At 62.7% G+C, this 111552-nt stretch carries 111 protein-coding genes, 2 tRNA genes and 2 pseudogenes (1 of these 115 only partly in view); 58 read left to right on the forward strand and 57 right to left on the reverse strand.

What is annotated here, in order from left to right:
• The 3 genes from ACEPP2_RS00005 to ACEPP2_RS00015 all read left to right on the forward strand — a co-directional run.
• On the forward strand, positions 1-1182 hold a 1182-nt coding region (locus tag ACEPP2_RS00005), incomplete at its 5' end, for a methyl-accepting chemotaxis protein (protein WP_395515398.1).
• A 337-nt stretch (positions 1183-1519) separates the two neighbouring features.
• Positions 1520-3451, forward strand: coding sequence for a methyl-accepting chemotaxis protein (locus ACEPP2_RS00010; protein WP_395515782.1), 1932 nt, complete (start codon positions 1520-1522; stop codon positions 3449-3451).
• A gap of 182 nt (positions 3452-3633) precedes the next feature.
• Positions 3634-4017, forward strand: coding sequence for a VOC family protein (locus ACEPP2_RS00015; RefSeq protein ID WP_395515399.1), 384 nt, complete (start codon positions 3634-3636; stop codon positions 4015-4017).
• A 31-nt stretch (positions 4018-4048) separates the two neighbouring features.
• On the opposite strand, the gene ACEPP2_RS00020 is transcribed toward ACEPP2_RS00015, so the two are convergent.
• From ACEPP2_RS00020 to ACEPP2_RS00030, 3 genes are read right to left on the reverse strand one after another with little or no spacing between them, the layout of a single operon-like run.
• On the reverse strand, positions 4049-5692 hold the full coding sequence (locus ACEPP2_RS00020) for a cisplatin damage response ATP-dependent DNA ligase (RefSeq protein WP_281978032.1): 1644 nt from the start codon (positions 5690-5692) through the stop codon (positions 4049-4051).
• Entirely contained in the window at positions 5692-6702 is a 1011-nt protein-coding gene (locus ACEPP2_RS00025; protein WP_281978078.1) for a ligase-associated DNA damage response exonuclease, read from the reverse strand. The genes ACEPP2_RS00020 and ACEPP2_RS00025 overlap by 1 nt, the downstream gene beginning before the upstream one ends.
• Before the next feature lie 56 nt (positions 6703-6758).
• Entirely contained in the window at positions 6759-8264 is a 1506-nt protein-coding gene (locus ACEPP2_RS00030) for a diguanylate cyclase domain-containing protein (protein WP_395515400.1), read from the reverse strand.
• A 180-nt stretch (positions 8265-8444) separates the two neighbouring features.
• Here ACEPP2_RS00030 and ACEPP2_RS00035 point away from each other — a divergent pair, with 180 nt between their 5' ends.
• Together ACEPP2_RS00035 and ACEPP2_RS00040 are read left to right on the forward strand one after the other, a co-directional pair.
• Complete coding sequence (locus ACEPP2_RS00035; RefSeq protein ID WP_077547648.1) at positions 8445-9818, forward strand: TIGR03808 family TAT-translocated repetitive protein; 1374 nt, start codon at positions 8445-8447, stop codon at positions 9816-9818.
• A 96-nt stretch (positions 9819-9914) separates the two neighbouring features.
• Positions 9915-10574 (forward strand): glutathione S-transferase family protein, encoded by a 660-nt coding sequence (locus ACEPP2_RS00040; RefSeq protein WP_077547647.1) that lies wholly within the window; start codon positions 9915-9917, stop codon positions 10572-10574.
• On the opposite strand, the gene ACEPP2_RS00045 is transcribed toward ACEPP2_RS00040, so the two are convergent.
• From ACEPP2_RS00045 to ACEPP2_RS00055, 3 genes are all read right to left on the reverse strand, one after another.
• Positions 10534-11466, reverse strand: coding sequence for a LysR substrate-binding domain-containing protein (locus ACEPP2_RS00045; protein ID WP_142588681.1), 933 nt, complete (start codon positions 11464-11466; stop codon positions 10534-10536). The two genes, ACEPP2_RS00040 and ACEPP2_RS00045, sit on opposite strands and share 41 nt — an antisense overlap.
• 304 nt (positions 11467-11770) lie before the next feature.
• A complete protein-coding gene (locus ACEPP2_RS00050) occupies positions 11771-12394 on the reverse strand; it encodes a glutathione S-transferase family protein (protein ID WP_077547644.1) in 624 nt (207 codons plus the stop codon).
• A gap of 88 nt (positions 12395-12482) precedes the next feature.
• A complete protein-coding gene (locus ACEPP2_RS00055; protein ID WP_395515401.1) occupies positions 12483-13490 on the reverse strand; it encodes an asparaginase in 1008 nt (335 codons plus the stop codon).
• A 70-nt stretch (positions 13491-13560) separates the two neighbouring features.
• Here ACEPP2_RS00055 and ACEPP2_RS00060 point away from each other — a divergent pair, with 70 nt between their 5' ends.
• On the forward strand, positions 13561-14298 hold the full coding sequence (locus tag ACEPP2_RS00060) for a DUF3750 domain-containing protein (RefSeq protein WP_077547642.1): 738 nt from the start codon (positions 13561-13563) through the stop codon (positions 14296-14298).
• 63 nt (positions 14299-14361) lie between these two features.
• Here the strand turns inward: ACEPP2_RS00060 and ACEPP2_RS00065 are convergent, their stop codons facing one another.
• Both ACEPP2_RS00065 and ACEPP2_RS00070 read right to left on the reverse strand, forming a co-directional pair.
• Positions 14362-14508, reverse strand: a complete 147-nt coding sequence (locus tag ACEPP2_RS00065; RefSeq protein WP_065814511.1) for a DUF1127 domain-containing protein — start codon at positions 14506-14508, stop codon at positions 14362-14364.
• A gap of 485 nt (positions 14509-14993) precedes the next feature.
• Complete coding sequence (locus ACEPP2_RS00070) at positions 14994-15995, reverse strand: NAD(P)H-quinone oxidoreductase (RefSeq protein WP_152340717.1); 1002 nt, start codon at positions 15993-15995, stop codon at positions 14994-14996.
• A 189-nt stretch (positions 15996-16184) separates the two neighbouring features.
• Here ACEPP2_RS00070 and betI point away from each other — a divergent pair, with 189 nt between their 5' ends.
• The 3 genes from betI to betA are packed head-to-tail and all read left to right on the forward strand — an operon-like array spanning position 16185 to position 19940.
• Complete coding sequence (gene betI, locus ACEPP2_RS00075) at positions 16185-16784, forward strand: transcriptional regulator BetI (protein WP_395515402.1); 600 nt, start codon at positions 16185-16187, stop codon at positions 16782-16784.
• 29 nt (positions 16785-16813) lie between these two features.
• A complete protein-coding gene (betB, locus tag ACEPP2_RS00080) occupies positions 16814-18277 on the forward strand; it encodes a betaine-aldehyde dehydrogenase (RefSeq protein ID WP_395515403.1) in 1464 nt (487 codons plus the stop codon).
• Between the two features lie 10 nt (positions 18278-18287).
• A complete protein-coding gene (gene betA / locus ACEPP2_RS00085; RefSeq protein ID WP_395515404.1) occupies positions 18288-19940 on the forward strand; it encodes a choline dehydrogenase in 1653 nt (550 codons plus the stop codon).
• A 4-nt stretch (positions 19941-19944) separates the two neighbouring features.
• Here the strand turns inward: betA and ACEPP2_RS00090 are convergent, their stop codons facing one another.
• Complete coding sequence (locus tag ACEPP2_RS00090; RefSeq protein WP_395515405.1) at positions 19945-20415, reverse strand: DUF6644 family protein; 471 nt, start codon at positions 20413-20415, stop codon at positions 19945-19947.
• A 10-nt stretch (positions 20416-20425) separates the two neighbouring features.
• Positions 20426-20809, reverse strand: coding sequence for a DUF6152 family protein (locus ACEPP2_RS00095; RefSeq protein WP_395515406.1), 384 nt, complete (start codon positions 20807-20809; stop codon positions 20426-20428).
• Between the two features lie 232 nt (positions 20810-21041).
• On the opposite strand from ACEPP2_RS00095, the gene ACEPP2_RS00100 reads away from it, so the two are divergent.
• Positions 21042-22079 carry a LacI family DNA-binding transcriptional regulator gene (locus ACEPP2_RS00100; RefSeq protein WP_395515407.1) on the forward strand — a complete coding sequence of 346 codons (1038 nt, stop codon included), beginning with the start codon at positions 21042-21044 and terminating at the stop codon, positions 22077-22079.
• A 5-nt stretch (positions 22080-22084) separates the two neighbouring features.
• Here ACEPP2_RS00100 and cysN read toward each other — a convergent pair whose 3' ends face one another.
• From cysN to ACEPP2_RS00115, 3 genes are read right to left on the reverse strand one after another with little or no spacing between them, the layout of a single operon-like run.
• A complete protein-coding gene (gene cysN, locus ACEPP2_RS00105; RefSeq protein WP_077547635.1) occupies positions 22085-23572 on the reverse strand; it encodes a sulfate adenylyltransferase subunit CysN in 1488 nt (495 codons plus the stop codon).
• 1 nt (position 23573) lies between these two features.
• Positions 23574-24527: a sulfate adenylyltransferase subunit CysD gene (gene cysD / locus ACEPP2_RS00110; protein ID WP_077547634.1), complete on the reverse strand. Its 954-nt coding sequence runs from the start codon at positions 24525-24527 to the stop codon at positions 23574-23576.
• Between the two features lie 32 nt (positions 24528-24559).
• Entirely contained in the window at positions 24560-25321 is a 762-nt protein-coding gene (locus ACEPP2_RS00115; RefSeq protein WP_395515408.1) for a phosphoadenylyl-sulfate reductase, read from the reverse strand.
• A gap of 240 nt (positions 25322-25561) precedes the next feature.
• Between ACEPP2_RS00115 and ACEPP2_RS00120 the strand changes: the two genes are divergently transcribed.
• The 6 genes from ACEPP2_RS00120 (at position 25562) to ACEPP2_RS00145 (ending at position 29452) form a co-directional block, all read left to right on the forward strand.
• Entirely contained in the window at positions 25562-26005 is a 444-nt protein-coding gene (locus ACEPP2_RS00120) for an RrF2 family transcriptional regulator (protein WP_395515783.1), read from the forward strand.
• A gap of 135 nt (positions 26006-26140) precedes the next feature.
• Entirely contained in the window at positions 26141-26848 is a 708-nt protein-coding gene (locus ACEPP2_RS00125) for an RNA polymerase sigma factor (protein WP_395515409.1), read from the forward strand.
• Positions 26849-26957: 109 nt separating this feature from the next.
• On the forward strand, positions 26958-27476 hold the full coding sequence (locus tag ACEPP2_RS00130) for a DUF4142 domain-containing protein (RefSeq protein WP_395515784.1): 519 nt from the start codon (positions 26958-26960) through the stop codon (positions 27474-27476).
• Positions 27473-27805: a cupredoxin domain-containing protein gene (locus ACEPP2_RS00135; RefSeq protein WP_395515410.1), complete on the forward strand. Its 333-nt coding sequence runs from the start codon at positions 27473-27475 to the stop codon at positions 27803-27805. The genes ACEPP2_RS00130 and ACEPP2_RS00135 overlap by 4 nt, the downstream gene beginning before the upstream one ends.
• A 293-nt stretch (positions 27806-28098) precedes the next feature.
• The gene (locus tag ACEPP2_RS00140; RefSeq protein WP_395515411.1) at positions 28099-29124 is read left to right on the forward strand and encodes a sulfate ABC transporter substrate-binding protein; all 1026 of its coding nucleotides are present in this window, start codon (positions 28099-28101) and stop codon (positions 29122-29124) included.
• Between the two features lie 121 nt (positions 29125-29245).
• A complete protein-coding gene (locus ACEPP2_RS00145; protein WP_052637403.1) occupies positions 29246-29452 on the forward strand; it encodes a hypothetical protein in 207 nt (68 codons plus the stop codon).
• A 61-nt stretch (positions 29453-29513) separates the two neighbouring features.
• Here the strand turns inward: ACEPP2_RS00145 and ftsH are convergent, their stop codons facing one another.
• Both ftsH and ACEPP2_RS00155 read right to left on the reverse strand, forming a co-directional pair.
• Positions 29514-31373, reverse strand: coding sequence for an ATP-dependent zinc metalloprotease FtsH (gene ftsH / locus ACEPP2_RS00150; RefSeq protein WP_281978048.1), 1860 nt, complete (start codon positions 31371-31373; stop codon positions 29514-29516).
• A 183-nt stretch (positions 31374-31556) separates the two neighbouring features.
• A tRNA-Pro gene (locus ACEPP2_RS00155) sits at positions 31557-31633 on the reverse strand.
• 227 nt (positions 31634-31860) lie between these two features.
• Between ACEPP2_RS00155 and ACEPP2_RS00160 the strand changes: the two genes are divergently transcribed.
• On the forward strand, positions 31861-32217 hold the full coding sequence (locus ACEPP2_RS00160; RefSeq protein ID WP_395515412.1) for a hypothetical protein: 357 nt from the start codon (positions 31861-31863) through the stop codon (positions 32215-32217).
• A 122-nt stretch (positions 32218-32339) separates the two neighbouring features.
• Positions 32340-33254, forward strand: a complete 915-nt coding sequence (locus ACEPP2_RS00165) for a lytic transglycosylase domain-containing protein (protein WP_395515413.1) — start codon at positions 32340-32342, stop codon at positions 33252-33254.
• Here the strand turns inward: ACEPP2_RS00165 and lhpI are convergent.
• Positions 33251-34945: a cis-3-hydroxy-L-proline dehydratase gene (gene lhpI / locus ACEPP2_RS00170; protein WP_395515414.1), complete on the reverse strand. Its 1695-nt coding sequence runs from the start codon at positions 34943-34945 to the stop codon at positions 33251-33253. The two genes, ACEPP2_RS00165 and lhpI, sit on opposite strands and share 4 nt — an antisense overlap.
• Positions 34942-35943, reverse strand: a complete 1002-nt coding sequence (locus ACEPP2_RS00175; protein ID WP_281978840.1) for a 4-hydroxyproline epimerase — start codon at positions 35941-35943, stop codon at positions 34942-34944. Before ACEPP2_RS00175 ends, lhpI begins: the two co-directional genes overlap by 4 nt.
• Positions 35944-36079: 136 nt before the next feature.
• Here ACEPP2_RS00175 and ACEPP2_RS00180 point away from each other — a divergent pair, with 136 nt between their 5' ends.
• Entirely contained in the window at positions 36080-37117 is a 1038-nt protein-coding gene (locus ACEPP2_RS00180; protein ID WP_395515415.1) for an Ldh family oxidoreductase, read from the forward strand.
• An 89-nt stretch (positions 37118-37206) separates the two neighbouring features.
• On the opposite strand, the gene ACEPP2_RS00185 is transcribed toward ACEPP2_RS00180, so the two are convergent.
• On the reverse strand, positions 37207-38169 hold the full coding sequence (locus tag ACEPP2_RS00185) for a dihydrodipicolinate synthase family protein (protein ID WP_395515416.1): 963 nt from the start codon (positions 38167-38169) through the stop codon (positions 37207-37209).
• Between the two features lie 110 nt (positions 38170-38279).
• Positions 38280-38984, reverse strand: a complete 705-nt coding sequence (locus tag ACEPP2_RS00190) for a GntR family transcriptional regulator (RefSeq protein WP_395515417.1) — start codon at positions 38982-38984, stop codon at positions 38280-38282.
• A 263-nt stretch (positions 38985-39247) separates the two neighbouring features.
• On the opposite strand from ACEPP2_RS00190, the gene ACEPP2_RS00195 reads away from it, so the two are divergent.
• The 4 genes from ACEPP2_RS00195 (at position 39248) to ACEPP2_RS00210 (ending at position 42995) form a co-directional block, all read left to right on the forward strand.
• Positions 39248-39388 (forward strand): hypothetical protein, encoded by a 141-nt coding sequence (locus tag ACEPP2_RS00195; protein ID WP_172973625.1) that lies wholly within the window; start codon positions 39248-39250, stop codon positions 39386-39388.
• A 528-nt stretch (positions 39389-39916) separates the two neighbouring features.
• Positions 39917-40636: a sugar transferase gene (locus tag ACEPP2_RS00200; protein ID WP_395515418.1), complete on the forward strand. Its 720-nt coding sequence runs from the start codon at positions 39917-39919 to the stop codon at positions 40634-40636.
• Positions 40637-40671: 35 nt separating this feature from the next.
• Positions 40672-41652, forward strand: a complete 981-nt coding sequence (locus tag ACEPP2_RS00205; RefSeq protein WP_395515419.1) for a UDP-glucuronic acid decarboxylase family protein — start codon at positions 40672-40674, stop codon at positions 41650-41652.
• The gene (locus tag ACEPP2_RS00210; RefSeq protein WP_395515420.1) at positions 41649-42995 is read left to right on the forward strand and encodes a UDP-glucose dehydrogenase family protein; all 1347 of its coding nucleotides are present in this window, start codon (positions 41649-41651) and stop codon (positions 42993-42995) included. Before ACEPP2_RS00205 ends, ACEPP2_RS00210 begins: the two co-directional genes overlap by 4 nt.
• Positions 42996-43085: 90 nt before the next feature.
• Here the strand turns inward: ACEPP2_RS00210 and ACEPP2_RS00215 are convergent, their stop codons facing one another.
• Positions 43086-43796 carry a sugar transferase gene (locus tag ACEPP2_RS00215; RefSeq protein WP_077547967.1) on the reverse strand — a complete coding sequence of 237 codons (711 nt, stop codon included), beginning with the start codon at positions 43794-43796 and terminating at the stop codon, positions 43086-43088.
• Positions 43797-44115: 319 nt separating this feature from the next.
• Here ACEPP2_RS00215 and pdxA point away from each other — a divergent pair, with 319 nt between their 5' ends.
• Positions 44116-45072, forward strand: a complete 957-nt coding sequence (gene pdxA, locus ACEPP2_RS00220; protein ID WP_395515421.1) for a 4-hydroxythreonine-4-phosphate dehydrogenase PdxA — start codon at positions 44116-44118, stop codon at positions 45070-45072.
• A gap of 32 nt (positions 45073-45104) precedes the next feature.
• On the opposite strand, the gene ACEPP2_RS00225 is transcribed toward pdxA, so the two are convergent.
• The 9 genes and pseudogenes from ACEPP2_RS00225 to ACEPP2_RS00265 all read right to left on the reverse strand — a co-directional run bounded on the left by ACEPP2_RS00225 (position 45105) and on the right by ACEPP2_RS00265 (position 52546).
• Complete coding sequence (locus ACEPP2_RS00225; protein WP_395515422.1) at positions 45105-46127, reverse strand: four-carbon acid sugar kinase family protein; 1023 nt, start codon at positions 46125-46127, stop codon at positions 45105-45107.
• 179 nt (positions 46128-46306) lie between these two features.
• Positions 46307-47140 (reverse strand): sulfite exporter TauE/SafE family protein, encoded by an 834-nt coding sequence (locus ACEPP2_RS00230; RefSeq protein WP_395515423.1) that lies wholly within the window; start codon positions 47138-47140, stop codon positions 46307-46309.
• Between the two features lie 102 nt (positions 47141-47242).
• Complete coding sequence (locus ACEPP2_RS00235; protein WP_395515785.1) at positions 47243-47902, reverse strand: fumarylacetoacetate hydrolase family protein; 660 nt, start codon at positions 47900-47902, stop codon at positions 47243-47245.
• Positions 47799-48239: an ABC transporter permease subunit gene (locus tag ACEPP2_RS00240; protein WP_395515424.1), complete on the reverse strand. Its 441-nt coding sequence runs from the start codon at positions 48237-48239 to the stop codon at positions 47799-47801. The genes ACEPP2_RS00235 and ACEPP2_RS00240 overlap by 104 nt, the downstream gene beginning before the upstream one ends.
• A 7-nt stretch (positions 48240-48246) precedes the next feature.
• Positions 48247-49124, reverse strand: a pseudogene (locus ACEPP2_RS00245) (branched-chain amino acid ABC transporter permease).
• 68 nt (positions 49125-49192) lie between these two features.
• On the reverse strand, positions 49193-50452 hold the full coding sequence (locus ACEPP2_RS00250; protein WP_395515425.1) for an ABC transporter substrate-binding protein: 1260 nt from the start codon (positions 50450-50452) through the stop codon (positions 49193-49195).
• Positions 50453-50526: 74 nt separating this feature from the next.
• Positions 50527-51132 carry a glutathione S-transferase family protein gene (locus ACEPP2_RS00255; protein ID WP_395515426.1) on the reverse strand — a complete coding sequence of 202 codons (606 nt, stop codon included), beginning with the start codon at positions 51130-51132 and terminating at the stop codon, positions 50527-50529.
• A 2-nt stretch (positions 51133-51134) separates the two neighbouring features.
• Positions 51135-51815: an SDR family NAD(P)-dependent oxidoreductase gene (locus ACEPP2_RS00260; RefSeq protein WP_395515427.1), complete on the reverse strand. Its 681-nt coding sequence runs from the start codon at positions 51813-51815 to the stop codon at positions 51135-51137.
• Between the two features lie 656 nt (positions 51816-52471).
• Positions 52472-52546, reverse strand: a tRNA-Gln gene (locus tag ACEPP2_RS00265).
• 184 nt (positions 52547-52730) lie between these two features.
• On the opposite strand from ACEPP2_RS00265, the gene ACEPP2_RS00270 reads away from it, so the two are divergent.
• Together ACEPP2_RS00270 and ACEPP2_RS00275 are read left to right on the forward strand one after the other, a co-directional pair.
• A complete protein-coding gene (locus ACEPP2_RS00270; protein ID WP_395515786.1) occupies positions 52731-53639 on the forward strand; it encodes an MBL fold metallo-hydrolase in 909 nt (302 codons plus the stop codon).
• Positions 53640-53738: 99 nt separating this feature from the next.
• On the forward strand, positions 53739-54155 hold the full coding sequence (locus ACEPP2_RS00275) for a PRC-barrel domain-containing protein (RefSeq protein WP_395515428.1): 417 nt from the start codon (positions 53739-53741) through the stop codon (positions 54153-54155).
• 30 nt (positions 54156-54185) lie between these two features.
• Here the strand turns inward: ACEPP2_RS00275 and ACEPP2_RS00280 are convergent, their stop codons facing one another.
• Positions 54186-55100 carry a DUF1499 domain-containing protein gene (locus ACEPP2_RS00280; protein ID WP_395515429.1) on the reverse strand — a complete coding sequence of 305 codons (915 nt, stop codon included), beginning with the start codon at positions 55098-55100 and terminating at the stop codon, positions 54186-54188.
• A gap of 102 nt (positions 55101-55202) precedes the next feature.
• On the opposite strand from ACEPP2_RS00280, the gene ACEPP2_RS00285 reads away from it, so the two are divergent.
• Together ACEPP2_RS00285 and ACEPP2_RS00290 are read left to right on the forward strand one after the other, a co-directional pair.
• Complete coding sequence (locus ACEPP2_RS00285; protein WP_077548063.1) at positions 55203-55472, forward strand: hypothetical protein; 270 nt, start codon at positions 55203-55205, stop codon at positions 55470-55472.
• A 93-nt stretch (positions 55473-55565) separates the two neighbouring features.
• Complete coding sequence (locus ACEPP2_RS00290) at positions 55566-56003, forward strand: DUF411 domain-containing protein (protein ID WP_077548065.1); 438 nt, start codon at positions 55566-55568, stop codon at positions 56001-56003.
• A 10-nt stretch (positions 56004-56013) separates the two neighbouring features.
• On the opposite strand, the gene ppdK is transcribed toward ACEPP2_RS00290, so the two are convergent.
• The 4 genes from ppdK to ACEPP2_RS00310 form a co-directional block, all read right to left on the reverse strand.
• A complete protein-coding gene (gene ppdK, locus ACEPP2_RS00295; protein WP_395515430.1) occupies positions 56014-58704 on the reverse strand; it encodes a pyruvate, phosphate dikinase in 2691 nt (896 codons plus the stop codon).
• Between the two features lie 106 nt (positions 58705-58810).
• The gene (locus tag ACEPP2_RS00300) at positions 58811-62272 is read right to left on the reverse strand and encodes a chromosome segregation SMC family protein (RefSeq protein ID WP_395515431.1); all 3462 of its coding nucleotides are present in this window, start codon (positions 62270-62272) and stop codon (positions 58811-58813) included.
• Positions 62273-62335: 63 nt separating this feature from the next.
• Complete coding sequence (locus ACEPP2_RS00305; protein WP_142590111.1) at positions 62336-63034, reverse strand: DsbA family protein; 699 nt, start codon at positions 63032-63034, stop codon at positions 62336-62338.
• 127 nt (positions 63035-63161) lie between these two features.
• Positions 63162-63632: a DUF721 domain-containing protein gene (locus ACEPP2_RS00310; RefSeq protein WP_395515787.1), complete on the reverse strand. Its 471-nt coding sequence runs from the start codon at positions 63630-63632 to the stop codon at positions 63162-63164.
• A 119-nt stretch (positions 63633-63751) separates the two neighbouring features.
• Between ACEPP2_RS00310 and mutY the strand changes: the two genes are divergently transcribed.
• Together mutY and ACEPP2_RS00320 are read left to right on the forward strand one after the other, a co-directional pair.
• Complete coding sequence (gene mutY / locus ACEPP2_RS00315) at positions 63752-64885, forward strand: A/G-specific adenine glycosylase (protein ID WP_395515432.1); 1134 nt, start codon at positions 63752-63754, stop codon at positions 64883-64885.
• A gap of 9 nt (positions 64886-64894) precedes the next feature.
• Positions 64895-65509 carry an HAD family hydrolase gene (locus ACEPP2_RS00320; RefSeq protein WP_395515433.1) on the forward strand — a complete coding sequence of 205 codons (615 nt, stop codon included), beginning with the start codon at positions 64895-64897 and terminating at the stop codon, positions 65507-65509.
• Positions 65510-65619: 110 nt separating this feature from the next.
• On the opposite strand, the gene ACEPP2_RS00325 is transcribed toward ACEPP2_RS00320, so the two are convergent.
• On the reverse strand, positions 65620-66750 hold the full coding sequence (locus ACEPP2_RS00325) for a site-specific DNA-methyltransferase (protein ID WP_395515434.1): 1131 nt from the start codon (positions 66748-66750) through the stop codon (positions 65620-65622).
• A gap of 144 nt (positions 66751-66894) precedes the next feature.
• Between ACEPP2_RS00325 and ACEPP2_RS00330 the strand changes: the two genes are divergently transcribed.
• Both ACEPP2_RS00330 and ACEPP2_RS00335 read left to right on the forward strand, forming a co-directional pair.
• Positions 66895-67191, forward strand: a complete 297-nt coding sequence (locus ACEPP2_RS00330; protein WP_395515435.1) for a nucleotidyltransferase family protein — start codon at positions 66895-66897, stop codon at positions 67189-67191.
• A 41-nt stretch (positions 67192-67232) separates the two neighbouring features.
• A complete protein-coding gene (locus ACEPP2_RS00335) occupies positions 67233-67535 on the forward strand; it encodes a HepT-like ribonuclease domain-containing protein (RefSeq protein WP_395515436.1) in 303 nt (100 codons plus the stop codon).
• Positions 67536-67544: 9 nt separating this feature from the next.
• Here the strand turns inward: ACEPP2_RS00335 and ACEPP2_RS00340 are convergent, their stop codons facing one another.
• Positions 67545-67892: an antibiotic biosynthesis monooxygenase family protein gene (locus ACEPP2_RS00340; RefSeq protein WP_395515437.1), complete on the reverse strand. Its 348-nt coding sequence runs from the start codon at positions 67890-67892 to the stop codon at positions 67545-67547.
• Positions 67889-68218, reverse strand: coding sequence for an NIPSNAP family protein (locus ACEPP2_RS00345; RefSeq protein WP_395515438.1), 330 nt, complete (start codon positions 68216-68218; stop codon positions 67889-67891). The genes ACEPP2_RS00340 and ACEPP2_RS00345 overlap by 4 nt, the downstream gene beginning before the upstream one ends.
• Positions 68219-68288: 70 nt before the next feature.
• Between ACEPP2_RS00345 and ACEPP2_RS00350 the strand changes: the two genes are divergently transcribed.
• Together ACEPP2_RS00350 and ACEPP2_RS00355 are read left to right on the forward strand one after the other, a co-directional pair.
• On the forward strand, positions 68289-68972 hold the full coding sequence (locus ACEPP2_RS00350) for an ArsR/SmtB family transcription factor (RefSeq protein ID WP_142590104.1): 684 nt from the start codon (positions 68289-68291) through the stop codon (positions 68970-68972).
• A 75-nt stretch (positions 68973-69047) separates the two neighbouring features.
• Positions 69048-69737: an HAD family hydrolase gene (locus ACEPP2_RS00355; protein WP_395515439.1), complete on the forward strand. Its 690-nt coding sequence runs from the start codon at positions 69048-69050 to the stop codon at positions 69735-69737.
• Positions 69738-69798: 61 nt separating this feature from the next.
• On the opposite strand, the gene ACEPP2_RS00360 is transcribed toward ACEPP2_RS00355, so the two are convergent.
• Positions 69799-70350, reverse strand: coding sequence for a PilZ domain-containing protein (locus tag ACEPP2_RS00360; protein ID WP_142590102.1), 552 nt, complete (start codon positions 70348-70350; stop codon positions 69799-69801).
• A 147-nt stretch (positions 70351-70497) separates the two neighbouring features.
• On the opposite strand from ACEPP2_RS00360, the gene thrC reads away from it, so the two are divergent.
• From thrC to ACEPP2_RS00380, 4 genes are all read left to right on the forward strand, one after another.
• Positions 70498-71895: a threonine synthase gene (thrC, locus tag ACEPP2_RS00365; protein ID WP_395515440.1), complete on the forward strand. Its 1398-nt coding sequence runs from the start codon at positions 70498-70500 to the stop codon at positions 71893-71895.
• A 27-nt stretch (positions 71896-71922) separates the two neighbouring features.
• Positions 71923-73221 (forward strand): M16 family metallopeptidase, encoded by a 1299-nt coding sequence (locus ACEPP2_RS00370; RefSeq protein WP_395515441.1) that lies wholly within the window; start codon positions 71923-71925, stop codon positions 73219-73221.
• Between the two features lie 116 nt (positions 73222-73337).
• Positions 73338-73949, forward strand: a complete 612-nt coding sequence (locus tag ACEPP2_RS00375; RefSeq protein ID WP_281978422.1) for a GNAT family N-acetyltransferase — start codon at positions 73338-73340, stop codon at positions 73947-73949.
• Between the two features lie 35 nt (positions 73950-73984).
• On the forward strand, positions 73985-76852 hold the full coding sequence (locus ACEPP2_RS00380) for an EAL domain-containing protein (RefSeq protein ID WP_395515788.1): 2868 nt from the start codon (positions 73985-73987) through the stop codon (positions 76850-76852).
• A 74-nt stretch (positions 76853-76926) separates the two neighbouring features.
• Here the strand turns inward: ACEPP2_RS00380 and ACEPP2_RS00385 are convergent, their stop codons facing one another.
• The gene (locus tag ACEPP2_RS00385) at positions 76927-77118 is read right to left on the reverse strand and encodes a CsbD family protein (protein ID WP_077548094.1); all 192 of its coding nucleotides are present in this window, start codon (positions 77116-77118) and stop codon (positions 76927-76929) included.
• 78 nt (positions 77119-77196) lie between these two features.
• Positions 77197-77802: a YqgE/AlgH family protein gene (locus tag ACEPP2_RS00390; protein WP_395515442.1), complete on the reverse strand. Its 606-nt coding sequence runs from the start codon at positions 77800-77802 to the stop codon at positions 77197-77199.
• Positions 77803-77956: 154 nt separating this feature from the next.
• Between ACEPP2_RS00390 and ACEPP2_RS00395 the strand changes: the two genes are divergently transcribed.
• A complete protein-coding gene (locus tag ACEPP2_RS00395; RefSeq protein ID WP_395515443.1) occupies positions 77957-78805 on the forward strand; it encodes a protein-disulfide reductase DsbD domain-containing protein in 849 nt (282 codons plus the stop codon).
• A gap of 56 nt (positions 78806-78861) precedes the next feature.
• Positions 78862-79347: a peroxiredoxin gene (locus ACEPP2_RS00400; protein ID WP_395515444.1), complete on the forward strand. Its 486-nt coding sequence runs from the start codon at positions 78862-78864 to the stop codon at positions 79345-79347.
• A 48-nt stretch (positions 79348-79395) separates the two neighbouring features.
• Here the strand turns inward: ACEPP2_RS00400 and ACEPP2_RS00405 are convergent, their stop codons facing one another.
• The 11 genes from ACEPP2_RS00405 to coxB all read right to left on the reverse strand — a co-directional run bounded on the left by ACEPP2_RS00405 (position 79396) and on the right by coxB (position 88573).
• On the reverse strand, positions 79396-79704 hold the full coding sequence (locus tag ACEPP2_RS00405) for a Dabb family protein (RefSeq protein ID WP_142590094.1): 309 nt from the start codon (positions 79702-79704) through the stop codon (positions 79396-79398).
• Positions 79705-79841: 137 nt separating this feature from the next.
• Positions 79842-80282, reverse strand: a complete 441-nt coding sequence (gene rnhA / locus ACEPP2_RS00410; RefSeq protein ID WP_052637217.1) for a ribonuclease HI — start codon at positions 80280-80282, stop codon at positions 79842-79844.
• Complete coding sequence (locus ACEPP2_RS00415; RefSeq protein ID WP_395515445.1) at positions 80282-81256, reverse strand: homoserine kinase; 975 nt, start codon at positions 81254-81256, stop codon at positions 80282-80284. Before ACEPP2_RS00415 ends, rnhA begins: the two co-directional genes overlap by 1 nt.
• 82 nt (positions 81257-81338) lie before the next feature.
• Positions 81339-82355, reverse strand: coding sequence for a 4-hydroxy-3-methylbut-2-enyl diphosphate reductase (gene ispH / locus ACEPP2_RS00420; protein WP_281978426.1), 1017 nt, complete (start codon positions 82353-82355; stop codon positions 81339-81341).
• Positions 82356-82441: 86 nt separating this feature from the next.
• On the reverse strand, positions 82442-83191 hold the full coding sequence (locus ACEPP2_RS00425) for an SURF1 family protein (RefSeq protein WP_395515446.1): 750 nt from the start codon (positions 83189-83191) through the stop codon (positions 82442-82444).
• 87 nt (positions 83192-83278) lie between these two features.
• Positions 83279-84154 (reverse strand): cytochrome c oxidase subunit 3, encoded by an 876-nt coding sequence (locus ACEPP2_RS00430; protein ID WP_077548102.1) that lies wholly within the window; start codon positions 84152-84154, stop codon positions 83279-83281.
• Positions 84155-84204: 50 nt separating this feature from the next.
• Complete coding sequence (locus ACEPP2_RS00435; RefSeq protein WP_077548103.1) at positions 84205-84807, reverse strand: cytochrome c oxidase assembly protein; 603 nt, start codon at positions 84805-84807, stop codon at positions 84205-84207.
• A 10-nt stretch (positions 84808-84817) separates the two neighbouring features.
• Positions 84818-84958: a hypothetical protein gene (locus tag ACEPP2_RS00440; RefSeq protein WP_162197768.1), complete on the reverse strand. Its 141-nt coding sequence runs from the start codon at positions 84956-84958 to the stop codon at positions 84818-84820.
• Entirely contained in the window at positions 84955-85908 is a 954-nt protein-coding gene (locus tag ACEPP2_RS00445) for a heme o synthase (protein ID WP_395515447.1), read from the reverse strand. Before ACEPP2_RS00445 ends, ACEPP2_RS00440 begins: the two co-directional genes overlap by 4 nt.
• Positions 85909-85975: 67 nt before the next feature.
• Positions 85976-87670 (reverse strand): cytochrome c oxidase subunit I, encoded by a 1695-nt coding sequence (ctaD, locus tag ACEPP2_RS00450; protein WP_142590091.1) that lies wholly within the window; start codon positions 87668-87670, stop codon positions 85976-85978.
• Between the two features lie 15 nt (positions 87671-87685).
• The gene (coxB, locus tag ACEPP2_RS00455; protein ID WP_395515448.1) at positions 87686-88573 is read right to left on the reverse strand and encodes a cytochrome c oxidase subunit II; all 888 of its coding nucleotides are present in this window, start codon (positions 88571-88573) and stop codon (positions 87686-87688) included.
• A 306-nt stretch (positions 88574-88879) separates the two neighbouring features.
• On the opposite strand from coxB, the gene ACEPP2_RS00460 reads away from it, so the two are divergent.
• The 4 genes and pseudogenes from ACEPP2_RS00460 (at position 88880) to ACEPP2_RS00475 (ending at position 92205) form a co-directional block, all read left to right on the forward strand.
• On the forward strand, positions 88880-89464 hold the full coding sequence (locus ACEPP2_RS00460; RefSeq protein ID WP_281978429.1) for an invasion associated locus B family protein: 585 nt from the start codon (positions 88880-88882) through the stop codon (positions 89462-89464).
• Between the two features lie 79 nt (positions 89465-89543).
• Positions 89544-90959, forward strand: coding sequence for a metalloprotease TldD (gene tldD / locus ACEPP2_RS00465; protein WP_395515449.1), 1416 nt, complete (start codon positions 89544-89546; stop codon positions 90957-90959).
• A gap of 4 nt (positions 90960-90963) precedes the next feature.
• Positions 90964-91089, forward strand: a pseudogene (locus tag ACEPP2_RS00470) (bleomycin resistance protein); the annotation flags it as partial.
• Positions 91090-91164: 75 nt separating this feature from the next.
• Positions 91165-92205, forward strand: coding sequence for a polysaccharide deacetylase family protein (locus ACEPP2_RS00475; protein ID WP_395515789.1), 1041 nt, complete (start codon positions 91165-91167; stop codon positions 92203-92205).
• A gap of 2 nt (positions 92206-92207) precedes the next feature.
• On the opposite strand, the gene pdxH is transcribed toward ACEPP2_RS00475, so the two are convergent.
• Positions 92208-92828, reverse strand: a complete 621-nt coding sequence (gene pdxH / locus ACEPP2_RS00480; protein WP_077548110.1) for a pyridoxamine 5'-phosphate oxidase — start codon at positions 92826-92828, stop codon at positions 92208-92210.
• Positions 92829-92889: 61 nt separating this feature from the next.
• Between pdxH and ACEPP2_RS00485 the strand changes: the two genes are divergently transcribed.
• The 4 genes from ACEPP2_RS00485 to ACEPP2_RS00500 all read left to right on the forward strand — a co-directional run bounded on the left by ACEPP2_RS00485 (position 92890) and on the right by ACEPP2_RS00500 (position 96243).
• Positions 92890-93342 carry an RT0821/Lpp0805 family surface protein gene (locus tag ACEPP2_RS00485; protein WP_052637204.1) on the forward strand — a complete coding sequence of 151 codons (453 nt, stop codon included), beginning with the start codon at positions 92890-92892 and terminating at the stop codon, positions 93340-93342.
• A 183-nt stretch (positions 93343-93525) separates the two neighbouring features.
• The gene (locus ACEPP2_RS00490) at positions 93526-94674 is read left to right on the forward strand and encodes a DnaJ C-terminal domain-containing protein (RefSeq protein WP_395515450.1); all 1149 of its coding nucleotides are present in this window, start codon (positions 93526-93528) and stop codon (positions 94672-94674) included.
• A 144-nt stretch (positions 94675-94818) separates the two neighbouring features.
• The gene (gene fabI / locus ACEPP2_RS00495; RefSeq protein ID WP_077548112.1) at positions 94819-95637 is read left to right on the forward strand and encodes an enoyl-ACP reductase FabI; all 819 of its coding nucleotides are present in this window, start codon (positions 94819-94821) and stop codon (positions 95635-95637) included.
• 18 nt (positions 95638-95655) lie between these two features.
• On the forward strand, positions 95656-96243 hold the full coding sequence (locus tag ACEPP2_RS00500) for a histidine phosphatase family protein (RefSeq protein ID WP_395515451.1): 588 nt from the start codon (positions 95656-95658) through the stop codon (positions 96241-96243).
• 1 nt (position 96244) lies between these two features.
• On the opposite strand, the gene ACEPP2_RS00505 is transcribed toward ACEPP2_RS00500, so the two are convergent.
• Positions 96245-96505 (reverse strand): DUF1344 domain-containing protein, encoded by a 261-nt coding sequence (locus ACEPP2_RS00505; protein ID WP_052641748.1) that lies wholly within the window; start codon positions 96503-96505, stop codon positions 96245-96247.
• Positions 96506-96946: 441 nt separating this feature from the next.
• Here ACEPP2_RS00505 and ACEPP2_RS00510 point away from each other — a divergent pair, with 441 nt between their 5' ends.
• The 3 genes from ACEPP2_RS00510 to ribB all read left to right on the forward strand — a co-directional run bounded on the left by ACEPP2_RS00510 (position 96947) and on the right by ribB (position 102182).
• Positions 96947-99886 carry a bifunctional diguanylate cyclase/phosphodiesterase gene (locus ACEPP2_RS00510; RefSeq protein WP_395515452.1) on the forward strand — a complete coding sequence of 980 codons (2940 nt, stop codon included), beginning with the start codon at positions 96947-96949 and terminating at the stop codon, positions 99884-99886.
• A gap of 86 nt (positions 99887-99972) precedes the next feature.
• Positions 99973-101070 (forward strand): chorismate synthase, encoded by a 1098-nt coding sequence (aroC, locus tag ACEPP2_RS00515; RefSeq protein ID WP_395515453.1) that lies wholly within the window; start codon positions 99973-99975, stop codon positions 101068-101070.
• Between the two features lie 11 nt (positions 101071-101081).
• A complete protein-coding gene (gene ribB / locus ACEPP2_RS00520; RefSeq protein ID WP_152340807.1) occupies positions 101082-102182 on the forward strand; it encodes a 3,4-dihydroxy-2-butanone-4-phosphate synthase in 1101 nt (366 codons plus the stop codon).
• Positions 102183-102197: 15 nt separating this feature from the next.
• On the opposite strand, the gene ACEPP2_RS00525 is transcribed toward ribB, so the two are convergent.
• Complete coding sequence (locus ACEPP2_RS00525; protein ID WP_395515454.1) at positions 102198-103388, reverse strand: winged helix-turn-helix domain-containing protein; 1191 nt, start codon at positions 103386-103388, stop codon at positions 102198-102200.
• 113 nt (positions 103389-103501) lie between these two features.
• Here ACEPP2_RS00525 and ACEPP2_RS00530 point away from each other — a divergent pair, with 113 nt between their 5' ends.
• From ACEPP2_RS00530 to ACEPP2_RS00540, 3 genes are read left to right on the forward strand one after another with little or no spacing between them, the layout of a single operon-like run.
• Positions 103502-104182, forward strand: coding sequence for an energy-coupling factor ABC transporter ATP-binding protein (locus ACEPP2_RS00530; protein WP_395515455.1), 681 nt, complete (start codon positions 103502-103504; stop codon positions 104180-104182).
• The gene (locus tag ACEPP2_RS00535; RefSeq protein WP_142590076.1) at positions 104179-104799 is read left to right on the forward strand and encodes an energy-coupling factor transporter transmembrane component T family protein; all 621 of its coding nucleotides are present in this window, start codon (positions 104179-104181) and stop codon (positions 104797-104799) included. The genes ACEPP2_RS00530 and ACEPP2_RS00535 overlap by 4 nt, the downstream gene beginning before the upstream one ends.
• 10 nt (positions 104800-104809) lie before the next feature.
• Complete coding sequence (locus ACEPP2_RS00540) at positions 104810-105373, forward strand: biotin transporter BioY (protein ID WP_142590075.1); 564 nt, start codon at positions 104810-104812, stop codon at positions 105371-105373.
• A 41-nt stretch (positions 105374-105414) separates the two neighbouring features.
• On the opposite strand, the gene ACEPP2_RS00545 is transcribed toward ACEPP2_RS00540, so the two are convergent.
• The 3 genes from ACEPP2_RS00545 to ACEPP2_RS00555 form a co-directional block, all read right to left on the reverse strand.
• Positions 105415-106005 carry a c-type cytochrome gene (locus ACEPP2_RS00545; protein WP_395515456.1) on the reverse strand — a complete coding sequence of 197 codons (591 nt, stop codon included), beginning with the start codon at positions 106003-106005 and terminating at the stop codon, positions 105415-105417.
• Complete coding sequence (locus ACEPP2_RS00550; protein WP_395515457.1) at positions 106005-107261, reverse strand: PQQ-dependent sugar dehydrogenase; 1257 nt, start codon at positions 107259-107261, stop codon at positions 106005-106007. The genes ACEPP2_RS00545 and ACEPP2_RS00550 overlap by 1 nt, the downstream gene beginning before the upstream one ends.
• A gap of 220 nt (positions 107262-107481) precedes the next feature.
• On the reverse strand, positions 107482-107886 hold the full coding sequence (locus ACEPP2_RS00555) for an acyl-CoA thioesterase (protein ID WP_235864257.1): 405 nt from the start codon (positions 107884-107886) through the stop codon (positions 107482-107484).
• Positions 107887-108014: 128 nt separating this feature from the next.
• On the opposite strand from ACEPP2_RS00555, the gene ACEPP2_RS00560 reads away from it, so the two are divergent.
• The 4 genes from ACEPP2_RS00560 to ACEPP2_RS00575 all read left to right on the forward strand — a co-directional run.
• Positions 108015-108947: a histone deacetylase family protein gene (locus tag ACEPP2_RS00560; protein ID WP_395515458.1), complete on the forward strand. Its 933-nt coding sequence runs from the start codon at positions 108015-108017 to the stop codon at positions 108945-108947.
• A 2-nt stretch (positions 108948-108949) separates the two neighbouring features.
• Positions 108950-109204, forward strand: a complete 255-nt coding sequence (locus ACEPP2_RS00565) for an exodeoxyribonuclease VII small subunit (RefSeq protein ID WP_395515459.1) — start codon at positions 108950-108952, stop codon at positions 109202-109204.
• A 99-nt stretch (positions 109205-109303) separates the two neighbouring features.
• Complete coding sequence (locus ACEPP2_RS00570) at positions 109304-110284, forward strand: TAXI family TRAP transporter solute-binding subunit (protein ID WP_139346226.1); 981 nt, start codon at positions 109304-109306, stop codon at positions 110282-110284.
• Positions 110285-110364: 80 nt separating this feature from the next.
• On the forward strand, positions 110365-111552 hold the 5' portion of the coding sequence (locus ACEPP2_RS00575) for a TRAP transporter permease (protein ID WP_142590073.1). The gene runs 924 nt beyond the window's last position; the window shows 1188 of its 2112 coding nt (coding positions 1-1188); the start codon lies at positions 110365-110367; the stop codon falls past the right edge of the window.

Below are 111552 nucleotides of genomic sequence, written 5' to 3' on the forward strand. Positions count from 1 at the left end.
GCGCTGGAGAACCGCCGGCTCGAGCAGGAGGCGAATGCCCAGCGCTCGCAGTCGGAAGAGCAGCGCCGCCGCACGGCCGAGCAGGAGCGCATCCGCGCCGAAGCCATGGCACAGGCAACCACGGGTCTGGCAGACGGCCTGAAGCAGCTTTCCGCCGGCAATCTCGGCGTCCAGCTGACGCAGTCCTTCGCCGAGGAGTTCGAAGGCCTGCGCGAGGACTTCAACCGCTCGGTCATGCAGCTTCGCGAAACCATGACGGCAGTGGCGGAATCCACCAGCTCCATCGACAGCGGATCGCGCGAGATCAGCCAGAGCGCTGCTGACCTGTCGAAGCGCACCGAACAGCAGGCCGCCTCGCTGGAAGAGACCGCCGCAGCCCTCGACCAGATCACCACCAATGTCGCCAACTCCTCCAAGCGTGCCGAAGAGGCCCGTACGGTGGCGATCCAGGCAAACGAAAGCGCCCGCCATTCCGGCGCCGTCGTCGCCAATGCCGTCGATGCCATGGGCAAGATCGAGCAGTCATCCAGCCAGATCTCCAACATCATCGGCGTCATCGATGACATCGCCTTCCAGACCAACCTGCTGGCGCTGAATGCAGGCGTCGAAGCGGCGCGTGCTGGTGAAGCCGGCAAGGGCTTTGCCGTCGTTGCCCAGGAAGTTCGTGAACTGGCACAGCGTTCGGCAACCGCTGCCAAGGAGATCAAGGACCTGATCCGCAACTCGTCTGCCGAGGTCGGCAACGGCGTGAAGCTCGTCAGCGACACCGGCGAAGCCCTTAAGACCATCGAGAGCTACATCGTCACGATCAACCAGCACATGGACGCGATCGCCACCTCGGCTCGCGAACAGTCGGTCGGCTTGTCGGAGGTCAACACCGCCGTCAACCAGATGGACCAGGTGACCCAGCAGAACGCCGCGATGGTGGAAGAGGCCAATGCGGCCGGTGCCACCCTCGCCAACGAGGCAAGCCGCCTGCGCGGCCTGATCGGCCAGTTCCAGCTCGGCGGCGCGGCCTCCTACCAGCCGGCATCGCAGCGGGCATCGGCACCGGTCGCCAAGGCCGGAGCGAAGTCCGCCCCGGTCGCCTCGCCCGCCCGCAGCATGATGGGCAAGATCGCCAATGCCTTCTCGGCCAAAGGCTCCGCCGCCGTCAGCAACGACAGCTGGGAGGAGTTCTGAGGCGATCTGACCTCAGCTGAATGAGACAGGGGCGGGTGGCGCAAGCTGCCCGCCCTCTTCTTTTGAGGTCAAGGCTGCGGCGTGCCCGCATCGATCATGCCGCCGTAGATTGGTTTTTCCTTCCCACCGGCAAGAAATCACCGACTAGAAGTTCCATTCCATTATTCATGTCTAATTAAGGCGAATGGGAAAGGTTCAGCTCGTCTTCAGAGGTGACGGGCCGAGAAGCTGGGCAACGTCAACTCGCCGATCCTAGCAAGCTCCTGTCGTCCCTCTGAAGCTCTGACTTCATGCACAGGAGCATACGGTGTTCGGCCTCATAGCAAATCTTCGAACGATGACGAAGCTCGTCATCGCTTTCAGCTCAATCCTGATCGCAGGATTGATCGTGAACCTTCTTAGTCTCACTTCGTCGAACACCCAGCAGGACGCGACGCGCTGGACGGAACATACTTACCAGGTCCTTCGCGCCGTCGACGACATGATCGCCGGGATGGTGAACCAGGAAACCGGCTTGCGCGGTTATCTTCTTGCTGGGGACGAGGCCTTCTTGGAGCCACAGAAGGCGGGAGAACTCCAGTTTAAGAAGGCCTTCGAACTCGGCAAGAGCCTCACCTCCGACAACGCCGTTCAACAGAAGCGGTTCTCGGACCTCGAAGCACTGGTCAAGGGTTGGGGCACGGAGGTACTTGGCAAGGAGATCGCTTTGATGCGCGATCCCACGACTGTCGAGCAGGCTCGTGCGATGGAAATTGCTGGCGCAGGCAAGAAGTACATGGATTCAATCCGCGCGATCGCCAAGCAGATATCCGATGAAGAAGCTTCATTGCTGGACGCTCGTGCAACCGCCTCGTCCGACGCCGCTAATCGCACCTTCTGGAGCATCATCATCGGCCTCGGCGCGACCGTAGTGATCATCGCAACTTCGCTCGTCCTGCTGTCCGCAACGATGATCCGCCCAATCCAGGCGATCACTGCTTCCATGAAGCGGCTTGCTGGTGGCGATGCCGACACGGCGATCCCCTATGCCGGCCGCACCGACGAGATCGGCGAAATGGCGGCAGCCGTTGAAGTCTTCCGCACGAACGCGCTGGAGAACCGCCGGCTCGAGCAGGAGGCGAATGCCCAGCGCTCGCAGTCGGAAGAGCAGCGCCGCCGCACGGCCGAGCAGGAGCGCATCCGCGCCGAAGCCATGGCACAGGCAACCACGGGTCTGGCAGACGGCCTGAAGCAGCTTTCCGCCGGCAATCTCGGCGTCCAGCTGACGCAGTCCTTCGCCGAGGAGTTCGAAGGCCTGCGCGAGGACTTCAACCGCTCGGTCATGCAGCTTCGCGAAACCATGACGGCAGTGGCGGAATCCACCAGCTCCATCGACAGCGGATCGCGCGAGATCAGCCAGAGCGCTGCTGACCTGTCGAAGCGCACCGAACAGCAGGCCGCCTCGCTGGAAGAGACCGCCGCAGCCCTCGACCAGATCACCACCAATGTCGCCAACTCCTCCAAGCGTGCCGAAGAGGCCCGTACGGTGGCGATCCAGGCAAACGAAAGCGCCCGCCATTCCGGCGCCGTCGTCGCCAATGCCGTCGATGCCATGGGCAAGATCGAGCAGTCATCCAGCCAGATCTCCAACATCATCGGCGTCATCGATGACATCGCCTTCCAGACCAACCTGCTGGCGCTGAATGCAGGCGTCGAAGCGGCGCGTGCTGGTGAAGCCGGCAAGGGCTTTGCCGTCGTTGCCCAGGAAGTTCGTGAACTGGCACAGCGTTCGGCAACCGCTGCCAAGGAGATCAAGGACCTGATCCGCAACTCGTCTGCCGAGGTCGGCAACGGCGTGAAGCTCGTCAGCGACACCGGCGAAGCCCTTAAGACCATCGAGAGCTACATCGTCACCATCAATCAGCACATGGACGCGATCGCCACCTCGGCCCGCGAACAGTCGGTGGGCCTGTCCGAGGTCAACACCGCCGTCAACCAGATGGACCAGGTGACCCAGCAGAACGCCGCGATGGTGGAAGAGGCCAATGCGGCCGGTGCTACCCTCGCCAACGAGGCAAGCCGCCTGCGCGGCCTGATCGGCCAGTTCCAGCTCGGCGGTTCGGCCTCCTACCAGCCAGCATCGCAGCGGGCACCGGTCGCCAAGGCCGGAGCGAAGTCCGCCCCGGTCGCCTCACCCGCCCGCAGCATGATGGGCAAGATCGCCAATGCCTTCTCGGCCAAGGGCTCCGCCGCCGTCGCCGTCAGCAACGACAGCTGGGAGGAGTTCTGATCGACGCGACATAATCGGAGTAAGAAGGGCGGGCCGCAGGTCCGCCCTTTTCTTTTCAAGGGAACAATGACCGCGATAGGCGTTCCGCTGCCAGTCGTTGCCCCGTCACCATCCAGTGCTATCAGCGCAGCCTCCACTCCGCGACCTGCGGAGAGAACGTTGATGGATCATGGGAGATTAGCGTGGCTGGTGTGATAGAAAGCGAAATCGGTGGCGTGTTCGTTCCCGTGAGCAACGTCGAGACGGCCAGAGACTGGTATTTCCGTCTGCTGGACCGACCGATCATTGGCGAGATTCTCTTCGGCCACCTCTGCGTCATTCCTATGAAGAGCGGACCGGCGCTCGTTCTCGACAGCAAGGGCTTCGTCGGCCCGCATTGCAGCAAGCCTGCCTTCCACTTCAACACAGATGACGTAGAAGCTGCACATCGCCACGCGCTGGCGGTCGGCGCCGCCCATCTATCGCCCGTTCAGGACAGGGTTTTCTTCACTCTGAAGGATCCGGACGGCAATCTGCTCATGGTCGCCGACGTTCCACCAACGCCACGCTTTGAAGGCGGCAATTGAGACAAGCGGGGCATCCGCTTGCCGCCTGCTCTCAACTTCCTTCCCGTACCTCCACCATCGCCGTCAGCGTCGAAAGACGGTCGGCATCGCGGGGCAGCTTGTCCATGCGCAGGCGCGAAATGCGAGGAAACCGCATCGCGACGCCGGACTTGTGGCGGGTGGAGCGGTTGATGCCCTCGAAGGCGACCTCCAGCACGAAGCCGAAATCCGGCTCCGCCCGCACCGCCCGGACAGGACCGAAGCGCTCCACCGTGTTGTCGCGCACGAACTTGTCCAGCACTTCGAGCTCGGCATCCGTGAAGCCGAAATAGGCCTTGCCCACGGGCACAAGCTGCTCGCCATCCGGGCTCTCGGCCCAGACGCCGAAGGTGAAGTCGGAGTAATAGCTCGACCGCTTGCCGTGACCGCGCTGGGCATAGAGCATCACCGCATCGATATTGTAGGGATCGCGCTTCCACTTGAACCACGGCCCCTTCAGCCGCCCGGCCTGGTAGGCGCTGTCCTTGCGCTTGATCATGACCCCCTCGATCACCGGATCGGGCGGATCGACGCGCAGGCGGTCGAGTTCCTGCCAGTCGGAGAAGTCGACGAGATCGGACAAGTCGAAGCGGTCGTGTGGGGCCTTTTCGATGACCTCTCCCAGCCGCTCGCGGCGCTCGAAGAAGGTGCGGGCGCGGATGTCCTGGTCGCCCTGAAACAGCAGGTCGTAGGCCCGCACGAAGGCGGGGTAGTCGTCCAGCATCCGGTTCGTGACGGTCTTGCGGTTGAGCCGCTGCTGCAGGTCCGAGAACGTGCGGGTCGGGCTGTTGGAGCGCATGGTACCGCCAACAAGAAGTTCGCCGTCCACGACGCCTTCGAAGTTGATCGAGTCCACGATGTCCGGGAAGGCACCAGTGATGTCGTCGCCGGAGCGGGAATAGAGCTTCTTCGTGCCGCCATAGCTCGACATCTGGATGCGGATGCCGTCCCACTTCCATTCGGCAGCGTAATCCTCCGGGTCCAGCTTCTCGAGATCACCCTCCTCCACCGGATTGGCCAGCATGACGGAGTGGAAGATCGCCGGCGTCGCCAGCACCGGCTTCTCCGCCCGGCCCTCCAGCCAGGCGAAAAGCGGCTCGTAGGGCGGACCCAGGCCGTGCCACAAGGTTTCGATTTCGGTGACGTCCTTCTGGCTCTCCCCTGGGCCGCTCATGTCCGACAACGCCTGCTTGGCGAGCCGGGCGGAGACGCCGATGCGAAGCGCCCCGGTCGCGAGCTTCAGGAAGGCGAAGCGGCTGGAAGGGTCGAGATGATCGAGGAGATCGCGGACGGCGGCGCGGACTTCGGTCCGGCCGAGCGAATTCATCATCGTGACGACTTCGCCGAGCCGCGGCTGCTCTTCGTCGGTCGTGTCGTCCTTCTCGCCGCCGTCCCAGACGAGCGCGATGGTTTCGGCAAGATCGCCGACGTAGTCGTAGGAATACTGGAAGAGGACCGGATCGAGCTTTTCCAGCACCAGTTCGCGCAGGAGCGCCGGCTTGATGTTCCTCAGGTCGAGCGTACCGGCGAGCGCCGCCAAACCATAGCCGCGATCGGGATCCGGCGTGTCGCGGAAATAGTCGGCAAGCAGCTTCAGCTTGCCGTTGCGCGACGGGGTCAGCACGAGGCGGTCGAGGAGGTTGGAGAAGGCCTTCATCAGTCTCCCTCGTCTTCATAGCCGACGAGGTGGAGCGGGCGGGCCGGGATGCCCTGCAGCTCGCACCAGCGCACCAGCGCCTCCTCCCGGCCGTGCGTCACCCACACCTCGGAAGGTCCGACCTCCCTGATGGTCTCCAGGAGCTCGGGCCAGTCGCAGTGGTCGGAGATCACCAGAGGCAGCTCCACCCCGCCCTGCTTGGCGCGCTGGCGCACCATCATCCAGCCGGAGGCAAAGGCGATCAGCGGCTCGTTGAAGCGCCGCGCCCAGCGATCCTGGAATGCCGAGGGCGGACCGACGACCACGGCGCCCTTGAAGGCATCGGGATCCTTCTTCTCCAGCGTCGCGGGCCGGATGTCGCCCAATTCGATGCCCTGTTCGCGGTAGTAGTCGCAGAGCCTCGCCAGCGCCCCGTGGATATAGATCGGCTCCTGGTAGCCGCAGTCGCGGATCAGACGGATGACGCGCTGCGCCTTGCCGAGCGCATAGGCGCCGATCATGTGGCTGCGCTCGGGAAACTGCTTCAGCGAAGTGAGCAGCTTGCCGATCTCGCCCTTCGGGTCCGGATGGTGGAAGACCGGCAGACCGAAGGTGGCCTCGGTGATGAAGACATCGCATGCGACAGGCTCGAAGGAGGCGCAGGTGGGATCCGTGCCACGCTTGTAGTCGCCGGAGACGTTGATCCTGAGGCCATCCTTCTGGATGAGGATCTGGGCCGAGCCCAGGACGTGCCCTGCGGGGTGGAAGCAGACGGTGACGCCGTCCACCTCGACGCGCTCGCCAAACTCCACCGCCTGTTCTGATCCGCAGAAGTCCTCGCCATAGCGGATCCGCATGATGTCGAGCGTCTGGCGCGTGGCCAGAACCTTCCCATGCCCGGCCCTCGCGTGATCGGAATGGCCATGGGTGATCAGCGCCCGCTCAACGGGCCGCACCGGATCGACGTGAAAGCGGCCGATGGGGCAGAACAGCCCGGCCGGGGTGGGATGAAGCAGCGCCTCTGGTTTCATTCCCTCAAAGATAGTGCGCAACAGGCGACTGCAAAGATCGCTTCCCGATGTCGCCGTCAGTCGCTGGCAGGAGCATAGGTCCAGACCTGCAGGCGATCACGACCGTCGTTCTTGGCGCCGTACATGGCGCGGTCCGCCCGTGCCAACAGCGCCTCGGGGGTGTCTCCATCCTCCGGATAGAATGCAGCCCCCATGCTGCAGGTGACGTGGACTTCTTCGGACTCGAACATGACGGGTGCCGAGATGACCGCGCGCAGCTCGTCCATCCGCCGAACAACGCCCTCTTCCCCCTGGCCGATTAGGGAGAAGACGATGGCAAATTCGTCACCACCAAGCCGGACAATCAGGTCGTTGGCGCGGATGCAGCGCGGCAGGCGTTCGGCGATCGTCTTCAGGACCTCGTCGCCGGCCGCATGGCCCAGCCGGTCGTTGATCTGCTTGAAGTTGTCGAGGTCGATGTAAGCGACCGCGACCTTGCGTTTTTCGCGGCGCGCCTCGGCAAGAATATGGTTGAACTGGATCCAGAAGAGCGCCCGGTTCGGAAGACCTGTCAGGGCGTCATGATGCGCCATGTAGCGAATGCGCTCCTCCGCGCGCATCCGTTCGATGGCGATGCCGGCAATGTCGGTCGCCATGGCGGTCAGTTCGAGCTCGAGCTCCGTCGGCTCGCGCACAGAACCGGAATAGAGCGCGAAGGTGCCGAGGACCCTTCTATCCGGGCCGATGATCGGCGTGGACCAGCAGGACCGAAAACCGAACTGCTGCGGCAGTTCGCGATAGTCCTCCCAGAGGGCGTCTTCCAAGGCATTGCTGACGATGACCGGCTCGCGCCGCCAGGCGGCCGTGCCGCAGGAGCCGGCATGCGGGCCAATCAGGAGACCGTCGATCATTCGGACATAGGCTTCCGGAAGGCTCGAGGACGCCCCATGCCGCAGCCGGTCGGTCCCCTCGTCGAGGAGCAGCACCGACGCAACCACGTCGTCCAGTTCCTCTTCAACCAGATCGACGAGAGAAAGCAGGACCTTGTCGAGCGGCTGGCCGCGCGCGATCATTTCGAGGAGGCGGGCATGGCCGCGCCGCAGATCCTCCTGCCGCTTGCGCTCAGTGATATCGCGGGAGATACCGATCAGCCCGACGATACGGCCCTCAGCGTCCCGCAGCGGGGTCTTTGTCGACTGGAGCCAGCAGGACATGCCGCCGAATGCCAGGCGATGCTCGACATTGGTCATCGCCTCACCGAGCGACATCATTCTCTGCTCGGCGAGAAAGAGCTCCTCCGCCACCTCCCGCTCGAACAGATCGAAATCGGTCTTGCCGAGCATTTCAACGGGATGAGCTATATTGTTGGCGCGGGCGGTGGCGTCGTTCGCCAGCACGAAGCGGCTGCGGCGATCCTTGACGTAGATGAGTTCAGGAAACTGGTCGACGAGGGAGCAGGCGTCCAGCCGGTCGAGGATCGCGAACGTATCCGCCAGTTCCGCATCCGTAACGACCGTCAGCAGCCGCTGGCGGAGGCTCTCGAGAGTGACCGAGGTATCCTGCGAATGCGCGCTTCTTGACATTGGACCGTGCATCCGATGTCTCTCCCAAACCGCTTGCTAAAATGAACGCCCCCAACGTCAGGAAGAGATTGCAGGACAGATCCTTAATCTTCTTTAATTTTATCGTAACAATTGTTCATCTCGCCAATCGAATTCAATAACGGGCGCATATAAGCAGGTCCTTACTCTCCGGAGGTGCGGATGATTTCCAGACGAAAGCTTTTGCTCGGCCTCTCGTCGGCGAGTTGTACCCTTCTGCTGAACACGAGGAGCGGACGAACAGCCCCAGCCATGTCGCTGACGGATCTGCGCGGCGCGATCGATGCGGGAGCTGCGGGATTGAGGTCGGGTGGCGGCGAAGAGCAGACCCGGAAGTTGCGGGAGCTGATCGCGCAAGCGAGCCAGGCTGACCAGTGGGTGTTCCTGCCGCCGGGGCGCTACGAGGTGAACGATCTGGCGCTGCCGGACCGGACCCGCCTGATGGGCATTGCCGGCGCCACCACCCTCGCACTTGGCGGCGGTGGGCCATTCATCCGCAGCGAACCGGGTACGCGGCGCATAGAACTGGACGGCATCACGTTCGACGGGGCCGGTCGACCTCTGCCTGATCAGGTGCCCGCCCTGCTTCACCTGCGCGACGTTGCCGACCTGACGATGGAAAAATGCACCGTGGAGGGCAGCAGCAAAACGGCCCTGCAACTGGAGCGTTGCGGCGGCGTCCTGAGGGCTAACCGTATCTCCGCAATCAGCGAATACGGGCTCTACGCGATCGACAGCACCGGCCTCGGGATTCGGGAAAACCTCCTGTCCGGCTGCGGCAATGGCGGCATTCTCGTTCACCGTAGGGAGAAGGGAGAGGATGGCACGATCGTTTCCGGCAACCGCATCACGCGGACCGGCGCAGGTTATGGCGGCACCGGGCAGTTCGGCAATGCCATCAACCTCTACCGCGCCGACGGCGTGATCGTATCGGGCAACCACATCTCCGACAGTGCTTTCACGGCCATTCGGGCGAACGCCGCTTCCAACGTCCAGATCTCCGACAATCACTGCCTGCGATCAGGCGAGACGGCTATCTATTCCGAATTTGGCTTCGAGGGAGCGCTGGTGACCGGCAACCTCGTGGACGGAGCGGCAAACGGCATCAACATAGCCAATTTCAACGAAGGTGGACGGCTGGCGATCGTTTCCAGCAACATCATCCGCAACATCTCGCTGGTCGGTCCCTATGAACACGACAGCGTCGGCTTCGGGATCGGCATCGGTGCGGAGGCCGACACGGTGGTTTCCGGCAATGTCCTCGAGAACGTTCCGCGTTTCGCCATGCTGGTCGGCTGGGGTCCCTACCTGCGCAACGTCTCCGTCACCGGCAACATCGTCCGCCGGGCGCGGATCGGCTGCGCCGTATCGGTCGTGGAAGATGCGGGCAGCGCGCTCGTCAGCGACAATATCTTCGATGGCGTGGAAGACGGCGCCATTCTCGGCTTCCGCTGGCATGACCGTGCTACGGGCGAACTGCTTGGTGGCGAGGAGCGTTTTCCCCACCTGACGATCGAGGGCAATCGCCGGGCCTGACCGATCGAAACAATTCATGGCGCCATAACGCCGACCGGTCTTCCGTTCAGCCACCTGCCCCCGTAGCGTGGCGCAGCTTTTCCCAGGAGGACGTAAATGCTGACGATCTACGGAGTCTATCGCTCCCGTGCCACCCGGCCGCTCTGGCTCATCGAGGAACTTGGTCTTGCCTTCCGGCACGTGCCGGTGATCCAGGCCTATCGGCTGGCCGATGCTTCCGCGGCCGGGGCACCGGTGAACACCCGCTCTCCCGAGTTCCTGGCCATCAACCCGATGGGTTCGATCCCGTCGATGGACGATGACGGCTTCGTGCTGCACGAATCACTTGCCATCACGCTCTACCTTGCGAAGAAGCATGGCGGCGCGCTCGGACCGAAGGACCTGCAGGAGGATGCGCTGATGGTGCAATGGGCGCTGTTCGGCGCCACCAGCATCGAGGAAGACGCACTCGACATCCAGATGGCCATCGGCAAGGGCGCGATGGAGACCGAGGAAGGCCGCGCGAAGATCGCCGCTTCCGCCGCCAACCTCGAGCGCCCCTTCGACGTCCTGGAGGATCATCTCAAGGCCAGCCCCTTCATGGTGGGTGGGCGCTTCACCGCCGCCGACATCCTCGTCGCGGAGGTCGTGCGCTACGCGCAGGGCCATGCACCCCTGTTCGACGCTCGGCCGTCACTGAAGGCCTGGCTGGAAACCTGTCAGGCGAGGCCCGCCTTCAAGGCAATGTGGGAGAAGCGCCTGCAGGAGCCGGCGTGACGACCTCCCGGTCGAGCGCCTGCATTTCCGCCCGCAGCCAGTCGGCAAAGGCACGCACCTTCGCGGGCTGACGGATACCTGCACGGGTCACGAGGTAGTGGCCCATGCCTGTCGCCGCCTCCAGGGCAAACGGCTTCACCAGACGCCCTTGCTCGAGGGCAAAGCTTGCCAGCGTCTGCCAGGCGAGCATTACCCCCTGCCCCGCCATGGTCGCGTCGAGGCAGAGCGAGGCGTCGTTGAAGACGTGCCGCGTCGTCATCCTGCGGCCTGCGAGACCCGCCTGCTGCAGCCAGACGTCCCAGGAAAAGGCCGAGGGGCCATCGATGATCGCCGGCAGTCGGAGAATGTCCGCCGGCTCCCTCAGCTCTGCGGCCAGGGCCGGCGCGCAGACGGGGAAAACCCGCTGCTCCATCAGCAGTTCAGCATCGACGCCCGGCCATACCCCACGCCCGACCCGGATGGCGAGGTCGACATCTCCGCCGTTCAGATCGGCAAGCGCCGTCGTTGCCTCGATGCGCAGGCGTATCAACGGGTGCCGACGGGAGAAGCTTTCCAGCCGGTGGACGAGGAAGCGCGCCGCGAAGACCGGTGCAACGGACACCGTTAGAAGGTTCTCGTCAGCCGGCCGCCCGAGTGCCACGCCCTGAGAAAGTGCGCGAAACCCTTCCGTCAAACGGGCGAGCATCGGCCGTGCGGCATCGAGCGGAACCATGCCCTTCGGCTGACGGAGGAATACCGAACGTCCCAACTGGGCCTCGGCCTTGATGACCTGCTGGCTGACGGCGCCGATGGTGACACCCATCTCCTCAGCAGCCGCCTGCAGCGATCCGAGACGGGCGACGGCCTCCACGGCCCTCAGGCCGTTCAGATGCAGCATGTTCAGGTTCTTCATATAGATTTTCTACAGCAGAGTGCTGAAGAACTCAATTGAATGCGCCTGCTCAGAGCTGCATGATCAGCCGGCAAGGACATATTGCCAGGAGGCACGCTATGCGCCCGCTACAGATTATCTCCAGCGCACTCGCTTGGCTGAGCTCCTCCGAGGAAGCTTCTGCCGAGGGACTCGACGTGCTCCGTCATCCTGACCTTGTCCGTATGTCGGAGCGTCAACTGGCCGACCTGCCCTTTCCGCGGCAGCCCAAAACTTGGTCCCAGGGTATCGGCGGTGCATTGGAACTCAGACGCTGCGCCTGAGATCAGTCGGGCCGTTCGACGGAAAGCGCCTTCTGGACGGCGGGGCGCTCCATCATCCGGCGATAGTGGTCCGCAACCTTGGGGAACTCTTCCCTGTCGATGCCGAGGCCTTCGAGCCAGTCGGCCATGGTGAACAGGTAAGGGTCGGCGACCGAATAGGCTTCGCCCAGAACCCAGGGGCCTGTCAGGAAGTCGTTCTCCACCATGCCGAAATACATGCGCATGTTCGGCACGACCTTCCGCTTCATGGCGTCGAGCGCCTCCTGCCCATCCGCCCAGCGATAGCCGCGCTTGTTGTGGGCGTAGGCCACGTGCAGCGATGAGGCGATGAAACTGTTGAAGCCCTGCATCCGCGCAAATTCGAAGGGATCGTCGAGGGGCGCGACCTTTGCGTCAGGTGCGGACTGGGCGATGAAGGCGAGGATCGCCGGGCTTTCGATGAGCGTGCCTTTCTCCGTCACCAGCGCCGGCACGCGGCCGTTCGGATTATGCTTCAGGTATTCCGGCGAACGCTGCTCGTTCTCGGCGAAATTCACCCGACGCACCTCGTAGGGAAGACCGGACTCCGCCAGCGCGATGTGGCTGGCGAGCGAGCAGGCATTGGGCGAGTAGAACAGCGTGTACATGGCAATTCCTCCATCGATGATGCCGGTGATCTGGCGCCGGCGGCGCCTCTATCAAGTCCTGATCGAGACGGCAGTTGGCACCGACAGGTCAGGCGAACAGCGCATCGGTGACCCGGATGTCGCCGACATGGATACCGTTCCAGTTCTTCATGGACTTGTTGGCCAGGGCCATGAGCGTCTGGTGCGTCTCACCGGCCTTGTCGAAGTAGCGGGCGATCAGCGCGAAGATCATCGCCTCGGCGGCGCGCGTCGTACCGTCCTCACATTTCACCGCCATCGCCACGCCCTGTTCGGGAAGTGCTGCGATGAATACGCCCTCGGCACCCGTCTTGGCAAAGATCTTGCCCGGAGCGACCTGCATCAGCTTGGTGCAGGCGCGCTTGGTGCCGGCAACATAGAAGGGCTCCGCCATGCAAGCTTCCATCAGCCGCCGCGAGGCCTTCGCCCGGATGGGCTCCAGCCCCTGCCCCGTCACCATCTTGGCGAAGCCGTGCGCGAGGCCACGAAGCGGAATGGCGTAGCTCGGGATCGAGCAGCCATCGATGCCGCAATTGTCATGGCCGAGGGCGGCTCCCGTCAGACTTTCCATCGTGGCGCGGATGTCGGCCTGCAGCGGATGGTCGTAGCCGACGTAGCCTTCAACCTCGTAGCCGACGTGCGCGCAGGTGCAGACGAAGCCGGAATGTTTTCCGGAGCAGTTGTTGTGCAGGGCATTCGGCTTTTCCAGCGTGCGCGCCTGGTGGATCAGCGTCGCCTGGTCGGAGGACCAGTGGGCGCCGCATTCCAGCGCGGAGGCATCGCGGCCGGCACGCTCCAGCATGGAGGCTGCTAGCGCCACGTGTTCTTCCTCACCGGAGTGAGAAGCACAGGCCAGCGCCAGTTGCCGATTGCCGAAGCCATAGGCGTCCGCGGCGCCGCTCTCGACAAGCGGCAGCGCCTGCATTGCCTTGCAGGCGCTGCGGGGGAAAACGCCGCTTTCGACATCCCCGAAAGCGAACACCGTCTTGCCGTCACCGTCCACCACGATGCCTATTCCGCGATGGCGGCTTTCGACGAGCTTGCCTCGAGTGACTTCGACGGTAACGGGGTTTTGCATTGGTCTGCCCTGAAATTGCTGGTTTCAATCGGTCATAGCCGACCGCGATACGACTTGCACGAGGTCTTGCATGAAATACCTGAAGCGGCTGCTTCTCATCATCTTCATCGTCTATTTGCTGCCGACCTTCGCTTCGGCAGGCTGGTGGGCAATCCAGGATCGCCCCGGACGGTGGAGCGAAGCACGCTGGTCGTCTGCCGGGATTCTGCCGGAAGCAGGGGCGAGCGAAGAGGCGGCGATTTACATCTTTTCGGCGACGACCGGGGGGTTGAAGGGCGCGGTCTCCAGCCATGCATGGATCGTCACGAAGGAGAAGGGTGCCGACAGCTATACGCGCTACGACAAGGTCGGCTGGGGCTCGCCGATCCGGCGCAATCACCGACCTGCGGATGCCTACTGGTATTCGAACATGCCGCAGCTGGTGAAGGCGGTGACGGGTGTCGAAGCGGAATTGCTGATCCCGAAGGTGGAGGGTGCCATCGCCGCCTACCCCTATGCGGAGCCCGGCGGCTACAAGATCTTTCCGGGGCCGAACTCAAACACTTTCGTCGCCTTCGTGCTGCGCAACGTGCCCGAACTGGGAGCCGTCCTGCCGCCGCATGCGGTCGGGCGGGACTACCTGCCAGACGGCGATTTCGTGCATCTGGATACGGACTGGCGGGACGTCCATCTGACGCTCGGCGGCCTTCTCGGCCTCTCGGCAGGGGTCCGCAGCGGATTCGAACTGCATTTCCTGGGATTGGTCGCCGGGCTGGACATCGCCAATCCGGGAATCAAGGTTCCGGCGCTTGGACGGATCGGTCTCTGACCCACCAGACATGCAAAACGCCCGCTTTGGGCGGGCGTTCACATCCGGCGAGCCTTCTCGCGATTAGAGGCCGGCGGCCTGGCGGGCGACGCGATGGATATCGCACTGGGAAATCCCGAGGTCGCTGAGGTCGCGCGGGGTCATCCGGCTCAGTTCAGCTACTGTACGGCGGTACTGGCGCCAGTTGTTGAAGCTGCGTGCTATGTTCATGATAAATCCCCCTTTCAATGGGCTTCGAAGCTCCGGCGTCGTCCTTGACGCTCCGTCCTGCTTCGATGTCCCGTAGATAGGTTCGCGGGCGGCGCATGAGTAGCGCCCAATAATCAGCCCACCCATGCGCGCGACGCATAGGGGCGACGCACGATATTCCCGTAGATAAAAACGAAAAAGGGCCGCGCGCGGCGACCCTTCTCGTGAATTTGGTCCGTTCAACGAACCCGGCCGCGCGAGGCGTCCGAAGGAAGATGCGTTCAGGCCGAGGGCTGCCCCGTCATGACCATCACCTTTCCAAAGTCCGAAACGCAGACCGAAATCTCACTCGACATTGGATCACCTTCCTTTCAATACGTTGACGATGATCAAAAGGTAGGCGCTGCGTCGCATGTATGCAAGGCACGTTATGTGACAATCTTCGGATGTAAGTGAGTTGAAGTCTCCCCGGCTTCGTCTAGCATTCGCCAGCCTGCTGATTCACCCTATCGCAGATCGAGGATGATCTTTCCGATATGGGTGCTCGTCTCCATCAGGCGGTGGGCCTCCGCAACCTGGTCGAACGGTAGGACCGTGTGGATCACCGGTGCGACCTTGCCAGCTTCCAGGAGCGGCCAGACCTGATCCCTCAACTCGTCGCGGATCGCACGTTTTTCCTCAGCGGTGCGCGGGCGCATGGTGGAGCCGGTCACCGTCAGGCGTTTCACCATGATCGGCGACAGATTGGCCTTTTCGGCGACGGCGCCGCCCAGGAAGGCGATGATCGACAGGCATCCGTCCCTGGCGAGCGCACTGAGGTTGCGGTTGAAGTAATCGGCCCCGATCATGTCGAGGATTGTGTCGACCCCCCTGCCCCCGGTCTCGGCCTTGATGACCTCGACGAAATCCTCCTCGCGATAGTTGATGGCATGCTTCGCGCCCAAGTTCTCGCAGGCTCGACATTTCTCCGCCGAACCCGCCGTGGCATAGACTTCAGCGCCGAAGGCGCTGGCTAGCTGGATCGCGGTTGTGCCGATGCCGCTGGAACCTCCATGGATCAGGACGCTCTCGCCCTCGGTGAGACCGGCCATCTGGAAGAGATTGGCCCAGACCGTGAAGAAGGTTTCAGGCAGGGCTGCGGCCTTCACCGCATCATAGCCCTTCGGAAAGGCGAGGACCTGCCCCGCCGGCAGGGCGCAATACTCGGCATAGCCGCCGCCGTTGGCGAGGCCGCAGACCCGATCGCCGATGGTGACATCGGTCACCCCCTCGCCGAGCGCCACCACCCGGCCCGCGACTTCCAGGCCCAGGATCGGGCTCGCATCCTTCGGCGGTGGATAATTGCCGCTGCGCTGGGCGACATCGGGACGGTTGACGCCCGCCGCCTCGACCTCGACCACCACTTCGCCGGCTCGAGGCTGCGCTACCGGACCGGTTGCCAGCCGCATCACCTCCGGGCCGCCGAAGCCCGTCAGTTCGACGTAGCGCATTTCCTTGGACAGCGACATGGCAGTCTCCTCATCATGGCAGGAGATGGAGACTTAGGACGCGCCAGCGACGCTGGAAAGCCAGTCGCCGTCGCGGTGTCAATTTGTCTCGCCGAAGGTGGATATGGCCCTCCTGCGCATTCACTCCGACAAAAACTTGATTGATCACTCAATCAAAACTAAACTGCCCCGAAATCGGAGATGCGTCACATGCCCCGTATCGGAATGGAGCCGCTGCGCCGTAAGGCGCTGGTAGACGCGACGCTGCGAGCCATTGGGCAGCATGGGTCGCTCGACGTGACGATGTCGGACATCGCACGGGAAGCCGGCGTTTCCCCCGCCCTTGCGCATCATTATTTCGGCAGCAAGCAGCAATTGCTGGAGGCGACAATCCGCAGCCTGCTGACGCGCCTGAGGGCTGATACCGTGACCGCGATGGAGCATCTCGACACGCCCCGCGAGCGGCTGTCGGCCATCATTCGCGTCTCCTTCCAGGCCGACCAGTTCGCCCCGGAAACGGTGGCCGCCTGGCTTGCCTTCTACGTGGAGGCGCAGCGGTCCGAGGAGGTGCGGCGGCTGCTGGTCATCTATTCGAGGCGCCTGCGCTCGAACCTCCTTCACAGCCTCGAACGCCTCTGCCCACCGGATGATGCAGCCCGGATCGCCGAGGGCCTCGCGGCGATGATCGACGGGCTCTATATCCGCCAGAGCCTGCGTTCCGCCCCGATCAGCAGCACGGCGTCGATCGCGCTCACCGAAGACTATCTCGACCTGCAGCTTCGCCCCTTCCTGCCCGCGAAGCTTTCCTGACGATCGACGCCGCCCCCTAGGAGAAGAAGATGCGCGCACAGCCGGCAGCCAGCCACTTCATTGACGGCGAATACGTGGAAGACGCAGCCGGGACCGTCATCGAGAGCGTCTATCCCGCGACGGGTGAAGTGATTGCCCGTTTGCATGCCGCGACGCCGGCAATCGTAGAGCGGGCTGTCGCCTCCGCCAGACGGGCGCAGGTGGAGTGGGCGGCGATGAGCCCGACCGCGCGCGGCCGCGTGCTGAGGCGGGCGGCGGACATCATGCGCGAGCGCAACCGGGAACTTTCCGAACTGGAGACGCTGGATACGGGCAAGCCGATCCAGGAGACTATCGTAGCCGATCCGACCTCAGGGGCCGACAGCCTGGAATTCTTCGGCGGCATTGCCGCGACGGCGCTGAATGGGTCGCACATTCCGCTCGGCGGCGACTGGGCCTATACGAAGCGGGTGCCGCTCGGTGTCTGTGTCGGCATCGGTGCCTGGAACTACCCGCAGCAGATCTGCTGCTGGAAGGCGGCGCCAGCGCTCGCGGCCGGCAATGCGATGGTATTCAAGCCATCGGAGACGACACCGCTCGGGGCGCTGAAGATCGCGGAGATTCTGGTCGAGGCCGGCCTGCCCAAGGGGGTATTCAACGTCGTGCAGGGCGACCGTGAGACGGGCCCGCTCCTCGTCAATCACCCGGACGTGGCAAAGATCTCGCTCACCGGCTCGGTGCCGACCGGCCGCAAGGTTGCAGCAGCTGCTGCCGGGCAGCTGAAGCACGTGACGATGGAGCTCGGCGGCAAGTCGCCGCTGATCGTCTTCGATGATGCCGACATCGACGGTGCCATCGGCGGCGCCATGCTCGGCAATTTCTATTCTACCGGCCAGGTCTGCTCCAACGGCACCCGCGTCTTCGTGCAGAAGCGGATCAAGGAGCAGTTCCTCGTCCGGCTGAAGGCGCGGACGGAGAAGATCGTCATCGGCGATCCGATGGACGAGGCGACGCAGATGGGGCCGCTCGTTTCCCGGGCACAGCGCGAGAAGGTGCTCGGCTACATCGAGAAGGGCAAGGCAGAGGGCGCGAGACTGGCCACAGGCGGCGGCATCCCGAACGACGTTTCGCGCGAAGGCTTCTACGTCCAGCCGACCGTCTTTGCCGATGTGACCGACGGGATGACCATCGCGCGCGAGGAAATCTTCGGTCCTGTCATGTGCGTGTTGGACTTTGACGACGAGGCCGAGGTGATCGAGCGCGCCAATGCCACCGAGTTCGGCCTTTCCGGCGGTGTCTTCACAAGAGATCTCAGCCGCGCGCACCGCGTCGTGGACCAGTTGCAGGCGGGGACGCTCTGGATCAACACCTACAACCTCTGCCCGGTCGAGATCCCGTTCGGCGGCTCGAAGCAGTCAGGCTTCGGGCGAGAGAACTCCGCCGCGGCGCTGGAGCACTACACGGAGCTGAAGACGGTCTACGTCTCCATGGGCCCGGTCGAGGCGCCCTACTGAGGAGATCGGGATGACCAGCGCAGACTTCGTCATCATCGGTTCCGGCTCGGCGGGCTCCGCCATGGCTTACCGGCTGTCGGAGGACGGCAAGCATTCGGTGATCGTCATCGAGGCGGGCGGGTCCGACATCGGGCCCTTCATCCAGATGCCGGCGGCGCTTGCCTGGCCGATGAGCATGAAGCGCTACAACTGGGGCTATCTTTCCGAGCCGGAACCGAACCTTAACAATCGACGTATCACCGCGCCGCGCGGCAAGGTGCTCGGCGGGTCGTCCTCCATCAACGGGCTCGTCTATGTGCGCGGCCACTCGGAGGATTTCAACCGCTGGGAAGAGCTCGGCGCCCGCGGCTGGGCCTATGTGGACGTGCTGCCCTATTTCAAGCGGATGGAGCATAGCCATGGCGGCGAGGGCGGCTGGCGCGGCAAGGACGGTCCGCTGCATGTGCGCCGAGGCCCCTTCGTCAACCCGCTCTTCCACGCCTTTATCGAGGCGGGCAAGCAGGCGGGGTTCGAACTCACCGACGACTATAACGGTTCGAAGCAGGAAGGCTTCGGGCTGATGGAGCAGACGATCCACATGGGACGGCGCTGGTCAGCGGCCAACGCCTACCTCCGGCCGGCGCTCAGGCGACAGAACGTGCACCTGGTGCACGCATACGCCCAGCGGATCGTCATCGAGAACGGCAAGGCGGCCGGGGTGGAGATCGAGCGGCGCGGCTCTACCGAAGTGATCCGCGCCAACCGCGAGGTGATCATTGCCGCCTCCTCCTTCAACTCGCCGAAGCTCCTGATGCTGTCGGGAATCGGACCTGCGCAGCACCTGCGGGACATGGGGGTAGAGGTCGTGGCCGACAGGCCCGGTGTCGGCGAAAACCTGCAGGACCACATGGAATTTTACTTCCAGCAGGTCTCGAAGAAGCCGGTCTCGCTCTATTCGTGGCTTCCGTGGTTCTGGCAGGGCGTCGCCGGCGCCCAATGGCTTCTGTCAAAGGGCGGCCTCGGCGCTTCCAACCAGTTCGAAGCCTGCGCCTTCGTCCGCTCCGCAGCCGGGCTGAAGCAGCCGGACATCCAGTACCACTTCCTGCCGGTAGCGATTTCCTATGACGGCAGGGCCGCCGCCCGTAGCCACGGCTTCCAGGTGCATGTGGGCTACAACCTGTCGAAATCGCGCGGCAGCGTGACCTTGCGGTCGCCTGACCCGACCGCCGATCCGGTCATCCGCTTCAACTATATGAGCCACCCCGAGGACTGGCAGAAGTTCCGACACTGCGTGCGGCTGACCCGCGAGATCTTCGGCCAGCAGGCCTTCGACCCCTATCGCGGCCCGGAAATCCAGCCAGGCGAGGCGGTCCAGACGGACGATGAGATCGACGCCTTCCTCAGGGAACACCTGGAAAGCGCCTATCACCCCTGCGGCACCTGCCGGATGGGCGACCGGGATGATCCGCTGGCGGTGGTCGATCCGAAATGCCGGGTGATCGGCATCGACGGCCTGCGCGTGGCGGACAGCTCGATCTTCCCGCACATCACCTACGGCAACCTCAACGGCCCCTCGATCATGACAGGCGAGAAAGCCGCCGACCATATCCTCGGGAAACAGCCGCTGCCGCGCTCCAACCAGAAGCCCTGGGTCAATCCGCGGGCGGAGTTCAGCGACCGCTGATCGCTTAGATGAAACCAATCCACCGTCCGGCGATGATCGCCCCACCCCAGATCAGAATCGAGATCGCTGCCCCCACGCGCAGCACCTTCGTCGGCTCCGCCCCTCGGACTGTGGCCCGCCATGCCCGCGTGAGGTGCACTGCAAGGATGTTGATCAGCCCAAGCGCGATCAGTGCGAGCTTGGCGAGGAAGGCGGGATTGGCTGCGTATTCTCCGGGCCGTACGGAAAAGAGCCCGAGGCCCGTGAGCACGGCCAGGCCAAGACCTGTCGCCGCCACCCGCGAGAGATAGACCGCCGTCGGCGCGAGCGGCAGCATCCTTGCCAGGCCGAGGATGCGAAGGTCGAGCGACAGGATTGCACCAAACAGGACGCCGATCGCCATGATATGCGCCGCATTCACCAGCAGATAAAGGGTTGGCGAGAGGATCAGAGCCCGCGCGGGATAGGTCTGCGACAGTGGCTCGAGCCAGTCCACGGGCCGAGCCTCAGTTGGTCTCGATCCGCTCCGGATAGATGTCATAGGTCTTGTTGCCGACCATGACCCGGACCGCCTTCATCCGCAGTTCCTCCCGGTCTTTCGACCGATTGCCAATCAGGGTGACGGCGTCGCCCACATCCGCCACGCCTTCAACGAAACCGGACCGCTGGGTCTTGCCGGGGTTGCTGAGTTCCACCTTCCAGACCCCGCCGTCCGCCTGGACTTCCATCGACGGATGCGGAGGCGCGAAGGAAATCGCCGTGATCGTGCCGCTGAGCTCGATCTGCTCCGCCTCTGCCCAGGACCACCCGTGGTGCGCCATGACCATAGTGCTGGCGAACGGGGTGAGAACGGCCGTCGCTATCGCTGCCCTCAAGAGAGTGCATCTCATCTTCAATCCTCCTTGGCTCGTTTCGCATGAAGATGTCCTCCGCCCTGCGGAACGCCATAGGTTTTCACCGGGAAGTGAACGCGGAGTAACTCGGGCCCGATGGGATCGTCGAGTCTTCCCGGGAGTGCGCGATACCAGCCAGCGCCACCCTCCCGGGCTTGCCGAGCGAGGCAAGAAGCTTAGTTGCTTCCCTTGGCTGAGGCGCGCCGTGTCAAGCCAGCGGGAGGAGACAATGCCGCAGCGACGGAGCCGTGCAGCAAAAGTGACACTTAAGGACGTGGCGACCAGCCTCGGCGTCAGTTCGATCACAGTCTCGAGGGCGTTGCGGGAGCCCGAGAAGGTATCGGAGACGCTTCGCGAACGGATCATCGCCCAGGTCGACGATATGGGCTATGTACCGGACTTCGCGGCCAGGGCGCTGGCCAGCCGCCACAATGGCGTCATCGGCGTCCTCGCGCCTGCCCTGACCAGCCACGCCCACCTTGGCATCATGCGCGGCATCGAAGACCGGGTCCGTACATCCAACCTGCGGATCCATTACGCGAATTCACGCTATGACCCGGAGGAGGAAGTCCGCCAGATCCGCATCTTCCTCTCGCAGAATCCGGCCGGCATCCTTCTCTCGGGACTTCAACAGCGGGAAGGAACGCTGGAACTCCTGAAGGCGGCAGCCTGCCCTGTGGTGCAGATCGTCGATCTGCACCTTACGCCGAGTGGAATGGCCGTAGGCATCAACCATTGCGAAGCCGCCGCATCAGCAGTTCGACACCTGCTTGCCTGCGGCTATCGCCGGATCGGCCTCATCGGAGGAACGATCGACGTGCGGTCGGAGCGGCGCCATGAAGGCTATTGCCTCGCCATGCAGGATGCGGGCATCGCGGATCCGGCGCTCATCGCATCAGAGGAAGCGCCGACCAGCGTCCAACTGGGCTGCCAGCTCCTGCAGCGCTTGAGGCGGCAGGCGCCGGATCTCGATTGTGTCTTCTGCCAGAACGACGACCTGGCGATGGGCGTCCTTTTCGAGGCGCAGCGGCTCGGTCTTCCAATCCCGGCATTCGGCATCTGCGGATATAACGACCTCGGATTTGCCGCCTTCAGCCACCCACCGCTGACAACCGTACGGGTGCCTCGCTTCGACATGGGTTATCGTGCGACCGACCTGCTGATCCGCGTCCTGAGCGGCGAACCTGCCCCGACCGACCCGATCGACCTGGGCTTCGAGGTGATGCCGCGAGGGACCACGCGCCCGCCTGACAAGCGAAGCGCGTGAGTGCTTCAGATGTCCTGTGCGGCGTTGGCAAAGATGTCCGCTGCCTGTGAGGCGCTCATGCGACGCACGTCCGTCTCGTCGCGCCGGCTGGCGAAGAGTTCGCTCGCCATAATCTGGTCCGCAAGGTCGGCCGGCAGAGACAGCACGACGCGTTCACCCTCGTAGCGGATCCCGATCCCGCCGCTGCGCTTGGAGGTGATCATACCGCCGGCGATGGTATTGTGCGTATCGGGATCGATCAGGATAAAGGCGCCGGTCGAGCGGTTCTGCTCGTAGGCGTCAAAGATCGCCTGCTCGTCGAAAGAGAGCCGCACCCTGCCGATGGCGTTCATCTGCAGAGGCTCGACGTGGGCGCGCCAGGAGCCGGTGGCGAGATCGAGCTGAGACGTCGGCCTGACCGAGACGCGCTGGCGGCGCGAACCGCTCTTCAGCCAGTAGCGCTTGCCGGGCTCGATACCGTCCGGCTGCAGGGCGACGATCTGCGCCTCGAATTCGAGCCCCGTCATCGGCTGGGCGTCCAGCGAAACGATCATGTCCCCGCGGGAAACGTCCACCTGCCGGTCAAGCACGAGCGTGATGGCATCGCCGGCCACGGCGGCATTGCGCACGAGATCAAAAGTGACGATCTGCTTGACATTGGCGACCATGCCCGATGGCAGGATGACAACGGAATCCCCCGGCTTCACCGAACCGCCGGCGACGGTGCCCTGGTAGCCGCGGAAGCTTTCGCCGGGACGCGAAACGCGCTGCACCGGCAGCCGAAAGCCGCCGGCCTGGGCGGAGCGGACCGTTGCCAGTTCCAGCGTCTCGACCAGTGTCGGCCCGTCATACCACGGCATGGCGGCGGGAGCCGGGTAGACAACATTCTCGCCCTTCAGCGCGGACATCGGGATCGCCGTGATCTGCCGCACGCCGAGCGAAAGCGCCAATTCCTTGAACTCATGCGATATCTTCTCGAAGATGGCCCGATCGTAGCCCACGAGATCGAACTTGTTGACGGCCAGCACGAACTGCCGGATGCCCATCAGCGATGCGATCGTTGCGTGTCGACGGGTCTGTTCCAGGAGGCCGGCGCGGGCGTCGACCAGGAGGACTGCCAGATCGGCGGTCGAGGCACCAGTTGCCATGTTGCGCGTGTACTGCTCGTGACCGGGCGTGTCGGCAACGATGAAGGAGCGACGGTCGGTCGCGAAATAGCGATAGGCGACGTCGATGGTGATGCCCTGCTCGCGCTCCGCCTGCAGGCCGTCGAGCAGAAGCGCGAAGTCCGGAAGGCCGAGGTCGTTCTGCTTTCCGGAATCCCGCTGCAGGGTGGCTGCCTGGTCTTCCTTGACCGCCTTGGTATCCCACAGCAGCCTGCCGATCAGCGTCGACTTGCCGTCATCCACCGAGCCGCAGGTGATGAGACGCAAGGGACGCACGTCGCGCGAGAGCGGCAGTGGTTCCGATGCGGGATGGACAGCGACCGAGGTGGCAGTGGCGGATGCGGTCATCTCAGAAATATCCTTCGCGTTTCTTCTTTTCCATCGAGCCCGACTGGTCGCGGTCGATGGCGCGTCCCTGACGTTCGGAGACGGTGGCAATCTCGAGTTCGGCAATGACCTCCTCGAGCGTGGTCGCCGTGGAGCGGATGCCGCCGGTCAGGGGCCAGCAGCCGAGGGTGCGGAAGCGCAGCATGCCTTCCTGGATCTGCTCGCCTGGCAAGGCTTCGAAGCGGGGATCCTCCGCCCACATCAGCATGCCGTCGCGTTCGACGTATTTGCGCTTCTTCGCGTAATAGAGCGGCGGCAGCGGAATATTCTCAGCCTGGATGTAGCGCCAGATGTCGACCTCGGTCCAGTTGGACAGCGGGAAGGCGCGCACGCTCTCACCCTTGCGGACCATGCCGTTGTAGACGTTCCAGAGTTCCGGCCGCTGGTTGCGCGGGTCCCATTTGTGCTCCGGAGTGCGGAAGGAGTAGATGCGTTCCTTGGCGCGCGAGGCCTCCTCATCGCGCCGCGCGCCGCCGAATGCAGCGTCATACTTGCCGGCATCGAGTGCCTGGCGCAGCGCTTCCGTCTTCATGACATCGGTGTGGTATGCCGAACCGTGGATGAAGGGCGAGATGCCTTCCGAGACGCCGCGTGGGTTGGTGTAGACGATCAGGTCGAGGTCGAAACGACGCGCCATCTCATCGCGAAACGCGATCATCTCCGGGAATTTCCAGCCGGTGTCGATGTGGAGCAGCGGAAACGGGATGCGTCCGGGGTGGAAAGCCTTGCGCGCCAGATGCAGCAGGACGGAGGAGTCCTTGCCGATCGAGTACAGCATCACCGGTCGCTCGAACTCGGCGGCCACTTCGCGGAAGATATGGATCGCCTCGTTCTCCAGCGCCTTCAGGTGCGGATCGAGCGGTTGCTTGTTGGACGTAGCAGGCTTGGGATCTGCTGCGTGAAGGGTATCGGACATCAGTTACTCCAGGGCACCTGGCCGGCTGCCGGTCAAAGGGAAGTCGAATTCGCAGAGGCGGCAGCGGCTTCGGGAACATGGAGGCCGCATTCGCGCTTCTCGTCGTTCTCCCACCACCACCGGCCGGCGCGCTCCGGCTCACCGGGCTTTATCGCCCGCGTGCAGGGCTCGCAGCCGATCGACGGGTATCCGCGCTTGTGGAGCGGGTTCGTCGGCACGGCCTGTTGCTCGACATAGTCGTTGATCTGCTCGAGCGACCAGTCGGCGAGCGGGTTGACCTTCAGGAGGCCCCGCTCCGCATCGTATTCGGCGAAAGGGGTGGAGGCGCGATTGCCAGACTGGCTGCGGCGAAGGCCCGTTACCCAGACCACCGCCCCATCCAACGCGCGGGCGAGCGGCTTCAACTTGCGCACGTGACAGCAGGCGTGTCGCGCTTCCACGCTTTCGTAGAACCCGTTGAGACCGTATTGCGCGGCATAGGCATCAACATCCGCCTTCTCGGGCATGAAGCGTCGGATCTCGACACCGAAGCGGTTTTCAGTTTCGTCGATCAAGGCCAGGGTCTCGGGAAAAAGCCGACCCGTCTCCAGCGTCGCCACCTCGATGTCGAGACGGTCGAGGCCGATGGCAGCGGTGATAACCTGATCCTCGATACCGAGACTGGTGGTGAAGACCGCGCGGCCGAGCGTTGACGCAAGCGCGAGCCGGCCGGCAAGATCCAGCTTTTCAAACTGCACATCGAGAGAGGCGGCGAGTTCGGCCAGGCGCGGGCCGGAGGCGTCGTGGATCGTCATGAGGTTCTTCCAAACTCTTTGGCGAATTATGGAAGCTCGCCCGTGGCAAGGACAGAAACAGCGGTTTCATGAGGCGGGGATGGAGAGCAAATCTCTCTCCAAAGCTGCTGTCCGGCAGAAAAGCTGCGGCGGTCGGCAGCGACAAGGCCCCGTCTGTTTGAATTCCACTGCCGTTTCCATTATGCCCGAAACAGGTCAGGACCATCCGGAAGCTCGGCCGCAGACACCAACGGTTGCATGATGATCTCTCAGAAGGCGAGATACGCGCTGCGCGCGCTGACGGCTTTGGCGCAGGCCGAAAGCGGCTCATCGATGATGATCTCCGAGATCGCGGCGCAGCAGTGCATCCCGAAGAAGTTCCTGGAGCAGATCCTGCTCGACCTGAAGCGGGCCGGCCTGGTTGCCAGCCGCCGCGGCAAGCAGGGCGGCTACCTGCTGCTGAAGCCGGCCAACGCCATCACTTATGGCGAGGTGCTGCGCCTGATCGACGGCCCGATCGCGCCCCTGCCCTGTCTTTCGGTGACAGCCTATCGCAAGTGCGAGGACTGCGACGGCGAGCAGGGCTGCGAGATCCGCCACGTCTTCGCTCGCGTGGCCGATGCGACCCGCGACGTGCTGTTCAGCACCACCATTGCCGATGCGCTCGGCGACAAGGCGAGGTCGCCGGAACTACCGAGCGCGTGAACCTCCGCTTTCCTCCCGAAGCGGGCGGCGGTTCAGGCGCTGCGCACCTCTGCTCTGTGCCCGGAACAAGGACTGGAAAAGCGGGAACCTCCCGGCACAGATGGCATCCAATCGTCTCCCAACAGGAGAAAGTAAATGCAATCTGCCCAGAACAACCTCCTTCGCCTTTCCACCGAAGATGAAACATCGCTGATCGGTCGCGCGATCGCGGGCGAGGCGGACGCCATCCGGCAGATCATCAAGGCCAACAACCAGCGCCTCTACCGCCTTGTGCGGGCGATCCTGCGCAGCAATGCGGAGACCGAGGACGTCCTGCAGGAGGTCTACCTGCGAGCGTTCGCCAGCCTGGCCAGCTTCCAGGGACAGTCTTCGCTGTCGACGTGGCTGTCCCGGATCGCGGTCAATGGTGCATTGATGCGGCTTAGAGCGCAGAAGCGGCTAAAGCGCGCCTCACCTTCGATCTCATCGATAGACGCCGAGATCATTCCCTTCCCCCTATCGTCATCCACCAATGATCCGGAACGCGAAATGGCGCAGCGACAGCTTCTTCAACTCGTCGAGCAGGCGACAGATGCCCTTCCGGAAACCTTCCGCATCGTCTTCGTCGCCCGGGTCATCGAGGGCCTCAGCGTGGAAGAAACGGCCGCATTGCTTGACCTCCCTCCGGCGACCGTCAAGACACGGCTGCATCGCGCGCGCAAACTTATCCGCAGCCGATTGGAGGAAGAGATCGGCCCGCTGCTGCTCGACGCTTTCCCCTTCGCCGGCGCCCGTTGTGACCGTCTGACTGAGGCCGTCATCCACCGCCTGGGCGTGAGCGAATTCAATCAGGGGGATGTCTGACGAATCCTTCCCGCGACAGCAGGCGACGGGGAACCTCGTCGGCGTAGCGGCATCCAATGCCGCGTCAACCGAAACAGGCGCCGGACAATTCCGCGCCGAGGAGAACCCGATGAAGAACCTGATTTCCGCGTTTGCAGCCGTCCTGGTACTATCCGCCACCTCGGTAGGCGCGGCCGACAAGCCGTCCGATCCCCAGATCGCTCACATCGCCTACAGCGCCGGCGTCATCGACATCGAGGCGGCGAAGCTTGCGCTGTCAAAGGCAACCGATCCCGAAGTCAAAGCCTTCGCAGAGTCGATGCAGAAGGACCACGAGGCCGTGAACGAGATGGCCCTCGCGCTGGTGAAGAAGCTGGACGTCACGCCCGAGGACAATCCCACCAGCCAGGCGCTGGTCAAGGCGGCCGAGGAAAAGCGCGCCGAACTCAGCAAGCTCGATGGCCCTGCCTTCGACAAGGCATACATGAAAAACGAGGTCAGCTTCCACAGCCAGGTCAACGGCGCTCTGGAGACACTGCTGATCCCGTCTGCGGAGAACGGCGAACTGAAAAGCCTGCTGGAGACTGGCCTCAAACTGTTCCAGGGCCACCAGCAACATGCTGAAAGCCTCGCCGACGGGCTGGAATGAGAGCCGTGCTTATCAACCGACGGCGACTGCTCGCAACCGGCCTGGGCCTGTTGACCTCCAGCCGGCTTGCCCGCGCCCACAATGGTACGGTCCACGTCCGCATCGAGAAGCTGGCCTTTCTGCCCGCCGAGATAGAGGCAAAGGCAGGAGATGTTATCGAGTGGTTCAACCATGACCCCTTCCCCCATACCGCCACGGTGAAGGGCGGTTGGGAGGTGATCATTCCTCCCGGCAAGGCGGCGACCCGCGTGGCGACAGCCGGCGACAGCGTCGACTACTATTGCCGCTACCATCCCAACATGAGGGGAAGGATCAGGATCGTGGCCTGACGAAGGTCTTGCGGGCGCTGCCTTGGAAGGCAGCGCCCGCAAGATCGGATTGAGGCATCTCCCTCTTCCAAAATGTCATCGCCACAGGCGCAAGATCCATCACCCCCGCCGGGAAGGCTGTTTCCCGCAATGCCTGCCTAACGATGCGCCTCTTTCGCGAGTTTCGGTCCTAGCGTAGGCCTTCGACCCTCACGAACCCCCAGAAAGAAAGAGTTTTGCGTTCTTTCCGCGCTCCGTTGTCAAAGACTACTTAACCAGTAGACTTACTGGAGTATAAACGGAGGGAAGCCGGAATGTTCAAGTTCATGCATGGAATGGGCGCATTGGCGCTTGGACTGTCTCTTACTGTCGGCGTGTTTACACCCACCCTGGCGCAGACCACTCTGCTCAACGTCTCCTACGACCCCACGCGCGAGTTCTACGAAGAGTACAACGCGCTCTTCATCGCGCACTGGCAGAAGCAGACCGGGGAAACGGTCCGCATTGAGCAATCGCACGGGGGGTCAGGCCGGCAGGCGCGAGGCGTGATCGAGGGACTAGAAGCGGACGTCGTGACCCTTGCGCTGGGCAGCGACATCGACGCAATCGCCGAGCACAGCGGCAAGATCTCCCGCGACTGGCGCGGCAGATTCGCCCACAACTCGGCACCCTACACGTCAACGATCGTCTTCCTGGTGAGGAAAGGCAATCCCAAAGGGCTGCGCGACTGGGGAGACCTCGTGAAGGATGGCGTGGAAATCGTCACGCCCAACCCCAAGACCTCCGGCGGCGCCCGCTGGAACTACCTCGCTGCCTGGGCGTGGGCGAACGAGACCTACGGAGGAGACGAGGAGCGGATCAAGGCCTACATGCAGGATCTATTCAGCCATGTCAGTGTGATGGATACCGGCGCGCGCGGCGCAACCACGACCTTCACGGAGCGAGGGATCGGCGACGTATTGCTCGCATGGGAAAACGAGGCCTTCCTGGCGCTGAAGGAAATCGGAGAAGATGCCTTCGACATCGTCGTGCCGCCGATCTCGATCCTGGCAGAACCGCCCGTGGCGGTCGTCGATGCGAATGTGGACCGGAAGGGCAGCCGCAAGGTGGCCGAGGCCTACCTGGAATACCTGTATTCCGACGAAGCGCAAAATCTGATCGCCAAGCACTTCTACAGACCCGTCAGGCCGGAGGTGGTCGATCCCACCCTCCTGCAACGGCTTCCGAAGGTCAAGCTGGTAACCATCGATGATCCAATCTTCGGTGGGTGGGCAAAGGCGCAGCCCGAGCACTTTGCCAATGGCGGGACCTTCGACGCGATCTATGGCAGCCGGAACTGAGCGGTGTGGGACGCGGCCCGTGGGGCCGCGTCCCTCCTTCGGTGACAGAATTGTGAAAGGGCACGGAACAAAACCGGCCGAGAAGGATTCGGAAGCTGTCCCCCTCGCAATGGAGAGCAACATGGCAATGTCGGCGCATATCCACGTCAAGCCCGAGGATCATATTCTGACCATCCAGGAAGCGATCGAGCCCGTCTACAATCGGCTCGCGCTCGAGTGCGAGGCAAGGATCATCGATGCAGCCGTGCGCGCCGGGTGGTCGGCGGAAGAGGCTGTGGCGGCAATCGAGGACCTGCGCAAGCGCGAGTTGCTGGAAAGCACCCACTGAGGGCCTGCCGTCCAATTCTCCAGCATCGCCAGCAAATGAAGATCCTGAGGGGCCTGCCTCCTCAGTTGAGCGCGATCCCGCCACGAGTCTTTCGCGCATCATCGGACGGCGGTTGAAGCTGCAGCGGCCGCAGATCGTCCTCGCCGAGCGTCTCCACCTCGAGGAGCCGCTTGGCGGTATCCTCCAGCGCGCCTCGCCGCTCGGTCAGGATCTTCTTCGCGCGGTCGAACGCATTGTCGATGATCTTCCTTACCTCCTCGTCGATAGCATCCGCCGTGTGTTCGCCATAGTCGTGCTGGCGCGGGCCACCCATCAGCGGATCGGGCGTGAGATAGGAACGCTGGTCGCTTTCCAGCGCGATATGGCCGATCTTCTCCGACATGCCGTAGCGGGTGACCATGGCACGGGCGATGTCGGTGACCTTGGCAAGATCGTCCGCGGCACCGGTCGAAAGGTGCTGGAACACGATGAATTCCGCCGCACGTCCCCCCAGCAGCACGGCCATCTTGTCGTCCAGTTCCTCGCGCGTCATCAGGAAGCGGTCCTCGGTCGGCCGCTGGATAGTGTAGCCGAGTGCCCCGACGCCGCGCGGGATGATCGACACCTTGTGCACGGGATCGACACCCGGCAGTGACAGTGCCACCAGCGCGTGTCCCATTTCATGGTAGGCGACGATCCGACGCTCCTTCGGGTTGAGCAGCCGGTTGCGCTTCTCGAGGCCTGCCACGATGCGTTCGATCGCACTGTTGAAGTCCTCCATGCTCACCGCCTCGGCCTTGCGGCGGGTCGCAAGGAGCGCGGCCTCGTTGACGAGGTTGGCAAGGTCGGCGCCGGTGAAGCCGGGCGTCAGCGCCGCCACCTGTTCCGGATCCACGTCCGCGGCAAGCTTCGCCTTCGACATATGCAGCTTGAGGATCTGGATGCGGCCGCCCTTGTCGGGCCGGTCGACCAGAACCTGACGATCGAAGCGGCCGGCGCGGAGCAGCGCCGGATCAAGGATTTCGGGCCGGTTGGTCGCCGCCAGCAGGACCACGCCGAGCGACGGGTCGAACCCGTCGAGCTCGACAAGAAGCTGGTTGAGCGTCTGCTCCTTCTCGTCATGTCCGCCGAACATCGGGCCGGCGCCGCGGGCGCGCCCAAGCGCGTCAAGCTCATCGATGAAGATGATCGCAGGCGCCTTGGCGCGGGCCTGCTCGAAGAGATCACGTACCCGTGCCGCACCGACGCCCACGAACATCTCCACGAACTCCGAGCCGGAGATGGAAAAGAACGGCACCCTCGCCTCGCCGGCCACCGCACGGGCGATCAACGTCTTGCCGGTCCCAGGCGGACCGACCAGCAGCACACCCTTCGGCATGCGCCCGCCGAGCCGGCCGTACTTCTCCGGGTCGCGCAGGAAGTCGACGATCTCCTTGAGCTCATCCTCCGCCTCATCCACCCCGGCAACGTCGTCGAAGGTTACCTTCACGTCGGTCTCGACATAGACCTTGGCGCGGCTCTTGCCGATCTGCATCAGCCCACCCGCGCCGCCACCGGCACCGATGCGCTTCATCATGAAATACCAGATGCCGAAGAAGAGCGTGATCGGCAGCACCCAGGAGAGGACATTGCCCAGGAGATTGCTCTCGATGCGGCCCGTATAGACGGCGCCGCTTTCCTGCAGGCGCTCCACCAGTGCCGGATCGACCCGCGTGGTCACGAACATGGTCTCGCCGCTGGGCAGGGCCTGCTTGAACTTCCCCTGCACATAATTGTCCGAGATCGCCACCTCCGCGATCCGCTTCTCGGTGAGATAGGTCTCGAACTGGCTGTAGGGAATTTCGGTGACCTGCTGCGAATAGGCGAAGAAATACTGGACGAGCAGAACGCCGAAGAGGGCGGCAATGCCGTACCAGATATTGAACTTCATGTTGTCGTTCATCGCAGGTCATCCTCGTCCGCTGCCCTCGGGCGGCACCGACTACACACAACTCCATCGGCCACGGCCTTGCAAGACCATGCGCAGCTACTGGCACCTCAGTTGCCTGAGCACAGGCCAAGATCGAATGATTTGCGTGGCGACTTGAAAGGGAGAGAATGAAGCCTTCGGGAGAGGCTTTTCAGCTGGTCGGAGTGGCAAGATTCGAACTTGCGACCCCCACGTCCCGAACGTGGTGCGCTACCAGACTGCGCTACACTCCGTGACCAGCGGCGCCTCTATAGACCAGCCACTCGGCTTCGACAAGCGGTCGCATCGAAAATTTGCGCCCTCTCCGGCCTCCGTTTCAGCAGCGGCGCGGGCGTGGCAAAAAGGTAGCGATGGCGGGAAATTTTTAGCGCGGCGCGGCCCGATGGTGCGACGGAAACAAGAAATCTGCTAGTGCGGCCCGCAGCCTCATCGGACGAGCAGAGAAAAAGGTCTACAGGACATGAACCGCCGCATCATCGCATCCATAGCCGTCATCGCCATCGCACTCTCCGCCTGCACGACGACAGGAGCGCCGGCCAATCCGATCGAGGCTCGCTGGGTCGGCCAGTCGGCCGGAAAGTTCTTCGCGAAGTACAGCCCTCCGATCAGCGATACGCCTACTGGTTCGACCACGCTTTACAACTGGCGTGGCGGCTACCAGCGGATCAAGCTGCAGAACGGCCGCACCGCCAATGTCAGCTGCGCCGCTCAGCTGACCGTCGACTCCGACTACAATATTCGCTCCATCCGCATCACCGCCGACCGCCAGGGCGCCCGGGGTCCGAGCTATTGCGAGGAACTGCTGACGCAGGAATAGAAACTGCGCTGGCGGGAGGTCGGATCCGGCGGACCGCCTTTGGGCGCATTCGTCGGGCGATGGCTCGCGAACGCAGTTCGTGCCAGAATGGGACGTCAAACAGACGGCCTTGCACATCCACCATGACCAGACTGGCAATCTTGCTCCTGCTCTTCCTGACCTTCGCCAGCGAAGGCGCTGCCGCAGGGCAGGCCGGAGAGCAGCAGGAAAACGAGTGCCTATCTTCCTGGGCCGATGAGGCGTCCGGAGACACGCTCTGCGTCCGTGGCGAGACGTTCAACAGCGACCTCTGCTCCGGCCTCGAGTATTTCGCGCGCCGGCACGACATTCCTGCTGATTTCTTCGCGCGGCTGATCTGGAAGGAAAGCCTGTTCCGGCCTGGTGCCGTCAGCCACAAGGGAGCGGAAGGCATCGCCCAGTTCATGCCGGGCACCGCGCGGCTGAGGGGACTTGCCAACAGCTTCGACATCCTTTCGGCCCTCGGCGCCTCTGCCGCTTACCTGAGGGAGCTCCGCGACCTGTTCGGCAGCTATGGCCATGCGGCGGCCGCCTACAATGCCGGTGAGGCAGGGCTGCAACGATATCTGGATAGGGGGTTGCTGCCACACGAGACGCGCGCCTATGTGCGCTCCATCACCGGACATTCGATCGAGCAGTGGACGAGCGAGCCTCCGGAGACCGCGGCCGCGCCGCTCGACCCCGACAAGCCGTTCCTCGAGAGCTGCGTTGCGCTGGCCGAGAGCAGGCGACTTTCACCCGGAGCCGTGATGGCGGAAGGACGATGGGCGCCCTGGGGCGTGCAGATCGCCGCACAGGTCAATCCCGAAGTCGCGCGAAAACTCTTCTCCGAGAGGGTGACCCGGCTGCCCTCCCCTCTCGACGAGGAGTTGCCAGTCATGGTGCACCAGACGCGCGGCAATTTCGGCCATCGCGGCCGTTATGCCGCGAGGATAGGCCGCGAAACCCGTGCGGAGGCGGACCGCCTATGCGCTGCGATCCGGGCCGCAGGCGAGGCCTGTACGGTCTTGCGGAACTAAGGGACCAGCCACTCGTGAAGCCGGCAAGGCGCTCTGCCTGTGGCGGCGGCTTCCGCGCAGTCGCGGATGCTTCCGAAGCGGACAGTTCGGCCGCTCAGGCCCGGCCCGTAATGCGCATATTTGCCGGAATTGGTCAGCACGGTTTTCGCCGCAGGCGGGAAGACCGGCTCGCTGATCGAACACCAGCACAGGTCCGGCAGGACGGTCACGCCCGCCTCCCTCAGGAGCGGCAGCGTTCCCTCTTCCTCGGCGATCCGGATGACGTCGTGCCCGGCCGTGACCATCACCGTCACGTCCGGGCTGCACCTGCGTCCGCCAAGGGCAGCAACAAGGGCGCGGCACTCGCCGAGCGAAGCATGCGGGCTTCCCACCGCCACGAGATCGACCTGCTCGGGCCCGGCCGACAGTTCGCGCCAGGCAGCGGCCATTTCCTCTCGGGTGATCCTTCGCTGCGGCAGGCCCGCGGCGGCGGATGATGCGGCTTCCGGGGTCACGCCGTCGATGTGGAGCATGGGCGACGCGGATGTCGTGCCGAAGGCGGCACAGAGAGCCTTCAGGTCGTCCATCGACGGCTTGCCTTCCGCCAGCCCACGCAAGAGGGGAATGCTATCTGGCGACATTTGCCCTGCCAGATAGCCCACCAGCGGCCAGAAGGCGTCGTCAGAACCGGGTTGAAGCTCGATATCGATGACCAGACCGGCCTTGCGGTTCTCATCGAGATAGACGCCTGCCAGTGGCGCGCGGCCCGTCAGCGCAATGCAGAGATCGAGGAAATCCGGGTGTTTTTCCGTGCGCGCTCCGAGGACGGAGTTCGCGAACACGACTGCGTTGGATTCCGCCCAGGCGACGCATTCCCCTGCCTTCGGCGCGCTCGCGAGCAGGTAGGGAGCGCAGGTATAGGTCGGTCGACAGCCCATCCGGACATAGGCATCCGCCAGGTCCTGCGCCGGCTTCCCAAAGGCTTCCGGAACCTGCTGCGATCGCCAGTTCGCGTAGTCGACCGAGATCGCGTTCATGGTCGTGGGAATGCGGACGCGCGCACCTGATGCCGCCATCTTCTCCGCGAAGAGCAGGTTCGCACTGCTGGCGTAGATGCAGCCGTCAATGTGGGCCTGGCTCACCTTTACCAGTTCCCGCGCGCCCTGCTGGGCGGCCATGGCGCAGATGATCTCCATGGCCTGGTGCACGGCGGGTCCAGCCTCGCCGGCGAGCATGGCGCGGTCTTCCGGCGTCAATTCAAGCGTGGCCGTCGGCGCCGGAGCCAAGGCGATGGTTCGCCCTCCGGCCTCCAAGACATTACGAGTCATCGCGGCACGGTCACAGCCAGAAAGAAACCGGAAGTCCTCCTCCGACAGGCGAATGACCGGGACCTGCTTGTCGAACATCATCGCGGCGACGAGCGCCCCGAGTGTGAGGACATCTTCGGGGCCGCTGAAGACCAGAGCTGCAGGAGCCCCGCCGGACAGGATGAGGTCGAGCAGCACGCCCGACCCGGAGCAGGAGCCGCGGCTCGACGGCATCAGCAAGATGGTGCCGGGGAGGCAGGCCCCATGCAGCGGATGATGGACGTCGATCACCCGCCCATCCTGAGGCGATACACCGCCCCAAAAGCTCAGCGGCTCGGTGGTGGAGAGCACCGGCCCCTCGGCCTCGCCGACCAGGATCGCGACGGATCGTGGCACGGCCGTCACCTGACGACGAACCCATGCGCAAAGGGGTCACGATCATCGATGAAGATTGTGTTGATGCCGGTCATGCGAGCCCAACCGGCAATCGACGGGATAATCGCATCGCGGCCTGCCACGGTCGTCGCCGCCTCGACGCGACCGCGGAAGAGCGAGCCGATGATCGACTCGTGGATGAATTCGTCGCCGACCTTGAGCTGGCCCTTTGCCGCCAGTTGCGCCATCCGCGCCGAAGTGCCCGTTCCACAGGGAGAGCGGTCAATCGCCTTTTCGCCATAGAAGACGGCGTTGCGTGCGTGAGCCTCCGGGTTCGCCGGCTTGCCGGTCCACTGGATGTGGCTGAGACCGCGGATCTCCGGATGCTCGGGATGGATGAACTCGTATTTGGCATTGAGGGCGGCGCGCAGCTTCGGGCTCCAACCCACCAGTTCGCCGGCCGTGTGATCGGCCATGTCCCTGAAATTCTTCTGCGGTTCGACGATGGCGTAGAAATTGCCACCATAGGCGACGTCGACGACGACCTCGCCCAACCCCTCGACCTGTGCCGTCAGCCCCTCCGAATGGAGGAAGCCGGGGACGTTGGTGAGGCGCACCTCCTCCACGAAGCGGCCTTCCTGCCGATAGGTGATGTCCACCTTCCCCGCCGGCGCATCGATCGATAGCTTTCCAGGCTCGCGCGGCTTTATCAGCCCGTTCTCGATCCCCATGGTGATGGTACCGATCGTGCCGTGGCCGCACATCGGCAGGCAGCCGGAGGTTTCGATGAACAGGACGGCCACGTCGCAGTCAGCTCGGGTGGGCGGGTACAGGATCGACCCGGACATCATGTCATGGCCGCGCGGCTCGTACATCAGCCCGGTGCGGATCCAGTCGAACTCGCGAAGGAAATGCGCCCGCTTCTCGAGCATGGTCGCCCCCTCAAGCCGCGGACCACCGCCGGACACGAGGCGGACCGGGTTTCCGCAGGTATGACCGTCGATGCAGGAGAAGGTATGGGAGGCCATCGTTTTTCAACTCCGTCGGAAGGCATGATATGTGAGTCGTGCGAACCGGAATTGCCCGCGCCCACTCTTGTATACTATGTGTATGCACTCGTTCAACGCCGCCTGGCCGGGCGGCCCAGCTCGAAAGAGGCAGACAATGACCCAGACATCCACCATCACGATTGCGGATCTCCACCAGCGGGTCGATGCCATCTTCCGGAAGGCCGGCCTCAATGCGCAGCAGGCGGGCGCGCTTGCACGCGTCATCGTCGCAGGCGAGCGTGACGCCTGCAAGTCGCACGGGATCTATCGTATCGAAGGGGCCCTGCGGACCGTGAAAGCGGGCAAGGTCAAGCCGGATGCAGTGCCGGAACTCGACCTGAACCAAGGTTCGGCCATTGTCAGAGTCGACGCCAAGGGGGGATTTGCCAACCCCGCCTTCGAACTCGGTCTTCCCGCACTTGCCGAACGCGCGCGTGCCCTCGGTCTCGCGGCGCTGGTCATCAACGATTGCAGCCACTTTTCCGCCTTGTGGCCGGAAGTGGAAGCGGTGACTGGCCAAGGCCTTGCCGCGCTCGTCATGTGCCCCAGCTATGCGACCGTTGCGCCCACCGGCGGCAGCAAGCCCCTGCTCGGGACGAACCCCTTCGCATTCGGCTGGCCGCGTCCGGATCATGCACCCTATGTCTTCGACTTTGCCACCTCTGTGGCCGCACGGGGTGAGCTCGAGCTGCATCGACGCGCCGGCAAGCCGCTGCCGGAAGGCTGGGCGATAGATGCCGACGGACATCCGACAACCGATCCGGAAGCGGCACTGGCCGGCGCCATGCTTCCCTTCGGTGGCCACAAGGGCTCGGCGATCGGCACGATGATCGAGCTTCTGGCCGGCATCATGATCGGCGACCTGACGAGCCCTGAAGTCCTGGACTATCTCGGGACCACGACGCTTGCGCCCATGCATGGGGAACTGATTATCGCCCTCTCGCCCGAGGCCTTTGCCGCCGGGCGTCCCGGAAACCCCTTTGCGCGTGCCGAGAACCTGTTCGAGAGCATTGTCGGCCAGGGCGCCCGCCTGCCGTCGCAACGCCGCTTTGCGGCCCGTGCCAAATCCGAGGCGGAAGGGATTGCGCTGACGGCTGCCGAAATGGAGCAGCTTGACCGGCTCCTGGAAAAGGGACTGGACGCGGTCGCCTGAAGGCGGCCGAAAATCCGCGCCCAGCTACCATTCCGCTGCATGAGACGGCTCCCTGCAGAAGGAGCCGTTTGCCACCACGCTGATGAAGCTCAGGCCTTGTATGTCTGGACGGCGCCCGGAAGCTTGCTCCACTCTGCATACCAAGTATCAAAGAGCTTCAGCTGAGCTTCGACATAACCACGCTGGCTTTGGGACAGTTCGTCCGTCTCATTGAAGTGCAGCGTGTATTCCTTGTCACCCTTGAGCACCATCATATGCTTGAAGAAGAGGACAAGATCGGGCCCCTCGTCAAAGGAAGAAAGCAAAGCGAGCGCCGATTCCAGTTCCAGCGCGCGCTGGCGGGCATCCGGATCGCCCTTCGCCGCGGCCTGGGCGAGGTTGCACAGGTGCAGCACCTCCTTCGGCAGGACGCAGCCGATTCCGGTGATGGCGCCGGTCGCGCCACAGTTGACGAAGCCGTGGAAGACGCAGGTATCGACCCCGATCATCAGCGAAACGTCATCGTTGCGGCTGGTGATGTTCTCGGCGGCATAGCGCATGTCGTCCGCTCCGCCGAACTCCTTGAATCCGACGAGGTTGGGATGCTCGGCGCGCAGCGAGAAGAAGAGATCGGCGCGGGTGGCGAAGCCGTAGTAGGGGCTGTTGTAGATGACCGCGGGCAGATCCGGAGCGGCGGCAAGGATGGCCTTGAAGTGGTTCCTCTGCGCCGCCACGACAGAGCCCCGGGAAAGGACCCGCGGGATCACCATCAGGCCCTGCGCACCCACCTTCTGGGCGTGAGCGGCGTGGGCGACCGCCGATGCCGTGTTGACGGCGCCGGTGCCGACGATGACCGGAACGCCCGCCTTCACCAACCGTTCGACGCCTTCCATGCGCTGCTCGTCGGTCAGGAGCGGCCAGTCCCCCATCGATCCGCAATAGACGACGGCAGACATGCCCTTTTCGACGAGCTCCTTGCCCTTGCGGACAAGCGCATCGAAATCCGGGGTGCGATCGTCATTGCAGGGGGTCATCAGCGCCGGAATGACTCCTGAGAATATCTTCGACGTCACGTCAATCTCCTTTCGCCGGCCTTCCGGCAGCAAAGCAATGATCGGATCGGCATGCAGTTCGCCACACCTGAAGTCTGCACTCTATTTGTCGACAAGAAGAATACAACGGATCACAGCGTGATGTCTACCCCGCTGCTGCGGCTGAACAATTTCTGCACCTGCGCAACGATCTGGTCGGCATGGGACCTGCCGAGGCGGTCCGCCGTCTCGACATCACGGGCTTCGATTGCGGCGATGATCAGAGCGTGATCCTCGACGAAACTCTGCGGAAACTGCTCGTCGTAGGACTTGTAGTAGAGACGCAGGATCCGCCGCCCCTCGTCCAGCAACCGCCGGAACAGGCTGGTGAAGTAAAGGTTGCGTCCCGCTTCGGCAATTGCCGCATGGAAGGCGGCGTTGGTGGCGATCATCGCCAAGGCATCGCGCTCGGCGACCGCCGCCGCATATTCCTCATGATGAAGACGGATGGCGGCAATATCTCCGGGTCGATGATTCTGTGCGGCAAGGCGCGTCGTCACCCGGTACATGAGAACGAGCGCATCGAAGAAGGGCCCGAGATTGAGGAAGTCGATATTCGACACCATGGTCGAACGATTGGGCAGCGTCTCGATCAGGCCCTCGCCGGCTAGCCGCACCAGGGCCTCGCGGATCGGGGTGCGCGACATTTGGAAGCGTTCCGCCAACTGAACCTCGTCGATCGGACTGCCGGGCGCGAGCTTCAGGTCGAGAATCTCGTCGCGCAACAGGTCATAGACCATTCTTGCGCCGGAGCCCCTCTTGCGGCCGGGCGGCGGAGGATCAACAGTTTCAGCCATCGGATATCCTTCTTGTCGACATGCAGAATACATCCTTCGACTATCGGAGCAAATCTCGATTGCGATGGGTGCGTCCTGCTTATGGGCCCGGAGCAAGTAAGGCTGAAGAATGATGGCACAGCCCGCATAGTTCGGGGGCACCAGGCCCGTCTCAAAAACGGGACAACCGTTTAGGTTTCCTCAATCATGGAGATGGTTAACCATGGAGATTTACCAGGAGACAACATCATTGCCGGATCATGGCCACACCGAAAGGATGGACGATGTCACGGCGCTTAAGAAACCTCCTCTTTGCTTTCACGCTCTCGCTGTCGATGTGGGCGATCATCCTCTATGCGTCGGTCGCACTTTACGGCGGCATCGTTCCCCAGTTGGACCCGGTAACGACGGCGAGCATCGACTAGCAGGACGCTCCAGTAGCAGCCTCTACTCTTCCAGATGGCGAGATCTGTAGTCTGCGAACACGGGCAGGCAACAATCCCGGCACCTATCGCTCCATCCGGGATGGAGCAGGTGCAATACAAGCGCATGCTTGATGACCGATCCGCACTTCCCATAGAATTCTATTTCATAGCCTCAGCACGCGAAAGCTGGAGATCTTCGAGCAATAATCCCTGCTGCTATGCCTGCTGCGCGAAACAAATCGGCCACAGCAAAAAGGCATCCTCTCCCTCTTTATTGCCTGCCGCGTCACCTCAAGCTGATGTGTCATTACCCGATGCCGAGCCAGGACGTTCCAGTCCCACGCAGCCACCAGAATGGCGAAGGAAGTATTGAGCGGAACTGGCTCGTGCTGAATGCGACCACCAGGGACGGCAGCAAGAGAATTACTTGAATTAACCAGATTAAAGAAACGTGTCGGAGTTCTGTTTGCAATGCAGCGAGGACTAAGTTGGATTAACATTCAGTTAACTCTCCATGAGTGCTGGGTCATGAAAGCCAATACCTCCCTGGGCGTGTCCGTGCCCGTGAGCTTCGAGCACTACGCTGCTGCGAACTCGAATACTGCCCCCCAGGCAATGCCGGCGCCGGTGATCCAGCAGCGTTCGCTGGAGCTTGGCGTGAAGCGTGCCATCGACATCACTCTGTCTCTCGTCGCGCTAGTGGTGCTTCTGCCGCTCCTGCTGGCCGTTGCTCTCCTGATCAAGCTTGAAAGCCCGGGCCCAGTGTTCTTCCGTCAGGCACGGTGGGGGCAAGGCTGCAGGATCATCCACGTCTTCAAGTTCCGCTCCATGCGCCTCGATCAATGCGACGCAACTGGCGTCAGGCAGACTGTTGAGGGCGATCCGAGGATCACCCGCATCGGGCGTTTCATTCGCAAGACCAATATCGACGAGCTGCCGCAACTCTTCAACGTATTGAAGGGCGACATGTCGCTAGTCGGTCCCCGCTGCCACCCACTCGGCATGCTGGCGGCAGGCGTCGCCTACGAGGACCTCGTACCGAATTATCACGACCGTCACGTGATGAAGCCCGGGATCACGGGGCTTGCGCAGGCGAGAGGCCTGCGCGGACCGACCACCCGGCGATCGAAGGCGAAGGCGCGCATAGCGGCCGATCTTCACTACGTCCAGAATTTCAGCCTCTGGCTGGACTTCAAAATCATCTACCGGACCCTACTTTCCGAGATCCGGGGCGGGACAGGCTCCTAGTTCCGGCATCGTCACTTCAGACCCAGGGACGTATCATGAAGAGAATACTGGTCACCGGTGGCGCCGGCTTTCTTGGCGCGCATATCTGCGAGCGGATGCTCGACAGCGGTCACAAGGTCATCTGCCTCGACAATCTCTACACCGGGTCGATGACTAATATCGCCCACCTTTCCGGCAATCCCCGGTTCGAGTTCATCGAGTGGGATGTGTGCGACCCGATTGATATCGCGGTGGACGAGATCTACAACTTTGCCTGCCCCGCTTCTCCGCCCCATTACCAGGCCGATCCGATCCGCACGATGAAGATAAGCTTCCATGGGGCGATCAACATGCTGGACCTGGCGCGAAGGCACGGCGCCAAGGTCATGCAGGCATCCACGTCCGAGATCTACGGCGACCCGCTGGTTCATCCGCAGACGGAAACCTACTGGGGAAATGTGAATTCGACGGGAATCCGTGCATGCTATGATGAGGGCAAACGCGCCGCGGAAACCCTCTTCTACGACTATCATCGACAGCACGGAACCAATATCCGCGTAGTTCGAATCTTCAACACCTATGGGCCCGGCATGAACGCGGGCGACGGCAGGGTGGTATCCAACTTCATCGTCCAGGCCTTGGCGGGCGACGATCTGACCGTCTATGGCGACGGGAGCCAGACAAGATCGTTCTGCTATCGGGATGACCTTGTGGAGGGCATCATCCGGCTGATGAACGCGCCGGACCACGTGACCTTCCCCGTAAACATCGGCAATCCCAACGAATTCACGGTGAAGCAACTCGCCGAGGTCGTCCTCGAGCTTACGCAATCCAAGTCGCGGCTGATCTCGCTTCCCCTGCCCCAGGACGACCCGACCCAGCGCTGCCCGGACATTTCGCGGGCAAAGGAATTTCTTGACTGGGAGCCTTCCGTGCAGTTGAGAGAAGGCGTTCTCAAGACAATCGCATATTTCAGCAATCAGCGTTCCGAGCCATCCCGTCTCGAGACAAGGGCCCGCGTGGAGGCAAATGTATGAAGATCGTTGTAGTCGGATCCGGCTATGTCGGCCTGGTGGCAGGCACGTGCTTCGCCGATATAGGCCACAGCGTGGTTTGCGTCGACAGCGACCAGAAGAAGCTTGAGAAGCTGCGACAGGGTGTGGTGCCGATCTACGAGCCGGGCCTTGATGAACTGGTGGCCAGAAACCATGCGAGCGGCCGTCTCTCCTTCACCGATGATCTTGGGTCTGCGCTCGCGGATGCCCAGGCTGCGTTCATCGCCGTGGGCACGCCGCCGCGCGCCACCGACGGTCACGCTGACATGAAGTATGTCCATGCCGTTGCCCATGCCATTGCGGAGAAGGCAAGCGGAGACCTGGTGGTCGTCAACAAGTCCACCGTGCCGGTCGGCACCGGCGACGAGGTCGAGCGGATCCTCCTGAGCGCGCGCAGACCCTTCAGGTTCTCGGTCGTCTCGAATCCGGAATTTCTTCGTGAGGGCGTGGCGATCGACGATTTCATGCGCCCCGACCGGATCGTCATCGGCAGCGAAAGCGAATGGGCGCGCAAAGTGGTGTCCGGCATCTACGAGGTCGACCGCCTCTCGGGGGCAGCCATCCTCCATACATCGCGCCGCTCCGCCGAGTTGATCAAATATGCGGCCAACGCCTTCCTGGCGATGAAGATCACCTTCATCAACGAGATCTCGGATCTCTGCGAGGCGGTTGGCGGGGACGTGCGTCACGTTGCCCACGGACTGGGACTGGATAGCCGCATCGGTTCGAAGTTCCTCAATGCCGGTCCCGGCTATGGCGGCTCGTGTTTCCCCAAGGACACCCTGGCGATTTCCAAGACCGCCCGCGACCACCGTGTGCAGTTGCACACGATCGAGACGGTCATTCAGGTCAACGACAACCGCAAGCGGGCCATGGCGCTGCGGATCCTCGACGCCTGCGGCGGATCGGTGCGTGGCAAGACCGTCGCCGTCCTCGGCCTCGCCTTCAAGGCCCATACGGACGACATGCGCGATTCCCCTGCCATTCCGATTATCCAGGCGCTGCAGGATTTCGGCGCAAGGGTTCGTGCCCATGATCCGGAAGCCATGGAGAATGCGGCCAAGCTCTTGACCAATGTGACCTTCTGCGAGGACGCACTGGACGCGGCAACGGACGCCGATGCCGTCGTGGTCCTCACCGAATGGCCGGAGTTCAGGGATCTTGATCTCGGGCAGTTGAAGGCGGTGATGGGGGAGCCACTGATGATCGACCTTCGCAACCTGATGTCCGAGGATGCAGTGCTCGAAGCGGGCTTCACCTATTGCTGCGTCGGCAGAAGTCCGGTCGGCCCCCACGGCGACAAACAGCTTCTCGCAGCGGAGTAGCCGACCGCCGCAGCACCTCGCCTTTCGTCGGCCCTGCGCACGGGCCGGCGGATTTTACAGTATCCCCCTCAGCCTCGGGCATTCGCCGGGTCAATGGTCGCCCTTGCCCGTGACGACAATCGCGACTGTCTTCAGGATGATCCGCGCATCCAGCCGCGCAGACATGGTGCGGATGTAGCGGACATCGAGTTGCACGCGCTCCTGATAGCTCAGTGAATTGCGCCCACTGACCTGCCAGAGGCCGGTAAGTCCCGGACGGGTTGTCAGGTAGAGGCGCAGGTTCCTGCCGTATCGCACCGCCTCTTCGTGCACGATCGGCCGAGGCCCGACGATGCTCATGTCGCCGCGCAGAATGTTGATGAGTTGCGGCAACTCGTCCAGGCTGCTTTTGCGCAGAAAGCGGCCCAGCCTGTTCACACGAGGGTCATTGGAAAGCTTTTGAGCGTCAAGCCATTCCTTCTGAGACTTAGGGCAGGTGGACAAGAGCTCCGCCAAGCGGACATCCGCATCGCGAACCATCGTCCGGAACTTCAGGCAGCTGAATGACCTGCCATGCCGGCCGATACGAACCTGGCGATAGAAGATCGGCCGGCCGTCCAGAAAAAGGATCGCAAGCATGATGAGGCAGAAGAGTGGCGCAACGAATATCAGGGCGCCCAGCGCAAACACGACATCGAAAAGACGCTTGACCAAGCCGAGCCTGCGTCGGCTCGGTCCGGACGCTGCCGCGGCTCGGAAATCCTCACGCCCTCCGTCGATCGTTCTTTCGTAGGTTGCGAGGTGACGATGTGCTTCAGACATCGTCTTCATCCAGGAATCCGACTCAAATGATCACGCCTGCACAATGCCAAAGCTGGTCCCCAGCGACATGCTGGTATTGTCAAACGGGCTCTAAAGCAGGAGGTTCCATCCCATGAGCGGTTTCAGCGGGACAATCCCGCGATCTGCGCAGGGCCCTTCACGCCGGTACCTAACCTTGAATCCGTACCGGACTTCGCGCGGAAGCGATTGACGGGTTGAACAAGAATATGCCCTATCCCGGCTGCGGCAGCTGCCCTAACGGCTCCCGCATATGCCCGCCTGCTCTCGACTGGGAAAGCGTCGAGGAACGGAGATACTCATGAGCAACATCATCGGCATCACAATCGGCGACCCCTGCGGCGTCGGTCCGGAAATCTCCGTGCGCGCGCTTGCCGACATGTCGCCTGCAGAACGGCAGAGGACCCGCATCTACGGCAATCTCGCGACACTGGAGGCGGCTCGCGCCGTGCTTGGCATCGACCTCGATCTTTCACCGAATGTCGTGGATCTTCCACTCGAAGGCGCGCCACTTCCCTGGGGGCAACTGAGCTCCGTCGCCGGCGACGCGTCCTTCCGCTTCATCGAAAGGGCCGTTCGCGACGCGCAAGCCGGCGTAATCGGCTGCATCGTCACCGCCCCCATCAACAAGGAGGCGCTGAACAGCGCCGGCCACCACTATGACGGCCATACCGGCATGTTACGCAGTCTCACCGGATCGAAAGCCGCGTACATGCTGCTCGCTTCCGAACGGTTGAAGGTCATTCACGTCTCCACCCATGTCTCGCTGCAGGAGGCGATCCGCCGTGCGACGACGGAGCGGGTGCTCGCGACCATTCGAGCGGGCGACGCCCATCTCAGGCGCGTTGGCTACGCCTCACCCAGGATCGCCGTCGCCGGCATCAACCCGCATTGCGGCGAAAACGGGCTCTTCGGCACGGAGGACGATGATCAGATCGCTCCAGCTGTCGCCGCTGCGCGCGCCGAAGGGATCGACGCTCACGGGCCGATATCGGCTGATACCGTGTTCCACCGCGCCTATTCCGATGCCTTCGACCTGGTCGTCGCCCAGTATCACGACCAGGGACATATCCCGATCAAGCTCGTCGCCTTCGATACCGCAGTGAATGTCTCTGTAGGCCTGCCGATCGATCGAACCTCCGTCGACCACGGCACCGCCTTCGACATTGCCGGCAAGGGCATCGCCAACCACGGCAACATGAACTCCGCCATCGCCTATGCGCGCAAACTGGTGGCCGGTCGCTCCGAGCAAGGCTGATCCTTCTCTCGGGCCGTCACCCCCTCGGCCCCTTACCGGTCACGAAGCTGGGCGGCGATCCTTACAAGGGTGTCGAGGGCCCCAAATCCCCCCGATTTCGTGATGATGCAAAGCCCTTGAGCATGCGCCAAGCCCAATCCTGGGAGACATTCACCGGCCAGGCGGAAGCGGTTTATTCCCATTTCTTCCATGACAGCCTCAGCGGTTGCTCCACCGGTCAGAAGCAGCGTCGACACGGTCTTGCTCACCATCGGCACCACCGCCTTGGCTAGCGCACGCGAAACCTGCAGCGGGTCTGCGGGAAACTCACCTTGAACAGTCTGCACTACGGTAATCATGTCCTTGATCGGTCTAGTCTGTAGAACCTCACCGTTGGGCGCAGCCAGGTAATCGACGTCGAATGCTCCTCGAAGTTCTTCGACCTGGGTAAGGGTGATCGGATCCTGGGAGCCGACCATGAAGAGCGCCGCTCCGCGTGGCAGCTCCGCAAGCCGAGCGGACGCCCGATCTGTCATCGTATCGGCCAACGCCTCCGCTAGCCCACGGGCGCCGACGAGGAGATCGAAGCCTGCAGCGTCTGACCTTACAACCCATTCACAGAGGTCGTCCTGCGCAAGCGTATCGGGCACTGTCGCCCGTTCCATATGCCGGCCAAGGCACTCGCGAATGGAGATTGGGCTTGTGATCCCGAACCCCTGCACCTCTCCGTTTTGAACAATGCGGCCGAAGCTCGGTATCGCCGGCGCGACCAGTGCGGACCTGAAGGGCGTGACGTCGAGTTCTGCTGCAATATGCCCCTTCAGCCGCGAGTCGATCTTCTTGAACAACCGGGTCACAGGCGGAAGCGCACCGAGAGCCGCAGTCGTTCTGGCGCGAGCGACAGCAACGTCCCGTTCGCGGGATCCCAGATTGACCGCAAGCACCGCCGGCCTGGCTTGAAGGGCGTCGGTGATCGCCTCGACCGTCAGAGCGACTTCTACGTGCAGTCCCCTGGCGGCAAAGGGCGCAGAGGCGTCCAATGCACCCGTCAAATCATCGGCAAGGATGGCGAGCAACGAGATCAACTCCAGCTGTTATTCCTGATTGGTGGCCTAGCTCAACCGGAAGTATCGGCTCATTGCAACCGCAAAAGCCGAGCGGCCTGCACCGACAGCACCCGCTCACTGCCACGACGACGATCGGGAACTGACGTCCTTGGCCCCATGTCCAGCCCGAAGTCGGGCCATCCGAACCTCTAGAAGAATATGCGGTAGCTATCGAACAGCATCTTGCTGGACGTGATCGTGAGGAAGACACCGAAGAGGATGCGCAAAGTGCGTGGCTCGATCGAATGTGCGGTGCGAGCACCTAGTGGAGCAAACCACATGCTGGTGACGACGATCGCGATCATCCCTGCGAGGTTCACGTATCCCAGCGAGAACGCGGGCAGGCCGGCCCTGCCCCAGCCATTGAAGATGTAGCCAACCGTCCCGGGCACCGCGATGATCAGTCCGATCACCGATGCGGTGCCGACGGCCCGTCTGACGGGGTAGCTGAAGATGCTCAGGGTGGGAACCGTCAAGGTGCCGCCGCCGATACCCATGAGCGTGGAGATGGTTCCTATGGCTGCCGCCATACCCGCTTGTCCCACACGCCCCGGTAGCCCCTTGACCGGGTGCCATCCTTCACGGGTAAACAGCATGTAGAGCGCCACCACCGCTGCAACGACCCCGAATACGCCAGTTAGCATGGAGCCTGACGCATAGGCGGCAACGACAACGCCAAGAAAAACGCCCAGGGCCACGAATGGGGCCCACAGCTTCAGAAGCTCCGTGTCGACCGCCCCCTTCGCCTTGTGGGCGCGGATGGACTGAACCGATGTGGGAATGATTGTTGCCAGCGATGTACCAACGGCTATGTGCGCGCGCAGGGCCACGTCGACATCGAATGCCGCAAGCACATGGTAGAGGACCGGCACGACGACAATCCCGCCGCCGACACCCAGGAGACCGGCCAGAAAGCCGGACACGCACCCCACCAGACCGAGGACGAGTGCAAACGACGTCAGCAGCATGATCGATGCGGGCATGGCGAGTCCGGAAAATGGGGTGATGGAGGTGCCCGAATGGGCTTTTTGATGGACAGGGCGTGCAAGTACACCCTGTCCCTTTTGATGTGCGCCCGGCCCCGGTCAGCCAACCCGAAAGCGGATTTCGCCTACGCCGGCCACGTAGCCTACCATTTCGTCGCCCTTGACGACCGCGCCAACGCCCGCTGGAGTTCCGGCAAAGATCAGGTCGCCTGCCTTCAGCTCGAACAGGCGTGACAGGTAGGAAATCATCTCGGGGACCTTCCAGATCATCTGGTTGAGGTCGCCGCTCTGGCGCGTCTCGCCATTCACCTTGAGCCAGACCTCCCCTTCCGTCGGATGCCCGACTTTGCTGACAGGATGCAAAGGCCCACAGGGTGCCGATGCCTCGAACGCCTTGCCGGTTTCCCACGGGCGTCCGAGCTTCTTGGCCTCTCCCTGCAGATCGCGGCGCGTCATGTCGAGGCCTACCGCATAGCCATAAACGTGGTCGAGGGCGCTCTCCACCGGGATGTTGATGCCGCCCTTCTGCAGTGCCACGACCAGCTCGATCTCGTGGTGGACGTCGCTGGTTTCCGTCGGATAGGGAAAGTCCTGGCCGAGCGGAACAATGGTGTCCGGGTTCTTCTGGAAGAAGAAAGGCGGCTCCTTGTTGGGATCATGGCCCATCTCGATGGCATGGTCGGCGAAGTTGCGGCCGACGCAGTAGATGCGGTGGATGGGGAAGAGCGCATCGCTTCCCGCGACCGCCAGCGTCGGCACCGGCGCCGGCTTGATGACGTAGTTCTTCAGTTGAGGCATTTCGTTCATTATCGCGCTCCTGCGTAGTATTCGATGCGTTTTTCAAAGTATTCGACTCCGGCGGACAGCAGCATGGCTGAAGAAGCGCCGCCGCATAGCCGCCCATCCCGAACCATGCGGCATGGCCGAAGCTGACGAGACCGGTGTAGCCCATCAGCAAGTTGAGGCCCAATACGGCGATACACAGGGAAACGACCATGGTCGCCGTCGTCAGCGTCAGACCGATCATCGGTAACACGACTGGCAGAAGAACCAACACGACTGCGCTGATGGCAAGGGTTTTTGTTTGTGAGCTCATCAGGTTATCAGCCTTCGAATTTTGCCATGCGTTCGCCCAGCAGCCCGCGCGGGCGCAGCAGCAGGACAAGGAACATCAGGATGTACATCGACGCCTCGGAGGCGGCGGGCAGATACTGGATGGTGATCGACCGCACGACACCGACCAGAACGGCTGCCAGCACCACGCCCCAGAAGGAGCCGAGCCCGCCGATGATCACGACGATGAAGCCGATCGTCAGGATTTCCGCACCCATGGCCGGATGAACCGTCGTGATCGGGGCAAAAGGGCACCGCCCACCGCCGCCAGACCGACGCCGATCATAACCACAGTCGTCATGTACGGCTGGAGGCGGATACCGAGCGCACCCACCATGTCCGGGTTCTGGATCCCGGCCCGGATGACGCGGCCGAAGGACGTGCGGTTCAGGAGCAGCCAGATCGAAGCGAGGATTGCGAGGACCGCGCCGAGCATTACCAGACGGTATTTCGAGAATAGCAGCGGACCGAGCTCCACGCCGCCCTTCAGGCTGGATGGGAGCGTCTGCGACAAGGGTGCCGCACCCCAGATCATCCGGATCGCCTGTTCCGCGACCATCGCCAGCCCGAATGTCACGAGCAGGCTGAGGATGGGATCCTCCCGGTAGAAACGGCGCAGGATGAAGCGTTCGAACAGGATGCCGAGACAGGCAACCAGCAGGGGTGAGGCGATTACGGCAGGAGCAAAACCGAGATGCGGCGTGAGGGTCACCGCGAGGTAGGCGCCGATCGCGTAGAAGCCGCCGTGCGCAAGATTAACGATCCCGCCGACCGAAAAGATCAGGGATAGGCCTAAGGCGATCAGCAGGTAATAGCCTGCGAGAACGAGCCCGTTCACTACCTGCTCGAAGAGGAAGAAGAGTTCCATTTGATTTTCCTGGCAATGGTCCCCCGCCGGAAATGTTTCCCGCGGGGGTGGGGCCGCCGCTTGCGAACTCAGAGTTTGCAGGCGCCGGTGTCTTCCGGATAGATGCTCGTCAGCTTCTCGCCTTCGGCCGGCACGACGGCGCCTAGTTCGAGCATGTCGTAGACGGTCGAATAGCTGCCTTCCGGCTTGACGGAGAACGAGTACGCTTCCTGAACCAGTTGATGGTCGAACTTGCGGAAGTAGGCCGGCCTGTTCTTGAGAATGTCGAACTCCGCTTCCGTCTCGAAGTAGTCGATGATCTTCTCGTTGTCGGTGCCCCCGGTGGCTTCGAAAGCCTTCGCGAGGATGTTTCCGGTGATGTACTCGATCCAGGCATGGTTTTCCGGGATCTGCCCGCCATATGCCGCCTTGTAGTCCTCGACGAACTTCTTGGTTCCGGCGGTGTCGATCGTGTCGAACCATACGGTAGGCCAGACGCCTCCGAAATTGCCCATGCCGGCCGCCCAGGCATCCGCCGTGTTGAGGTTGAAGCCGATGGTTGGAATGGACAGCCCAAATTCCGCGTACTGCTTGAGAAAATTGGTGACCTGGTTACCGCCAAGGTTGAGGCAGACCACGTCCGGCTGGGCCTGGCGGATCTTGAGGATGTTGGCGGAGAAGTCGGTGGCGTCGGTCGGCACCAGGTCATCGCCGACGAGTTCGGCATTGTTGGCGGCGAAGAAGGCCTTTGCTGCCTTCAGAAGATCGTGCCCGAAGACATAGTCGGAGGTCACGGTGAAGAACTTCTTGCCTTCCACCATCCCCTGCTGCTTCAGCGCCGTTCCCACCGCATTGACCATGACGGCATTCGGGATGTCCGTGCAGAACATGTAACGGTTGCATCGATCGGCACGAAGGACGTCGGACCGCGGTCCGGTGGCTATGAATAGCTTCTTGTTGCGGCTTGCCACTTCGGAAATGGCGAGTGCCGAGGCCGACGATATCTCGCCCACCAGTACGTCGACCTTGTCGCGTTCGATCATGCGCTGCGCCTTGGTCGCCGCAGTTTCCGGATTGATGGAGTCCTCGGCAATGATCTGCAGCTTGCGACCATTGACACCACCTGCTTCATTGATCTGATCGACCGAGAGCTTCAGGCCGTTGATAGCGTACTGCCCGAGCGTTCCCAGGAACCCCGTCAGCGGCACCAGGTGCCCCAGCACGATAGGCTGCTCCTGGGCCCGCAGGATCGACGGCGCTGCGAGCCCCGACGCCATGAGCACGCCGGTGCCGACACCGGTCTTCAGGATCTGTCGCCGGGACAGGATGAATTTGCTGGTCTCTTCCATTTTGCTTCCTCCCTATAGCTACATGGATGTCGAAGTATTGCCGCTGCGCGAGCAGCGGCGGGCATAAGCCCTCCTCAGGCCGCCGGGTAGACAGTGGCGCGCATGATCTCCTCCTGGGCGAAGGTGCTCACCCAATCCGCAAGTGCTGGAAATGCTGCCCGCCATTCCTGTTCGGGGTGACGGAAATCGAGATATTCCAGCGCCGCGCCAACGGCGATCGTCCCGATATGCGGAGCCGCCAACTGGGCTATCCGCCCCGAAAAATGATCGAGGCCGGCGCTGATACGCAGACGCTGCGCCGCGATCCATTCAGGCCACCTCAATTCGGCCGGCCGGTTCACCAGTTCGTAGCGAAGGTTGACGGCCGCCTCCATCACGCCATCGGCGATCGACTCAAGGACCTGGATCTCCCATATGTCTGCCGTCTCCGAGCCGTAGAGGCTTGGCCCCGCCCCCCGACGGTCGATGAAGCGACAGATCGCCCGACTGTCGTGGATCGGGCCATCCGGCGTCTTCAGCACCGGGATCTTTGCCAGCGGGTTGATATCCGCGAGGTGGTCGTTCCTGACCACCGGGTCGACGCGCACGATCTCCAAATGGAGTGGAACTTGCCGCTCCATCGCAGCCATCCGCACCTTTCGCGCGAATGGCGAGGCGGGGGAATGGAGAAGCGTCAGCATGATCAGATCAACCCGCCATTCGGCTGGATGATCTGGCCCGAGACCCAGCTCGCGCGGTCGGATGCGAGAAAGGCGACGACAGCGGCCACCTCCTCCGGGCTTCCGACGCGGTTGAACGGGGACATTGCGGCCGACCGGGCGACTGCTGCCTCATCCTTGCCGGCGCGAAAGAGATCGGTATCCACGGGACCCGGTGCCACGCCGTTGACGCGAATGCCCCTGCCGGCGACTTCCTTGGCAAGTGAACGCAGGAGCGCCTCGACGGCAGCCTTGGTGGCCGCATAGGGCCCGACACCGGGCACGGCATGGCGGACCAGCGATGTCGTCAGCGCAATGATGACACCATTGTCCTCGACCCTAGCGGCAGCGGCCTTGAGCACATTGAACGCACCGACGATGTTGGTTTCGACCAGATCGCGCATCCGGTCACTGTCAAAAGTCGCAAGCGGCCCCGGCGGGACATTGATGCCGGCATTGGCGACGACGCAATCCAGCTTGCCGAGCCGTGCCTTTGCCTCGGCGAAGGCGGCCTCGACGCTCGTCGGATCGCGAATGTCCACCACGATTGATCCGTCCTTGCCCGAAGTGGAGGTGGCCTCGACCTTCCACCCTTCGGCGCGCATAGCCTGGACAGTCGCCGCTCCAATTCCGCGTGAGCCACCAACGATCAAAGCCGTCTTCATGCTATCCCTCCCTCATCAGAGCCGGCACACGCAGGATGTCTTTTCGTACATCCGCTGCCTGATGCTCTTGTGGGCTGGAACCTGCGCTTTTTTTCCCGCAGCCGCCAATAGGGATTGCGACCAGGTCTATAAGAAGATCGTATAGGGATAAGTCTCTGTTATAGCTGGGTTCTATACTCGCTGGACCAAGAATGATGTGACCGAACGACCTGCAGTGAAGCCGGCTGGTGATGTCACGCACGCTGTCGCGTACTGCCGCAGTCCAGGGTTCCGCCGAGATAGCGGCGCGTTAGCATGAGGCCATGGAGTGGCGAAGGCAATTTGCAGCCTGAAGGTCGATCGTTGCGTAGAGAAGGACGTATCGAGGCTACGAGGTAGTACCATTCCCAATGGGGTGGGCTAGGAAGGGATCGCTGCTCTTTCCGACACGACGGTCCACGGAGAGCACTGTCTTCGGGTGGCGATCGACAATCATCGGACGCAGCGCGAGGAGCTGGACATCATCGTCCAGGAGAGTCTGCGGCTGGGAGTGCTGCTGGAGCGTCAACGTACTACGATCTAAAGGATTGGGTAACCGGAGTACGCTTGCGAATCTCGATTCCCAGCTAAGCAAGAAGTGCCGGAAAACCTGCATTGTTGGCTTGAAAAGGGAGGCTTGGCTGGGGCGCCTGGATTCGAACCAGGGGATGGCGGTACCAAAAACCGCTGCCTTACCGCTTGGCTACGCCCCACCATGGCAGGCCGCGACGCGTATTGGGTCGCTGGCCGGCGAGTGCGGTTGCTCTAGCAAAGCTTCGCTCCGGCGGCAATCATCCCGGCTGACGTTTTTGAAGATTTCCGCCAGGCGCCCGTGCTAGAGAGAGGCAAAGCAAAATGCCCCAGCGCCAGGGAGAATACATGGCCGAGAACGAGGATCTGCGGCAACCGGAATTCGACCTTGTCTTCCAGCCGGCCCATGGGGAGGCGGTGCCCATGGCCGACAACGTGCAACGCATCACCGTCAACAACCCCTCGCCCTTCACCTTCCACGGCACCAATACCTACATCGTCGGGGACTCCTCGGTCGCGGTGATCGATCCGGGCCCAGAGGACGAGGCGCATTTCCGGGCGCTAATGGCGGCTCTCAAGGGCCGGGAGGTCACGCATATCTTCGTCAGTCATACCCACCGCGATCACTCGCCGCTTTCCCGGCGGCTGAAGCAGGAGACCGGCGCATCGATCATCGCGGAGGGGCCGCACCGGTCTGCGCGGCCCCTCTTTGCGGGTGAGGCCAACCCCTTCGCCGAAAGCGCCGACACGACTTTCGTGCCCGACATCCGGGTCTCCGACGGTGACGCAATCGAAGGCGATGGATGGCGGATGACGGCCATCCACACGCCCGGCCATACCGCCAACCACACCGCCTTCGCGCTCGACGGTACCGGCCTCCTCTTCTCCGCCGACCATGTCATGGCCTGGGCGACCACGATCGTCGCGCCACCGGACGGGTCGATGGCGGGATTCATGGAGTCGCTGGAAAAACTGCTTGCCCGCGACGACCGCCTCTTCCTTCCCGGCCACGGGGGTCCGGTGCGGGAACCGGCATCCTTCCTCAGGGGCTTGCGCGCCCATCGGCGGATGCGCGAGCGGGCGGTTCTCGAGAGGATCAGATCGGGCGACCGGCTGATCCCGGACATGGTGAAGGCGATCTATGCGACAACCGACGCGCGTCTTCATGGCGCTGCCGCACTTTCCGTACTGGCGCATCTGGAAGACCTGGTCGAAAAGGGCCGGGTGACGACGGAAGGACCACCCTCCCTGAAGGGCGCCTACTTCCCCGCTTGAACTCTGCAGGGCCTCCGGGAACATCCGGCGCCAAGCGCCGTTGTCCGCCGTCCGGTGCAGCTGTCCGGCTGCGCCGCCAAGCGAACAGATGAGGCAAGCATGAAGACCACCCTAATCGCGACCGCGACGGCCATTACCCTTTTCTCCGGAGCAGCATTTGCCCAAGCTCCGATCCAGGCACCCATCGTCGTGCTGCCGGATGCTGTCCAGGGGGCGGCGCCCAGCTATCTCTTTGCCGGCCGCATCGACGACCTCGACATCTACGGCGCCGATGGAGAAGAGATCGGCGAGATCGAGGACGTGCTTCTCAACCTGGACGGCACGGTCGCGGCGGTCGCCGTCGAGGTCGGCGGCTTTCTTGGGATCGGCGACAAGGATGTCCTGGTCGACTGGAGCGCGCTGGAGATCACCCGCGAAGGTGACGATATTCGGGTGATGGCCCCCACCCTGACACGCGAGGTTCTCGAAGGCGCAGCCGCTGTCGATCTCGACAAGCTCGGCCTCGGCAGCGACTGAACCGTTGGACGCGGAGGCCGAGGCTTTCCCCTAGCCTCCCGCGATCCCCAGAAGTTCGGCGTCCAGCCGATCGAGGAAATCGTCGGCGATCTCGGCACTCATGCCGAGATCGTGGGCGCCGTAGCGTGAGGCGACCCGGACATCGACGAAGGTGGTTTCGACATCCTCGCGCAGCCGAATGACGATATCGAAGGGCAGCCCCAGGACGAGCGTCTCTGTTTCACCCTGCAGCAGGACATCCTGATCCGTCGGCGACGCGACCATGCCGGGAAGAGCTGGCTCCGGCCGAGGCAGGGGTATCGGCACTTCACCGACCTCCGCGACCGCGTCGTCCGGTTGCGGCTCCTGACCGGGGAGCGAGTCCTTCAGCTCCTGCAGCTCCGGCAACTCCAACCCCTTCCGCTCGGTAATGTCGATCCGAGCTGAAATCGCCGCGGCCTCTACCCCCTGGAGTACACGATCGAGCGCCCCCTCGTACCGGCGGCCGGCGAGACCGGGATAGGCCGCAAGCTGTGCCTGGCGCTCAGCGGCTCGTGTTGTCGTCACGGTCGCCAACCACTGCTGGTCGTATTGCGGGCGCGAGAGGAAGGCCGGAACATCCTCCAGATCGGTACTCACCTCGTTGAGCGGCGGCCGTGTCAGGTAGAGGGCAGCCCCGGCGGCGACGAAGCCAAGTGGCACGCCGGCATAGACAAGTGCCTTTGCCGAAGCCATGCCGCCCTCAGCACCCTGCTGCCAGAGGCGGATCAGACCGACCAGCGCCAGCGGCACGGCCGCGGCGGCGATGGCGGCGGACATCAGGACGAGTGCCAGGAAGTCAGGCGTGCGCAGGGGCCCGAAGCGATGGGCGAGCACGGCCAGCACGAACAGGACCAGGGCTGCAAGGCCGATGCGACGGGCGGCATAGGCGGAATGGGAAACGGGCCGGACATAGCGGATGGTCATGGAAACAGCGGTACCTGGATTTGCGACGGCATGCCTGTCTGTGTAGAACATGACGCGTGATAAGGAAACGCGTCCCGTTGAACGCCGCATCTGGAGCTTCGCATGCGTCGACCACTGAGTATCGTCCTTGCTCTCCTGTGCATGCCGCTGGCGGCCTGCCAGACCATGACGCCGGAAGAACGCCGGGCAGCCGACGAGCGAACCTGTGCCGGATACGGGTTCAGGCGGGGGACGGATGCGATGGCGCAATGCCTGCTCGACCTCGAGCTCGACCGCCGCGCGGAGATGCGCAGCTGGCGCGACAGGCAGGCCAGCACGATGTGGGGGCCCATGTATGTCGAGCGTCGCATCATCATCAAGGACGGGGACTGACAGCTTGAGCCAGCGCAAGGAGCGTTCGCTGTGTTGCAGCTACGAAAAGATCAGCCTCATCCGGAGGCAGACCCACCTCTCTGGAGCCGTGCCATGACGTTTAGAACCCTCTTCTTGAGCGCAACCTTCAGCCTGCTTTCTGCATCCGTCGCGCTTTCGGCAAGCGTCAGCGTGTTCAAGGATGCCGGCTGCGGCTGCTGCGGCGGATGGATGTCGCACATGAGAGAAAACGGCTTTGCGGTTTCGGCTACCAACGTTGCGCCTGAAACGATGGACGTCGTGAAGTCGAAAGCCGGCGTTACCGCCGACACGGCCTCCTGCCATACGGCCATCGTTGCGGGCTATGTCGTCGAGGGGCATGTTCCGGCATCCGATGTGCAGCGCCTGATGGACGAGCGCCCAGACGCGATCGGGCTCTCAGCACCTGGTATGCCGATCGGCTCCCCGGGGATGGAAGGTGCGGGCGCGGAACCCTACGACGTTCTCCTCATCCGCAGGGACGGCCGCACCGAAGTCTTTGCCAGCCACTAAGGCGGCTGCCTCACCCGGCTCGGCTTGCGCTGCCCCTTCGCTGCGCGATCGCGGCCTGCGCCGCGGCAAGGCGGGCGATCGGCACGCGGAAGGGGGAGCAGGACACGTAGTCGAGGCCGGTCTGCTCGCAGAAGGTGATCGAGGCCGGGTCGCCGCCATGCTCGCCGCAGATACCAAGCTTCAAGCTCGGCCGGGTTGCACGGCCCCGTTCCGCGGCGATCCGGATCAGTTCGCCGACCCCGTCGAAATCCAGTGAGACGAAGGGATCCTCTTCTAGGATGCCCTTCCGCTGGTAGGTCGGGATAAAGGTCGCGGCGTCATCACGTGACATGCCGAAAGTCGTCTGGGTCAGGTCGTTCGTACCGAAGGAGAAGAATTCGGCCGTCTCTGCAATCACGTGCGCCCGAAGGGCCGCACGCGGCAGCTCGATCATCGTGCCGGCAAGATAGTTGATCGACATGCCGGCCTCTCGGCTCACCTCATTTGCCACCCGATCGATGCAGTCTTTGACGTAGTCGAGTTCCGAGCGAAGCCCGACCAGCGGTACCATGATCTCCAGTTCGACAGCCTCGCCCGTCGACCGGGCGGCAGCCACGGCCGCCTCGAAGATCGCACGCGCCTGCATGGCGGCGATCTCCGGATAGGAGATGGCCAGCCGGCATCCGCGATGGCCAAGCATGGGATTGAACTCGTGAAGCGCATCGATCCGGCGGCGCAGGAAGGCCGGCTGCAGCTCCATCGCCCGTGCCACCTCGATGATCTCCTCGTCCGACTTCGGCAGAAATTCGTGGAGCGGCGGGTCGAGCAGGCGGATCGTCACGGGCAGGCCATGCATGATCGCGAAGAGCTCGGTGAAGTCCGATCTCTGCATCGGCAGGAGCCGATCGAGCGCCTCGCGACGGCCCGCTTCATCCTCGGCAAGGATCATCTCGCGCATTACCTGGATGCGGTCGCCCTCGAAGAACATATGCTCGGTCCGGCACAGACCGATTCCCTCCGCACCGAAGGAGCGTGCCGAGCGGGCGTCCTGCGGCGTGTCGGCGTTCGTGCGTACGGACATGCGGCGCGCCTTGTCGGCCCATTCCATGAGGCGACCGAAATCGCCGGAAAGCTCCGGCTGGATCATCGGCACGTTGCCGCGAAGCACCTGCCCCGACGAGCCGTCGAGGGTGATCGTGTCGCCGCGACCGAGGATCACGCCACCGGGACACAGCAATTGCTCGTTGCGCAGATCAACCCTCAGCGTGCCGGCGCCGACGACGCAGGGAATGCCCATGCCACGAGCCACGACGGCAGCGTGACTGGTCATCCCGCCTCGGGTCGTCAGGATGGCCTCGGCCGCATGCATGCCGTGGATGTCCTCCGGGCTCGTCTCGATACGCACCAGGATGACCTTGCGGCCTGCAGCCTCGGCCTCCACTGCCTCCTCTGCCGTAAAGACGATCTCCCCAGCCGCCGCACCGGGGGATGCGGGCAGGCCGGATCCCAGCACCACCCGTTCGACCCTGGGATCGATGGTCGGATGCAGGAGCTGGTCGAGCGAGGGGGGCTCGATGCGCGACACCGCCTCCTCCTGCGTAATCACGCCCTCGTCCACCAGATCGACGGCGATCTTCAGGGCGGCGCGCGTGGTGCGCTTGCCGGACCGGGTCTGCAGCATCCAGAGCTTGCCGCGCTCGACCGTGAACTCAAGATCCTGCATGTCCCGATAGTGGGCTTCCAGCCGGTCGCAGATCGCCTTGAATTCCCGGAACGTCTCGGGCATCAGCTTTTCCATCGATGGCTTGTCGGAGCCAGAGGAAATACGCCCATCCTCGGTAAGCGAATGAGGGGTTCTGATTCCCGCCACGACATCCTCGCCCTGCGCATTGACCAGGAACTCCCCGTAGAGCTCCTTCCTGCCAGTGGAGGGATTGCGCGTGAAGGCAACGCCGGTCGCCGAGGAGGAACCGAGATTGCCGAAGACCATGGCCTGCACGTTGACGGCAGTGCCCCAGTGCTCGGGGATGCGGTGGAGGCTGCGATAGGTCGTGGCGCGGGGATTGGTCCAGCTCGAGAAGACCCCGACAATCGCCTGCCAGAGCTGCACGTGCGGATCCTGCGGGAAGCTCTCGCCCAATTCCTCCTCGATCACCTGCTTGTACAGGCTGACGACGTGCTGCCATTCGACGGAGGAAAGATCGGTGTCGTATTCATGGCCATACCGAGCCTTCTCGTCCTCGAGGATTTCCTCGAAGACCTCATGGTCCAGTCCCATGACGACATCGGCATACATCTGGATGAAGCGTCGGTAGCTGTCCCAGGCAAAGCGGGCATCCCCGGCATCGTGGCCGAGCGCCTGAACCGTCTCGTCATTCAGTCCGAGGTTGAGGACCGTGTCCATCATGCCGGGCATGGACGCACGCGCGCCCGAGCGGATGGACAGGAGGAGCGGACGGGTCGAGCCGCCGAACGTCCTGCCGGTCTCCGCCTCCATGGCGGATATTCCCTCCAGGACCTGTTCCTTCAGCCCGTCGGGAAGGGTCTTGCCGTTCTCGAAATACCAGGCACACGCGTCGGTAACGATCGTCAGACCGGGAGGAACGGGCAGTCCCAGGCTTGCCATCTCTGCCAGGTTTGCACCCTTGCCGCCAAGCATCGCGACATCGGCCACGCCTCCCTCGGCCTTTCCTCCACCGAAGCGGTAAACCCACTTCTTCATCAAACGCTCTCCACCCGCCTCGCTTGTCTCAGGACGAATACAGCTTTTGCAGCCGTTTGAAAACGCGTGAGGGTCGGATTATGTTGCAACGCAACAATCGCGGGGATCAGACCGCCTCGCGCAGCAGTTCGGCCGTCTGCAGGTCGACGGAGACGAGCTGCGAAACCCCCTGCTCCGCCATGGTGACGCCGAAGAGCCGGTTCATTCGGGCCATGGTGATGGGGTTGTGGGTAATTATGACGAAGCGGGTCTCGGTGGAGGCAGCCATCTCGTCCATCAGGTTGCAGTAGCGCTCCACATTATGGTCATCGAGCGGCGCGTCCACTTCGTCGAGCACGCAGATTGGTGCCGGGTTGGTGAGGAAGACCGCAAAGATCAGGGCCATGGCAGTCAGCGCCTGTTCGCCGCCGGACAGGAGCGTCATAGTCTGCGGCTTCTTGCCCGGCGGCCGGGCCAGGATCTCAAGGCCCGCCTCCAGCGGATCGTCCGATTCGATCAGCTGCAGTTCGGCGGTACCGCCGCCGAAGAGATGGGTGAACAGTCGCTGAAACTCGGTATTGACCACATCGAAGGCGGCGATCAGCCGCTCGCGGCCCTCACGATTGAGGCTCTGGATCGCTCCGCGCAGCTTGCGGACGGCATCGATGACATCGTCCCGTTCGCGGATCAGCGCGTCTAGCTTGTCCGAAAGCTCCTTCTGCTCCTCGTCCGCGCGCAGGTTTACGGCGCCCAACCGCTCCCGCTCCATCTTCAGGCGATCCACCTCGCGCTCGATGTCGCGCATCTCGGGAAGCTCTGCGCCCGGCGCAAGGCCGGCAAGCCGCAGCACCTCCCGGGGTGCCACTCCGAGCGCCTGCTGGATCGAGACCTCGCTGTCGTGACGCCGTTCGGCAGCGGATACGAGCCGCTCTTCGGCACGACCCCGCTTCTCACGGGCTTCGGCAAGCTCCGAGAGCGCTGTGGCTGCCAGCCGGTCCGCCTCACGCTGCCGCGTCTCGGCTTCCGCAAGGCGATCGGCGGCGGCGCGACGCGCCTCTTCTGCCTTCTGAAGCTCGGTGAGAAGCATGCGGCGGCGCTCCTCGAATTCCTCGGGCGCCGCCTCCAGGTCCACGAGTTCCTCACGCGCCTCCTCCTCGCGTTCGCGCAGTGTCGCCACATGATCCTCGGCGCTCGCCGCGCGCGCCTGCCATGCGGAACGTTCCTGTGCGATCGCCGCCAAGCGGCGCCTACGCCCCTCGGTCTCGCGGCTCAGCCCCTCGAACCGGGCACGCGCCTCGGCCAGGATACCGCGGTCCGTCGCCACTGCCGCCTGCTGTGCCCGCAGACGCTCATCCAGCGCCGACAGATCGGGGGCGTCCTCCAGTTCAACCCGAGCATTCTCTTCCTGTAGCCGCACCTCGTCGATCTGGCCGCGAACCTGGCCCAGCGCCTCCGCGACGACATCTCGGCGACGCAAGAGATCGCCTGAAGCCCGCTCGGCGGCTGCCAGTGCCTCCCGCGCTTCCGCGAGCCGGCGAGACCCCATGCGGCTACGATCCCGTGCTTCGGCAAGACGGGCTTCACCAGCGGCAATCCCGGCTGCGGCGTCAGAGAGAGCTTCCTCCGCATCCGCGAGCACGATCCGCGCCTCCTCCAGTTCCCCTTCCAGTTCAGCGAGACGGTTCTTCTGCGAGAGCCTGAGTGCTGCCGCTCCGGGCGCTTCCGATCCGGCGATATGTCCGTCCCAACGGTAGACCGCCCCCTCCAGCGTCACCAGCCGCTGGCCGGGCTTCAGTTGCGGCATCAGCCGCAGAGCGTCCTCCTGCGCAACCACGCCGATCTGGGCCAGACGGCGCGTCAGCTCTGGGGGCGCAGTCGCGCGCTGAAGCAGCGGCTCGCATCCGGCAGGCAGCGCCGGATCCTCTGCGACGTCGCCGTTCCTCGTCCAATATGCCGGAGCGCCGGGATCCGTCGAGCTTTCCAGATCGTCGCCCAAGGCCGCACCTAGGGCGGCCTCATAGCCCCGGTCGACGCGAATGGCCTCCGCCACGGGAGAAAAATCGCCGGAGGCTTCGGAGGCTGCCAATATCTTGGAAATGGTGCGCGCTTCGGTCTCCACAGCGTTCAGACGCGAGCGTGCTGCCTCCACCGGCTTACGAGCCATGGCTTCGGACGCGCGGGCCGAGCCAAGTGCCACCTCGGCCTCTTCCACAGCCGCGCCAGCCTCTTCCAAGGCGAACTCCGCTGCTTCGACGGCCTCGCGACGCTCGGCGGGATCGTCTAGATCAGACAGTCTTCCGGCAATTGCCTGCAGTTCCGCCTCGGCATCCTGTCGCTGGCGGTCGAGCCGATGGTGACGCTCGCCGATGTCGCGAATGAGCCGTTCAAGCTGCGTGCGCGACGCTGCCGCCTCCGCCTTCTCGGCCGTGATCGCTGCGAACAGCTTTTCGCTCTCTGCAAGCGCAGCCGCGGCCGTCTGGAAGGCCTCTTGCAGATCCTCCGCCTCAGCTCCGGAATCGGCGAGGAGTTCGTTGATCTCTCCCTCCTCGTCGTCGAGCTTGGCCAGGAAGGAAGCATTGTCCTGAACCAGACGCTCCTCGCGTCGGATATCCTCCGCCAGCTGCAGCAGGCGCCGGGAAAGCTCGTCGCGTCGCTTCAAGAGACGACCGGCTTCGTCGTCGAGCTGGGTGCGGGCGATCTGGATTCGCTGCAGCGCGGCTCCGGCCTTGGCTTCTTCCTCCCGCAGTTCCGGCAGCTTCAGGCCGGCGATCGCCTGGGCCTTCGCCGCCTCCATCTGCGCCTGCGCCTTCTCGGCGACCACCATCGTAGCCTGGTTGAGAGCGGTGTTCGCTTCCGCCTCCGCTTCCGTCGCCTGAGCCCAGCGGATATGCAGCAGCATGGCTTCGCGGGCGCGGATATCGGCTGACAGCATCTTGAAGCGGTTTGCCTGACGCGCCTGGCGCTTCAGGCTTTCGATCTGGCTCTCCAGCTGCGCCGTCACGTCTTCGAGCCGCTCCAGATTGCCTTCGGCTGACCGCAATCGCAATTCGGCCTCGTGACGGCGAGAATGCAGACCGGATATCCCGGCCGCCTCTTCGAGCAGCTGGCGGCGTGCCTGCGGCTTGGCGTTGATCAGTTCGCCGATCCGGCCCTGCCCGACCATGGAGGGCGAGCGCGCGCCCGTCGATGCATCGGCAAAGAGAAGCTGGACATCCTTGGCGCGGGCTTCCTTGCCATTGATCCGGTAGACCGAACCATTCTCCCGCTCGATGCGGCGCGATACCTGGATCTCATCGGAATCATTGAAGGCGGCAGGTGCGGTCCGGTCGGAATTGTCGAGGAAGAGCATGACCTCCGCCGTATTGCGGGCAGGTCGGTTTCCGGAGCCGGAGAAGATGACGTCGTCCATGCCGGACGCGCGCATGTTCTTGTAGGAATTTTCCCCCATCACCCAGCGGAGCGCCTCGACAAGGTTGGACTTGCCGCAGCCATTGGGGCCGACCACGCCGGTCAGGCCGCGCTCAATGATGAATTCCGTGGGTTCGACGAAGGACTTGAAGCCGAGGACGCGCAGCTTATTGAACTTCATGCCGCGCACCGAAGGAAGGAAGCGGCCGCACCGGTGCGACCGCCGCTCATGTCATGAACGGGCTCAGAGAAGGCTGTCGATAAGAGCCGACATGCTTTCAACAGACATGGCCCCCGCATAGCGCTTACCGTTGATGAGAAATGTCGGCGTCGAATTGACGCCGAATTCGTCGGCACCGCGCTTCATCGTCGCGTTCACATCATCGAGAAGTTTCTGGTTCGTCAAGCAGGCCTGGAAAGTCTCCTGTGAGAAACCGGCGAGTTTCGACATCTGCAGCAGGGCTGCGCGGCCATCCTGTGCTCCGGCCCAGGCTTCCTGTTGCTTCATCAGCATGGAAACCATCGGGAAATACTGTGCCGGTGTGCTTGCTTCTTCAGGCTTGGTCGGATTGCAGCGTGCCAGCATGAAGGCCGCAGCAGCGCGCGGATCGAAGGGGAACTCGCGGATGATGAAGCGGGCCTTGCCGGTATCCACGTAGTTCTTCTTGATCTCGTCGAACGTATTGTTGTGGAAGGTCGCGCAGTGCGGGCAGGTCATCGACATGTACTCGACGATGGTGACGGGTGCGTTTTCTTCCCCGATCGCCATTTCCGGCAGCGGACCGGGCTTGACGACCTCCGCCATGTCCACGTCACCCTGGGACTCCGGCAATTCCTGGGCAAAAGCTTCAGTTGCAGCGAGCGGAAGGGCCAGAACCAGAGCCGTGGCTGCCACGCCTCCGAGAAGAGCGCGCCGGGTAAGGGTGACTTCGGTCTTTTTCATCGAACACCTGCCTTAACTTCAAATTTGCCGCCATCCGTATCCTGCCGCCCGGAAGCGAACAAGGGATGGCTTCGTGAAATTCTTCAAAGCTTTGTGACAGCCTGAAGCTGAACAGCGCCTGTACATTTCAGCGCTTCTTTTGAAGAACAGCTGTGCCGAGCCGGGTGACCGCCTTCTTCAGCGCATCGTTATCGATCCCCTCCATCATGTCCTCCAGCCGTCTCGCCGCCTCCCCCTTCAGCGGCGGTAAAGCGCGCCGGTGCCGGACGGCCTGGGAGACGGGCTTCTGGACAATGCGGATCTGGCGCACAGCCGGGAAGCCGAAGAAGGCGTTGATGCGGGCGATCAGTTCCCCCTGTGCATGGGTCAGGAAGAGAGCCCGCGCACCTTCGCAGGCGATCGTCAGGACGCCCGCCTGATAGCCGCCTGCCTCGTCTGAGGCGTCGCGCCTGGGCCAGGCGATCTTCTCCGGGCGGCTGCAATCGGCGAATTCCTCGCCGGCGATCTCGTCCCAGGAGCTCAGCAGGGCGGTGGAGATGCCGGCGCGCCGCGCAAGCACGGGATCGATGATGCCGTTCGCGACTTCCGCAATCTGCATCTCGCGCTTGCGAGCAAAGGTCTTCGCTTCGTTGGCCAATCGACAATCCTTCCGCAAGTCCGCGAACCGGAGGCGGTCTCACCACGGCACGCCGCTCAGCTCTCGTTGACGGCGTGATCATGGAGACGATAGGAGAGCATCTAGACCAGACGCACAGGCATTTCCAGCACGTGACCACTCCCCCGGCCATCATACGGCAATTGCTCGCATGGTACGACAGGCACCATCGCGACCTGCCATGGCGCATGACGCCCACCGCGGCGGCGCAGGGAAAACGTCCCGACCCGTACCATATCTGGCTGTCGGAAGTGATGCTGCAGCAGACCACGGTTCAGGCGGTGAAGCCCTATTTCGCCAAGTTCCTGGCCGCGTGGCCTACCGTAGCGGATCTGGCGGCGGCCCCGACCGAGGATGTGATGGCCGCCTGGGCCGGGCTCGGTTACTATGCCCGCGCCCGCAACCTGAAGAAATGCGCCGAGGCCGTGGCCGGGTTGTACGGCGGGGTATTCCCCGATACCGAAGACGGCTTGCGGGCGTTGCCCGGCATCGGCGATTACACCGCTGCCGCCGTTGCCGCGATCGCCTTCAACCGCCCTGCCGCCGTCATGGACGGCAATGTGGAGCGGGTTGTCTCCCGCCTTTACGCGATAGATGCCCCCCTTCCCGGATCGAAACCGCTGATGAAGGCGCGGGTGCGGGACCTGACGCCGGAGGACCGCCCTGGTGACTTTGCCCAGGCCATGATGGATCTCGGCGCGACCATCTGCACGCCGAAAAGGCCCGCCTGCGCCATCTGTCCCCTTCGCGACCACTGTCTGGCATTTTCCGAGCACGACCCGGAGCGGTTTCCGGTCAAAGCGGCGAAGAAGGAAAAGCCAGTGCGTTTCGGCGCTGCCTTCGTGGCCGTCAATCCGGAAGGAGACGTCCTGCTGCGACGGAGGGTCGACAGCGGGCTCCTTGGAGGTATGACGGAGGTTCCGACGACTGACTGGACCGCCAGACAGGACGGCGGCCAGACCGTCGACCACGCTCCCTTTCAGTCTGCCTGGCAATCCTGCGGGACGGTCACCCATGTGTTCACGCACTTCGAACTGCGGCTCTCCGTGTTCCGGGCCAAAGCCGACGAGACCATCCATCCCGGGGGATGGTGGGAGCCGGTCGCCAATCTCGGCGCGCAGGCCTTGCCGACCGTCATGAAAAAGGTAATCAGCCAGGCTATTCCCCTGGCTTTCGAGAAAGATCCCAACCGCTAAGGAAATATGATGGCAGGCCCGATCGACCATATCGTCTTCGACATCGGCAAGGTGCTGATCCACTATGACCCGAACCTTCCCTATCGCCGGCTCATTCCCGACGATGCTGAGCGGACATGGTTCTTCGAGAATGTCTGCACCCATGACTGGAACCTTGAACAGGATCGTGGACGGAGCTGGGAGGATGCCGAGGCCCTGCTGATCGAGCAGTTTCCCGAGAAGGAGGAGCAGATCCGCCACTTCCGGCGGTACTGGCACGAGATGGTGCCCTATGCCTACGAGGACAGCGTCGCGATCATGGAAGGATTGATCGATGCCGGTCGGGACGTCACCATGCTGACGAACTTCGCAGCCGACACGTTCCGCCACGCCCGCGAAATGTATCCATTCCTCAACAAGCCGCGCGGCGTGACTGTTTCCGGAGAGATCAAGCTCATCAAGCCCGATGTCGCGATCTATCAGAAGCACGCTCGGGATTTCAACCTTGCCCCGGAAGCGACACTCTTCATCGACGACTCACTGGCCAATGTCGAAGGCGCACGAACAGCTGGCTGGCACGCGGTGCATTTCACCGGCGCCGAGAAACTGAGGCGCGACCTTGCCTCCTTCGGCATCGATGCCTGAACAAGATTGACGCCCGGAGGTCAGCCTCCTCCGGGCGTCAATTATCCCCAGCCGGGACTAGAGGTACAAAACCGGCCGGGGAAGCCAAAGCCTCGCGTGACGGTGGATCGTCAGTCGAGGTTCGCCAAGCCGCTGCGGATGACCGATCGCAACTCATCGATCGGCTTCAGGGCAGATCCTTCCTCAAAGTGCCAGAAGGTCCAGCCGTTGCAGGCGTCCAGACCCTGCACCTTCGCCCCAAGCCGGTGGATGGAGCCTGCCTCGCCACCGGCGGCCAGCGTTCCGTCGGCACGGATGATGGCGCTCCAGCGACGCCTGGCATCGGTCAGAACCTGGCCCGGTTTCACGAGCCCGCTTTCCAGGAGCGTGTTGAAGGCGACCCGCGGCTCGGCCTTCTTGCCAGTCATCACCGTCAGTTCCGCCTTGCCGAGAGGCTCGACCGACGCGATCCGCGCCGATGCAGCTTCGATATAGTCCTGCTCGCGTTCGATGCCGACGAAGTTGCGGCCGAGGCGCTTGGCGACGGCGCCGGTCGTGCCGGTGCCGAAGAACGGATCCAGAATGACGTCGCCGGGCTTGGTCGAGGCCATGATGACGCGCGCGAGCAACGCTTCCGGCTTCTGCGTCGGATGCACCTTCTTGCCGTCTTCGCCTTTCAAACGCTCGCCGCCAGAGCAGATCGGGAAGAGCCAGTCGGAGCGCATCTGCACGTCGTCATTGGAGGCCTTGAGGGCATCGTAGTTGAACGTGTAGGATTTGGCCTTGGGGTCGCGGCTTGCCCAGATCATCGTCTCGTGGGCGTTCTGAAAACGGCGGCCCTTGAAGTTCGGCATCGGGTTCGTCTTGCGCCAGACGATGTCGTTGAGGAGCCAGAAGTTCAGGTCCTGCAGCATGGTGCCGACGCGGAAGATGTTGTGGTAGGAGCCGATCACCCAGATGGTGCCGTTCGGCTTCAGCACCCGGCGGCAGGCGAGCAGCCATGCCCGGGTAAAGGCGTCATAGGCCTGGAAGGAGGCGAACTGGTCCCAGTCGTCGTCGACCGCATCGACCAGCGACTGGTCCGGGCGGTGAAGCGTGCCCCCGAGTTGCAGGTTGTACGGAGGATCGGCGAAGATCGCGTCGACCGAATGATCGGGCAGCGCCTCGAGTGCGGCGACGCAGTCGCCCTTGATGATGGTATTGAGCCAGGTGCCCGGCCGACCCTGCTGACGCAGATCGGCAAGCGGAAGGACTGCTGCCATGGGATACTCGCTGTTACGCTTACTCGGTACTTTACTGTCCGTTATGGTTACCCATGTTGGTTACCAAAGCCTGAAGGGCTGCAGCAATTTCGCGAATTATCTGCCTCTATGGCAACGAAGCTTCGAGTACGGTAGAATTTCCGCATGAAGAGAAGCGAGGCGATCGAGAAGCTGAAAGCAAAGGCGGACGCCATAAAGGCGCGTGGCGCCACGTCGCTTTACCTGTTCGGTTCGGTGGCCCGCGACGAGGCAAGCGATACGAGTGACCTCGACCTGTTCATCGACTACGATCCATCACGAAAGTTCTCTCTTGTCGACCTGGCAGGTATCAAAATCTATCTTGAGGACGAGCTGTCGACAGAGGTCGACGTAACGACAAGGAGCAGTCTCCATCCTCGGCTGAAAGAGAAGATTGAGACCTCGGCCATCCGGATCTTCTGATGACGCGGAAGGTGGAACTAATCCTGGACGACATCCTCGAGATGATCGCCCTGATCGAAGCGACTGTGTCGGGGGAGACGCGCGAGGCGATCGAGCGGAATCACATTCTGAGACTTGGCATTCAGCGGGCGATCGAAATCATCTCAGAGGCCAGCAAACACATTCCAGGGGAACTGCTGGAGCAGGCACCAGAAATTCCTTGGCCGTCGATCCGCGGGATGGGAAATATTCTGCGGCATGAATATCACCGCATCGCAGACGACGTCATCTGGAGTGTCGTCAATCACGATCTGCCTTTGCTCAAACAGGCGATCCTCACGATGAAGACGAGTTCTGGCGAGTAGCTATCGATATCACCCATCATGCAGCGCCCGGCTGTCCTCCGGCACCTCGGCCCGCTCGAACATGCCGTAGTCGCGGATCACGTGACCGATCCTGAGGCGGTAGTCGGCGAAGATGCCGTTGCGGCCCGCCTGCTGCACCGCCCGGTGCGCGTCCAGGTTCCGCCATTGGCGGACTGCTTCCTCATCGCGCCAGAAGGAGAGCGACAGGATCTTGCCGCGCATGGTCAGGCTCTCGAACCGCTCGATCGAGATGAAGCCGTCGATCTTTTCCAGTTCCGCGCGCAGCTCGCCCGCAAGGTCCAGATAGCGATGGCGCTCGCCCATGTAGGGCACGACTTCGAAAATGACGGCGATCATGGCTTCACCAGCGGAGCGTGCGGCAGCGAGACATTCTTCAAAAAGATGCGATCCTCGCGCAGGATGAAGCGCTCACGGCTCGCAAACCTGTAGTTCTCCTGCCCCAGCGGATCCTGCGCAAGGCGCTGCCGATAGGCTTCGTAGGCGGCAAGGCTTTCGATATTGTAGACGCCGTAGGCCGTGGTGGCCGATCCCTCATGGGGCGCGAAATAGCCGATGAGGTCGGCCCCACAGCGGGGAATGGCCTCTCCCCACTTGCGCGCGTAGTCGGCAAAAGCTTCCCTCCCGAAGGGGTCGATCTCGTAGCGGATGAAGCAGGTGATCATGATTATCTCCATATGAACGCCTACAGGATAGCGCCTTGTCTGTCGCAGATGCTTCGGCTATGATCGAACTATGAAGGAAGGACCTGACATTGCCCGCATCGGCACCCTCATCGGCGACCCAGCCCGCGCCAACATGCTAACGGCACTGATGGGCGGGCAGGCGTTGACGGCAACCGAACTGGCGCAGGCCGCCGGCGTGACGCTGCAGACGGCAAGCTCCCACCTGTCAAAACTGGAAGAGGGCGGGCTGGTGCACCAGCGCAAGCAGGGGCGGCATCGCTATTTCGCGCTGGCCGATGCGGCGACGGGAGCGCTGCTGGAGACGATCATGGGCTTTGCTGCCAGCCGCGGGCATCTCCGCCACCGACCGGGCCCGAAAGACCCGGCGCTCCGCAAGGCGCGGGTGTGCTACGATCACCTCGCTGGCGACTATGGCGTTCGCATGCTCGACAGCCTCATTCGAAGTGGCGCCATCGCGGACACGGGAGGCGAGCTTATCGTCACCGAGACCGGCCGCGAAGGCCTGCACAGGATCGGCGTCGATCTCGATGCCCTGACCGCCTCGCGGCGTCCCCTGTGCAAGTCCTGCCTCGACTGGAGCGAACGCCGCTCGCACCTCGCCGGCACACTCGGAAAGGCGCTGCTTTCCCGCTTTCTTAGCGAGGGCTGGGCAAAGCGCAGCGACAACAGCCGGGCGGTCCACTTCACCCAGACAGGTGAGCGCCAATTTCTCGCCCTCTTTCCGTTGGAATAGACAGCCCCCACATTGTGGCCGGCGCCGCCGTGATGTAGAGCGCCCTCGTCCTCCCCAGCCAAAGAGTTTTCCATCATGAGCGGTTTCGACCTCATCATCTTCGACTGCGACGGCGTGCTCGTCGATTCCGAAATCATCGCAGCACAGGTCGAATCGAAGCTGCTGACAGAGGCCGGCTATCCCATCAGCGTCGAGGAGATGGGCGAGCGCTTTGCCGGTATGACCTGGCGCAACATCCTTCTGCAGGTCGAGAAGGAGGTCGACATCCCCCTCTCCGCTTCACTCATCGACAGGTCGGAAAAGCTTCTCGATGCCCGTCTCGCCCGCGACGTTAAGATAATCGAAGGGGTGACGTTCGCACTGTCGCGGCTGACGACGCAGAGATGCATCTGCTCGAACTCCAGCGCGCACCGGCTGGACATGATGCTGGAGAAGGTCGGCCTGAAGCCCTACTTCGCCCCGCACATCTTCTCCGCGAAGGACCTCGGGCCCGACCGTGTGAAGCCGAAGCCGGACATCTTCCTGCATGCCGCACAGCAATTCGACGTGTCGCCTTCAAACGTGCTGGTCATCGAGGATTCCGTCCACGGCATCCACGGCGCGCGGGCAGCGGGCATGCGAGTCGTGGGCTTCACAGGCGCGTCGCACACTTATCCGAGCCATGCCGACCGGCTCACCGATGCGGGTGCTGAAACGGTGATCTCGCGGATGATGGACCTGCCGGCCGTGACCGCGGCGCTGACCGAATGGGCCGGCGCCCTCTGAGGTTGTCTATTCCAAAGCAATCCCGGACGTGAAACCGGCTTCCACGTTTGCTGGAACAGCTTTATCGCTTCGAGCCGGTGTCGAAGCCGAGGCGGACGCGCGTGAAGCGTGAGGCGCCCCCTTGCGCATTCGGGATCTGCACATCGGGCTTGCTGAAGACGAACTGAGTGCCCGTGGTCGGCAGTTCCACCGGGAAGCTAACGGTCTGCGAATAGATCACGTTGTCGCCGTCAACCACTTCCACGAGCACGGGAAGGTTCACCTGTCCGGCGCTCACCGCCGGGCCTGCCACGATACGCCCCTGCGCAACGACGTTGATGGTTATCGTCGTCTCGTTTGCGGTGCAAGCGCGCGTCGCATCGGCGAGCGAGGCTTGATACATCAGCTTTTCGGGATTGTCCTGACCGCCGCGGGCATAGGCCCGATGGATCGCCGTTTCCTCGCGCATCACAACGGGCGGGCAGAATGCCTGGACGACGGGCGTGGGCTCGGCCTGCGCCGTAGCGGCTGGCGCAGCGCCCGTGAGGCCCGAAGTGGGTGAGGATGAGTTGCAGCCGGCAAGCACGGCCAGAAGCGATACCGACAGAAGACTACGCGCTGTTGTACCAATCACTGTACTCGATCCTCTCCATACAATTCCGGCTCGACCATTCGGGTCTGCACCAAACGCGCCGAAAGATGCTGTCTTCCGGCCTTTCGCCGCCGATTTTAGTGGTCTATATCAGCGGCGCGAACAAAAATCGATTGGGGATTGAAGGTAGTGGAGTACATTTCTACCCGCGGAGAAGCACCGGTTCTCGGCTTCCGTGATGCGCTTCTCGCAGGCCTCGCGCGCGATGGCGGCCTCTATGTGCCGCGTGAGTGGCCGGTCCTGACGAAGCGGGAGATCCGGGGCCTGCGCGGCAAGTCCTACCAGGAGGTGGCGTTCGAGATCCTGCGCCACTTCACGGGCGAGGAGATCCCTGCCGACAAGCTGCGGTCCATGATCGACGAAGCCTATGCCACCTTCCGGCATCCCGCCGTTGCACCACTGGTGCAGACGGGGCCGAATGATTTCGTTCTTGAGCTTTTCCATGGCACGACCTTGGCTTTCAAGGACGTCGCCATGCAGTTGCTTGCGCGGCTGATGGACCATGTCCTTGCCGAGCGCGGCGAGCGGGCCACGATCGTCGGTGCGACATCCGGCGACACGGGCGGCGCGGCAATCGATGCATTCGCGGGGCGTGACCGGACCGATATCTTCATTCTCTTCCCCAAGGGAAAGGTGTCGCCGGTCCAGCAACGCCAGATGACCACGTCGCCGGATGCCAACGTGCATGCGCTGGCGATCGAAGGCAATTTCGACGACTGCCAGACGCTGGTGAAGGAGATGTTCAACGATGCGGGCTTCCGCGACCGCGTCAGGCTTTCGGGCGTGAACTCAATCAACTGGGCCCGCATCATGGCCCAGGTCGTCTACTACTTCACGGCAGCGCTATCGCTCGGCGGCCCTGACCGGAAGATCTCCTTTACGGTTCCAACCGGAAACTTCGGTGACATCTTTGCCGGCTACGTCGCCAAGCGCATGGGCCTGCCCATCGAGCGGCTGGTGATCGCCACGAACGACAACGACATCCTGGCCCGCACCCTGAAGACCGGTCGTTACGAGATGCGGGCGGTCAAGGCGACCACCTCGCCTTCGATGGACATCCAGATCTCGTCGAACTTCGAGCGACTTCTGTTTGAGGCCCATGGGCGCGACCCAGTGGCCGTTCGTGCCGCGATGGCTGGCCTCAAGCAGTCCGGCGCCTTCGAAATCGAGATGAATGCGCTGAAGGCGATCCGACGTGAATTCCGCGCTGCACGGGCGACTGAAAAGCAGGTCGCTGCGACAATCCGCGAAACGCTGGCCGATACCGGGTACCTGCTCGACCCGCACACGGCGACCGCAGTCTTCGTGGCCAGGAAGCACGCAAAACCAAGCAGCCCCATGGTAACACTGGCCACGGCCCACCCCGCCAAGTTCCCGGCCGCGGTAAAATCCGCTTGCGGAATTGACCCGGCGCTCCCATCATGGCTCGGCGATCTCATGAACAGGGAGGAGCGCTTCGACATCCTGCCTTCGGAGATCAGGGCCGTCGAGAAGTTCATCGGCGACCACGCCCGTGCAGGTAAGTGAATGGCGGCAGCGCCAGAAAGACAAGCGATGAATGTACAGGTAACCCGGCTTTCTTCCGGGTTGACGGTTGTAACCGAGGCAATGCCCCATCTGGAGAGCGTCGCCCTCGGCGTGTGGATCAAGTCCGGCTCGCGCAACGAGACCGAAGACGAACACGGGATTGCCCATCTCCTCGAGCACATGGCGTTCAAGGGCACAGCAAGGCGCAGCGCCCGCGACATTGCCGAGGAAATCGAGAATGTCGGCGGGGAGCTGAATGCTGCCACCTCCACGGAGACGACCTCCTACTATGCGCGCGTGCTCAAGGACCATGTACCGCTGGCCGTCGATCTTCTGGCCGACATCCTGACAGAGTCCCTGTTCGACGAGGAGGAGTTGCGGCGGGAAAAGCACGTCATCCTGCAGGAGATCGGCGCTGCGAACGATACGCCCGACGATGTCGTGTTCGACAAGTTCTCCGAGATCGCCTATCGGGACCAGACGATAGGACGACCTATCCTGGGCACGCCCGAGACGGTGAAGAGCTTCACGCCGACGCAGATCCGCAACTACCTTTCACGCAACTACACCACCGACCGCATGTTCGTCGTGGCGGCAGGCGCGGTCGACCACGACCAGTTCTGCAAGCAGGTCGAGGAGCGGTTTGCAGGCCTGCCGCTGACGCCCAGCGCCCCGCCTGTTCTCGAGACTGCCCGTTATACCGGCGGGGAGATGCGGGAAGTGCGCGATCTGATGGATGCGCAGCTTCTCATCGGCTTCGAGGGCAAGGCCTACCACATGCGGGACTTCTACTGCTCGCAGATCCTCGCCAACATCCTCGGCGGCGGCATGTCATCGCGCCTCTTCCAGGAGGTGCGCGAGCATCGCGGCCTGTGCTACTCGGTCTACTCGTTCCACTGGGGCTTTTCCGATACCGGCATCTTCGGGATCCATGCCGCGACAGGGGGCGAGGACATTCCGCAATTGCTGCCGGTCATCATCGAGGAACTGCGCAAGGCCTCCGATACGATCCATGAGCAGGAGATCGACCGGGCCCGGGCGCAGATCCGCGCGCAGCTGCTGATGGGACAGGAAAGCCCCGCCGCGCGCGCCGGACAGATCGCCCGCCAGATGATCCTCTACGGCCGGCCGATCCCCAACCATGAGATGATGGAACGGCTCCAGGGGATCACCACGCAGCGGCTGACGGACCTCTCCGGGAGACTGTTCTTCGACACCAAGCCCACGCTTTCTGCCGTCGGTCCGATCGACAAGCTTGCTTCGATGGAGGAGATTTCCGTGAGTCTTGCCCCCTCCGCGAAGGCGGGGGAGCGAGCCGCCGGCTAAGCACCGCTGCTGAACGGACCGTAGCCCGTTCTCAGCTTCAAACCAACGCGGCCGAGGCCTCGGCAGCGTCCATCACAGACTGCGCGCTCGCCGCCCGACGACCATCTGGAGTGGACATGACGGGATCGATCTTTCGGTTTTTGTCACGACAGCCGCAGGGCCCGCTTCTGTATGGCGAAGACCATCTGCTTCGCCTTCCGCAAAATCGTGATTTCACCCAATGGTCGGAACTGCGAGCGGAAAGCCGCAGTTTTCTCCAGCCCTGGGAGCCGACCTGGCGGGAGGAGGAACTGTCGGAAACTTCGTTCCGCGCACGGGTGAAGCGCAGCGGTGAGGAGTATCGGGCAGGCTATGCTATCCCACTGCTGCTCTTCAGTCGTCCCGACCTGACGCTGCTCGGGGGACTCACCATCGGCTATATCCGGCGTGGGGCCGCCCAGAGCTGCATGATCGGCTACTGGATGGGTGAGCGCCATGCGGGCCGGGGGCACATGCTCGCCGCCCTTAAAATCGCCATCCCATACATCTACGGGCAACTGCAGTTGCACCGGATTGAAGCAGCCTGTATTCCGGAAAACTGGAAGAGTGTCCGGTTGCTGGACAAAGCCGGATTCGAGCGAGAAGGTCTTTTGCGAAAATATCTGAAGATCAACGGGGAATGGCGCGATCACGTGATGTTCTCCCGACTGCCGGAAGATGGTGAATTCGGGAAGATGACGCGGCCATGAATGTCCGCAGTCTGACCTGGCTTTCCTCGCGCGTGATGCTGTTCCTTCTCGCTGCATTCGTAGCGAGCTCTGCCCCCTTTGCATCCGATGTCCACGCCGCCGAACCGGTGAAGATTTCCCGGGACGATACCGCTCTCGATCTCACCGAGATGACGGACATCCATACCAATCAGGGAGAGGCCTTCCAGGTCTCCACGGCAGCTGGTGCCGACGGCATCCGCCGTCGCATCGAGGTCCGCTCCAGCTCGCCGACCCACCAGGGAGACTGGGCGGTTTTCGCCTTGGCCAACGTTTCCGAGGAACAGCTCGAGCGTGTGATCGTCGCGCCACATTTCCGTTTGGTCGGTTCTAAGATGTTCTGGCCCGACCTCGGCTCGCAACGCATCATGGCCATTACCCCGAGCGAGGGCTTCGCGCTTGACCGCGAACCTAGCCCCGATGCGGACGTCTTCCGGATCACGCTCAATCCCGGCTCCGTCATCACCTTCGTCGCCGAGCTTTCGACCCCTTCCCTGCCGCAGCTCTATCTTTGGGAACCGGCCGCCTACAAGGACACGGTCAACGCCTTCACGCTCTATCGCGGCATCGTGCTGGGCATCGCCGGACTGCTCGCTGTGTTCCTGACCATTCTCTTCGTCGTCAAGGGCACATCCATGCTGCCGGCGGCAGCGGCGCTCGCCTGGGCGGTGCTTGCCTATATTTGCGTCGACTTCGGCTTCCTGGACCAGTTGATCAGCATCACGGCCAGCGACCAGCGCGTATGGCGTGCCTGTGCCGAGGTCGCCCTCGCCTCCAGCTTGGTTATCTTTCTATTTACCTACCTCAATCTCAATCGCTGGCACGTCAATCTCGGCTACGCGACGCTTGCCTGGGTCTTCTGCCTCGCCCTCCTCTTCGGGGTCGCCATATACGACCCCTCCGTCGCGTCAGGAATTGCGCGCCTGTCCTTCGCACTGACGGCGACGGCCGGGATACTGCTGATCGTCTACCTCGGTCTCAACCGCTACGACCGGGCGATCCTGCTCGTCCCCACCTGGGCACTTACCCTTGTCTGGCTGTTCGGCGCCTGGCTGACCGTCACCGGCCAGCTCGACAACGACATCATTCAGCCGGCACTCGGTGGAGGGCTGGTCCTCATCGTGCTTCTCATCGGCTTTACCGTCATGCAGCACGCCTTTGCAGGCGGTGCCTATCAACAGGGGCTGTTCTCCGATCTGGAGCGCCAATCCCTGGCGCTGACCGGCTCCGGCGACACCGTATGGGATTGGGATGTCGCACGCGACCGGGTGGTGACGATCCCGGATGTCTCGCTCAAGCTCGGGCTGCCCGCCGGACTGATGCATGGACCGGTTCGCAACTGGCTGCCCCGGCTTCACCCCGACGACCGCGACCGTTTCAAGGCCACGCTCGACGTCCTGCTGGAGCACCGGCGCGGCAGACTGGCTCATGAGTTCCGGCTGCGGGCGGAGGACGGGCACTTTCACTGGATGCAGATCCGCGCGCGTCCCGTCCTCGGCTCCGACGGCGAGATCATCCGTTGCGTCGGCACCATCATCGATATCACTGAACAGAAGAACTCGGTCGAACGGCTGCTGCAGGATGCCATGCATGACAACCTGACGGGCCTTCCGAACCGTCAGGTCTTCCTGGACCGGCTGCAGGCAGTGCTGACGCTCGCCTCGAGCAGCGACAGCGTTCGGCCGACGGTGATGGCGATCGACATCGACCGCTACAAGCAGGTCAACGATGCCCTTGGGATCGCCGCGGGCGACAACATCCTGATCGCGCTGACGCGCCGCCTTCGCCGCCTGCTGCGCCCGCAGGATACGCTGGCCAGGCTCGCCGGCGATCAGTTCGGACTAATCCTGGTCTCAGAGCAGGACCCGGTGAAGGTTGCCGATTTCGCCGACGCGATATCCAAGGCGATCATGGTGCCGATCAATTTCGCCAATCGCGAGATTATCCTGACGGCCTCTATCGGGCTGGCGTCATGGGTGGACCAGCAGGAAAGCGGCAGTGAACTGCTCAGTAATGCCGAGCTCGCCATGTATCGGGCCAAGCGCGGCGGCGGCAACCGGGTCGAACCCTTCCGGCCGATCTTCCGCTCCTCGGGCACGGACCGGTTGCAGATCGAGACGGACCTGCGTCGCGCCATCGAACGGAAGGAACTGTCGCTTGCCTACCAGCCGGTCATCCGGCTCAGCGATGGCGAGGTTGCCGGTTTTGAGGCGCTGCTGCGATGGGACCACCCACGCAAGGGCAGCATTCCGCCATCCGAGTTCATTCCGATCGCCGAAAGCTCCGACCTTATCGGGCCGCTCGGCATGTTTGCCCTAGAACGGTCGTCGAGTGACCTGATCGGCTGGCAGCGCCAGACGGGCGACCTGCCGATCTTCGTCGCGGTTAATCTCTCCAGCGCCCAAGTGTTGAACAACGGCCTCTACAACGACGTGCGGGCCTTGCTGGCAAAGAGCGAATGCGACCCGCGCCAGCTCAAGCTGGAGCTGACCGAGTCCGTGATGATGGAGAATCCGGAACAGGCGCGGCTCGTCCTGACGAAGCTGAAGGAGCTCGGGATAGGGCTTGCACTCGATGATTTCGGGACCGGCTACTCGTCGCTCGCCTATCTGACTCAGTTCCCGTTCGACACGATCAAGGTGGACAAGGCGCTCGTTCGTGATGTCCGGGAGAAGCGGGCTGTACTGCTTCGGTCCGTCATCGCGATGGCGCGTGCTTTGGAAATGGCCGTCGTCGCAGAAGGCATCGAGACCGACGAGGATGCAGCCGAACTTGCGAAGATGGGCTGCCAGTTTGGCCAGAGCTTCCTTTTCGGGCCACCGACCAGCAGCGAGGCGACGCTGCGGCTTCTCAGGGAGCGATTCCCGCTGACGAAGCGCGCGTAGGATAGGGAATTTCAGGCACGAGAAAGCCCCGCGCCATCGTCGGTGCGGGGCTTTTGTTCTCAAGCTCTGGCGGGTTAGGCTCGGTCGACGACGTTCTTAACGCCTTCCTTCAGTTCGCCCTTGGCCTGCTGGCCGTGGCCCTTGGCTTCCTGTGCGGCGCCCTTGGCTTCCATCTCACGATCGTCCATTGCGTCGCCGGCAGCCTGCCGTGCCTTGCCGGCCAGTTCATTAGCCTTGCCTGCCATCTTGTCGCCGGTGCTACCCATGTCTTGTTCTCCTTGTCGACGGCACAATTGCCTTCGTCAGGATAACGCGACGGGCTGGGCTTCGTTCCCCGAAACGGATCATGCGTGGCCGACGTCTGTCGACAAGGCTTCGGGCGTGACCCCCAGCAAAGCCAGTGCCCGGTCGTATTTCGTGTCGAGCGCGGTATCGAAGATCAGTGCCTCGGTCGCCGTGCAGTTCAACCATCCATTGTTTGAAAGCTCGGCTTCGAGCTGACCCGGTCCCCAGCCCGCATACCCGAGCAGCATGGTCGCACGCTTCGGCCCGCGCCCTTCCGTGATGGCGCGCACGATATCGAGCGTCGCGGTCAGCGAGATATCCTCATTGACGGGAATGCTGGATTCGCTCTCATAGTCGTCGGAGTGGAGGACAAAGCCCCGCCCCGTCTCGACTGGCCCACCCATGAACACAGGGAAACGACGAATTGTCTCTGGCAGTCCGGCAATGTCGCGCCCCTCCATGAGATCGAGATGAAGCAGGAGGTCAACGAAGGACACAGGTTGTGCGCGGTTGATGATGAAGCCCATCGCGCCGGCGGGGGAGTGGGCACATATGTAGATCACCGACCTCACGAAGTTGCCGTCCTGCAGTCCGGGCATGGCTATCAGGAACTGGCCATCGAGAAAGCCTGGCTCGCCCGCATCCCGGAGACTTTTCTCGACCATATGAACCTCCTTTGCCGCGTTTGACACACCGTGCCGAAGCGAGCTTGATGATATCAAGATGGGGCAGCGCCCTGGCTCAATCAACCGAAAATGATCGGCGCCGCCAATCTGGTGACTGGCCTGATCTTAAAGGCTGAGGTAGAGCATTGCTTTCATGAGAACAGGCGCCGTCAGACACAGTTTCGCGAGCAGCCGGGCCACAAGCGTGGCTCTGGGCGTGGCAATCGCCATCGGCCTCGGAGCGCCTGCCTTTTCCGAGACGACACCCTGGGCCACCAATGAGGGCGGGCGAATGCGGCTTGTCGCCCTGCCTCCTGCAAGCGATGGCACGATCCGCGGCGCGCTGCAAATCGAACCGAATCCAGGCTGGATGACCTACTGGAGGGAGCCTGGCGACGCCGGCATCCCGCCGCAGCTGAGCTTCCCCGAAGAGGCGGCGGTCGAACTGAAGAAGATGGAGTATCCGGTGCCGAAGCGCATCGACAGCGGCGACCTGCGGGATATCGGCTACGATCACCCGGTAACGCTGCCGTTCGAACTCAAGGTGGAAGATATTAGCAAGCCGGTCAAGGTGGGCGTTTCGGCCTTCGTTGGGCTGTGCCGCAACATCTGCATTCCCTTCCAAGCGGACTTTGCCCTCGAGCTTGCGGATACCGGCCCATCGATGGAGGAAGCCATGCTGCTTGCTTCCGCCGAGACACGTCTGCCGGAACCCGCCTCTGAAGATTTCAAGGTGATCCATCACGCCCTTTCGGACGAGGAGCTATTGAAGCTTCAGTTGCGACTGCCCGCCGAGATAGCCGAGGCCCCTCAGGTGATCGTAACCGGTCCCGAAGGCCACGCCTTCTTCGACGGCGGCAAGGGGGAAGTGACAGGCCGCGACTACAGCCTGGACATCCCGATCGACAAGCTGCCGCAGGGTTACGACGTCAAAGGCAAGACTTGGGGAGTACTGGTGATTGCCGGTGACCGGGCAATGGAAAGCTCGCTTGTCTTCAACTGAAGCATACCTATAGTGCCGATGACGGCGCTGGGGCGCCCATCGATGAGGAGACTCCCATGACCATTGCCATCGGCGACAAGCTGCCTTCCGCAACCTTCAAGGAAAAGACGGCCGACGGCCCCGTGGAAATCACCACAGAGCAGTTGTTCAAGGGCAAGCGCGTCGTCCTCTTTGCCGTGCCCGGCGCCTTTACGCCTACCTGCTCGCTCAATCACCTGCCCGGCTATCTCGAAAATCGCGACACCATCCTGTCGCGCGGCGTCGATGATATCGCCGTCGTTGCGGTCAACGACTGGCATGTGATGGGTGCCTGGGCACAATCATCGGGCGGGATGGGCAAGATCCACTACCTGTCCGACTGGGACGGCGCCTTTACCAAAGCGCTGGGGCTCGATGTGGATCTATCTGCCGGCGGACTCGGGATTCGCTCGAAGCGTTACTCCATGCTGGTCGAGGACGGAGTCGTAAAATCCCTCAATGTCGAAGATTCCCCCGGCCAGGCCACCGTGTCGGGCGCCGCGGCGATGATCGAGCAGTTGTAACGCTCTCGACCATCCCATCGTAAAAGGGAGCCGAACGGCTCCCTTTTTTCATACGTCCATGTCGAAGACCATGAGGCCGGCAAGTCCTCCATCCGTCAGCGAGACGATACGATCACCTACGGCGACGTGGTCCGGATGCACGAGATAGGCATCCCTGGACTCGGCGTCCTCGAAGCGGACGATGAACCCGTCGCGGAAACCGCTGTTCAACCCTTCGGGCGAGACGTTCGGTCCGTGTTTCACATCGATCATCCCGGGTACTGCGCCAACCAGCGCGCTGATGGAGTCGTAGATCTCCTGCTTCTCCTGCGCCTGGACGGCCGACTTGAATCTCAGAAATACACAATGAAGGATCATTCCAACCTCCCGATGGTCCGGTGGAGCACAATAGGTATCGCCGAGCGTGGGGCAACCCCGAAACTCGGCTATGGATCGAGACTGTTTCGCTCCGGATGAAGCCTGCGGGGTGAGTGCAGGAGAGCGGTAGAACTTGGTCAGCGCTTCTTGAAAGGCGCCATGCCGAGCCGCGCCAGTTCGTCGGCGCGCTCGTTTTCCGGATGTCCGGCATGGCCCTTGATCCAGTGCAGCGTCACCTTGTGCTTGTTGCGCGCCTCCTCCAGCTGCTGCCAAAGCTCGGCATTCTTGACCGGCTTCTTGTCGGCGGTCTTCCAGCCGTTCTTCTTCCAGCCGAAGATCCACTTCGAGATGCCGTCCTTCACGTAGGCGCTGTCGGTATAAAGATCGACCTCGCAGGGGGTCTTGAGAGCATTGAGCGCCTGGATGGCGGCCATCAGTTCCATGCGGTTGTTGGTGGTCTGCGCCTCGCCGCCGGACATCTCCTTCTCCGTCTCACCATAGCGGAGGATCGCGCCCCATCCACCGGGGCCGGGATTGCCGGAGCAGGCACCGTCCGTGAATATCTCGACGTGCTTCATCAGGCCACTTCCGCCGGCAGGCCATACTCGACGCTCGAGGCAATCGATCGATGGAAGCGCAACTTCCTCAGGTATTCGAGCGGATCCTTCTTCACGACAAGCGCTCCTTCCGGCGTGGTCAGCCAGTCATAGAGCCTGGTCAGGAAGAAGCGCAGGGCGGATCCCCGGCAGAGGACGGGCAGCGCATCCCTCTCCTGCCTCGAAAGCCGGCGGACCGCGTCATAGCCTTCCAGGAGCGCCATGCCCTTTGTGAGATTGTAGGAGCCGTCCTTCTCGAAGCACCAGGCATTCAGGCAGATAGCGACGTCATAGGCGAGCATATCGTTGCAGGCGAAGTAGAAATCGATCAGGCCGGACAACTGGTCTCCGAGGAAGAAGACATTGTCCTGAAAGAGATCTGCATGGATGACACCGAACGGCAGGTCGCGGGGCCAGCATGAATCGAGATAGGCGAGTTCTGACCCGATCTCCTCCTCCAGTCCCGCCTCGACTTCGTCGGCACGGTCGGCGGATTTCTCCCAGAGGGTCTTCCAGCCCTCCAGCGACAGGGCGTTGGGGCGTGTGAGCTGGAACCCCTCCCCGGCAAGATGCATCTGCGCCAGGGCGCGGCCGACTTCGCGGCAATGCTTCGCCTCCGGCTTCCTCAGCCACATGCCCTCAAGGAAGGAGATCAACGCCGCCGGTCGTCCTGAAAGCTCTCCGAGCAATGCACCATCGCGGCGCGGCAGAGGCAGCGGACAGGAGAGACCGCGATCAGCCAGATGCTGCATCAGGCCGAGGAAGAAGGGCAGATCCGCCCTCTCCACCCGTTTCTCATAGAGGGTCAGGATGAGCGGCTCACGGGTGGTGTGCAGCAGGAAGTTCGAATTCTCGACGCCCTCGGCGATGCCCTTGTAGGAGGTAAGCTCACCGACGTCGTACTGGGTCAGGAAGTCTCTGAGGTCGTCTTCGGTGATATCTGTATAAACGGCCAAGGCTGTGTCTCGCAATGAACGGCGCGAGGCGCAGAGGCGCCTCGGGAATCGGCGCTACACTATCGCGCCGGCGGCCGAAAAGTCACCCGTTCACGAAGGCCATGTCCTCTCGCGTGAGGGGCACGCCGCGCAGCTCGCGATTGACGAGGAAGTTTTCTGTCTCCTCGGCGGTGATGGCCAGTTCGACGGTCGCGTCATACCGTTCACGGAAGGCCCCTATGATCTCATCCACGATGACTTCCGGAGCAGACGCGCCTGCCGATATGCCGAGAGTGGAGATCGGACCGATTTCGTCCCAATCCAGTTCCGAGGCGCGCTGCACCAGTAGCGAGCGTTGGGCGCCCGCCCTCAGTGCCACCTCGACAAGGCGCTTGGAGTTGGAGGAGTTCGGGGCGCCGACGACGATGAAGATGTCACAGCCGGGCGCTGCTTCCTTGACGGCGTCCTGGCGATTGGTAGTGGCATAGCAGATGGAATCGGCAGCCGGAGCCTGCAGATTGGGAAACCTCTCCTGCAGCTTGGCGATCACGCCGGCGGTATCGTCGACGGAAAGCGTCGTCTGCGTCACAAAGCCGAGATTGTCCGGATCTTCCGGCAGATAGACTTCGGCATCCTCCACGGTCTCGACCAGGGAAACGCTGCCTTCCGGAAGCTGCCCCATGGTGCCGATCACCTCCGGATGGCCCGCATGGCCGATCAGGATGACATGCCGCCCGAGGCGCTGGTGGCGCATGGCCTGCTTGTGGACCTTGGATACGAGGGGGCAGGTAGCATCGAGATAGAAGAGGTTTCGGGCCTGCGCATCGGCCGGTACAGACTTCGGCACCCCGTGCGCGGAAAAGACCACCGGCTGGTTGCGATGCTCCGGCGGTATCTCGTCAAGCTCCTCGACGAAGACAGCGCCCTTGGCTTCGAGCCCTTCAACCACATAGCGGTTGTGGACGATCTCGTGCCGGACATAGACCGGCGCGCCATAGGCCTTCAGCGCAAGGACGACGATCTGGATGGCACGATCGACGCCGGCGCAGAACCCGCGAGGGCCGCAGAGACGGATTGTCAGAGGCGGCTTGGCCAGGTGTTGTTCGGTATGGATGTTCATGCGACCCGCTGGCTGGGAATTGGATGTTGCCGTTCATATAGGCGACCCCTTCCCCGACCGCCAAGCAAAACTTCGTCAGTTGTCGTTCAAGCCCGGCGGCGCCGCCACCAGACACCCGCAACAACCGCGACCAGTGCCGCTGCCAGTCCGTACCAAGTCACCGCATATTGCAGGTGATTGTTGGGCAGCGAAAACTGCGTCACACCTCCCTGCGGCCATCCACCGGGATTTTTCACGGCCTCATCCGCATCCATGAAGAAGGGGAGGACCTCCCGTCGGTCGAGACCGGTTGACGAGGCCATCCCGTCGAGATCCTTCCAATAGAAGAGGTTCTTGGCAATGTCGTTATCGGGAACAATGGCCGAAGGCTTCTCCAGTAGCTCGGAGCGGGCGTAACCGCTCACCGTCACCACTCCTTCAACCTGGCCCTGCGGGCGCAGAGCTGGATCTTTCAGATCATACGGCACGAAGCCGCGGTTGACGAAGAGCCTTCCGCCATCCGCGACTGTCAGCGGTGTGTAGATGTAGAAGCCGGTACGTCCTTCATGGGTAGCGAAGAAGTGCCGTTCCCGGTCGTGATCGAAAACGCCCGTCACCGTCATGGCGCGGTATTCGATATCCTCGCCTCGGGCCAGCAGCGCCTCGATCTCCGTGACATTCAACGGCGGCGCTGCGTGGCGCTCCGCAATGTTTGCGAGCAACTGCTCCTTCCAGACCAGACGCTGCGCCTGCCACGTGCCGAGTGAGAGAAGGATGGCAAGAGCGAGCAGAACGAGGATCGACGTCACGACCGACCTGAGCCGGCTCGTCGGGTGGAGTTGCGTGTTGTGGTTCATCCGTTCATGCCGCTCGTCAGTCCTCGAAAGCAGAAGGGCGGCTTGCGCCGCCCCCTCGATACTATGTGGTCTTTTCGACCCGCCCGATCAATGGGCGAGCGGAGCGCCCCAACCACCCCAGATGTAGATGGAGAAGAAGAGGAACAGCCACACCACGTCGACGAAGTGCCAGTACCATGCCGCAGCCTCGAACCCGAAGTGCTGCTGCGGGGTGAACCCGCCACGCATCGCACGGATGAGGCAGACGATCAGGAAGATCGTGCCGATCAGGACGTGGAAGCCGTGGAAGCCCGTCGCCATGAAGAAGGTCGCGCCATAGATCGAGTTGGAGAACTCGAACGGAGCGGTTGCGTATTCGTAGGCCTGCACGAAGGAGAACAACAGGCCAAGCGCGACGGTGAGTGCGAGACCGTTCACGAGCCCCTTGCGGTCGTTGTGCAGCAGGGCGTGGTGGGCCCAGGTCACGCAAGTACCGGAGAGAAGCAAGATGACGGTGTTGTAGAGCGGCAGGTGCCAGGGATCGAGAACCTCGACGCCGGCCGGCGGCCATTGTCCACCTGTGAACTCCACGCGCGAAGCCTGGATCGCCTCGTTGGCGAAAAGGCTCGCATCAAAGAAGGCCCAGAACCACGCCACGAAGAACATCACTTCGGAGGCGATGAACATGATCATGCCGTAGCGGAGATGCAGGGAGACGACCCGCGTGTGGTTGCCCTCGCGACCTTCCTTGATGGTGTCGCTCCACCAGCCAACCATGGTGTAGAGAATGATCGCGAGACCAATGTAGAACAGCCACGGCGACGCCCAGTTGATGCCGAGCATGTTGAACTCGCCACCGTTCAGGTAACGCATGTAGCCGACACCGCCAAAGGTGATGATAAAGGCGCCGATGGACGCGATAAGCGGCCAGGGGCTTGGGTCGATGATGTGGTAGTCGTGATGTTTCTGATGCGCGTCGGCCATGTCAGAATCCCCGGATCATTGCATGCTCGCCGGAAAACCGGCGAATCCTCTCAAAGTTGCCCATTGACCGGCTTACCCTTTTCCTGAACCGCCGCAACAGGCTTGGACGGCTGCGAGGGGTAGAAGGTGTAAGACAGCGTGATCGTCTTGATGTTCTTTGTTTCCTCGGCCTTGGTGATCTCCGGATCAACGAAGAACACCACCGGCATTTCCAGGCTCTCGCCCGGCTGGAGCGTCGTCTCCGTGAAGCAGAAGCACTCGACCTTGTTGAAGTAGGCCCCCGCCTCCATGGGCGTGACGTTGAAGACCGCGGTACCGGTGGTGCGTTCGCTCGACCTGTTCGTCGCGGTAAATGTCACCTGCACGGTCTCGCCGATCTTCGGCTCGATGCGCTTCGCCGCCTTGAAATCCCAGTTCAGGCCGTTCGACGTGTTGGCGTCGAAGGTTACAGGGAGCGTTTGATCCAGAATGACGTCGGAATACTGCTCCGCCCGCTGGGTCGTGCCATTGTAACCGGTCACCTGGCAGAACAGCTGGTAGAGGGGCACCGCCGCATAGGCCATGCCGATCATGCCGCCGACGAAGACGAAGCACATCGCCATGATCGTGCCGTTACCGACCCGTCTGTCCTGTGATGCCTTAACCTGCGTCATGTTCCGCTCCTCAACCGCCGATGCCGCCGATCTTGACGATGGTGATGACGTAGAAGAGACCGACCAGCCCCGCGAGAACCAGCCCAAGTGCAATGTTGCGGTTGCGCCGCGACTTCTTCTGCTTGTCGGTCACCTTTATGGTGTCGATCATTGTATCTCTCCCGCCAGATTGGCCAGCCCGGCTGCGAAATAGTCTGCTAGCAGGGCGGAGAAGATCGCGAAGAGGTAGAAGACCGAATAGGCAAACATCTTCTTCGCCGCGATCATCTTCTGGTCGCCATCCGGCATGCGCCAGACGGCGATGGAACAGTAGATGAAGACAGCGCCAAGCACCGCTGCGAACAGGCCATAGCCGAGGCTCGCGAGCCCCGTGAAATAGGGCGCGACGGCGACGGCTGCGGTCAGGACGGCATAGACGACGATCTGGTTCTTCGTGGAGCGCTCACCGGCGACGTTTGGCATCATGGGGATGCCGACCGAGCCGTAGTCGCGCATCTTGAACAGCGCCAGAGCCCAGAAATGCGCAGGCGTCCACAGAAAGATGATGAGGAAAAGCAGGATGCTGTCGAGCGAGACGCTCCCGGTGACGCAGGCCCAGCCGATCATCGGCGGAAATGCGCCCGACGCGCCGCCGATGACGATGTTCTGGGGCGTCGAGCGCTTCAGCCACATCGTGTAGACGACGGCATAGAAGAAGATGGTAAAGGCCAGCAGCGAGGCAGCGGCCCAGTTCACGGCGAGCCCGAGGATCGCTACGGAAAAGACGGAGAGCGTGAGGCCGAAGGCCAGCGCCTCGCGCGGCTCGATCCGTCCGGATGGGATCGGGCGCTTCGCCGTACGCGACATGACGGCATCAATATCGGCGTCATACCACATGTTCAGGGCCCCGGATGCTCCAGCGCCGACGGCGATGCACAGGACGGAGATCGCGGCCAGGACGGGATTGATGTTACCCGGCGCCACGACCAGCCCGACGAGCGCGGTAAAGACCACAAGCGACATCACCCGCGGCTTCAGAAGCTCGAAGAAATCGCGCGCACTGGCTTCAGAAAGGCTGATGCCTCTCTCGTCGCCAACTGCATCGTGATCGATTACCGTCATTATCTTGTCCGTTTTTGTTATTGCTCAGGGCACCGCGGGAGGCGGTGCCCTGTCTTTCAGGCCTGGATCAGCGGACCTTCGGCAGTTGTTCCCACTGGTGGTACGGCGGCGGCGAAGAGAGCTGCCATTCGAGCGTGCTGGCGCCCTCGCCCCACGGGTTGTCACCGGCGACGCGCTTCTTCGCGAAGGCTTCCCATACCATGTAGAGGAAGATGATCACGCCGAGGAAGGAGATGTACGAGCCGATCGAGGACACCCAGTTCCAGCCTGCGTAGGCATCCGGGTAGTCGATGTAGCGGCGCGGCATGCCTGCCAGACCCAGGAAGTGCTGCGGGAAGAACACCAGGTTCACACCGATGAACATGACCCAGAAGTGCAGGTTGCCTAGCATTTCAGAGTACATGTAGCCCGACATCTTCGGGAACCAGTAGTACCAGGCCGCGAAGATGGCGAAGACGGCGCCGAGCGACAGGACGTAGTGGAAGTGTGCAACCACGTAGTACGTGTCGTGCATCGAGCGGTCGAGGCCGGCATTGGCGAGCTGAACGCCCGTCACGCCGCCGACGGTGAACAGGAAGATGAACCCGATCGCCCAGATCATCGGCGTGCGGAAGGTGAGCGAGCCGCCCCACATCGTCGCGATCCATGAGAAGATCTTGATCCCGGTCGGAATGGCGATGACCATCGTCGCGAAGACGAAGTAGCGCTGCGCGTCGAGCGACAGGCCGACCGTATACATGTGGTGGGCCCAGACGATGAAGCCGACGGCACCGATCGCGACCATGGCATAGGCCATGCCGAGATAACCGAAGACCGGCTTGCGCGAGAAGGTCGACACGATGTGGCTGATGATGCCGAACCCCGGCAGGATCAGGATGTAGACTTCCGGGTGACCGAAGAACCAGAAGAGGTGCTGGTAGAGGATCGGGTCACCGCCGCCTTCCGGTGCGAAGAAGGTGGTGCCGAAGTTACGATCGGTCAGCAGCATGGTGATGCCGCCGGCGAGAACCGGAAGCGAGAGCAGCAGCAGGAATGCGGTGACCAGCACCGACCATGCGAAGAGCGGCATCTTGTGGATGGTCATGCCTGGAGCGCGCATGTTCAGGATCGTGGTGATGAAGTTGATCGCACCCAGGATGGAGGACGCGCCCGAAACGTGTAGCGCGAAGATCGCCAGGTCGATGGCAGGGCCCGGATGGCCAGCCGTCGCCAGCGGCGGATAGAGCGTCCAGCCGCCACCTGCGCCATAGGCACCGGCAGGCCCCTCAACGAAGAGCGACAGCATCAGCAGCAGGAAAGCCGGCGGCAACAGCCAGAAGGAAATGTTGTTGAGGCGCGGGAAGGCCATGTCCGGAGCGCCGATCATGATCGGGATCATCCAGTTGGCGAAGCCGCCGATCAGCGCGGGCATGACCATGAAGAAGATCATGACAAGAGCATGCGCAGTGGTGAACACATTATACATGTGCTTGCCGCCGTCGATGGCAGCGTCACCCTCGAAGCCGTAGACCATGGCCGCGAGGCCGTGGAAGATCTGGATGCCGGGCTCCTGGAGCTCCATGCGCATCGCGACGGACATGAGGCCACCGATGATGCCCGCGATGATCGCGAAGATCAGGTAGAGCGTGCCGATGTCCTTGTGATTGGTCGAAAGGAACCAGCGGGCGAAGAAGCCCGGCTTATGGTCATGATGCCCGTGCGCATCGTCGTGCGAGGCAGTGCGGGCGTGAGCGTGATCGTCGTGAGCGGTTGGTCCAGCCATTGTCCTCACTCCTCGTTACTTGGATTCGGTTGCCGCAAGGCGAACGGCATCACCCGACTCGTCAACTGCAGCCATCAGGGCGCGATTGGCGCCGGCCAGGTCTGACTGAGCGGCCGCCAGCCAAGTGTTGTACTGCTCTTCGGAGACGACGCGGATCGCGATCGGCATAAAGGCATGGTCCTTGCCGCAGAGCTCGGAGCACTGGCCATAATACATGCCTTCCCGCTCCGCCTTGAACCATGTCTCGTTGAGACGGCCCGGCACGGCGTCGATCTTCAGGCCGAAGGCAGGCATGGCGAATGCGTGGATGACGTCGGTCGGCGCTGCCGTTACCAGCAGGCGCACGGTCTTGTTCACCGGCACCACCATTTCGTTGTCGACGGCGAGCAGGCGCGGATAGGCGGCGAGATCTTCCTTGCCGGCCGCGGCACGGTCTTCGTCCCTGAGAATATAGGAATCAAAGGCGAGCGGAGTTTCGCCACCCTCATATTCATAGCTCCACAGCCACTGGGTGCCGGTTGCCTTGACGGTCAGATCCGGGTTGGTGGGGATCGTCAACTGCGCATTGAGGAGATTGAAGGAAGGGATCGCGATGAGGAAGAGAACGAGAACCGGTCCGATCGTCCAGATGATCTCGATCATCGTGTTGTGGCTCGTGCGCGACGGCACCGGATTGGCGCTGGCGCGGAACTTCATAACGACGACGACCAGAAGGATCAGAACAAGGAAGGTAATGGGGACAATGAACCACAGGGTGTAGTTATTGAACCACTTGATTTCTTGCATGATCGGCGTGGCGGGGGTCTGCAGGTCAACCTGCCAGGGCGTGGGCTGATCGGCGAAACCGGCAGAAGCAAAGAGCAGACAGATGAGCGCCGTCATCACCGCAAAAGCTCTGTTCATCACTAATTCTCCTCAGGCGTTTGATCTGGATCAACCTCAAACGCAGAATCCAGGCTATGTGACCTGCTTCAATCACAGTTTGACGGTCGCCGCAATATCTGGCGGGAAAACGCCGTGCGGCATTTTTGCGCTTCGTCAAATGCCGAGAGTCTCACGGGTTTTGGCAGAAAATCCGGGTGCGCCACCTCCCTCTCCCGGGACACCAGTCCCATTTTCGCCTCACTCGATTGGGAAGAGGTCGGGGCTTTTCATTTCGCGCCTGCAACGCCAAGAATAGCCGCACCGATTCGCTGTCCAGAGGGTTTTATGGGTCGCTCCTCGATCATTGTCGCCTGTCTCGTTGCTGTCCTTGCCGGCTCGACGCTTTCCGCGCAGGCACAGCAACCTGCTGCACCGGCGCCCGGCACGGAGGCTGCGCCTTCCCCCGAGGATCGCGTACCGACGCCATCGAGGCAGCAGCCCGGCGCGGTGCGCTCCAACCACGGCGCATGGTCGATCATTTGCGACAGGCCTGCGGGTGCCTCGTCGGAACAGTGCGCGCTGATGCAGAACGTCATCGCCGATGACCGACCGGAAGTCGGCCTTTCGGTGGTTGTGCTGAAGACTGCCGACGGCAAGGCGAAGATCCTTCGCATCCTCGCGCCGCTCGGCGTCCTGCTCAAGGACGGCATGGAACTCTTCGTCGACAACAACAATATTGGTCGCGCCTACTTCACCCGCTGCTTCTCCGAGGGATGCTATGTGGAGGTGGAGATCGACGACGAGCTGATGCGCATTCTGCGGGCCGGCAAGAACGCCGTTTTCGCGTTGCGGGAATCGGTCGACCAGGACCGCGTCGGCATTCCGATCGAGTTGACCGGCTTCGCCGCCGGCTACGACGCCCTGCCCTGATCCTTGCTTCGGCCGGTAGCCGGACCTACATCGGTTTCACACGCTTCCCGTCATCGGGGAGCAAGGGAGCTTTTTACTGATGAACACCGACCTCTTGAGCCTTTTCGACTGCGACGAGGCAAGGCTGCGCCGCATTCTCTCTGAAACCCTTTCGGCTGCCGATGACGGCGAGCTGTTCGTGGAACATGCCCAGGCGGAATCGCTCACATTCGACAACGGCCGGCTGAAAGGCGGGAGCTTCAACACCGACCAGGGCTTCGGACTTCGTGCCGTTGCGGGGGAATCGGTGGGCTATGCGCATGCGGGCGAACTGTCAGCGGCGGCCCTATCACGCGCAGCCGATGCGGTGCGGGCGGTGACGGCCGGCTATTCCGGCTCCTATGCCGCGGCACCGCAGCGGACCAACAAGAAATACTATGGTGATGAGAACCCCATCGGCCAGCCGAGCTTCGAGGAGAAGGTGAAGCTCCTGACGGAGATCGACGCCTATCTGAGGGGCAAGGATCCGAAGGTGCGGCAGGTGACCGCCACCGCCTCGGCCAGCTGGCAGGTGATCGACATTCTGCGGGCCGACGGCCACAGGGTGCAGGACATCCGGCCGATGACGCGGGTCAACATTTCCGTCGTGGTGGGTGATGGCGACCGGCAGGAATCGGGCTCCTTCGGCACCGGCGGCCGCATGGGCTTCGGCGATTTCGTCGCCAGCGGCAACTGGAAGACGGGTGCCGACGAGGCGCTCCGGCAGGCGCTGGTCAATCTTGAAGCCATCGAGGCGCCCGCAGGCACCATGGATGTCGTGCTTGGCAACGGGTGGCCGGGCGTGATGCTGCACGAGGCCGTCGGCCATGGGCTGGAAGGCGACTTCAACCGCAAGAAGACCTCCGCCTTCGCCGGACTGCTCGGCGAAATGGTCGCCGCACCCGGCGTGACCGTCGTAGATGACGGCACGATCGACAACCGCCGTGGCTCCATCACCATCGACGACGAAGGGACCCCCTCCGGCTACAACGTCCTGATCGAGAACGGCAAGCTCGTCGGCTACATGCAGGACCGGCAGAATGCCCGGTTGATGGGCATGACGCCGACCGGCAACGGGCGCCGCCAGGGCTATGCACATGTACCCATGCCGCGCATGACAAACACCTACATGCTTGGCGGCGACAGGACGCCGGAAGAAATCATCGCGTCGGTGAAGAAGGGCATCTACGCCGTATCCTTCGGCGGCGGGCAAGTCGACATCACCTCCGGCAAGTTCGTCTTCGGCTGCACCGAGGCCTACATGATCGAGAACGGCAAGATCGGCCCGGCCATCAAGGGCGCCATGCTGATCGGCAACGGGCCTGAGGCCATGAAGCGCGTTTCTATGGTCGGCAACGACAGCAAGCTCGACACCGGTATCGGCAATTGCGGCAAGGCCGGGCAATGGGTACCGGTGGGCGTCGGCCAGCCGCATCTCCGCATGGACCAGGTCACGGTCGGCGGCACGCGGACTTAGAGCGTTGGCGGCAAATGCCCTCGTTCCGGAACTCGCCGTCTCGGATTGGCGAGTGAGCCGTGCCTTCTACTCAGACGTGATCGGCTTTTCCGTCCTATACGAGCGGCCGATGCCCGATAACGGGTTCAGTAACGATTAAGACAATCCCGTCTAACTTCTCCGGCAGGTGGGGCAACGGGGCGGGTCCATATCTATGAATATGCGGTTGAAGGCGCTGCTGAAGCGACGAGGCAAGCGATTGGCGATCGCCGGCGCACTCGAAGCGGCAGCGCTGCTCACACGGGCCGGAGCGATCAAGAAAGCCAGGGGCCGTGGCGCGATCTTCACACTGCACCACGTCCGCCCGCCAGACGCCTCGTCCTTTGCCGCCAACAGGCATCTGCAAGTCACCCCCGAATTCCTCGATCAGGCGATCGCGCAGCTCCGAGAGGATGGGTACGAGTTCATTCGCCTGGATGAGGTTGCTGCGCGGCTGCGGTCGCCTGGCACACAGCCGTTCGCAGTCTTTACGCTGGACGACGGCTATCGCAACAATGTCGAGCACGCATTGCCGGTCTTCGAGCGGCATGGTGTTCCCTTCACCATCTTCTTCACCCGCGGGTTTTGCGAGCGCACTCATGCGCTCTGGTGGGAGACGCTCGGACGTCTTCTCGCTTGCAACGACACACTTCGGTTTGATTTCGGCCAAGGCGAAGAGAGCCTCGACCTTTCCACGGAGCCGCAGAAACTGCAGGCGTTCGATCGCTTCGCACGCTTCGTCGAGACCGAGCCCGAGGACGTCGCGGTTGCCCGGATCGATGGGCTTGCGCGCGAGCACGGGATCGATCCGCTGAAGATCACTGATCATCTCGTCATGAGTTGCGACGAGTTGCGGCGGATTGCGTCGCATCCCCTCGCCTCCGCGGGCGCCCACACACTCAGCCATCGCAACGTCGCCCGGCTTCCGACGGCCGAGGCGCGCCGCGAGCTGGAGCAATCGGCGGACTGGCTTGAGACGCTCACGGGCAAGCGCCCCCGTGCCTTCGCCTATCCTTATGGATTTCCAGCTGCCGTGACTGAGCGGGACATGGAGATAGCACGGGAGGTCGGCTTCGAGGTGGCGGTCACCACGCAACCCGGGACAATCGACGAAACCTCAGTAGGTCGGCTGACCGCCCTACCCCGGATTTCCCTGAACGGGCACTTCCAGCGTCCCCGCTACGTGTCGGCGCTGGCTTCCGGCATCCCCTTCAAGCTGATGCGTTAGGATCAGGGATACATCCTGACCTTTTCCCAGGCGCCTTCGGGAGAGGGACGCCGGAACTCGATCCGGTCATGCAGGCGGAAGGGGCGGTCGTGCCAGAATTCGATGGAAACGGGCTTGATCCGGAAGCCGGACCAGTGCGCCGGGCGCGGGATCTCCCCGATTGCATATCGGGCCGTGAACTCAGCCACGGCCTTTTCCAGCGCAAACCGACCTTCGAGAGGCCGGGACTGTTTCGACGCCCAGGCCCCGATCCGGCTGCCGCGGGGACGGGTCGCGTAGTAGGCGTCGGCCTCGGCGTCGGTCACCACCTCGACCTCGCCCCTCAGCCTCACCTGCCGACGCAGGGACTTCCAGTGGAAGCACATTGCCGCCTTTTTCTGGCCAAGGATTTCCCGGCCTTTCTGGCTTTCGAAGTTGGTGTAGAAGACAAAGCCCTGCTCGTCATATCCCTTCAGCAGGACCATACGCACGTTGGGCATGCCATGATCGTCCACCGTGGCGAGCGCCACGGCCGTCGGATCATTTAGCTCGGATGTCTCCGCTTCCTTCAGCCACTTTCCGAACAGGGCAAAAGGCTCGTGTTCTTCGGTGAAGTCACTCGTTGTTAACCCACTCTCAGACATATTGACTAAAACACTCCCGACTGGTGAATTTGCCCGTGACTCAGCCCGGACAGGACGCAAGGTGGTACTGATAGCAAAGTCGAACAAGCGCTCAAAGTGGCTGGTCCGAACAAGTACGCATGCGTTCGCCCTGATATCGATCGCGCTTTCCTCGACCTCATGTACCAGCAGTCTTGACCTGCTCGGCAGCGCATCGAAGGTCGATCGCTCCATCTCGACGGGAACCGTGCCACGCAGCGGATCAGAAGACGTCCTGTCGGACGAGGCGACCGTCCGCAACGCCGTGACATCGGCCGATCTTGCCAAGGTCGGCGATACGCCCCTGCCCTGGGCAAACACGGCCACCGGCAGCGCAGGCGTGGTATCGACCATAAAGGAAGCGCGGAATGCAGGCCGGGTCTGCCGCGACTTCAAGACCACCCGTCACTCCTACGAGGGAATAGCGATGTTCTCCGGCCAGGCATGCATGACGGGTCGGGGCGACTGGTTGCTGACTGCTTTCGATCGTCAGTAGAATTTTAACCGTCCGGCACCCTGCACGGCACGCGTAACCACTGATTCACAATTGTCCTGATAACCTTCAGTGCCGCGGAGACACCGGGAAAGGAACCGGTCGACTCCGTGAACGTTGTTGTCGTGATAACAGGCGGGGCCACACATCGTGGGGTACGCCATTCTTTGAACCGGTGGTCATTTCATGCGTGATCCGTACTCTGTTCTTGGTGTGCAACGAAATGCCGATGCAGACGAGATCAAGGCTGCCTGGCGTTCGAAGGCCAAATCCGTCCATCCTGACCACAATCAAAGCGACCCGGGTGCTTCGAGCCGTTTCGCGGAAGTCGGCCGGGCCTATGAGGTTCTGAAGGACCCTGAGCGCCGCAAGCGCTACGACCGCGCCGTCGACGCCCACCAAACCATCCTGCAGCAGCGCCAGGCTGCACGCGAAGCTGCCGAGCGCGCCAAGGCGGCCAAGGCGAATGCCGAGAAGGTCATGGAGGAGCTCGCACGGGCCAATGCCCAGCGCGCGCAGGCCCAGGCGAATGCCAAGGCGGCAGCGCCCGAGACGGAAGCTGCCGAAGACATGGTCGAACGGATATTTGGCGCCGCGAAGGATGCAGGTGCGAGCGCCGACGAAGGCCGGACGACGCAAGACAGCGAGGCAAGCAGAAAGGCTCAGCCCCAACCTTCATCTTTCTCCTCGGGTTCGGCTGCCGGAACGGACAAAAATCCGTCGGAAGGCGGCAATATCGCGCCGGAGCCGCGGCCGCTGCCCGTGCAGGCGGTTGATCTCATCGCGTCACTCGTCCGTCGCATTCGCGGGGTGAATGCTCCGCCGGAAAAGGCGCCGGATCATGCCGTCGAAGCGCATGTTTCCCTTGAAGAGCTTCTCAAGCAGAGCTGGGTGGCGATCAAGCTGCCGGAGGATCGCGAGGTTCACTTCCGGCTCGAGCCCGGCATGACTGCAGGCCATGTTGCGCGCCTGAAGGGCCAAGGTCTTAAGGTGCCAGGCATGCTGCGCGGCGACCTGCTCGTGACCATCAAGCTGGTCACCGACGCAAAGTTCCGGATCGAGGGATACGATATCCACACCATCATGCCGATCTCGCTCGAGGACGCCGTGCTCGGAACCGAAACCCATGTCGAAACGCCAGAGGGACCTAGGCAGATCACGGTCCCGCCGTGGTCGGGGTCGGATCGGGCCATTGAACTGGAAGAGCTCGGGCTTGCCGATGGCGAAGGCAATCGCGGCAAGCTGGTGGTCGAACTGCGGGTGATGCTGTGGGAAAAGCCCGACGCGAAAGTGACGGACCTGATGCGGCACATGCGCGAGGGCCTCTACGTCTGAGTATGGCTGGCCGCCACCCTGTCATGCACTCTTTGTTACGAGTGGCTACATGAGATGATCCAGGTCAACTTGAACGGTTGAACCGCCTATGCCATAGGCAGGCCTGACTTTTCAGGTTTCGACTTTGGTCTCAGGGGACACAGCATGGTTCAGGCTTCAGGCCTCATGGCAGGCAAGCGCGGCGTCATTATGGGCGTCGCCAACAACCGCTCGATCGCTTGGGGCATTGCCAAGGCCATCCACGCACAGGGAGGCGAGGTCGCCTTCACCTACCAGGGCGATGCCCTTCGCAAGCGGGTCGAACCGCTTGCCGCAGAGATCGGTGCCGTGGTTGCGGGCGACTGTGATGTCGGAGATGAGGCAAGCATCGATGCCGCATTTGCGGAGATCGAAAAGCTTTGGGGAAAGATCGATTTCCTCGTCCACGCCATCGGCTTCTCCGACAAGGATGAACTGACCGGTCGCTACGTCGACACCACGGCCGACAATTTCGACAAGACGATGCGGATCTCCGTCTATTCGCTCACATCTGTGGCGCGACGCGCCGAAAAGCTGATGTCAGACGGTGGCTCCATGCTGACCCTGACCTATTACGGCGCCGAGAAGGTCATGCCGAACTACAACGTCATGGGCGTGGCGAAGGCGGCGCTGGAGGCGAGTGTGAAGTATCTGGCGGTCGATCTCGGCCCCAAGAATATCCGCGTCAATGCCATTTCCGCCGGCCCGATCAAGACGCTGGCTGCCTCCGGGATCGGCGACTTCCGCTACATCTTGAAGTGGAACGAGTATAATGCGCCGCTGCGTCGTACGGTCACCATCGAGGAAGTGGGTGATGTCGGCCTTTACCTGCTGTCCGACCTGTCGCGGTCGGTTACGGGCGAAGTCCATCATGCCGACAGCGGCTATCATGTCGTCGGCATGAAAGCCGTCGATGCTCCGGACATCTCCGTCATCAAGGATTGACGCCAGGGAACGAAGGCCGTGCTCATCTACATGGTCCGCCACGGCCAGACGGACTGGAATGCCGAAGGGCGCCTCCAGGGACAAAAGGACATTGCGCTCAACGAGCGCGGTCGCTCTCAGGCGACCCGCAACGGGCGGGTTCTCCTGGAGATGATCGGAGATCCTTCCTCCTACGACTTCGTTGCCAGCCCCCTTTCCCGTACGCGGGAGACCATGGAGCGGCTACGTACCGCAATGGGGCTCGACCCATCCGCCTACCGTACGGACGAGCGACTGCTCGAGCTTTCCTTCGGGGATTGGGAAGGTCATACGCTGGCAGAGGTGCACGATTTCGCACCGGAACGACTGCTGGCGAGAGATGCGCAAAAGTGGAACTTCATTCCGCCGGGCACGGATGCCGAGAGCTATGAAATTCTCTCCTGGCGGGTCGGTGCCTGGCTGAAATCACTGGACCGGCCGACGATCTGCGTCACGCACGGCGGCGTCATAAGATCCATCTTCCGATTGGTGGCAGATACCACCGAAGAGGAAGCGGCCAAGATGAACGTCCCACAGGACAAAATCCTGAAAGTCGACCTGGATACAGGCAGCCTCGGCTGGCACTGACCTACTGGACGATCTCCAGATCATCCACCACGCGGCTGCCATCGACTTCGGTGTAGAAGACCAGCACCTTCACGCCGGACTCCAAGCCCTCGAAATTGAACTCCTCCGGAACCTTGTAGGTCTTCCCGTCATCCAGTGTCAGCGTCAGGTCGTTGAGATCCACCGACTGGATGGTGGCTTCCACGTCCGAACTCTGCGCGAAGCCGCTCAGCGGCGAGAGGAGACTGGCAGTTCCGAGCAGGGCAGCAATCAGGAAGCGCATAGTGAGGACTTTCAGGCAAATCAGACAGGCTTGATCGAGGCGCAAGATAGTCTCCGGATTGTGGCGAAATTCGCCCGCGGTCATGACTTTTTCCGTGCAAGTAGTGACCTGATTGTTAATTCCGATCAAGCCTCTAAGCGCAGACCTCCGTTAACGCGGGGATGTTGTCTCTCCCGGCGCATGAGGCTCCTGGACGACGCAATCAGCCATTAACCCGGACCATGTAAAACCGTCGCTTGTCAGGTGAGATGAAAAGGGGCGAGTTTGACTGCCTGGGGAATGCTGCGCGCGCATCTGCGGCCAATCGTTGGAAGGACTCCGGTTCTTGCAGTAGCAACCGTGGCGGTTGCCGGCCTGGTTCTACTCCTTGCCTTATCGCTCGATGAACGACACCGGCGACAATATCAGGAAGAATTGCGCGAACGCGCGGAGCGAGCGATCATGTTCGTTTCCCTGCGCATCAAATCGGAAATCGATGACGAAGTAGCGGCGACCGGGCGGCTGGCTCTCGCGCATCAATCGCGAGAGTTCGGATCGGAGGAGTTCTTCCAGGCGCTTGCGGAATACGAACTGCAGCGGAATCCCAGTGTAGCGGCGATCGCGGTCGCATCGGAAAACGGCCTTGACACCTTCCTTAGCCGGTCACCTCTCGACGGCGACAGGCTTGCTGCCGCCGTGCGGGAGCAGGTGGCCCGGCGAGCGTCGGCGATCATGTCGAAACCTGACAGCCCGTTCCTCATCATCGTCTCTCCCATCGAAGCCCCGGCAAGCACGGAGCGGCCCATTAGCGTAGCATTGCTGATCGACAAGATCGCATTGATGACAGCATCCGGCATCGAGTTCGTCCCGGATCTCGATGCAGTACGACTGACGAATGCTCCTGGACTGGAGATAGCCATTCGCGACAGCCGCGTGCAAATCCCCTTCGTCGGACAAGCGAGCGTCAGCGATCTTCAGCCGCTCGAATGGCAGATACCGTTGGCGACAACCGTCTGGCAGGTCGTCGTTGCGCCATCGACCGGGTGGGACGTGACCGCACCAAACCAAGCCGAATACCGCTTCTCCCTGCTCTTCGGCGGACTTGGTGTCGTGCTTCCGATCCTGCTGGCAAGTATCCTCATCGGCGAACGCAACCGCAACATCACCGCGTTGAAGGCCCGCGAGGCGAACCTTCTGGAACTGTCACAGCGTTTCAACCTCGCCATGGAAGCGTCCAATATCGGGATCTGGGAGGTGACCGACAACGGGCACCACCTGTTCTGGGACGACCGCTCGGCTGCTCTGCATGGCTGCGAACAAGATGGGGTGCGCAACAGGCTGGACGACTGGCACGGCGCGATCTATCCCGAGGACCTGGAAGCGGCGGAAGCACATTTCTTCAACTGCATCTGCGCCAAGACCGCATGCACAGAAACCTATCGCGTCGCGACGGAGGACGGGGCGGTCCGCTACCTCAGATCCGCTGGCGCAAGTTATCGCAATCCGGATGGAACCCTCCGCAGCACGGGCATCGTCTGGGACGTGACGGCCGACATGCTGATGGCGCAGATGCTGCGCGATGCTAAGGCGGTCAGCGACATCAAGAACGCCGAACTGGAGCTCGCGCTCGACGAGCTCTCCAAGCGCGAGCAGGAGCTCGATGAACTTTCGAGCAAGCTCGATCTCGCTCTCGCCTCGTACAACTGCGGCATCTGGGAGGTCGATCTGGAAACACGGACGGAGCGATGGGACGAGCGCATGTGCCAGCTCTACGGCATCCCCTACACGGACGGGATAGTCTCGCACCACGAATGGTCCAAGCTCGTGCACCCCGACGACCGGGAGATGGCGGAGACAGTCTCCTACGGGTTCCAGACTTCCGGCATCAAGGAGACGCTCGTCGTGCGCGTTCCGCAGGGCGAGGGCAATGTGCGCTACATCCGTTCCGTCGGGCAGCTTCAGGTCGACCGAAACGGGCGCCGCAAGGTCGTCGGCATCGCCTTCGACGTGACAGAAGACGCCGTTCTGACGGCCCAATTGAAGGCTGCCAAGGCCGAATCTGATGCCAAGAACCTAGAACTCGAATTCGCCAAGAGCCGCATCGAACACAACGCGCTGCACGACCCACTGACGGGTCTCGGTAACCGACGCAAGCTGGACGCGGAACTGGATCTCCTGTCGCGCCAGAGCCGCACCGAACGACAGAAGCTCACGATCCTCCACCTGGATCTCGACCGCTTCAAGCAGATCAACGATACGCTTGGACACGCGGCCGGGGACGCGATGCTGGTGCATGCCTCCGAGGTGCTGTCACGCAATGTTCGCGAGAACGACATCGTCGCTCGCATCGGTGGTGATGAATTCGTCATCCTCATTCGCGATGAGAACGGCCATGATCGCGTCGCGCAGCTGGCGACCCGCATCATCGGCGAGCTTCGCCAGCCGATCGACTTCGAGGGTTTTGCGTGCCGCGGCGGCGTCTCGATCGGCATCGCGCAGGCAAGTGGCGTCAACATCGATGCGCGCCGCGTCCTCGTGAATGCCGACATTGCCCTCTACCGGGCCAAGGCCATGGGCAGGAACCGCTACGAGTTCTTTACCCAGAACCTGCAGGCCGAAATCGTCGGCCACAAGCGCACGGCCGACGAACTGCTGGCGGGCCTCGAGAATCATGAGTTCACGACGCGCTACCAACCCCAGTTCGATGCGCGCACCAGTCAGCTTGCGGGGGTCGAGGCCCTCGTGCGCTGGAACCATCCCCATCTCGGCATCCTCACTCCGGACCGCTTCCTGCGGATTGCCGAAGAGTTGAATGTCGCCGCAACCATCGACCAGATCGTCCTGGAAACAGTGATGAAGGACCTCAAACGCTGGGCGGAACTTGGCGTGAGCGTGCCGCGCGTCTCGGTCAATGTATCGTCCCGTCGCCTTCACGACGAGAAGCTGATCGAAGGCCTGAAGCTGCTGGATATCAGGCCCGGGCAGATCGCGTTCGAGCTCGTCGAGTCTATCTTCCTGGACGAACACGAGGATGTCGTCGCGCGCAATCTCGAGCAGATAAGCGGCCTCGGCATCGATATAGAGATCGACGATTTCGGCACTGGCCATACCTCTATCGTCGGCGTGCTTAAGCTCAAGCCGCAGCGCCTGAAGATCGACCGGCAGCTGGTCATGCCGATCCTGCACTCGCCGCAGGAACGGGCGCTCGTGCGCTCGATCATCGACATCGCCCGCTCGCTCGGCGTCGAGACTGTGGCGGAGGGGGTCGAAAGCATGCAGCACGCCGCCATGCTGCGGGAACTGGGGTGCGACCTGCTGCAGGGCTACGCCTTCGCCAGACCCTTGTCGTTCGCCGAGTTCACCGAGGCGGCGATCGTCCGCTGGGCGCGTGCCGCAGCCTGACAAGAAGGGCTTGTCGCCCGGCGCCGTTTTCCATAAGACAGCCCCGTCGGAACCTGCAAAGGCCGGTTCTTCACGGGCGATCCAGAATGTCTCACAACACATTTGGCCATCTTTTCCGAGTTACCACCTGGGGCGAGAGCCACGGGCCCGCGCTCGGCTGTGTCGTCGATGGCTGCCCTCCCGGCATCCGGCTGACGCTTGCCGAAATCCAGGGCGGGATGGACAGGCGCAAGCCGGGGCAATCTAGGTTCGTGACGCAGCGACGTGAGGACGATATCGTCAAGGTGCTGTCCGGCGTGATGCTCGCCGAGGACGGCGAGACCATGGTCACCACCGGCACGCCAATCTCCATGCTGATCGAGAACACCGACCAGCGCTCGAAGGACTATGGCGAGATCGCGCGACGCTACCGCCCGGGACATGCCGACTATACCTATGACGTGAAATACGGCATCCGCGACTATCGCGGCGGCGGACGCTCCTCCGCCCGCGAGACGGCAGCGCGCGTGGCCGCTGGGGCCGTGGCACGCAAGGTAGTGCCAGACCTCGTGGTTCGCGGCGCGCTGGTGCAGATCGGCAAGCACAAAATCAACCGCACCAACTGGGACTGGGCGCAGGTCGACCAGAACCCGTTCTTCTGCCCGGACCCCGAGACGGTGCCGGTCTGGGAAGAGTATCTCGACTCCATTCGCAAGGCGGGCTCGTCGATCGGCGCGGTCGTAGAGGTCGTGGCCGAGAACGTCCCGGCCGGACTGGGCGCGCCGATCTACGGCAAGCTCGACCAGGACATCGCCTCGCTGCTCATGTCAATCAACGCCGTGAAGGGTGTCGAGATCGGCGACGGCTTTGCGACCGCCGAACTTTCCGGCGAGGAGAATGCCGACGAAATGCGCATGGGCAATGACGGCAAGCCGCTGTTTCTCTCCAACCATGCAGGCGGCATTCTGGGCGGGATCTCCAGCGGCCAGCCGGTGGTGGCGCGCTTCGCCATCAAGCCGACCTCTTCCATACTCACGGAACGGCAGTCGATCGATGCCGACGGAAACAATATCGATGTCCGCACCAAGGGCCGGCATGACCCGTGCGTCGGCATCCGCGCCGTACCGATCGGCGAGGCCATGGTAGCCTGCGCCATCGCCGACCATTACCTCCGCGACCGGGCGCAGACCGGGCGGCAGCGATAAGGACCTTCTCCATGGCCTATGACCAGAAGCGCGTCGTTGACGCTATCCGTGCCTTCGAAGCCGGCGAAATCGTCGTCGTGACGGATGACGACGACCGCGAGAACGAAGGCGACCTGATCGTCGCCGCTGTCCACTGCACGGCCGAGAAAATGGCCTTCATCGTTCGTCACACGTCGGGCATCGTCTGCGCGCCCATGCCGCGCGAGGAGGCCAAGCGCCTCAACCTCAATGCCATGGTGGCGGAAAACGACAGCGCGCATACTACCGCCTTCACCGTGACCGTCGATTTCAAGCACGGCACCACGACCGGGATCTCGGCCGAAGACCGGACGCTGACGGTCCGCAACCTCGCCAATCCCAACGTTGGCCCTTCGGACTTCGTCCGTCCGGGTCATATATTCCCGCTGGTCGCGCGCGAAGGCGGCGTGCTGATGCGGTCCGGTCATACGGAAGCTGCCGTCGATCTCTGCAAGCTCGCGGGCCTGCCGCCGATTGGCGTCATCTGCGAACTCGTCAATGACGATGGCACCGTGACGCGTGGCGCCCAGGTGGCGGCCTTTGCCGAGAAGCACAGCCTGAAGCAGGTCTCCGTCGCGGACCTGATCGCGTACCGGCAGCGCAAGGAAACGCTGATCGAGTTGCAGTCGAGCTTCGATGTGGAGACCCGCTTCGGGAAGGCCAAGGGCCATGCCTATTCCCTGCCCTGGGACCCGATGCAGCACGTCGCGATCGTCTTCGGGGATATACGCGACGGGGTAGACATCCCGGTCCGGCTGCATCTCGAGAACGTGGCAGCCGATGTTTTCGGCGCACAGCGTGCGGTTGATACCTACATGGAAAGGATAGCCACGGAGGGCCGTGGGGTGATCATCTATCTGCGCGAAGGCTCTGTCGGCGTCGGCCAGAAGGATCATGGGCGCAAGTATCGCCACGATCAGGAAGCGCATGAGCAGGCCCAAGCGCGCGAGAGCGAATGGCTGGAAATCGGCCTCGGCGCGCAAATCCTCAAGGACCTCGGCATTACATCCATCAAACTGTTGACCCGCAGCGAGCGGCACTATGTTGGCCTGGAAGGGTTTGGTATCCGGATCGCTGAGACGGTGATCTGCTAAGGCTGGCCTCCGTCCTCAGCCACGCCAGCCATCGAGGTAGTTGACGCGCTCGACACCGGCGAACTTCGCGACGCGCGTCAGCTCTGCATCCAGCTTTTCCAGCCTGCCGTTCGAGGCGCGAACGCCCGGCTCGAGCCAGAGACGCCTGACATCCAGAGACCCGGCCTTGCGATCCGCCTTCATGTCGATGCGGCCGATCATCCGTTCCCCCTCGATCAGCGGAAAGACGTAGTAGCCATATTGGCGCTTCGGCTCGGGCACGAATATCTCGATCCGGTAGCTGAAGTTGAACAGCCGTTCAGCCCTGTTGCGGTCGCGCAGCAGGGGGTCGAACGGACTGAGGACGCGGATGCGCCCCGGAGGCTTGGAAATACTATCCAGCGAAGTGGGGAAATCCTGGAAGGCATGGGCTGCCCGCGGCCTGCTGCCATTGGCGCTCTCGATCACCACCTCCGTCAACTCGTCGCGATGGGCGTCGACCCAATCCTTTGCCTCCTGCGGCGTGACGAGGGCCCAGAACGCGGCGATCTCGCCGGACGTCGCAAATCCCAGCCGCGTCAGCGCGCTGCGGCAGGCCCAGTCGACGAATTCCTCGTGGCTGACCTCCGGTTCGTGATGATGCGCCGGTAGCACCCTTTCCGTGAGGTCATAAACCTTCTGGAAATTCACCCGTCCCGCGATCGCTAGCTTCCCCGTGTGCCAGTAGTATTCGAGCGCCGTCTTGTTGGGATGCCAGTTCCACCATCCGCCGGACTTGTGCTCCTCCGCCTTCATCTCCCGGGCCATGATAGGGCCACCCTCGACGATCCGCCGGTAGGTCTCTTCGAAAGCGCTGTCGTAACCCTCTCCCTGCCATTTCCTCCAGCGTTCTCCGATCACGGCTTCGCGGCGTACAAAGCGATGCTTCCAGTAGCGGAAGAAAGCAGACGGGATGACCGAGGCATCGTGCGTCCAGTGCTCGAAAAGCTCACCGTCCTTCTCCAGGAGATGCTGCAGGTGCTCGCGCCGGTAGGTCTGGTTGCGCGAGAACAGGATCATGTGATGGGCGCGTTCGACTGTCGCGATACTATCGATCTGCACGAAGCCGAGCTTGTCGATCAGGCTCAACAGTCCGGCCTTGTCGAGTCTGCGGGAGGGGGGCAGGGAGAGGCCCTGCCGCTCAAGAAAGATTCGCCGCGCCTGCTCGTTCGGGATGAGAATCGCCATGTCGGCAACATTAGGACGATCATCGGCGCAGTTCAATGTTCACCTTATGTTTTGCATTCCCCTGCCCCGGCATCCGGTCTATAGGGAGCCCTCCACAGTCGAGAGGACGCAAGTTGGACGTCAGATTTCTCCAGGCAGGAGCAAGCTTCGACGGCCGCATGGCAGTGCGGCCGATCTCGGTTTCCCTGACGGAAAGGCGAATCGGGATCATCGGCCTCAATGGCTCGGGAAAGACCACCTTCGCCAGGATGATCAATGGGCTCGTCCAGCCGAGCCATGGGCGCGTGTCCGTCAACGGTTTGGACACAGCGCAAGATGGCGACGGCGTGCGCAGCCAGGTCGGCTTCATCTTCCAGAACCCCCAGAACCAGATCATCCTGCCAATCCTGCGAGAGGACGTCGAACTTGGACTTCGCGCCCAAAAGCTGACGCGAACCGAGGTGAAAGCAAAGGTCGACGGCGTGCTCGCCCGCTTCGGCATCGAGCCTCTGGCAGACCGGCGGGTGCACGAACTTTCCGGCGGCGAGCTTCAGCTTGCGGCGCTCGCATCGGTCCTGGTGACCGAGCCGGCGCTAGTGATCCTCGACGAACCGACCAACCAGCTCGACCTGCGCAATCGTCTCCTCGTCCAGAAAACAATCGACCGGCTGGAGGAGGATGTGCTCGTCATCAGCCATGATCTGGAACTCGTCGAAACATTCGATCGCGTCCTGCTCTTCCACGAAGGCCAGATCCTGATGGACGGGCTGCCGGCGGACGCGATCCGGCGCTACCGCGAGATCGCCGGGGCATGAATTCCCTCTACATCCAGGGCAGAAGCCTGCTCCATCAGCTTTCCGCGGGACCAAAACTCATCCTCGTGCTCGTGGTGAGCCTGGCGGTGTTCCTGACGCGCTCGCCGCTTATCCTCGGAGCTTCAGCGCTCGCTGGGTTTGTCCTTTATGCCTCCACCGGCATCGGCGTCAGAGCCGGCTGGATCCGCCTGCGACCAATCCTGCTGACGATCGTCGTCGTGGCGCTGGCGACCGTCCTTCTGGGTTCGGTGGAAGAGGGCATGGTGGCGCTGCTGCGGCTCACCACGCTGATGCTGGTTGCCGCCGCTGTCACCGCGACAACGCCGGTGGGTGCCTTCATCGACGTGGTTAGCCGGGCGGCGCGACCGCTGGAGCGGCTTGGCTTCGTGCGGGCCGACGACATCGGGCTTGCGGTCGGCCTCGTCATCCGCTTCGTACCGGAGGTCCTGTCTCGCTATGACCTCCTGAAGCAGGCGCATCGAGCTCGCGGGCTGAAGCTGCGCCCAACCACAGTCCTTGCGCCGCTGACGATCCAGACCCTGAAGGCCGCGGATGAGATCGCTGCCGCCATTGACGCTCGCGGCATCCGCGGGCACAAGCACTCCACCGATTCCTAGGAGCTTCCATATGAGCAGTCGCGATCTCGTTCTCGCAGCCCTCTTCGCCGCCATCATCGTGGCGCTTGGCCTCTTGCCGCCAATCATGCTCGGTTTCATCCCAGTGCCGATCACCGCACAATCGATGGGCGTGATGCTTTCCGGCGTAATCCTGGGGGCGCGCCGCGGGACCATCGCCGTGCTGCTGGTCCTGCTGCTTGCCGCCATCGGCCTGCCGGTACTCTCGGGTGGACGCGGTGGTCTTGCCGTCTTCGCTGCGCCGACAACCGGCTTCCTGATCGGCTGGGTGTTCGCTGCCTTCGTAACCGGCTATCTGTCGGAACGGTTCGTCCGCAGTTCGCAGAGCGCCATGCTGCAGACAGCCGGCTTCTTCGCAGCCGCCGTGGCGGGCGGCGTCGTCGTGCTCTACGTCTTCGGCATAAGCTATCTGGCACTTGTTTCCGGCCTGGGCTTTACCAAGGCCTTCCTCGGATCCATGGCCTTCATCCCGGGCGATGTCGTGAAGGCAGTCGTGGCCGCGCTTGCCGGCCGCGCGGTCATGGCCGGATATCCGCTGCTGCCGGCCAGAGCCTGATCGAATGAGGTGGGCGATAATCCGATCCGCCTGCGCCCACCTCACTTTACCGGAACGACCTCGAGCTTCGTTCCGGCATACCAGTCGGCGACGTCCCTGATTTCTGCGTCGCTCAGGCCCGCAGCGATCTCCGACATGATCTCGTGCTTGCGCTTGCCGCTGCGGAAAGCCTTCAACTGCGTGTCGATGTAGATCGCATTCTCCCCGGCAAGATTCGGAGCATCGTCGATGGTCGCCAGTCCATCCGCTCCATGACAGGAGACACAGGCCGCGGGCGCCATGTCTTCATTCTTGTCCGAAGGCAGCGACGCGCTCGCTTGCTGGGCCGAATACCAGGCCGCAAGATCCGCGATCGCCTGATCATCAAGCCCCTTCGCCACGACGGACATCATCTCGTGGGTGCGGGTACCGTCGCGGAAGGCCGCAAGCTGCCGCGACAGGTATGCGGCACTCTCGCCGCCGATATGGGGGGCGATCGGAATGCTGCCCACCCCGTCAATCCCGTGGCAGGTGCGGCACATCCCGGCTTTCTTCCGACCCGCTTCGACATCGCCCGCGAGTTCCTGCGCCCCGGCTACCGTGCCCTGGGTGAGGAGAACCCCACCCAGGAATGCCAGCATCACGCTTCGCATCAATTGCCCTCGTAGGAGATGCGGTAGAGGGCGCCGGCGAGGTCATCGGAGACCAGCAGAGAGCCATCGCGCAACTGCGCGACGTCAACCGGACGACCGAGATACTCGCCGTTCTCGTCGATCCAGCCTTCCGCGAAGACCTCGCTCGTGGCCTTTCCTTCCTCATCGATGAAGGTGACCATCACGCGGGCGCCGATCGGGGTCGTACGGTTCCAGGATCCGTGCTGTGCGGAGAAGATCGCGTTCTTGTACCGCGCCGGGAACATGTTGCCGGTGTAGAATGTCATCCCCAGGTCTGCGGCATGCGCTTCCATCTCGACGGCGGGCATCACAACCTCGACCGGGACCTCCTGCCCTTCATATTCCGTAGTGCGGATGGAGCCGCCACCATACCACGGATGGCCGAAGTTCTGGCCGGCTTCCGTCTGCCGGTTGATCTCGCCCGGGGGGATGTCATCGCCCATGCCGTCCACCTGGTTGTCGGTGAACCAGAGTTCACCCGTCACCGGATGGAAGTCATGCCCCACGGAATTGCGGATGCCGTAGGTATAGACCTCCCGTCCGGTCCCGTCGGTGTTCATGCGGATGATGCCGCCGATACCGTGCTCCTTGAAGGTATCGAGGCTCTCCGCAGGCGCAACGTTGAACGGCTGGCCCAGCGAGATGTAGATCTTGCCGTCGGGACCAATCTTGCAGACACGCGCCGTGTGGTTGAAGCTCTCATGCTCCGGCGGGATCAACTCGCCCTTCTTCACGAGGTTGAACGCAGCGACATCCGGGCTCTCGTAGAAGAACTCCGCAGCCGGGAACAGCAGGACACGGTTCTGCTCCGCGATGTAGAGGAACCCGTCCTTCGAGAAGCAGGGGCCGTTGGGGATCGAGAACTGCAGCGATGGCGCGAAGTCCTTCACCTCGTCGGCAACACGATCCTTGTTGCGATCGGTGACGGCCCAGACCTTGTCCTTCCTCGTCCCTACGAACGTAACAATCCCCTGCGGTCCAACCGCCATGTGACGTGCATCGGGCACGATGGCGTAGAGCTCGATCTTGAACCCCTCGGGCAGCTTGATGCGCTCAAGGTTCTTCTTGACCCCGTCGGCGAACTCGCCCTTCTGTTCAATGACGGTGAATTCGGTCGTGCCGGTGCGTTGGAAATTCGACAGCTTTTCCAGGTTGTCAGGCACGGCCGGGGTCTGTGCATATGCCAGGGTCGTCGTGACCATGAGCATGGCCGTGGACGATATCAGATGCTTCATGACTTCCTCCCAGAATGATCACGGCATCATGCATAGGCCACGCGCAGCGAGACCTACGCAGTGTGTAAACTATTTATGTATCAGGATATTTCACGGGCACTGATGCCTCCCAACACGGCGCCCTGGTGGTGATCTTGATGTCGATTGTATACCGAGTCAACGGTTTTCTCAGGCGGCTGAACCAGGGCGCGCGGGGTTCTGCTCGCAGGTCGCCGAGAGACTAATCCAGAAACTCGTATAGCCAGTCCCTCAGGTCCTCTGGGAGCGCGACGGGCTCCTTGTTCTGGCGATCGCAGGCAATCCAGAGGATCTCTGCCTCGGCCGCCGCGTCGCTTTCGCCGTCCCGGACCATGCGAACCAAGAAACCGGCAGACTTGCCGCCAATCTTGCTGACATGAACATCCATCCGAACCTGATCGTGCAGGCGCAGGGCGGCGTGGAAGCTGCAGGTGATCTTGCCGACCGTGAAATGGAGTTCGTCTGCCGCCGCCGGGCGCCGCTTCCAGAAGGAGGCCAGCGCTTCCTCCGCCCTCGCGACGTAAGCCGACTTGAACATCTCGCCATGCATGTCGACGTCCCGGAACGGGACCTGAAACTCGATGAAATCTGCGGGCTGTCTATCCACGGCACCTTCCAGGCATGACCTGATCATGTAAGCCCATTCTTTGCCCTCAAACAAGCGCGGCTGCGCAGTTGCTTGAAATGGAGCGTGATCTGCGCCATCTCGTGGCAAACCGGAATACGAGGGTCCGAATGTCCACCCGCCTTTACGAACACGACATCTTCCTGGAGCACCGGACGCCGGAAGGTCATCCGGAACGCGCCGACCGGCTGCGTTCGCTGGCTATCGCGCTCCAGCATCCCAATTTCGAAAAGCTGGACCGGAAGAAGGCGCCGCAGGCAAGCGAGGATGCGGTGCTGCTTGCCCATCCCGAGGAGCACCTGCGGGCGGTGGTGCGCGAGATCCCGGAAGAGGACGAGGTTCACCAGATCGAGGCCGATACCTACGTCGGTCCACGAAGCCTGGAGGCGGCGCTGACCGGCGTCGGTGCGGCCACGGCAGCCGTGGATGACGTGTTCACTGGTGCCGCCGACAATGTCTTCGTTGCTGCGCGCCCTCCGGGCCATCACGCCGAAAAGACCAAAGCGATGGGCTTCTGCCTTTTCAACAACGCCGCGATTGCCGCACGTCACGCACAGAAGACCTATGGCGTGGAGCGGGTGGCGATCGTCGACTGGGACGTCCATCATGGCAACGGAACGCAGGACATCTTCTGGGATGACCCATCCGTGCTGTTCTGCTCCACCCATCAGATGCCGCTCTATCCGTGGACGGGCGCGAAGGACGAGACCGGCACGAAGGGTAATATTGTCAACGCACCGCTGGAAAAGGATTCCGCCAGTGAGCATTTCCGGGAAGCGTTCAAGAGCCGCGTGATACCCGCGCTTGAGAACTTTCGCCCCGACTTCCTGATCATCTCGGCCGGGTTTGACGCGCATCATCGAGACCCGCTGGCGCAGATCAACCTCGTCGGCGACGATTTCGACTGGGCGACCGGGCGTCTCATGGAAATAGCGGGGAAATATGCCGGGAACCGGCTTATCAGCCTGCTGGAGGGTGGCTATGATCTGGAAGGCTTGGCGGAATCAGCCGGGCTGCACATCTGCAGACTGATGAAGGGCTGAACATGACCGAGACCGCGGAAACCATCGACGTCAGCGGCTACACCTTCGAGAAGGCCGTAGCGGAGCTCGAGAGCATCGTTGCGCGGCTGGAACGGGGTGACGTGGCGCTGGACGAGTCCATCGCCATCTACGAACGCGGCGAAGCCTTGAAGAATCACTGCGAGAAACTTCTTGCCGCGGCAGAGAACCGAATCGAGAAAATCCGCCTCGACCGAGCAGGCAAACCGCAGGGCGTGGAACCCCTCGACGGCGAGTGAACACGGCATTAGTTCAAGCTTGTAAGAAGTTTGCCCCACTTCGGGCACAAAGCGATTGACGACCCCCTTCCAGTTCCGCATGTTTAGCGTCTGCTGACGATGGCTTTGGGAGGAACAATCGTGAAATCAAGCAAAATCAACCTCGTGCTCGCCGCCACCCTGGCGGTTTCCGCCACTTTCGCATCCACGGGAGCCAGGGCGCAGGAGTTCATCAACGTCCTGACCGGCGGCACCTCGGGCGTCTACTATCCGCTGGGCGTTGCTCTTTCGGAAATCTATGGAGAGAAGATCGAGGGCGTCCGCACACAGGTGCAAGCAACCAAGGCATCCGTCGAAAACCTCAACCTGCTGCAGGCCGGCCGCGGAGAGATCGGCTTCGCGCTCGGTGACTCCGTCCAGATGGGCTGGGAAGGCAACACCGAGGCAGGGTTCCCCGGCAAGCTCGACAAGCTGCGCGGTATCGCAGCGATCTATCCGAACTACATCCAGATCGTCGCCAGCCAGGAGTCGGGCGTGAAGTCGCTGGCCGACCTGAAGGGCAAGAGCCTGTCCGTCGGCGCACCGAAGTCGGGAACGGAGCTGAATGCCCGGGCGATCTTCGAAGCTGCAGGCATGTCATATGAGGACCTCGGCAAGACAGAATACCTCCCGTTTGCGGAATCCGTTGAACTGATCAAGAACCGCCAGCTCGACGCGACACTGCAGTCGGCCGGCCTCGGGGTTGCCTCGATCCGCGACCTCGCAACCTCCTTGCCGATCAACGTAGTTGCCGTTCCGGCGGCGGATGTCGAAAAGATCGGCGCCCCCTATATGGCGGTGACTATCCCCGCCGGCACCTATGACGGCCAGACCGAAGACGTTCCGACGGCAGCCGTCGGCAACTTCCTCATCACCCATGAGGGGGTTTCGGAAGAGACCGCCTATCAGATGACGAAACTGCTGTTCGAGAACCTCGACCGCCTCGCAGCATCGCACGCTGCGGCAAAGGCAATTGACCCGAAGAAGGCGCTCGACGGCATGCCCGTTCCGCTTCATCCCGGCGCTGAGCGCTACTACAAAGAAGCCGGGCTGATGCAGTAAGGTCAGGAACGCATCGATCCCCGTGGCTGTGAAAGCAGCCGCGGGGATTTCTGTTTCAGCTTTCGGGTGACGAGGAACGAATGAGCGATCTTGCAGCAGTGGAGAGCAAGCCTGCCCCGCATAGTGCGGAAGAGGCAATCGAGGGCCTGCCTTCTGGCTTCGGCAGCGGCATGGCCGGCCGGATCGCCTTCTGGATCGCCTTTACCTTCTCGCTGTTCCAGCTCTGGACCGCCGCCTACGGCACTCTGCCGAGCCAGGTCGTAAGGGCCATGCATGTGGGCTTCCTGCTGTTGCTGGGCTTCGTGCTCTTCGGCAACCTAGTCGCTAAGACGAAGGCCGGGAAGGTCTGGTTCTGGTCGCTCGGGATCCTCGGCTTCCTGACCGGCATCTACAACTGGGTCTTCTACGAGCAACTCATTCTGCGCAGCGGGTTCCATACGCCGCTCGACCTGACCGTCGCGACGGTGATGATCGTGCTGGTCTTCGAAGGTGCGCGGCGACTGATGGGGCTGCCGCTGACGATCATTGCCGCCATTTTCCTCGCCTATTGCTTCTTCGGCCAGTATTTTCCGCCGCCCTTCATCCATCGCGGCTACGATTTCGAACTGATCGTCGAGCATTTCGGCTTCGGCACCGAAGGCATCTACGGCACGCCCATCTATGTCTCCGCGGCCTATATCTTCATCTTCGTCGTCTTCGCAGCCTTCCTGGAGCGCGCCGGCATGCTGGCGCTGTTCAATGATTTTGCACTTGGACTGGTCGGCACCTGGCGCGGTGGGCCCGCGCAGGTCTGCGTGATGTCCTCGGCGCTGATGGGTACGATTTCCGGCTCCGGCGTCGCCAATGTCGTGGCCAGCGGCCAGTTCACCATTCCCCTGATGAAGCGGTTTGGCTTCCGCTCGTCCTTCGCTGGCGGGGTGGAGGCGACCTCCTCCATGGGCGGACAGATCATGCCGCCGGTGATGGGCGCGGTTGCCTTCATCATGGCCGAGACGCTGAACGTGCCCTATGCGGACATCGTCAAGGCGGCCCTGATCCCTGCCATTCTCTATTTCGGGGTCTGCTTCTGGACCGTGTTCCTGGAAGCCGGCAAGGCCGGTCTGCGCGGCATGGACAGGGCGGAACTGCCTAATCCCTGGCATGCAGTCAGGGAACACTGGCCCCTGGTCCTGCCGCTCGCCGTCCTCGTCTATCTGCTATTTGCCGGCTACACGCCGATCTTCGCAGGCACGATGGGACTGGCGCTGGTGGTCGTGCTGATCCTCGGC

Origin of the sequence: Pseudorhizobium flavum, assembly GCF_044142885.1 — a bacterium.
GTDB lineage: Bacteria > Pseudomonadota > Alphaproteobacteria > Rhizobiales > Rhizobiaceae > Neorhizobium > Neorhizobium flavum.

Excerpts from the sequence above, each read along its gene's own strand:
- ACEPP2_RS00395 (WP_395515443.1), top strand. The coding sequence starts at position 77,957 with ATGAGAACAGGCGCCGTCAGACACAGTTTCGCGAGCAGCCGGGCCACA.
- ACEPP2_RS00525 (WP_395515454.1), bottom strand. The coding sequence starts at position 103,388 with ATGGCGATTCTCATCCCGAACGAGCAGGCGCGGCGAATCTTTCTTGAG.
- ACEPP2_RS00230 (WP_395515423.1), bottom strand. The coding sequence starts at position 47,140 with ATGCCCGCATCGATCATGCTGCTGACGTCGTTTGCACTCGTCCTCGGT.
- ACEPP2_RS00380 (WP_395515788.1), top strand. The coding sequence starts at position 73,985 with ATGCTGTTCCTTCTCGCTGCATTCGTAGCGAGCTCTGCCCCCTTTGCA.
- ACEPP2_RS00430 (WP_077548102.1), bottom strand. The coding sequence starts at position 84,154 with ATGGCCGACGCGCATCAGAAACATCACGACTACCACATCATCGACCCA.
- ACEPP2_RS00560 (WP_395515458.1), top strand. The coding sequence starts at position 108,015 with ATGTCCACCCGCCTTTACGAACACGACATCTTCCTGGAGCACCGGACG.
- ACEPP2_RS00280 (WP_395515429.1), bottom strand. The coding sequence starts at position 55,100 with ATGACCATCCGCTATGTCCGGCCCGTTTCCCATTCCGCCTATGCCGCC.
- ACEPP2_RS00445 (WP_395515447.1), bottom strand. The coding sequence starts at position 85,908 with ATGACGGTAATCGATCACGATGCAGTTGGCGACGAGAGAGGCATCAGC.
- ACEPP2_RS00260 (WP_395515427.1), bottom strand. The coding sequence starts at position 51,815 with ATGAAGACGGCTTTGATCGTTGGTGGCTCACGCGGAATTGGAGCGGCG.
- ACEPP2_RS00125 (WP_395515409.1), top strand. The coding sequence starts at position 26,141 with ATGCAATCTGCCCAGAACAACCTCCTTCGCCTTTCCACCGAAGATGAA.
- ACEPP2_RS00535 (WP_142590076.1), top strand. The coding sequence starts at position 104,179 with ATGAATTCCCTCTACATCCAGGGCAGAAGCCTGCTCCATCAGCTTTCC.
- coxB (WP_395515448.1), bottom strand. The coding sequence starts at position 88,573 with ATGAACAGAGCTTTTGCGGTGATGACGGCGCTCATCTGTCTGCTCTTT.
- ACEPP2_RS00040 (WP_077547647.1), top strand. The coding sequence starts at position 9,915 with ATGCTGACGATCTACGGAGTCTATCGCTCCCGTGCCACCCGGCCGCTC.
- ACEPP2_RS00355 (WP_395515439.1), top strand. The coding sequence starts at position 69,048 with ATGAGCGGTTTCGACCTCATCATCTTCGACTGCGACGGCGTGCTCGTC.
- ACEPP2_RS00100 (WP_395515407.1), top strand. The coding sequence starts at position 21,042 with ATGCCGCAGCGACGGAGCCGTGCAGCAAAAGTGACACTTAAGGACGTG.
- ACEPP2_RS00390 (WP_395515442.1), bottom strand. The coding sequence starts at position 77,802 with ATGGTCGAGAAAAGTCTCCGGGATGCGGGCGAGCCAGGCTTTCTCGAT.
- ACEPP2_RS00145 (WP_052637403.1), top strand. The coding sequence starts at position 29,246 with ATGGCAATGTCGGCGCATATCCACGTCAAGCCCGAGGATCATATTCTG.
- ACEPP2_RS00050 (WP_077547644.1), bottom strand. The coding sequence starts at position 12,394 with ATGTACACGCTGTTCTACTCGCCCAATGCCTGCTCGCTCGCCAGCCAC.
- pdxA (WP_395515421.1), top strand. The coding sequence starts at position 44,116 with ATGAGCAACATCATCGGCATCACAATCGGCGACCCCTGCGGCGTCGGT.
- ACEPP2_RS00215 (WP_077547967.1), bottom strand. The coding sequence starts at position 43,796 with ATGTCTGAAGCACATCGTCACCTCGCAACCTACGAAAGAACGATCGAC.
- ACEPP2_RS00160 (WP_395515412.1), top strand. The coding sequence starts at position 31,861 with ATGAACCGCCGCATCATCGCATCCATAGCCGTCATCGCCATCGCACTC.
- ACEPP2_RS00010 (WP_395515782.1), top strand. The coding sequence starts at position 1,520 with ATGACGAAGCTCGTCATCGCTTTCAGCTCAATCCTGATCGCAGGATTG.
- pdxH (WP_077548110.1), bottom strand. The coding sequence starts at position 92,828 with ATGTCTGAGAGTGGGTTAACAACGAGTGACTTCACCGAAGAACACGAG.
- ACEPP2_RS00025 (WP_281978078.1), bottom strand. The coding sequence starts at position 6,702 with ATGAAACCAGAGGCGCTGCTTCATCCCACCCCGGCCGGGCTGTTCTGC.
- ACEPP2_RS00180 (WP_395515415.1), top strand. The coding sequence starts at position 36,080 with ATGACCCAGACATCCACCATCACGATTGCGGATCTCCACCAGCGGGTC.
- ACEPP2_RS00290 (WP_077548065.1), top strand. The coding sequence starts at position 55,566 with ATGACGTTTAGAACCCTCTTCTTGAGCGCAACCTTCAGCCTGCTTTCT.
- ACEPP2_RS00065 (WP_065814511.1), bottom strand. The coding sequence starts at position 14,508 with ATGAACATAGCACGCAGCTTCAACAACTGGCGCCAGTACCGCCGTACA.
- ACEPP2_RS00440 (WP_162197768.1), bottom strand. The coding sequence starts at position 84,958 with ATGATCGACACCATAAAGGTGACCGACAAGCAGAAGAAGTCGCGGCGC.
- ACEPP2_RS00285 (WP_077548063.1), top strand. The coding sequence starts at position 55,203 with ATGCGTCGACCACTGAGTATCGTCCTTGCTCTCCTGTGCATGCCGCTG.
- mutY (WP_395515432.1), top strand. The coding sequence starts at position 63,752 with ATGGAGACGATAGGAGAGCATCTAGACCAGACGCACAGGCATTTCCAG.
- ACEPP2_RS00545 (WP_395515456.1), bottom strand. The coding sequence starts at position 106,005 with ATGCGAAGCGTGATGCTGGCATTCCTGGGTGGGGTTCTCCTCACCCAG.
- ACEPP2_RS00020 (WP_281978032.1), bottom strand. The coding sequence starts at position 5,692 with ATGAAGGCCTTCTCCAACCTCCTCGACCGCCTCGTGCTGACCCCGTCG.
- ACEPP2_RS00425 (WP_395515446.1), bottom strand. The coding sequence starts at position 83,191 with ATGAACCACAACACGCAACTCCACCCGACGAGCCGGCTCAGGTCGGTC.
- betB (WP_395515403.1), top strand. The coding sequence starts at position 16,814 with ATGCGCGCACAGCCGGCAGCCAGCCACTTCATTGACGGCGAATACGTG.
- ACEPP2_RS00460 (WP_281978429.1), top strand. The coding sequence starts at position 88,880 with ATGGGTCGCTCCTCGATCATTGTCGCCTGTCTCGTTGCTGTCCTTGCC.
- ppdK (WP_395515430.1), bottom strand. The coding sequence starts at position 58,704 with ATGAAGAAGTGGGTTTACCGCTTCGGTGGAGGAAAGGCCGAGGGAGGC.
- ACEPP2_RS00190 (WP_395515417.1), bottom strand. The coding sequence starts at position 38,984 with ATGGCTGAAACTGTTGATCCTCCGCCGCCCGGCCGCAAGAGGGGCTCC.
- aroC (WP_395515453.1), top strand. The coding sequence starts at position 99,973 with ATGTCTCACAACACATTTGGCCATCTTTTCCGAGTTACCACCTGGGGC.
- ACEPP2_RS00140 (WP_395515411.1), top strand. The coding sequence starts at position 28,099 with ATGTTCAAGTTCATGCATGGAATGGGCGCATTGGCGCTTGGACTGTCT.
- ACEPP2_RS00255 (WP_395515426.1), bottom strand. The coding sequence starts at position 51,132 with ATGCTGACGCTTCTCCATTCCCCCGCCTCGCCATTCGCGCGAAAGGTG.
- ACEPP2_RS00310 (WP_395515787.1), bottom strand. The coding sequence starts at position 63,632 with ATGCAGATTGCGGAAGTCGCGAACGGCATCATCGATCCCGTGCTTGCG.
- ACEPP2_RS00375 (WP_281978422.1), top strand. The coding sequence starts at position 73,338 with ATGACGGGATCGATCTTTCGGTTTTTGTCACGACAGCCGCAGGGCCCG.
- ACEPP2_RS00435 (WP_077548103.1), bottom strand. The coding sequence starts at position 84,807 with ATGACGCAGGTTAAGGCATCACAGGACAGACGGGTCGGTAACGGCACG.
- tldD (WP_395515449.1), top strand. The coding sequence starts at position 89,544 with ATGAACACCGACCTCTTGAGCCTTTTCGACTGCGACGAGGCAAGGCTG.
- ACEPP2_RS00030 (WP_395515400.1), bottom strand. The coding sequence starts at position 8,264 with ATGTCAAGAAGCGCGCATTCGCAGGATACCTCGGTCACTCTCGAGAGC.
- ACEPP2_RS00195 (WP_172973625.1), top strand. The coding sequence starts at position 39,248 with ATGTCACGGCGCTTAAGAAACCTCCTCTTTGCTTTCACGCTCTCGCTG.
- ACEPP2_RS00550 (WP_395515457.1), bottom strand. The coding sequence starts at position 107,261 with ATGAAGCATCTGATATCGTCCACGGCCATGCTCATGGTCACGACGACC.
- ACEPP2_RS00335 (WP_395515436.1), top strand. The coding sequence starts at position 67,233 with ATGATCGCCCTGATCGAAGCGACTGTGTCGGGGGAGACGCGCGAGGCG.
- ACEPP2_RS00095 (WP_395515406.1), bottom strand. The coding sequence starts at position 20,809 with ATGAGATGCACTCTCTTGAGGGCAGCGATAGCGACGGCCGTTCTCACC.
- ACEPP2_RS00370 (WP_395515441.1), top strand. The coding sequence starts at position 71,923 with ATGAATGTACAGGTAACCCGGCTTTCTTCCGGGTTGACGGTTGTAACC.
- fabI (WP_077548112.1), top strand. The coding sequence starts at position 94,819 with ATGGTTCAGGCTTCAGGCCTCATGGCAGGCAAGCGCGGCGTCATTATG.
- ACEPP2_RS00325 (WP_395515434.1), bottom strand. The coding sequence starts at position 66,750 with ATGGCAGCAGTCCTTCCGCTTGCCGATCTGCGTCAGCAGGGTCGGCCG.
- ACEPP2_RS00350 (WP_142590104.1), top strand. The coding sequence starts at position 68,289 with ATGAAGGAAGGACCTGACATTGCCCGCATCGGCACCCTCATCGGCGAC.
- ispH (WP_281978426.1), bottom strand. The coding sequence starts at position 82,355 with ATGAACATCCATACCGAACAACACCTGGCCAAGCCGCCTCTGACAATC.
- ACEPP2_RS00505 (WP_052641748.1), bottom strand. The coding sequence starts at position 96,505 with ATGCGCTTCCTGATTGCTGCCCTGCTCGGAACTGCCAGTCTCCTCTCG.
- rnhA (WP_052637217.1), bottom strand. The coding sequence starts at position 80,282 with ATGAAGCACGTCGAGATATTCACGGACGGTGCCTGCTCCGGCAATCCC.
- ACEPP2_RS00345 (WP_395515438.1), bottom strand. The coding sequence starts at position 68,218 with ATGATCACCTGCTTCATCCGCTACGAGATCGACCCCTTCGGGAGGGAA.
- betA (WP_395515404.1), top strand. The coding sequence starts at position 18,288 with ATGACCAGCGCAGACTTCGTCATCATCGGTTCCGGCTCGGCGGGCTCC.
- ctaD (WP_142590091.1), bottom strand. The coding sequence starts at position 87,670 with ATGGCTGGACCAACCGCTCACGACGATCACGCTCACGCCCGCACTGCC.
- ACEPP2_RS00275 (WP_395515428.1), top strand. The coding sequence starts at position 53,739 with ATGAAGACCACCCTAATCGCGACCGCGACGGCCATTACCCTTTTCTCC.
- ACEPP2_RS00385 (WP_077548094.1), bottom strand. The coding sequence starts at position 77,118 with ATGGGTAGCACCGGCGACAAGATGGCAGGCAAGGCTAATGAACTGGCC.
- ACEPP2_RS00305 (WP_142590111.1), bottom strand. The coding sequence starts at position 63,034 with ATGAAAAAGACCGAAGTCACCCTTACCCGGCGCGCTCTTCTCGGAGGC.
- ACEPP2_RS00035 (WP_077547648.1), top strand. The coding sequence starts at position 8,445 with ATGATTTCCAGACGAAAGCTTTTGCTCGGCCTCTCGTCGGCGAGTTGT.
- ACEPP2_RS00210 (WP_395515420.1), top strand. The coding sequence starts at position 41,649 with ATGAAGATCGTTGTAGTCGGATCCGGCTATGTCGGCCTGGTGGCAGGC.
- cysN (WP_077547635.1), bottom strand. The coding sequence starts at position 23,572 with ATGACCGCATCCGCCACTGCCACCTCGGTCGCTGTCCATCCCGCATCG.
- ACEPP2_RS00400 (WP_395515444.1), top strand. The coding sequence starts at position 78,862 with ATGACCATTGCCATCGGCGACAAGCTGCCTTCCGCAACCTTCAAGGAA.
- ACEPP2_RS00165 (WP_395515413.1), top strand. The coding sequence starts at position 32,340 with ATGACCAGACTGGCAATCTTGCTCCTGCTCTTCCTGACCTTCGCCAGC.
- ACEPP2_RS00135 (WP_395515410.1), top strand. The coding sequence starts at position 27,473 with ATGAGAGCCGTGCTTATCAACCGACGGCGACTGCTCGCAACCGGCCTG.
- ACEPP2_RS00405 (WP_142590094.1), bottom strand. The coding sequence starts at position 79,704 with ATGATCCTTCATTGTGTATTTCTGAGATTCAAGTCGGCCGTCCAGGCG.
- ACEPP2_RS00200 (WP_395515418.1), top strand. The coding sequence starts at position 39,917 with ATGAAAGCCAATACCTCCCTGGGCGTGTCCGTGCCCGTGAGCTTCGAG.
- betI (WP_395515402.1), top strand. The coding sequence starts at position 16,185 with ATGCCCCGTATCGGAATGGAGCCGCTGCGCCGTAAGGCGCTGGTAGAC.
- ACEPP2_RS00130 (WP_395515784.1), top strand. The coding sequence starts at position 26,958 with ATGAAGAACCTGATTTCCGCGTTTGCAGCCGTCCTGGTACTATCCGCC.
- ACEPP2_RS00250 (WP_395515425.1), bottom strand. The coding sequence starts at position 50,452 with ATGGAAGAGACCAGCAAATTCATCCTGTCCCGGCGACAGATCCTGAAG.
- ACEPP2_RS00070 (WP_152340717.1), bottom strand. The coding sequence starts at position 15,995 with ATGTCGCTGTCCAAGGAAATGCGCTACGTCGAACTGACGGGCTTCGGC.
- ACEPP2_RS00120 (WP_395515783.1), top strand. The coding sequence starts at position 25,562 with ATGATCTCTCAGAAGGCGAGATACGCGCTGCGCGCGCTGACGGCTTTG.
- ACEPP2_RS00205 (WP_395515419.1), top strand. The coding sequence starts at position 40,672 with ATGAAGAGAATACTGGTCACCGGTGGCGCCGGCTTTCTTGGCGCGCAT.
- ACEPP2_RS00340 (WP_395515437.1), bottom strand. The coding sequence starts at position 67,892 with ATGATCGCCGTCATTTTCGAAGTCGTGCCCTACATGGGCGAGCGCCAT.
- ACEPP2_RS00300 (WP_395515431.1), bottom strand. The coding sequence starts at position 62,272 with ATGAAGTTCAATAAGCTGCGCGTCCTCGGCTTCAAGTCCTTCGTCGAA.
- ACEPP2_RS00320 (WP_395515433.1), top strand. The coding sequence starts at position 64,895 with ATGGCAGGCCCGATCGACCATATCGTCTTCGACATCGGCAAGGTGCTG.
- ACEPP2_RS00060 (WP_077547642.1), top strand. The coding sequence starts at position 13,561 with ATGAAATACCTGAAGCGGCTGCTTCTCATCATCTTCATCGTCTATTTG.
- cysD (WP_077547634.1), bottom strand. The coding sequence starts at position 24,527 with ATGTCCGATACCCTTCACGCAGCAGATCCCAAGCCTGCTACGTCCAAC.
- ACEPP2_RS00045 (WP_142588681.1), bottom strand. The coding sequence starts at position 11,466 with ATGAAGAACCTGAACATGCTGCATCTGAACGGCCTGAGGGCCGTGGAG.
- ACEPP2_RS00540 (WP_142590075.1), top strand. The coding sequence starts at position 104,810 with ATGAGCAGTCGCGATCTCGTTCTCGCAGCCCTCTTCGCCGCCATCATC.
- ACEPP2_RS00565 (WP_395515459.1), top strand. The coding sequence starts at position 108,950 with ATGACCGAGACCGCGGAAACCATCGACGTCAGCGGCTACACCTTCGAG.
- ftsH (WP_281978048.1), bottom strand. The coding sequence starts at position 31,373 with ATGAACGACAACATGAAGTTCAATATCTGGTACGGCATTGCCGCCCTC.
- ACEPP2_RS00490 (WP_395515450.1), top strand. The coding sequence starts at position 93,526 with ATGCGTGATCCGTACTCTGTTCTTGGTGTGCAACGAAATGCCGATGCA.
- ACEPP2_RS00240 (WP_395515424.1), bottom strand. The coding sequence starts at position 48,239 with ATGAGCTCACAAACAAAAACCCTTGCCATCAGCGCAGTCGTGTTGGTT.
- ACEPP2_RS00570 (WP_139346226.1), top strand. The coding sequence starts at position 109,304 with ATGGCTTTGGGAGGAACAATCGTGAAATCAAGCAAAATCAACCTCGTG.
- ACEPP2_RS00510 (WP_395515452.1), top strand. The coding sequence starts at position 96,947 with ATGTTCGTTTCCCTGCGCATCAAATCGGAAATCGATGACGAAGTAGCG.
- ACEPP2_RS00055 (WP_395515401.1), bottom strand. The coding sequence starts at position 13,490 with ATGCAAAACCCCGTTACCGTCGAAGTCACTCGAGGCAAGCTCGTCGAA.
- ACEPP2_RS00175 (WP_281978840.1), bottom strand. The coding sequence starts at position 35,943 with ATGGCCTCCCATACCTTCTCCTGCATCGACGGTCATACCTGCGGAAAC.
- ribB (WP_152340807.1), top strand. The coding sequence starts at position 101,082 with ATGGCCTATGACCAGAAGCGCGTCGTTGACGCTATCCGTGCCTTCGAA.
- ACEPP2_RS00330 (WP_395515435.1), top strand. The coding sequence starts at position 66,895 with ATGAAGAGAAGCGAGGCGATCGAGAAGCTGAAAGCAAAGGCGGACGCC.
- ACEPP2_RS00115 (WP_395515408.1), bottom strand. The coding sequence starts at position 25,321 with ATGACGATCCACGACGCCTCCGGCCCGCGCCTGGCCGAACTCGCCGCC.